The sequence below is a fragment of the Pseudomonas sp. No.21 genome, assembly GCF_054558415.1.
Genome location: NZ_BAAJNO010000002.1, coordinates 1 through 112,461, shown reverse-complemented (window position 1 = coordinate 112,461; position 112,461 = coordinate 1). Strand labels below are relative to the sequence as shown.

99 protein-coding genes are annotated in these 112,461 nt (G+C 68.4%); 49 read left to right on the top strand and 50 right to left on the bottom strand.

The window, feature by feature from the left end:
- Positions 1-277 precede the first annotated feature (277 nt).
- On the top strand, positions 278-1,156 hold the full coding sequence (locus tag ACYJSS_RS03270; RefSeq protein WP_236204387.1) for a transporter substrate-binding domain-containing protein: 879 nt from the start codon (positions 278-280) through the stop codon (positions 1,154-1,156).
- Positions 1,157-1,172: 16 nt separating this feature from the next.
- Here ACYJSS_RS03270 and sstT read toward each other — a convergent pair whose 3' ends face one another.
- From sstT to ACYJSS_RS03245, 5 genes are all read right to left on the bottom strand, one after another.
- A complete protein-coding gene (gene sstT / locus ACYJSS_RS03265; protein ID WP_236204388.1) occupies positions 1,173-2,417 on the bottom strand; it encodes a serine/threonine transporter SstT in 1,245 nt (414 codons plus the stop codon).
- A 319-nt stretch (positions 2,418-2,736) separates the two neighbouring features.
- Positions 2,737-3,174 (bottom strand): acyl-CoA thioesterase, encoded by a 438-nt coding sequence (locus ACYJSS_RS03260; protein ID WP_111260786.1) that lies wholly within the window; start codon positions 3,172-3,174, stop codon positions 2,737-2,739.
- A 23-nt stretch (positions 3,175-3,197) separates the two neighbouring features.
- Positions 3,198-4,361 (bottom strand): iron-containing alcohol dehydrogenase, encoded by a 1,164-nt coding sequence (locus tag ACYJSS_RS03255; protein ID WP_111260787.1) that lies wholly within the window; start codon positions 4,359-4,361, stop codon positions 3,198-3,200.
- A 95-nt stretch (positions 4,362-4,456) separates the two neighbouring features.
- On the bottom strand, positions 4,457-6,247 hold the full coding sequence (locus ACYJSS_RS03250) for an acyl-CoA dehydrogenase C-terminal domain-containing protein (protein WP_111260788.1): 1,791 nt from the start codon (positions 6,245-6,247) through the stop codon (positions 4,457-4,459).
- 1 nt (position 6,248) lies between these two features.
- Positions 6,249-7,487 carry a 3-hydroxyacyl-CoA dehydrogenase gene (locus ACYJSS_RS03245; RefSeq protein ID WP_111260789.1) on the bottom strand — a complete coding sequence of 413 codons (1,239 nt, stop codon included), beginning with the start codon at positions 7,485-7,487 and terminating at the stop codon, positions 6,249-6,251.
- A 126-nt stretch (positions 7,488-7,613) separates the two neighbouring features.
- Here ACYJSS_RS03245 and ACYJSS_RS03240 point away from each other — a divergent pair, with 126 nt between their 5' ends.
- Positions 7,614-8,516: a LysR family transcriptional regulator gene (locus tag ACYJSS_RS03240; RefSeq protein ID WP_111260790.1), complete on the top strand. Its 903-nt coding sequence runs from the start codon at positions 7,614-7,616 to the stop codon at positions 8,514-8,516.
- Positions 8,517-8,782: 266 nt separating this feature from the next.
- Positions 8,783-9,298: an ATP synthase subunit B family protein gene (locus ACYJSS_RS03235; protein ID WP_236204389.1), complete on the top strand. Its 516-nt coding sequence runs from the start codon at positions 8,783-8,785 to the stop codon at positions 9,296-9,298.
- Positions 9,299-9,367: 69 nt separating this feature from the next.
- Here ACYJSS_RS03235 and ACYJSS_RS03230 read toward each other — a convergent pair whose 3' ends face one another.
- The 3 genes from ACYJSS_RS03230 to hslO form a co-directional block, all read right to left on the bottom strand.
- Entirely contained in the window at positions 9,368-11,308 is a 1,941-nt protein-coding gene (locus ACYJSS_RS03230; protein ID WP_111260792.1) for a RecQ family ATP-dependent DNA helicase, read from the bottom strand.
- 280 nt (positions 11,309-11,588) lie between these two features.
- Entirely contained in the window at positions 11,589-13,133 is a 1,545-nt protein-coding gene (locus ACYJSS_RS03225; RefSeq protein WP_111260793.1) for a phosphoenolpyruvate carboxykinase, read from the bottom strand.
- A 451-nt stretch (positions 13,134-13,584) separates the two neighbouring features.
- Positions 13,585-14,478, bottom strand: a complete 894-nt coding sequence (gene hslO, locus ACYJSS_RS03220; RefSeq protein WP_111260794.1) for an Hsp33 family molecular chaperone HslO — start codon at positions 14,476-14,478, stop codon at positions 13,585-13,587.
- A 108-nt stretch (positions 14,479-14,586) separates the two neighbouring features.
- Here hslO and ACYJSS_RS03215 point away from each other — a divergent pair, with 108 nt between their 5' ends.
- On the top strand, positions 14,587-15,378 hold the full coding sequence (locus ACYJSS_RS03215) for a phosphatase PAP2 family protein (protein ID WP_111260795.1): 792 nt from the start codon (positions 14,587-14,589) through the stop codon (positions 15,376-15,378).
- On the opposite strand, the gene ACYJSS_RS03210 is transcribed toward ACYJSS_RS03215, so the two are convergent.
- Positions 15,375-15,782 carry an RNA-binding S4 domain-containing protein gene (locus ACYJSS_RS03210; protein ID WP_111260796.1) on the bottom strand — a complete coding sequence of 136 codons (408 nt, stop codon included), beginning with the start codon at positions 15,780-15,782 and terminating at the stop codon, positions 15,375-15,377. The two genes, ACYJSS_RS03215 and ACYJSS_RS03210, sit on opposite strands and share 4 nt — an antisense overlap.
- A gap of 131 nt (positions 15,783-15,913) precedes the next feature.
- Between ACYJSS_RS03210 and rimB the strand changes: the two genes are divergently transcribed.
- Both rimB and rimK read left to right on the top strand, forming a co-directional pair.
- Positions 15,914-16,390, top strand: coding sequence for a retropepsin-like aspartic endopeptidase RimB (rimB, locus tag ACYJSS_RS03205; RefSeq protein ID WP_111260797.1), 477 nt, complete (start codon positions 15,914-15,916; stop codon positions 16,388-16,390).
- On the top strand, positions 16,387-17,292 hold the full coding sequence (rimK, locus tag ACYJSS_RS03200) for a 30S ribosomal protein S6--L-glutamate ligase (RefSeq protein ID WP_111260798.1): 906 nt from the start codon (positions 16,387-16,389) through the stop codon (positions 17,290-17,292). The genes rimB and rimK overlap by 4 nt, the downstream gene beginning before the upstream one ends.
- A gap of 274 nt (positions 17,293-17,566) precedes the next feature.
- Here the strand turns inward: rimK and ACYJSS_RS03195 are convergent, their stop codons facing one another.
- The 4 genes from ACYJSS_RS03195 to ompR all read right to left on the bottom strand — a co-directional run bounded on the left by ACYJSS_RS03195 (position 17,567) and on the right by ompR (position 24,587).
- On the bottom strand, positions 17,567-18,310 hold the full coding sequence (locus ACYJSS_RS03195) for a SapC family protein (RefSeq protein ID WP_236204390.1): 744 nt from the start codon (positions 18,308-18,310) through the stop codon (positions 17,567-17,569).
- Between the two features lie 208 nt (positions 18,311-18,518).
- Positions 18,519-22,277: a bifunctional diguanylate cyclase/phosphodiesterase gene (locus tag ACYJSS_RS03190; protein ID WP_111260801.1), complete on the bottom strand. Its 3,759-nt coding sequence runs from the start codon at positions 22,275-22,277 to the stop codon at positions 18,519-18,521.
- A 149-nt stretch (positions 22,278-22,426) separates the two neighbouring features.
- A complete protein-coding gene (locus ACYJSS_RS03185; protein ID WP_236204391.1) occupies positions 22,427-23,740 on the bottom strand; it encodes an ATP-binding protein in 1,314 nt (437 codons plus the stop codon).
- A gap of 76 nt (positions 23,741-23,816) precedes the next feature.
- Entirely contained in the window at positions 23,817-24,587 is a 771-nt protein-coding gene (ompR, locus tag ACYJSS_RS03180; RefSeq protein WP_371921684.1) for an osmolarity response regulator transcription factor OmpR, read from the bottom strand.
- Between the two features lie 153 nt (positions 24,588-24,740).
- On the opposite strand from ompR, the gene ACYJSS_RS03175 reads away from it, so the two are divergent.
- From ACYJSS_RS03175 to rmf, 4 genes are all read left to right on the top strand, one after another.
- Positions 24,741-27,059, top strand: coding sequence for a Tex family protein (locus tag ACYJSS_RS03175; protein ID WP_111260804.1), 2,319 nt, complete (start codon positions 24,741-24,743; stop codon positions 27,057-27,059).
- Positions 27,060-27,063: 4 nt separating this feature from the next.
- On the top strand, positions 27,064-27,447 hold the full coding sequence (locus ACYJSS_RS03170) for a PaaI family thioesterase (RefSeq protein WP_111260805.1): 384 nt from the start codon (positions 27,064-27,066) through the stop codon (positions 27,445-27,447).
- 122 nt (positions 27,448-27,569) lie between these two features.
- On the top strand, positions 27,570-29,156 hold the full coding sequence (gshA, locus tag ACYJSS_RS03165) for a glutamate--cysteine ligase (protein ID WP_111260806.1): 1,587 nt from the start codon (positions 27,570-27,572) through the stop codon (positions 29,154-29,156).
- Positions 29,157-29,475: 319 nt separating this feature from the next.
- Positions 29,476-29,688, top strand: a complete 213-nt coding sequence (rmf, locus tag ACYJSS_RS03160; RefSeq protein WP_111260807.1) for a ribosome modulation factor — start codon at positions 29,476-29,478, stop codon at positions 29,686-29,688.
- 1 nt (position 29,689) lies between these two features.
- Here rmf and ACYJSS_RS03155 read toward each other — a convergent pair whose 3' ends face one another.
- Positions 29,690-30,088, bottom strand: a complete 399-nt coding sequence (locus ACYJSS_RS03155; protein ID WP_111260808.1) for a carboxymuconolactone decarboxylase family protein — start codon at positions 30,086-30,088, stop codon at positions 29,690-29,692.
- A gap of 85 nt (positions 30,089-30,173) precedes the next feature.
- Between ACYJSS_RS03155 and ACYJSS_RS03150 the strand changes: the two genes are divergently transcribed.
- Positions 30,174-30,980 (top strand): cyclase family protein, encoded by an 807-nt coding sequence (locus ACYJSS_RS03150; protein ID WP_111260809.1) that lies wholly within the window; start codon positions 30,174-30,176, stop codon positions 30,978-30,980.
- A 227-nt stretch (positions 30,981-31,207) separates the two neighbouring features.
- Here ACYJSS_RS03150 and argA read toward each other — a convergent pair whose 3' ends face one another.
- On the bottom strand, positions 31,208-32,506 hold the full coding sequence (gene argA / locus ACYJSS_RS03145) for an amino-acid N-acetyltransferase (protein WP_111260810.1): 1,299 nt from the start codon (positions 32,504-32,506) through the stop codon (positions 31,208-31,210).
- Between the two features lie 111 nt (positions 32,507-32,617).
- Positions 32,618-33,775 carry an acetylornithine deacetylase gene (gene argE / locus ACYJSS_RS03140; protein WP_111260811.1) on the bottom strand — a complete coding sequence of 386 codons (1,158 nt, stop codon included), beginning with the start codon at positions 33,773-33,775 and terminating at the stop codon, positions 32,618-32,620.
- 136 nt (positions 33,776-33,911) lie between these two features.
- On the opposite strand from argE, the gene ACYJSS_RS03135 reads away from it, so the two are divergent.
- From ACYJSS_RS03135 to argC, 3 genes are all read left to right on the top strand, one after another.
- Positions 33,912-35,279, top strand: a complete 1,368-nt coding sequence (locus ACYJSS_RS03135; protein ID WP_111260812.1) for a CYTH domain-containing protein — start codon at positions 33,912-33,914, stop codon at positions 35,277-35,279.
- Between the two features lie 49 nt (positions 35,280-35,328).
- Positions 35,329-35,988: a DUF502 domain-containing protein gene (locus tag ACYJSS_RS03130; protein ID WP_236204392.1), complete on the top strand. Its 660-nt coding sequence runs from the start codon at positions 35,329-35,331 to the stop codon at positions 35,986-35,988.
- 85 nt (positions 35,989-36,073) lie between these two features.
- A complete protein-coding gene (gene argC, locus ACYJSS_RS03125; protein ID WP_111260814.1) occupies positions 36,074-37,021 on the top strand; it encodes an N-acetyl-gamma-glutamyl-phosphate reductase in 948 nt (315 codons plus the stop codon).
- Positions 37,022-37,069: 48 nt separating this feature from the next.
- On the opposite strand, the gene ACYJSS_RS03120 is transcribed toward argC, so the two are convergent.
- Together ACYJSS_RS03120 and ACYJSS_RS03115 are read right to left on the bottom strand one after the other, a co-directional pair.
- Complete coding sequence (locus ACYJSS_RS03120) at positions 37,070-38,071, bottom strand: PDDEXK nuclease domain-containing protein (protein WP_111260815.1); 1,002 nt, start codon at positions 38,069-38,071, stop codon at positions 37,070-37,072.
- A 206-nt stretch (positions 38,072-38,277) separates the two neighbouring features.
- Positions 38,278-38,748: an Lrp/AsnC family transcriptional regulator gene (locus ACYJSS_RS03115; protein ID WP_111260816.1), complete on the bottom strand. Its 471-nt coding sequence runs from the start codon at positions 38,746-38,748 to the stop codon at positions 38,278-38,280.
- A 127-nt stretch (positions 38,749-38,875) separates the two neighbouring features.
- Here ACYJSS_RS03115 and ACYJSS_RS03110 point away from each other — a divergent pair, with 127 nt between their 5' ends.
- From ACYJSS_RS03110 to aguA, 7 genes are all read left to right on the top strand, one after another.
- Positions 38,876-39,223, top strand: coding sequence for a hypothetical protein (locus ACYJSS_RS03110; RefSeq protein WP_178082936.1), 348 nt, complete (start codon positions 38,876-38,878; stop codon positions 39,221-39,223).
- A gap of 134 nt (positions 39,224-39,357) precedes the next feature.
- Positions 39,358-41,142, top strand: coding sequence for a GspE/PulE family protein (locus ACYJSS_RS03105; protein ID WP_021222853.1), 1,785 nt, complete (start codon positions 39,358-39,360; stop codon positions 41,140-41,142).
- A gap of 76 nt (positions 41,143-41,218) precedes the next feature.
- Positions 41,219-42,139 carry an SPFH domain-containing protein gene (locus tag ACYJSS_RS03100; RefSeq protein ID WP_021222852.1) on the top strand — a complete coding sequence of 307 codons (921 nt, stop codon included), beginning with the start codon at positions 41,219-41,221 and terminating at the stop codon, positions 42,137-42,139.
- A gap of 2 nt (positions 42,140-42,141) precedes the next feature.
- Entirely contained in the window at positions 42,142-42,597 is a 456-nt protein-coding gene (locus ACYJSS_RS03095) for an NfeD family protein (protein ID WP_111260817.1), read from the top strand.
- Between the two features lie 75 nt (positions 42,598-42,672).
- The gene (locus tag ACYJSS_RS03090) at positions 42,673-43,323 is read left to right on the top strand and encodes a TetR/AcrR family transcriptional regulator (RefSeq protein WP_111260818.1); all 651 of its coding nucleotides are present in this window, start codon (positions 42,673-42,675) and stop codon (positions 43,321-43,323) included.
- Between the two features lie 171 nt (positions 43,324-43,494).
- Complete coding sequence (aguB, locus tag ACYJSS_RS03085) at positions 43,495-44,373, top strand: N-carbamoylputrescine amidase (protein WP_111260819.1); 879 nt, start codon at positions 43,495-43,497, stop codon at positions 44,371-44,373.
- Between the two features lie 86 nt (positions 44,374-44,459).
- Complete coding sequence (aguA, locus tag ACYJSS_RS03080) at positions 44,460-45,566, top strand: agmatine deiminase (protein ID WP_111260820.1); 1,107 nt, start codon at positions 44,460-44,462, stop codon at positions 45,564-45,566.
- 383 nt (positions 45,567-45,949) lie between these two features.
- On the opposite strand, the gene ACYJSS_RS03075 is transcribed toward aguA, so the two are convergent.
- The 7 genes from ACYJSS_RS03075 to ACYJSS_RS03045 all read right to left on the bottom strand — a co-directional run bounded on the left by ACYJSS_RS03075 (position 45,950) and on the right by ACYJSS_RS03045 (position 52,991).
- Positions 45,950-46,165 carry a TOBE domain-containing protein gene (locus tag ACYJSS_RS03075; RefSeq protein WP_003455791.1) on the bottom strand — a complete coding sequence of 72 codons (216 nt, stop codon included), beginning with the start codon at positions 46,163-46,165 and terminating at the stop codon, positions 45,950-45,952.
- Positions 46,166-46,266: 101 nt separating this feature from the next.
- Positions 46,267-47,076 carry an aliphatic sulfonates ABC transporter ATP-binding protein gene (gene ssuB / locus ACYJSS_RS03070; RefSeq protein ID WP_111260821.1) on the bottom strand — a complete coding sequence of 270 codons (810 nt, stop codon included), beginning with the start codon at positions 47,074-47,076 and terminating at the stop codon, positions 46,267-46,269.
- A complete protein-coding gene (gene ssuC, locus ACYJSS_RS03065) occupies positions 47,073-47,858 on the bottom strand; it encodes an aliphatic sulfonate ABC transporter permease SsuC (protein WP_111260822.1) in 786 nt (261 codons plus the stop codon). Before ssuC ends, ssuB begins: the two co-directional genes overlap by 4 nt.
- A gap of 10 nt (positions 47,859-47,868) precedes the next feature.
- Positions 47,869-49,026 carry an FMNH2-dependent alkanesulfonate monooxygenase gene (gene ssuD / locus ACYJSS_RS03060; protein WP_111260823.1) on the bottom strand — a complete coding sequence of 386 codons (1,158 nt, stop codon included), beginning with the start codon at positions 49,024-49,026 and terminating at the stop codon, positions 47,869-47,871.
- Between the two features lie 110 nt (positions 49,027-49,136).
- Positions 49,137-50,102, bottom strand: a complete 966-nt coding sequence (locus ACYJSS_RS03055; RefSeq protein WP_111260824.1) for a sulfonate ABC transporter substrate-binding protein — start codon at positions 50,100-50,102, stop codon at positions 49,137-49,139.
- Positions 50,103-50,323: 221 nt separating this feature from the next.
- On the bottom strand, positions 50,324-50,962 hold the full coding sequence (locus ACYJSS_RS03050) for a peroxiredoxin (RefSeq protein ID WP_111260825.1): 639 nt from the start codon (positions 50,960-50,962) through the stop codon (positions 50,324-50,326).
- 685 nt (positions 50,963-51,647) lie between these two features.
- Positions 51,648-52,991 (bottom strand): OprD family porin, encoded by a 1,344-nt coding sequence (locus ACYJSS_RS03045; RefSeq protein ID WP_111260826.1) that lies wholly within the window; start codon positions 52,989-52,991, stop codon positions 51,648-51,650.
- Between the two features lie 552 nt (positions 52,992-53,543).
- Between ACYJSS_RS03045 and tauA the strand changes: the two genes are divergently transcribed.
- The 6 genes from tauA to ACYJSS_RS03015 all read left to right on the top strand — a co-directional run bounded on the left by tauA (position 53,544) and on the right by ACYJSS_RS03015 (position 59,935).
- On the top strand, positions 53,544-54,524 hold the full coding sequence (gene tauA / locus ACYJSS_RS03040; protein ID WP_111260827.1) for a taurine ABC transporter substrate-binding protein: 981 nt from the start codon (positions 53,544-53,546) through the stop codon (positions 54,522-54,524).
- Positions 54,525-54,653: 129 nt separating this feature from the next.
- Positions 54,654-55,436, top strand: a complete 783-nt coding sequence (gene tauB, locus ACYJSS_RS03035) for a taurine ABC transporter ATP-binding subunit (protein WP_044413892.1) — start codon at positions 54,654-54,656, stop codon at positions 55,434-55,436.
- Positions 55,433-56,263 (top strand): taurine ABC transporter permease TauC, encoded by an 831-nt coding sequence (gene tauC / locus ACYJSS_RS03030; protein ID WP_111260828.1) that lies wholly within the window; start codon positions 55,433-55,435, stop codon positions 56,261-56,263. The genes tauB and tauC overlap by 4 nt, the downstream gene beginning before the upstream one ends.
- Before the next feature lie 12 nt (positions 56,264-56,275).
- A complete protein-coding gene (gene tauD, locus ACYJSS_RS03025; RefSeq protein WP_172434927.1) occupies positions 56,276-57,109 on the top strand; it encodes a taurine dioxygenase in 834 nt (277 codons plus the stop codon).
- A 261-nt stretch (positions 57,110-57,370) separates the two neighbouring features.
- Positions 57,371-59,416, top strand: coding sequence for an OPT family oligopeptide transporter (locus ACYJSS_RS03020; RefSeq protein ID WP_111263037.1), 2,046 nt, complete (start codon positions 57,371-57,373; stop codon positions 59,414-59,416).
- A 114-nt stretch (positions 59,417-59,530) separates the two neighbouring features.
- Positions 59,531-59,935, top strand: a complete 405-nt coding sequence (locus ACYJSS_RS03015) for a hypothetical protein (RefSeq protein ID WP_111263036.1) — start codon at positions 59,531-59,533, stop codon at positions 59,933-59,935.
- Positions 59,936-60,063: 128 nt separating this feature from the next.
- On the opposite strand, the gene ACYJSS_RS03010 is transcribed toward ACYJSS_RS03015, so the two are convergent.
- The 8 genes from ACYJSS_RS03010 to ACYJSS_RS02975 form a co-directional block, all read right to left on the bottom strand.
- Positions 60,064-60,366 (bottom strand): DUF971 domain-containing protein, encoded by a 303-nt coding sequence (locus tag ACYJSS_RS03010; RefSeq protein WP_111263035.1) that lies wholly within the window; start codon positions 60,364-60,366, stop codon positions 60,064-60,066.
- Entirely contained in the window at positions 60,366-61,331 is a 966-nt protein-coding gene (locus tag ACYJSS_RS03005; protein ID WP_111263034.1) for a HEAT repeat domain-containing protein, read from the bottom strand. The genes ACYJSS_RS03010 and ACYJSS_RS03005 overlap by 1 nt, the downstream gene beginning before the upstream one ends.
- Positions 61,328-62,182, bottom strand: coding sequence for an ABC transporter ATP-binding protein (locus ACYJSS_RS03000; protein ID WP_236204393.1), 855 nt, complete (start codon positions 62,180-62,182; stop codon positions 61,328-61,330). The genes ACYJSS_RS03005 and ACYJSS_RS03000 overlap by 4 nt, the downstream gene beginning before the upstream one ends.
- Complete coding sequence (locus ACYJSS_RS02995; RefSeq protein ID WP_373875088.1) at positions 62,182-62,961, bottom strand: ABC transporter permease; 780 nt, start codon at positions 62,959-62,961, stop codon at positions 62,182-62,184. The genes ACYJSS_RS03000 and ACYJSS_RS02995 overlap by 1 nt, the downstream gene beginning before the upstream one ends.
- A 102-nt stretch (positions 62,962-63,063) precedes the next feature.
- Positions 63,064-64,473, bottom strand: coding sequence for an ABC transporter substrate-binding protein (locus ACYJSS_RS02990; RefSeq protein WP_111263031.1), 1,410 nt, complete (start codon positions 64,471-64,473; stop codon positions 63,064-63,066).
- 130 nt (positions 64,474-64,603) lie between these two features.
- Positions 64,604-64,849 carry a 4Fe-4S dicluster domain-containing protein gene (locus ACYJSS_RS02985; protein WP_111263030.1) on the bottom strand — a complete coding sequence of 82 codons (246 nt, stop codon included), beginning with the start codon at positions 64,847-64,849 and terminating at the stop codon, positions 64,604-64,606.
- Between the two features lie 100 nt (positions 64,850-64,949).
- Positions 64,950-66,698 (bottom strand): fumarate reductase/succinate dehydrogenase flavoprotein subunit, encoded by a 1,749-nt coding sequence (locus ACYJSS_RS02980; protein ID WP_236204394.1) that lies wholly within the window; start codon positions 66,696-66,698, stop codon positions 64,950-64,952.
- Positions 66,695-67,444, bottom strand: a complete 750-nt coding sequence (locus ACYJSS_RS02975; protein ID WP_111263028.1) for a GntR family transcriptional regulator — start codon at positions 67,442-67,444, stop codon at positions 66,695-66,697. The genes ACYJSS_RS02980 and ACYJSS_RS02975 overlap by 4 nt, the downstream gene beginning before the upstream one ends.
- 229 nt (positions 67,445-67,673) lie before the next feature.
- On the opposite strand from ACYJSS_RS02975, the gene ACYJSS_RS02970 reads away from it, so the two are divergent.
- Positions 67,674-70,094: a TonB-dependent siderophore receptor gene (locus ACYJSS_RS02970; protein WP_236204395.1), complete on the top strand. Its 2,421-nt coding sequence runs from the start codon at positions 67,674-67,676 to the stop codon at positions 70,092-70,094.
- Positions 70,095-70,350: 256 nt separating this feature from the next.
- Here ACYJSS_RS02970 and ACYJSS_RS02965 read toward each other — a convergent pair whose 3' ends face one another.
- The gene (locus tag ACYJSS_RS02965; RefSeq protein WP_111263026.1) at positions 70,351-71,304 is read right to left on the bottom strand and encodes a LysR family transcriptional regulator; all 954 of its coding nucleotides are present in this window, start codon (positions 71,302-71,304) and stop codon (positions 70,351-70,353) included.
- A gap of 203 nt (positions 71,305-71,507) precedes the next feature.
- Here ACYJSS_RS02965 and ACYJSS_RS02960 point away from each other — a divergent pair, with 203 nt between their 5' ends.
- The 13 genes from ACYJSS_RS02960 (at position 71,508) to ACYJSS_RS02900 (ending at position 86,096) form a co-directional block, all read left to right on the top strand.
- Positions 71,508-73,868 (top strand): TonB-dependent receptor, encoded by a 2,361-nt coding sequence (locus tag ACYJSS_RS02960; protein ID WP_373875090.1) that lies wholly within the window; start codon positions 71,508-71,510, stop codon positions 73,866-73,868.
- A 43-nt stretch (positions 73,869-73,911) separates the two neighbouring features.
- Positions 73,912-75,246, top strand: coding sequence for an arylsulfotransferase family protein (locus ACYJSS_RS02955; protein WP_111263025.1), 1,335 nt, complete (start codon positions 73,912-73,914; stop codon positions 75,244-75,246).
- A gap of 69 nt (positions 75,247-75,315) precedes the next feature.
- Positions 75,316-77,031 (top strand): aryl-sulfate sulfotransferase, encoded by a 1,716-nt coding sequence (locus ACYJSS_RS02950; protein WP_111263024.1) that lies wholly within the window; start codon positions 75,316-75,318, stop codon positions 77,029-77,031.
- Between the two features lie 244 nt (positions 77,032-77,275).
- Positions 77,276-78,940, top strand: coding sequence for a malonate decarboxylase subunit alpha (gene mdcA, locus ACYJSS_RS02945; RefSeq protein WP_236204397.1), 1,665 nt, complete (start codon positions 77,276-77,278; stop codon positions 78,938-78,940).
- Positions 78,940-79,788: a triphosphoribosyl-dephospho-CoA synthase gene (locus ACYJSS_RS02940; protein WP_111263022.1), complete on the top strand. Its 849-nt coding sequence runs from the start codon at positions 78,940-78,942 to the stop codon at positions 79,786-79,788. Before mdcA ends, ACYJSS_RS02940 begins: the two co-directional genes overlap by 1 nt.
- A 2-nt stretch (positions 79,789-79,790) precedes the next feature.
- Positions 79,791-80,090 carry a malonate decarboxylase subunit delta gene (locus tag ACYJSS_RS02935; RefSeq protein WP_236204398.1) on the top strand — a complete coding sequence of 100 codons (300 nt, stop codon included), beginning with the start codon at positions 79,791-79,793 and terminating at the stop codon, positions 80,088-80,090.
- Positions 80,083-80,937 (top strand): biotin-independent malonate decarboxylase subunit beta, encoded by an 855-nt coding sequence (locus ACYJSS_RS02930; protein ID WP_111263020.1) that lies wholly within the window; start codon positions 80,083-80,085, stop codon positions 80,935-80,937. Before ACYJSS_RS02935 ends, ACYJSS_RS02930 begins: the two co-directional genes overlap by 8 nt.
- Entirely contained in the window at positions 80,934-81,719 is a 786-nt protein-coding gene (gene mdcE, locus ACYJSS_RS02925; RefSeq protein WP_111263019.1) for a biotin-independent malonate decarboxylase subunit gamma, read from the top strand. The genes ACYJSS_RS02930 and mdcE overlap by 4 nt, the downstream gene beginning before the upstream one ends.
- A gap of 22 nt (positions 81,720-81,741) precedes the next feature.
- The gene (locus ACYJSS_RS02920; RefSeq protein ID WP_111263018.1) at positions 81,742-82,356 is read left to right on the top strand and encodes a malonate decarboxylase holo-ACP synthase; all 615 of its coding nucleotides are present in this window, start codon (positions 81,742-81,744) and stop codon (positions 82,354-82,356) included.
- Complete coding sequence (gene mdcH / locus ACYJSS_RS02915; protein WP_111263017.1) at positions 82,353-83,273, top strand: malonate decarboxylase subunit epsilon; 921 nt, start codon at positions 82,353-82,355, stop codon at positions 83,271-83,273. Before ACYJSS_RS02920 ends, mdcH begins: the two co-directional genes overlap by 4 nt.
- Positions 83,274-83,333: 60 nt before the next feature.
- Positions 83,334-83,738: a malonate transporter subunit MadL gene (madL, locus tag ACYJSS_RS02910; RefSeq protein ID WP_111263016.1), complete on the top strand. Its 405-nt coding sequence runs from the start codon at positions 83,334-83,336 to the stop codon at positions 83,736-83,738.
- Between the two features lie 5 nt (positions 83,739-83,743).
- Positions 83,744-84,508, top strand: a complete 765-nt coding sequence (madM, locus tag ACYJSS_RS02905; RefSeq protein ID WP_111263015.1) for a malonate transporter subunit MadM — start codon at positions 83,744-83,746, stop codon at positions 84,506-84,508.
- Between the two features lie 178 nt (positions 84,509-84,686).
- Complete coding sequence (locus ACYJSS_RS02900; protein ID WP_236204399.1) at positions 84,687-86,096, top strand: sodium:proton antiporter; 1,410 nt, start codon at positions 84,687-84,689, stop codon at positions 86,094-86,096.
- Between the two features lie 335 nt (positions 86,097-86,431).
- On the opposite strand, the gene ACYJSS_RS02895 is transcribed toward ACYJSS_RS02900, so the two are convergent.
- Positions 86,432-87,349 carry a LysR family transcriptional regulator gene (locus ACYJSS_RS02895; RefSeq protein WP_236204400.1) on the bottom strand — a complete coding sequence of 306 codons (918 nt, stop codon included), beginning with the start codon at positions 87,347-87,349 and terminating at the stop codon, positions 86,432-86,434.
- A gap of 179 nt (positions 87,350-87,528) precedes the next feature.
- Between ACYJSS_RS02895 and ACYJSS_RS02890 the strand changes: the two genes are divergently transcribed.
- Both ACYJSS_RS02890 and ACYJSS_RS02885 read left to right on the top strand, forming a co-directional pair.
- A complete protein-coding gene (locus ACYJSS_RS02890) occupies positions 87,529-88,110 on the top strand; it encodes an RBBP9/YdeN family alpha/beta hydrolase (protein ID WP_236204401.1) in 582 nt (193 codons plus the stop codon).
- Positions 88,111-88,311: 201 nt separating this feature from the next.
- Positions 88,312-89,226 carry a sigma 54-interacting transcriptional regulator gene (locus ACYJSS_RS02885; RefSeq protein ID WP_236204402.1) on the top strand — a complete coding sequence of 305 codons (915 nt, stop codon included), beginning with the start codon at positions 88,312-88,314 and terminating at the stop codon, positions 89,224-89,226.
- Positions 89,227-89,281: 55 nt separating this feature from the next.
- On the opposite strand, the gene ACYJSS_RS02880 is transcribed toward ACYJSS_RS02885, so the two are convergent.
- The 3 genes from ACYJSS_RS02880 to ACYJSS_RS02870 all read right to left on the bottom strand — a co-directional run bounded on the left by ACYJSS_RS02880 (position 89,282) and on the right by ACYJSS_RS02870 (position 92,105).
- Positions 89,282-89,647, bottom strand: a complete 366-nt coding sequence (locus ACYJSS_RS02880; RefSeq protein ID WP_236204403.1) for a nuclear transport factor 2 family protein — start codon at positions 89,645-89,647, stop codon at positions 89,282-89,284.
- 195 nt (positions 89,648-89,842) lie between these two features.
- On the bottom strand, positions 89,843-91,033 hold the full coding sequence (locus ACYJSS_RS02875; protein ID WP_160481474.1) for an MFS transporter: 1,191 nt from the start codon (positions 91,031-91,033) through the stop codon (positions 89,843-89,845).
- 37 nt (positions 91,034-91,070) lie between these two features.
- A complete protein-coding gene (locus tag ACYJSS_RS02870) occupies positions 91,071-92,105 on the bottom strand; it encodes a LacI family DNA-binding transcriptional regulator (protein ID WP_236204404.1) in 1,035 nt (344 codons plus the stop codon).
- Positions 92,106-92,316: 211 nt separating this feature from the next.
- Between ACYJSS_RS02870 and ACYJSS_RS02865 the strand changes: the two genes are divergently transcribed.
- The 4 genes from ACYJSS_RS02865 (at position 92,317) to ACYJSS_RS02850 (ending at position 98,021) form a co-directional block, all read left to right on the top strand.
- Positions 92,317-94,578 carry a TonB-dependent receptor gene (locus ACYJSS_RS02865; RefSeq protein ID WP_236204405.1) on the top strand — a complete coding sequence of 754 codons (2,262 nt, stop codon included), beginning with the start codon at positions 92,317-92,319 and terminating at the stop codon, positions 94,576-94,578.
- Between the two features lie 79 nt (positions 94,579-94,657).
- Positions 94,658-95,989: an LLM class flavin-dependent oxidoreductase gene (locus ACYJSS_RS02860; RefSeq protein ID WP_236204406.1), complete on the top strand. Its 1,332-nt coding sequence runs from the start codon at positions 94,658-94,660 to the stop codon at positions 95,987-95,989.
- Between the two features lie 56 nt (positions 95,990-96,045).
- Positions 96,046-97,089, top strand: coding sequence for an L-glyceraldehyde 3-phosphate reductase (gene mgrA / locus ACYJSS_RS02855; RefSeq protein WP_236204407.1), 1,044 nt, complete (start codon positions 96,046-96,048; stop codon positions 97,087-97,089).
- A 2-nt stretch (positions 97,090-97,091) separates the two neighbouring features.
- Positions 97,092-98,021: a sulfonate ABC transporter substrate-binding protein gene (locus ACYJSS_RS02850; protein WP_236204408.1), complete on the top strand. Its 930-nt coding sequence runs from the start codon at positions 97,092-97,094 to the stop codon at positions 98,019-98,021.
- Between the two features lie 236 nt (positions 98,022-98,257).
- On the opposite strand, the gene tcyN is transcribed toward ACYJSS_RS02850, so the two are convergent.
- The 4 genes from tcyN to ACYJSS_RS02830 form a co-directional block, all read right to left on the bottom strand.
- Positions 98,258-99,004, bottom strand: coding sequence for an L-cystine ABC transporter ATP-binding protein TcyN (gene tcyN, locus ACYJSS_RS02845; protein ID WP_236204409.1), 747 nt, complete (start codon positions 99,002-99,004; stop codon positions 98,258-98,260).
- Positions 99,004-99,672 (bottom strand): cystine ABC transporter permease, encoded by a 669-nt coding sequence (tcyL, locus tag ACYJSS_RS02840; protein ID WP_111263004.1) that lies wholly within the window; start codon positions 99,670-99,672, stop codon positions 99,004-99,006. Before tcyL ends, tcyN begins: the two co-directional genes overlap by 1 nt.
- Positions 99,669-100,469: a cystine ABC transporter substrate-binding protein gene (gene tcyJ / locus ACYJSS_RS02835; protein ID WP_111263003.1), complete on the bottom strand. Its 801-nt coding sequence runs from the start codon at positions 100,467-100,469 to the stop codon at positions 99,669-99,671. The genes tcyL and tcyJ overlap by 4 nt, the downstream gene beginning before the upstream one ends.
- 111 nt (positions 100,470-100,580) lie before the next feature.
- The gene (locus ACYJSS_RS02830; RefSeq protein WP_236204410.1) at positions 100,581-101,588 is read right to left on the bottom strand and encodes a D-cysteine desulfhydrase; all 1,008 of its coding nucleotides are present in this window, start codon (positions 101,586-101,588) and stop codon (positions 100,581-100,583) included.
- Positions 101,589-101,861: 273 nt separating this feature from the next.
- Here ACYJSS_RS02830 and ACYJSS_RS02825 point away from each other — a divergent pair, with 273 nt between their 5' ends.
- A complete protein-coding gene (locus ACYJSS_RS02825; protein WP_111263001.1) occupies positions 101,862-102,644 on the top strand; it encodes a MetQ/NlpA family ABC transporter substrate-binding protein in 783 nt (260 codons plus the stop codon).
- 141 nt (positions 102,645-102,785) lie between these two features.
- Complete coding sequence (locus ACYJSS_RS02820) at positions 102,786-103,976, top strand: trans-sulfuration enzyme family protein (protein ID WP_236204411.1); 1,191 nt, start codon at positions 102,786-102,788, stop codon at positions 103,974-103,976.
- Between the two features lie 266 nt (positions 103,977-104,242).
- Here ACYJSS_RS02820 and ACYJSS_RS02815 read toward each other — a convergent pair whose 3' ends face one another.
- The 8 genes from ACYJSS_RS02815 to tssA form a co-directional block, all read right to left on the bottom strand.
- Positions 104,243-105,241: a FecR family protein gene (locus ACYJSS_RS02815; protein ID WP_236204412.1), complete on the bottom strand. Its 999-nt coding sequence runs from the start codon at positions 105,239-105,241 to the stop codon at positions 104,243-104,245.
- On the bottom strand, positions 105,238-105,819 hold the full coding sequence (locus ACYJSS_RS02810) for an RNA polymerase sigma factor (RefSeq protein ID WP_236204413.1): 582 nt from the start codon (positions 105,817-105,819) through the stop codon (positions 105,238-105,240). Before ACYJSS_RS02810 ends, ACYJSS_RS02815 begins: the two co-directional genes overlap by 4 nt.
- A 78-nt stretch (positions 105,820-105,897) precedes the next feature.
- On the bottom strand, positions 105,898-107,031 hold the full coding sequence (locus ACYJSS_RS02805; protein ID WP_236204414.1) for a type VI secretion system ImpA family N-terminal domain-containing protein: 1,134 nt from the start codon (positions 107,029-107,031) through the stop codon (positions 105,898-105,900).
- A 27-nt stretch (positions 107,032-107,058) separates the two neighbouring features.
- The gene (gene tssE, locus ACYJSS_RS02800) at positions 107,059-107,490 is read right to left on the bottom strand and encodes a type VI secretion system baseplate subunit TssE (protein ID WP_236204415.1); all 432 of its coding nucleotides are present in this window, start codon (positions 107,488-107,490) and stop codon (positions 107,059-107,061) included.
- Positions 107,491-107,493: 3 nt separating this feature from the next.
- Positions 107,494-108,030 (bottom strand): type VI secretion system lipoprotein TssJ, encoded by a 537-nt coding sequence (gene tssJ / locus ACYJSS_RS02795; RefSeq protein WP_236204416.1) that lies wholly within the window; start codon positions 108,028-108,030, stop codon positions 107,494-107,496.
- A complete protein-coding gene (gene tssG / locus ACYJSS_RS02790) occupies positions 108,011-109,105 on the bottom strand; it encodes a type VI secretion system baseplate subunit TssG (RefSeq protein ID WP_236204417.1) in 1,095 nt (364 codons plus the stop codon). The genes tssJ and tssG overlap by 20 nt, the downstream gene beginning before the upstream one ends.
- Positions 109,069-110,832 carry a type VI secretion system baseplate subunit TssF gene (tssF, locus tag ACYJSS_RS02785; protein ID WP_373874594.1) on the bottom strand — a complete coding sequence of 588 codons (1,764 nt, stop codon included), beginning with the start codon at positions 110,830-110,832 and terminating at the stop codon, positions 109,069-109,071. Before tssF ends, tssG begins: the two co-directional genes overlap by 37 nt.
- Positions 110,833-110,865: 33 nt before the next feature.
- Positions 110,866-112,449, bottom strand: a complete 1,584-nt coding sequence (gene tssA / locus ACYJSS_RS02780; RefSeq protein ID WP_236204419.1) for a type VI secretion system protein TssA — start codon at positions 112,447-112,449, stop codon at positions 110,866-110,868.
- Positions 112,450-112,461: the final 12 nt, after the last annotated feature.

Genomic DNA, 112,461 nt, shown 5'->3' with positions numbered 1-112,461 from the left:
GTTCCTCGTGTGTGCCAAGTCCTCGGACGAGGATGTCGGGGGTCGCCGGGTTCCGACGCGGCACGGGACGAGTGTCGGTCGAGGATGAGCCTGGGGCTCGTGGCAGGTTTAGCTGCCCGAATGGGCACCGGTGACGCCTGGGTGAACTGCCGACCGCGCGCCAGAATAGCTCCGGGTGTCGAGTTGCTCAACAGCCACCGGGCGAAGCGTCTGAGAAGACTGTAATCTTCTGCCATTACCCTGCTGGCGCATGCACGCCGGTCGCCGTGGACACGCCATGGGCTTCATCCGATACGCCACACCCTTGCTCTGCCTCTTCACCCTGCTCCCGGCCGCCTTCGCCGGGCAGCAACTGCGTGTCTGCCAGCAGAACCCCGTCACCTACGCCTACCGCATCGAGCTGGCGAACCTGATCCTCGCCCGCACCGCCGAACGCTACGGCGCCGCCAGCATCGCCACCAGCGACGCACCGGACCCATCCCAGGAACGTTGCCTGGCGATGCTCAAGGCCGGCCAGGTGGACCTCGCCTACGTGCCACCGAACCGCGAACGCCTGGCCGACTTCCGCATGCTGCCCATCGACATGCACCAGGGCCTGCTCGGCTACCGCGTGCTGATCATCCGCCAGGACCGCCAGGCCGACTTCGCGCGCATCGACGACCTCGATGGCCTGCGCCGCATGACCGGTGGCTTCGGCAGCCAATGGAGCGATTTCCCGCTGTTCGCCCGCAACCACCTGCCGGTGCTGGGCATGGCCAACCCCGGCAACCTGCTGCCGATGCTCGAGCAGCGCCGCTTCGACTATTTCCACCGTGGCCTCAGCGAAGCCTGGGCCGAGGTGGACGCCAACCGCAAGGCGCTGCCGGACCTGATGGTGGAGCAGCACCTGGCGCTGAAATACCCGATGCCGGTGTACTTCACCTTCGCCCAGCACAACCCGGTGCTGGAACGGCGCTTCGCCGAAGGCTTCGAGATGATCCGCGCGGACGGCACCTTCCAGGCGCTGTTCCTGCGCCACCACGGACACCTGATCGACAAGGCCGGGATGGCCGGGCGGCGGGTCATCGAACTGGAGTCCGACCTGCCGGGCCGGCTACCGGACAGCGGTGGGGGGTTCGCCGAACCCGCCACCGCCAGGACGGGCGACACGCCCTAGGCGTGCGCCCGGGGGATCAGCCGATGTGCGCTTCGCCCGGCTCGTCGACATCGCCGCTGGCGATGCAGGCCGCGGCGGTGAACAGCACGTCGGTGGAGGAGTTCAGCGCGGTCTCGGCGGCGTCCTGGAGGATGCCGATGATGAAGCCCACCGCCACCACCTGCATCGCCACCTCGCTGGGGATGCCGAACAGGCTGCAGGCCAGCGGGATCAGCAGCAGCGAGCCGCCGGCCACACCCGAGGCGCCACAGGCGCAGATGGACGCCACCACGCTGAGCAGGATGGCGGTGGGGATGTCCACCGCGATACCCAGGGTGTGCACGGCAGCCAGCGCCAGCACGGTGATGGTGATCGCCGCGCCGGCCATGTTGATGGTCGCGCCCAGGGGGATCGACACCGAGTAGGTGTCCTCGTGCAGGCCGAGCTTTTCACACAGCTGCAGGTTCACCGGGATGTTGGCCGCCGAGCTGCGGGTGAAGAAAGCCGTGATGCCGCTCTCGCGCAGGCAAGTGAGCACCAGCGGATAAGGGTTGCGGCGGATCTTCGAGTAGACGATCAGCGGGTTCACCACGAAGGCCACGAACAGCATGCAGCCCAGCAGCACCACCAGCAGGTGGGCGTAGTCCGCCAGCACCTTCAGGCCGTTCTCCGCCAGGGTCGAAGCCACCAGGCCGAAGATGCCCAGCGGGGCGAAGGCGATCACCACGCGCACGATCAACGACACACCGTGGGACAGGTCGCTGAACACCGCGCGGGTGGTCTCGCTGCCCTGGCGGATGGCGATGCCCAGGCCCACGGCCCAGACCAGGATGCCGATGAAGTTGGCCTCCATCAGCGCCTTGACCGGGTTGGCCACCGCACTGGAAAGCAGGCTCAGCAGCACCTCGGAGATATTGCCGGGCGGCGCCAGGTCATTGGCCGCCGCGCTCAGGTGCAGGGTGGAGGGGAACAGGCTGGAGGCCAGCACCGCCACCACCGCGGCGGAGAAGGTGCCGATCAGGTAAAGCAACAGGATCGGGCGGATGTGCGTGCGCTCGCCCGGCTTGTGGTTGCCGATGGCGGCGATCACCAGGACGAACACCAGCACCGGTGCCACGGCCTTCAGGGCGGTGACGAACAGGGTGCCGAGCAGGCCCACGGCCGCAGCCGCTTCGGGCTTGAGCGTGGCGAGCAGAACACCGGCCACGAGGCCGATGAGGATACGCGTCACCAGGCTGGTGCCCTTGAGGCGCTGGAGGATGGAGCGTTTTTCCGAAGACATGGCAGATTCACTGAACAGGGGCCGTGGACACGGCCGATACCCAAGATGCCCCGCTGCACCACCCCGGCCCGGCCGAAACGGAAATACTCGCCAGGCCGCAGGGTCTATCGCCCTGCAGTCAGTGGAAGCGCAGCGGATTTGCCGCGCATTCTGCGGGCAGAAGCCCGATTAGGGTAGAGCGACCGGTCAGCGCACCCCGCCGATGTCGCCATTCCGGCTGTTCGGGGTCGATCTGGTGAAAAACCCGGCCGGCGAACCGCGCATGGGAATGAGCCGTAGCCCGGGCTTCAGCCCGGGAGCGGTCTTGCCGACGCCGCGATCAACCCGGGACGACGAGTTCCGCCAGGGCGGCGCGCAGGCGTTCGGGGATGGGCACCGGACGGTTGCTGGTGCGGTCGACGAAGACGTGGACGAAGCGGCCGGCGGCGCAGGCTTCGTCTTCGCCGGCCTTGAAGATGGCCAGTTCGTACTGCACCGAGCTGTTGCCCAGCTTGCCGACGCGCAGGCCCACTTCGATGCGATCGGGGAAGGCGATGGAGGCGAAGTAGTCGCAGGAGGAGCTGACCACGAAGCCGACGACCTCGCCGTCGTGGATGTCCAGGCCGCCCACTTCGATCAGGTAGGTGTTCACCGCGCTGTCGAAGAAGCCGTAGTAGACGACGTTGTTCACGTGGCCGTAGACGTCGTTGTCGTGCCAGCGGGTGGTGATCGGCTGGAAGTGGCGGTAGTCGCTGCGCAGGTGCTGGGGTTGGCTCATGGGGGTCCTTGGTTCGGATGGGCTCAGTACGCCGCTTGGTAGATCGCCAGCGCATCGCGCTCGCTGACTTCGCGCGGATTATTCACCAGCAGGCGCTGTTGCAACATGGCGTCCTTCGCCAGCTGCGGCAGCATCGCCTCGGCGACGCCGGCATCGCGCAGGCGCGTGGGCAGGCCGCTGCGCTCGCTGAAGTCGGCCAGCTCGACGATCAGTTGCTCGGTGAGGTGCAGGTCGTTGCCCGGCTGCAGCTTGCGGCCCAGCACCAGCGGCGCCAGTTCGGCGTAGAGCGGCGCGGCGACCTCGGCGTTGAAGCCGAGCACATGGGGCAGCACCAGCGCATTCGAGAGGCCGTGGGGGATGTGGTAGTGCCCGCCCAGGGGATAGGCCAGGGCATGCACCGCCGCCACCGGGGCGTTGGCGAAGGCCTGGCCGGCCAGGCAGGCGCCCAGCAGCATGGCCTGGCGCGCCTCGCGGTTGCGGCCGTTGTGCACCGCCTCGTCGAGGTGGGCGCAGAGCAGGCGCAGCGCCTCGCGGCCGAGCAGGTCGGACATGGGGTTCTTCTTGTGCCGGCTGGTGTAGGACTCGATGGCATGGACCATGGCATCGATGCCGGTGGCAGCGGTCACCGCAGCGGGCAGGCCGAGGGTGAGGTCGGCGTCGAGCACCGCCAGGTCCGGCAGCAGCAGCGGCGAGACCACGCCCATCTTGGTGGTTTCGCCGGTGGTGATGATGGCGATCTGGGTGACTTCCGAGCCGGTGCCGGCGGTGGTCGGCACCTGGATCAGCGGCAGGCGCCGGCCCCGGGCGTTGCCGACGCCGTAGATGTCCTTGAGCGCCTGCCTGCACTCGGGGTGGGCCAGCAGCGCCACCAGCTTGGCCACGTCCATGGAGCTGCCGCCGCCGAAGCCGATCACCAGCTCGGCGCGCAAGGCCTTGGCCTGTTCCACCGCCTGCAGCACCACTGCCTCGGGCGGGTCGGCCTGCACCTGGTCGAAGATCTCCACCGCCACGCCGGCGGCGGCGAAGCCCGGGAGGATCGGGTCGAGCATGTTCAGGCGGGTGATGCCCGGGTCGGTGACGATCAGCACACGGTGGGCATCGCGCTCGCGGCACAGCTCGGCCAGGCGGAGGGCGGAGCCGGGTTCGCAGAGGATCTGCGCGGTGGTGGCGAAACTGAAGGGCTGCATGGGGTGGCCTCTTGTTGTTGTGCTGTCGGGTTGGCTGAGCGGGTGCTGCACGGGCGGGGTAGCGGTTGATCGCCCTCCCCGCCGCTTGGACTCCATCAGAACGCGAAATGCGCCTCCGGCAGGGCCATCAGGCAATCCGCGCCGCCGAGCAGCGACTCGCGGTGGCCGCTGGCGCGCGGCAGCAGGCGGCGCATGTAGAAGCGCGCGCTGTGCAGCTTGGCCTGGTAGAAGTCCGCCTCGCCGGTGCCGCCGTCCAGGGCGTCCTGGGCGCGGGCCGCGGCCTGCAGCCAGAGCCCGGCCAACAACACATAGGACGAGTACTGGAGGAAGTCCACCGAGCAGGCGCCGATTTCCTGGGGGTCGTGGCGCGCGCGGTCGAGCACGGTGGCGGTGAGGTCGCGCCATTCCGTGAGGCGCGCCAGCACGGCACCGGCCAGTTCCGCCAGTTCGCTGCGGCCGGCCTGGGCTTCGGCCATGGCGGCCAGCTCGTCCTGCAGGGCATGGAGTTCGGCGCCGCCGTCGCCCATCAGCTTGCGGCGGATCAGGTCCAGCGCCTGGATGCCGTTGGTGCCTTCGTAGATCTGCGTGATGCGGCTGTCGCGCATCAGTTGTTCCATGCCCCATTCGCGGATGTAGCCATGCCCGCCGTATACCTGCACGCCGAGGCTGGCCACTTCCTGGCCCATGTCGGTGAAGAAGGATTTGACGATGGGGATCAACAGCGCCGCGCGCTTGCCGGCGGCCTTGCGTGCGGCCGCGTCGGGGTGGCCGTGCTCCAGGTCCAGCTGGCGCCCGCAGTAGGCGGCGAGCATGCGGCTGCCTTCCACCAGGGTCTTCTGGGTCAGCAGCATGCGCCGCACGTCGGGGTGGTGGATGATCGGGTCGGCGGCCTTGTCCGGCTCGGCCGGGCCGGTCAGGGCGCGGGATTGCAGGCGCTCGCGGGCATAGGAAAGCGCCCCCTGGAAGGCGCGCTCGGCGATGCCCAGGCCTTGCAGGCCGACCTGGAAGCGCGCGTCGTTCATCATGGTGAACATGCAGGCCAGGCCCTGGTTGGCTTCGCCGATCAGCCAGCCGGTGGCCCCGTCGAAGTTCATCACGCAGGTGGCCGCGCCCTTGATGCCCATCTTGTGCTCGATGGCGCCGCAGGACAGGGCGTTGCGCGCACCCGGCGTGCCATCGGCGTTGGCGATGAACTTGGGCACCAGCAGCAGCGAGATGCCCTTCACCCCGGCCGGGGCATCGGGCAGACGCGCCAGGACCAGGTGGACGATGTTGTCCGAGAAGTCCTGCTCGCCACCGCTGATGAAGATCTTGCTGCCGCTGACCTTGTAGCTGCCGTCCGCCTGGGGTTCGGCGCGGGTGCGCAGCAGGGCCAGGTCGGTACCGGCCTGGGGCTCGGTGAGGCACATGGTGCCGGTCCAGGTGCCGCCGACCATCTTGTCCAGGTAGGCCTGCTTGAGCGCCTCGCTGCCGTGCTTGTAGAGCGCCAGCACGGCGCCTTCGGTGAGGCCGGAATAGACGCGGAAGGACAGGCTGGCGGCCATCAGCATCTCGTGGAAGCTGGCGGCGACCATCTGCGGGAAGCCCTGGCCGCCATGCTCCACCGGGCCGGTCATGCTGGCCCAGCCGTTGTCGCAGTACTGCCTGTAGGCCTCGCGGAAGCCCGTGGGGGTGGTCACGGCGCCACCTTCGAGGGTCACGCCCTCTTCGTCGCTGGAGCGGTTCAGCGGGGCGATGACCTCGCCGGCGTAGCGCGCGCCTTCTTCCAGCACGCCGTCGATCAGCTCGCGGTCCAGGCCATTGCCCAGCAGTTCGCAGTGGCCGGCGACATCGAAGACTTCATGGAGCACGAAACGCATGTCGCGCAGGGGGGCGGTGTAGCTCATCTCAGGCTTCCTCTTGGCAATCGGCGAAGCGGCGGCCTTCGGCAGCCAGGCGCTGGATCAGGGCAGCGGGCTGCCAGTGCAGGCCGTGGCGGCCGGCGAGGTATTCCAGGCGCTCGCGGATGACCTCCAGGCCCTGGCCATCGGCCCAGCTCATGGGGCCGCCCTTGTCGGCGGGGAAGCCGTAGCCGTTGAGGTAGACGGTGTCGATATCGGCACTGGAGGCGGCGATGCCCTCTTCGAGGATCTTCGCGCCCTCGTTGACCAGGGCCAGCAGGCAGCGCTCGAGGATTTCTTCCTGGCCGATGCTGCGGCGCTCGAAGCCGAGCTGCTCGGACACCTGCAGCACCAGCGCGTCCACTTCCGGGTCGTGCTCGGCCTGGCGGCTGCCTTCGGCGTAGCGGTAGTAGCCCATGCGCGACTTCTGGCCGAAGCGGCCGAGGGCGCAGAGGCGGTTGTCCACCTGCACCGCCGGGTCGTCCTGGCCCTTGCCGGCCAGTTCGCGGGCACGCCATTCCAGGTCGATGCCGACCACGTCGTACATGCGGAACGGGCCCATGGCGAAGCCGAAGCCCTGCAGGGCGGCGTCGACCTGGTGGGGGTAGGCGCCTTCGAGCAGCATCATCCGCGCCTCGCGTACATAGGTGTGGAGCATGCGGTTGCCGATGAAGCCGTCGCAGTTGCCGGCGATGACACTGACCTTGCCCATGCGCTTGCCCAGCTCCAGGGCAGCGTCCAGCACCGGCCTGGCGGTCCTGGCGCCACGCACGATCTCCAGCAGCTTCATGATGTGCGCCGGGCTGAAGAAGTGCAGGCCGAGGACCTGCTCGGGACGGGCGGTGACGGCGGCAATGGCGTCGATGTCCAGCGCCGAGGTGTTGCTGGCGAGGATGGCCGACGGCTTCAGCCGGGCGTCCAGCTCGCGGAAGATCTGCTGCTTGAGCTCGAGGTTCTCGTACACCGCCTCGATCACCAGGTCGACGTCGGCCAGGGCGTCATAGTCGGTCACCTGGGTGATGCAGGCACGACGCGCGGCCGCCTGGGCCTCGTCGATGCGCCCCTGGCGCACGTTGTGGGCATAGGTGTCAGCGACCACGCCCAGGGCCTGCACCAGCATCTGCGGGTTGTTGTCCAGCCACAGCACCTGCACGCCGGCATTGGCCAGGCTCATGACGATGCCTCGGCCCATGGTGCCGGCGCCGATCACGGCGGCTTGTCGAATGTCGTGGGGGCTCTGGGTCATCGGATCGTCCTCTTGTTGTTCTGCGGTGGCTCGGGCCTGCGCGCGGGGATACGAAAATCGCCAGACACCTTAAGGAAGCCGCTACTATTTTTGAAATTTAGTCTTGTGATAGGTCGTATTCCCACGGTGAATATCTCCACGTTCGATCTCAACCTGTTGCGTGTGCTCGACGCCCTGCTGCGCGAGCGCAATGTCTCCCGTGCCGCCGAGCGCCTGTCCCTCAGCCAGCCGGCGGTGAGCAACGCCCTCAACCGCCTGCGCGAGCTGCTCGGCGACCCGCTGCTGGTGCGCGTGGGTCGCAGCATGCAGCCGACGCCCCGGGCGCTGGCACTGGAGGCCCCGATCCGTACCGCCCTGGCGCAGATCGAGCAGAGCCTCGTCGCCGGCGAGGCCTTCGACCCGGCACGCAGCCGCCAGCGTTTCAGCATCGCCGTGACCGACTACGTGGAGCTGATCTGCATGACCCGCCTGCTGGAGCGCCTCGCGGTGCTGGCGCCCGGCGTGCAGATCGCCATCAGCCACCTCAGCCCCAGCCTGCCCGCCGAGGCGCTGGACAAGGGCGAGCTGGACCTGGTGCTGGGGCGCTTCCAGGGCATTCCACCGCGCTTCGCCAGCCGCCGCTGGATGAGCGAGACCCTGCGCCTGACCGCGCGCCGCGACCACCCGCTGCTGCAGGGCCAGCCGGACCTGGAAGGCTTCCTCAGGCTACGCCACCTCTGGGTGCATGGCGGCCAGACCAAAGGCATGGTCGACCTGTGGCTCGCCGAGCGTGGCCTGAGCCGGCAGATCCTCTACACCACGCCCAACTACCTGCAGGCGGCCCACATCGTCGCCGGCAGCGACCTGGTGGCCGTGCTGCCCACGCAACTGGCCCACTACTTCGCCCGCCTGCTGCCGCTGGCGCTGTACGAGCTGCCCTTCGCCGTGGGGCCCTTCCACCTGGACGTGGTCAGCGTGCAGGCCCGGGAACGGGACGCGGCGCTGCAATGGCTGATCGGGCAGATCCTCGAATTGGGCGAACCCGGCTGAACGTCGACCGACGAACGGTCGAAGGGACGCTTCCTGCACGAACGTACCAAAGCATCAGTGGGCTCCTTCGGCACGGATCGCTCGCAGCGCCCATGGACCGGGCGATGCAAGCGCGACGGGAGCCCGCACAGCGAAGCGGCGGGACAGAAAGCGGCGGAAAAAGTGCTAGACGATCGAGTCACGAGCCTTATGCGCGATCGACCTAAAAGAGGGCTTCTCCTGCCCTTAGACTGAAGCTCCCAGGCCGAAAAACCAGGGAGAACCCAATGGCTATCGCAATCACACCGACAGGACCGACCCTGTTCACCAACACCCCGCTGCCGCGGACCAATGACCCGTTGGCGATCACCGCCCAGCCCGGCGTCACCACCCAGAACGCCATCGACACCCGGAACGAGCGGGCGCGTATCGCCCGGGAAGAAGCCCAGCAGCAGTTCGAGGAGAACCAGCAGCTGGCCCGGGAACGGGCACAGGCGCTGCGGGAGGAACAGGCCCAGCAGATCCGCGAGAACGCCGCCGAGACCGCCCGGCTGCAGCAGCAACAGCTCCAGCAGCAGCGGATCGCCGACTACATCGAAACCCAGCAGACCGATGACCTGAACCCCGACAACCCGCTGTCCGGGGACTTCATCGCCCGTCAGCGTCTGCAGCTGGACGGCAATCAGCAGGCCTTCACCCAGCCCGACCTGGGCCTGGTGACGCCGCGACTGGCCAACCAGGCCATCTCCACCTACCAGGCCGTGCAGCAGCCCAGCTTCACTGACCGGGCCCTGGTGGCCTGACGAGGCGGTAGGCAGGCCATGGCCCGTGCCGGGTACGGGCCGTGGTGGAACCCTGGGCTGAAGCCCAGGCTACAGATCGAGCTGACGGCTGACCCAGTCGCGCACCTGCGCGTAGGGATAGTCCTCCAGCGCCGCGAAGCCGGGCAGATTGCGGGCCTTCAAGCGGGTGAAGATCGGCGTGGCGATACCGCAGAGGAAGCGGGTGAGGCTCTCCGCACCCGCATCGCGGCCGTCGTATTCGTGCTGGCGCTGGCGGAAACCGCTGCAAAGCGCGGCGAAATCCTTCCCCTCCAGCGCGGGTAGCGCCGCCGGCTCGGGCAAGCGCGCCACCTGGCCCCGGCACACCGAACAGTGGCCGCACCGGGCGGGTGCCTGGTGGTCACCGAAGTAGGCGGCCAGGCGCTGGCTGAGGCAGCTGTCGCTGGCGAACAGCGCCAGCATGGCGTTGATGCGACCGATCTCGCTGGCTTCCTGGCGCTTGAAGTAACCGTGCAGTTCGTCCGCCAGCGAGCCGGTGTCCCAGTCGCTGCGCAGCGAGGCGTAGACCTCGGTCATCTGCTTGCTTTCCAGCTCGATCCAGCCGCGCTCCTGGAAGAAGTCCAGGGCCTTGACCACCCGCGCGCGTTCGGCCTGGTGCTCGTTGTAGAGCCGGTCGAAATCCACCGTGCTCCAGGTGCGCGCCCGTTGCGAGGTGGCGACCAGCGCCTCGACGAACTGGCGCCGCTCGCCCTCGAACTTGGCCACCAGCGCCTCGGGCTCCACCAGGTACTTGAAGCGGTATTCGGCGAAGTAGGCGAACAGCGGGGCGATGATGCCGCGCAGTTCCAATTGCACCAGCAGGGTCTTGAGCGGCAGCTGGCGGATGTTGCTCTGGTCCGACAGTGCGTTGAGGGTCAGCTCCCAGCGCCCGCCCTCCCCGGCCGCGCCCTTGAGTTCCTGCAGCACGCGGAGGATGCCATCGCGCTCCGGCGTGTCGCCGTAGACGAAGTTCTCCAGCACGTTGAGCCCATCGCGGTTGGCCAGCACCAGGCACTCGGAGCGCTGGCCGTCGCGCCCGGCGCGGCCGATCTCCTGGCTGTAGTTTTCCACCGACTTGGGCAGGTCGTAGTGCACCAGGTTGCGCACGTCGCTCTTGTCGATGCCCATGCCGAAGGCGATGGTGGCGACGATCATGTCCACCTGCCCGGCCATGAAGCGCCGCTGCAGCGCCTCGCGCGCCTCATGGCCCATGCCGGCGTGGTAGGCGGCGGCGGACAGGCCGCTGCGCACCAGCGCCTCGGCCACTTGCTCGGCGGTCTTCTGCAAGGTGACGTAGACGATGCCCGGCTGGCCCTTGCGCGGCGCCAGCCAGTCCACCAGGCGCGCCATGCGGGCCGGCCCGGGCACCGCCTCGACGGCGAGGTCGAGGTTGCTGCGGTAGAAGCCGGTGGTGACCACGTCCACGTCGGCGATGGCGAATTTCTTCTGCATGTCGGCGATCACCGCGGGGGTCGCCGTGGCGGTCAGCAACAGCACCTGAGGAATGCCGAACTGGCGCTGGTAGTCCGGCAGCTTGAGGTAGTCGGGACGGAAGTTGTGGCCCCACTCGGAGATGCAGTGCGCCTCGTCCACCACCAGCAGGGAGATCGGCACCTGCTGGATGAAGCCACGGAAGCGCTCGTTCTTCAGGCGCTCCACCGAGATCATGAGAATCTTCAGCTCGCCCGAACGCGCCCGCGCCATGACCTCGGCGGCCTCCTCGCGGCTCTGCGCGGAGTCGATGCTGGCAGCGGCGATGCCGTGGCGGTGGAGGAAGGCCAGCTGGTCCTGCATCAGCGCCAGCAGCGGCGAGACCACCAGGGTCAGGTGCGGCAGGTGCAGCGCCGGCAGCTGGTAGCACAGCGACTTGCCCGAACCGGTGGGGAAGATCGCCGCCGTCGAGCGGCCGGCCAGCACCGAGCGGATGGCCGCTTCCTGGCCGGGGCGGAAGGCGTCGTAGCCGAAGGTGGCGGCGAGGGTGTTGCGAGGCATGGCTTCACTCCATCGAAAGGGGCCGTCGATCATGGCCAGAAGCGCAACGCAGCAGCGCCGCGACAGTGCAGGGCGTCGGCCTGTATGTCCGTAGGATGGCGAAGAGCGCAGCGAAACCCATCAGCGTCCGCTCCTGGCAGCGGTGCCCGGCGCTGGCCTCGCTGGTGGATGGGAGAAGCGTCATCCACCCTATGCCACTCTCGACTCCGAGCACCCGGTAATTCCCGTGGCGAGCAATGAAAAAGCCGCCCGGAGGCGGCTTCTTCTTCAACGGGCTCGCTTACAGCTGCGGGCCGGCGTTGCGGATGGCGTCGGAGACGTCGAACTTCTTGAAGTTCTCGATGAACTTCTCGGCCAGGCCCTTGGCGGCTTCGTCGTAGGCAGCCTTGTCAGCCCAGGTGTTGCGCGGGTTGAGCAGGTTGGTCTCGACGCCCGGAACGGCCTTGGGCACGTCCAGGTTGATCAGCGGCAGGTGCTCGGTCTCGGCACCGATCAGAGCGCCGCTCTGGATGGCCGCGATCACGCCACGGGTGGTGGGGATGTTGAAGCGCTTGCCGACGCCGTAGCCACCGCCGGTCCAGCCGGTGTTGACCAGGTACACCTTGGAGCCGAAGCCCTTGATGCGCTTGATCAGCAGCTCGGCGTACTCGCCGGCCGGGCGCGGGAAGAAGGGCGCGCCGAAGCAGGTGGAGAAGGTCGACTTGATGCCGCCGCCGGACCCCATCTCGGTGGAACCCACCAGGGCGGTGTAGCCGGACAGGAAGTGGTAGGCAGCCTGCTCGTTGTTGAGGATCGACACGGGCGGCAGTACGCCGGTCAGGTCGCAGGTCAGGAAGATCACGGCGTTCGGCTCGCCGGCACGGTTGGCCTCGACGCGTTTCTCGACCAGCTCCAGCGGGTAGGCCGCACGGGAGTTCTGGGTCAGGCTGTCGTCGCTGTAGTCGGGCAGGCGGGTTTCCGGGTTCAGCACGACGTTTTCCAGGACGGCGCCGAACTGGATGGCTTTCCAGATCACCGGCTCGTTCTTCTCGGACAGGTCGATGCACTTGGCGTAGCAGCCGCCTTCGATGTTGAACACGGTGCCCACGCCCCAGCCGTGCTCGTCGTCACCGATCAGGTAACGGCTTTCGTCGGCGGACAGGGTGGTCTTGCCGGTGCCGGACAGGCCGAAGAACAGGGTGGTGTCGCCGTCTTCGCCGACGTTGGCGGCGCAGTGCATCGGCAGCACGTCTTTTTCCGGCAGCAGGAAGTTCTGCACGGAGAACATGGCCTTCTTCATTTCACCGGCGTAGCGCATGCCGGCGATCAGGACTTTCTGCTGGGCGAAGTTGAGGATCACGCAGCCGTCGGAGTTGGTGCCGTCACGCTCCGGCTCGCAGACGAAGTTCGGGGCGTTGATGATCTGCCATTCCTGGCGGGCCTGCGGGTTGTACTGCTCGGGATTGATGAACAGGCAGCGGCCGAACAGGTTGTGCCAGGCGGTCTCGGTGGTCATCTTGACGGCCAGGTAGTGCTCGGGGTCGGAGCCGACGTGCACGTGGGAAACGAAACGCTCGCGCTCGGTCACATAGGCTTCGACGCGGTCCCACAGGGCATCGAACTTGTCCGCCGGGAAGGGACGGTTGATGGCGCCCCAGGCGATCTTGGATTCGGTGCTCGGCTCCTGGACGATGAAGCGGTCGGCCGGAGAACGGCCGGTGCGGTGACCGGTCCTAACTACCAGCGAACCGTTGGCGGCCAGCTCACCCTCGCCACGGCGGATGGCCTCTTCGACCAGTTGCGCGGCGCTGATATCGGTGTACACGGCGGTATTGGCTTGCGTCATGTGGTTCCCCGTCGGCGAGAGGCCGAGTCCTCCAATCAAATATGTAGTGGGTCATGCGACCCGCTACAGCGAAAAAAGTGCGCCGGATTATGCCAGAGGAACTATGGCTTAGGCGAGATGACTGGACGTAAGGCAGACGATACGGGGGTTTCAGTCAGACCGGGCACCGGGAACTGCGACTCTGGCGAGCGCTTCTCAAGCGGGTTCGTCACTGGAAATGACTGCCTCAGCAATGGCGGTCACCAGCGGAACGCCACGCGAGAAAACGAGGCCGGGCGGGCGCTTGCCGAGATATCCACAGGCCCGGGCTGCGCTACGACACACTACAAATTGGTAGGGGACTTATGAACTAGAAGCAGCCGCAAGCTACCAAGCTACAAGCGGCAAGCAAGAGCAAGGGCACGCCCTCTTGCAGCTTGAAACTTGCCGCTTGCAGCTGGCTGCTAAGCCCTCAATGCTTCGTGCTTGACGGCGCCGCGCTGCCGCCACCGGCGAACAGCTGGGCCACGTCGGCGGCGTCGAAGCTGTAGCGCTGGTTGCAGAACTGGCAGTCGATCACCACCGTGCCGCCGTTTTCGTCCAGCAGGGCTTCGGCGTCCGTGCGGCCCAGGCTGACCAGGGCGTTGGCCGAGCGCTGGCGCGAGCAGCTGCAGCGGAAGCTGATGGGGCGCGGGTCGAACAGGCGCACCGGCTCCTCGTGGTAGAGGCGGTGCAGCACGGTTTCGTTGTCCAGGCCCAGCAGCTCCTCGGCGGTGAGGGTATCGGCCAGGGTGGTCAGGTGCTGCCAGCTGGCGGCGCGGGCTTCCGGGTCCTTCAGGCGGTCCGCCGGCAGGGCCTGGAGCAGCAGGCCACGGGCATTGCGGCCATCGGCGTTGAGCCAGAAGCGGGTTGGCAGCTGTTCGGAGTTGGCGAAGTAGGCGGACAGGCTCTCGGCCAGGTTGCTGCCCTCCAGGCTGACGATGCCCTGGTAGCGCTGGCCTTGCTTCGGGTCCACGGTCAGGGTCAGCACGCCCTCGGGCATCAGTTCGTGCAGCCCGGCACCGGGCTCCACCTGCTCGGCGTGGTAGCGGGCGATGCCGCGCAGCTCGCGGTCGCTGGAGCACTCCACCATCAGCAGCGGCACGGCGCCGGAGGAGCGCGCCTGGAGCACCAGGAGGCCGTCGAACTTCAGGGTACCGACCAGCAGCGAGGCGGCGGCGAGCATTTCGCCGAGCAGCTGGGCCACCGGCTCCGGATAGGGGTGCTTGGCCAGCACGTGGGCGTAGCTCTCGCCCAGGGCGACCATCTCACCGCGCACGTCGGTGTCGTCGAAAAGGAAGCGCTGGGTATTGTCGAAGGTCGGCATGAGGAGGAAACCCGGGAAGGAAAGATGACAGAACGATGACGGCGAACTATAAAGCGCGCCTTTCCACGGCCTGCGATAGATGAGGATGGGAATTTTATGGAGAAACCGATGCGTGTCCAAGCCTCCTGGCGATGGCCGGCCCTGATCGGCCTGCACGCCTTCGCCCTGCTGCTGCTCGCCAGTTGGCTGTCGCCGGCCACCCGGACGCTCTGGGACCAGGCCGACCGGGCCGTCTACCTGGCCCTCAACGGCTCCCTGGACGGCCACCCGCTGTGGATGGGCTTCTGGGCCTTCTGCAGCACGCGGCTGTTCGACATCCTCGCCGGCGGCCTGATGCTCGCCCTGCTGATCCGCCAGGACTGGGTGTTCCGCCGCCACCAGTTGCGCCCCGCGCTGTTCACCTTCATCGCCCTGATGCTGGTGCTCGTGGCGGTGCGCATCCTCTTCACCCGCATCGCCGTGCACCATGGCTGGCAGCACGCCAGCCCGTCCATCGTGCTGGGCGGCATGCAGCTGTCCGATCACTTCCCGCTGCTCGAAAGCGTGTTCGAAGTGAAGGACCGTTCCAGCCGCAGCTTCCCCGGCGACCACGCCTCGGTGCTGATGCTCTGGGGCCTGTTCATGGCGATCTTCGCCCGGGGCTGGAACCGCGTGACGGTAGTGGCCCTGGCCACCGCGATGATGCTGCCGCGCCTGGTGGCCGGTGCCCACTGGCTGGCGGACGACCTGGTCGGCGGCCTGTTCATCACCCTGCTGGTGCTGGCCTGGGGCTGGTGCACCCCGGCGGGCGACCACCTCGCCCGCGTGCTGGCCTGGCTGGCCAGCCCGGCCATGCGCCTGGGCAGCCGCGTGCCGTTGCTCAACCGCCTGTCGCTGCTGGACGACAAGCGCCTGCGCTAGCCCTCGAAATCACCGGAGCCGCCGCGCAGGTAGTGGATCTGCCGGCGCTGCTTCTTGGTCGGCCGGCCCTCGGTCTGCACGCCCAGGGCGCCGGCCTTGCGCAGGGCCGCCGCCTCCTCGCGGCGGGCGATGCTCTCGGCGGTCTCCTCGTAGAGCGTCTGCGCCTCGGGCGCGCCCCGGCGCACCACGGAAAGGGCGCGGACCACCACGGTGCGCTCCTCGAAGCCGGTACGGATCACGTATTGGTCACCGATGCGCGGCTCCTTGCCCGGCTTGCAGCGCTCACCCCGGTGGTGGACCTTGCCGCCCTCGATGGCCTCCTTGGCCAGCGCGCGGGTCTTGTAGAAACGCGCCGCCCATAGCCACTTGTCCAGGCGCACCTTGTCGTCGTCTTTGTCGCTCATGCCTCGGTTTCCATGCTGGCAGGCTGCACGGCATCGCAACCTGGAAATTTGCCTCCCGGGCGCACGCCGGGCCGGATGCAGTTGTCACAAGGGGCAACTAGAATGCCGACAACTTTACCGGAAAGCCTGCTTTGAAGACGTTCGACCAACTCTCCGTGATCGGCCTGCGTGAATGGATAGCCCTGCCCGAACTCGGCATGGTCGGCCTGCGCGCCAAGATCGACACCGGGGCCAGCACCTCCACCCTGCATGCCAGCGACATCGTGCCCTTCGAGCGCGACGGCCAGCGCTGGGTGCGCTTCACCGCGCACCTCGGCACCCTGGTGCAGCGGCGCCATCGCTGCGAGGCGCAGGTGGTCTCGGTGAAGACCATCAAGAGCTCCAACGGCCAGGCCCAGAGCCGCTATGTGATCAGCACCACGGTCGCCCTGGGCGATCGCGCCTGGCCGATCGAGTTCACCCTGGCCTGTCGCAAGACCATGCGCTACCGCGTGCTGATCGGCTCCAAAGCCCTGGTGGACGGCCAACTGGTGGTCAACCCGGCCCTTAGCTACGTACAGGACAAGCCGACCCTACCGGCCTTCGACTCCCTTCCAGGTGCCCAATGAAAATTGCCGTGCTGTCGCGCAACCCGCGTCTGTATTCGACCCGTCGCCTGGTGGAGGCCGGCCAGCAGCGCGGGCACGAGATCCAGGTGATCGACACCCTGCGCGCGTACATGAACATCGCCAGCCACAAGCCGCAGATCCACTACCGCGGCCAGCCGCTGGAAGGCTTCGACGCGGTGATCCCGCGCATCGGCGCCTCGGTGACCTTCTACGGCTGCGCCGTGCTGCGCCAGTTCGAGATGATGGGCGTGTTCCCCCTCAACGAGTCGGTGGCCATCAGCCGCTCGCGGGACAAGCTGCGCTCCCTGCAGCTGCTCTCGCGCAAGGGCATCGGCCTGCCGGTGACCGGCTTCGCCCACTCCCCCGACGACATCCCCGACCTGATCCGCATGGTCAACGGCGCCCCGCTGGTGATCAAGGTGCTGGAAGGCACCCAGGGCATAGGCGTGGTGCTGTGCGAGACGGAGAAGGCGGCCGAATCGGTGATCGAGGCCTTCATGGGCCTGAAGCAGAACATCATGGTGCAGGAGTACATCCGCGAGGCCGGCGGTGCCGACATCCGCTGCTTCGTCGTGGGCGACAAGGTCATCGCCTCGATGAAGCGCCAGGCCAAGCCGGGCGAGTTCCGTTCCAACCTGCACCGGGGCGGCAGCGCCAGCCTGATCAAGATCACCCCGGAGGAACGCATGACCGCCATCCGCGCCGCCAAGGTCATGGGCCTGTCGGTGGCCGGTGTCGACATCCTGCGCTCCAACCACGGCCCGCTGGTGATGGAGGTGAACTCCTCCCCCGGCCTGGAAGGCATCGAAGTGACCACCGGCAAGGACGTCGCCGGGATCATCATCGAACACCTGGAAAAAAGTGCCGGCCCCAACATGACCCGCACCAAGGGCAAGGGCTGAGCCCCCCCATCGCTCTCCCGACGAGGCGATGGACTTCCGTAGGGTGGGTAGAGCTCGGCGAAACCCACGCGGTGGAGGTGCCGGGAAGCCGGTAGTCATGCCCAGCACCGCATGGTGGACCGGTGAAGCGGGGTCCACCCTACATTCCGCCATACGCCGAGCCCATCCAGCGCCCACACAAAAGCCGCCGGGCCTCACCCGACCTACGGACGCATCAAGGAAGTCGTTGCGCTGAAGCAGGCTCCGCCCCCGGCCGGGAGTGGAGCCGCCCCCCTCAATGGGTGGTGGTTTCGCCGGCAGCCTTCTTCGCCAGGTAATGCGCGAACAGCTGGTTGGCGTTGCCCAGGGAGATCAGGTGGGCATAGATCCAGCCGAGGAAACCGGACTTGTGCAACTCCAGCACCTTGTCGTCGGGAAGGGCCAGGAAGCGCTCCTCGTCCACCGCCAGGAAGTCGCTGAGCACGAAGCTCTCGCCATTGCTGTGGCTGAGCTTGAGGCTGCGGGGGGACAGCAGCTCCAGTTCGTTGAGCATGTCGACGAAGCGGCGGGTGCGCTCCATCTCGGTCGTGAAGTTCTGCAGGAAGTGGATCATCTCTTCGAGGAAGAGGCTGTTCCGGCCTTCCTCGTCGAACAGCTCGCGGCCCTCTTGCTCGTTCCAGCCCGAGTAGGCGGCGTCGAAGCAGACGGTGAAGTTCTCCGCGCTGTCCTGGGCCAGGACGAACGGGTAACGGCGCACGAAGGCCGGGATGTAGCAGTTCTCCTGCCACAGGTTGTTGGCGTCGACGTAGCCGTTGTGGCCGGCCTTCAGGCCCAGCAGGGCGATGGGCACGGCCTGGGCTCCCTCGCCGATGAACACGATCGGGTAGTGACGGGAGGCCTGGAAGAACTCCAGGCCGGCCAGCGGCACCAGATGGGTGCCGGCGGCGAATTCGCTGTTCTGGAGGCTGGCGAGCTTCAGCGAGCGGTGCTCCTCGCGGTTCAGCGCCTTGATGTCCTTGTACAGCAGCAGCGTGGTCATTACGTGGGTCTCCTGGGAAGAACGGGTTGACGGATGACGATCTGCGCCAGGACCTGTCCACCATCCTGGTCGGGCACCCCATCCTCGAGGGTATTGGCCGCCACCAGGCCGATGTCCAGGTGGCGACCCCAGCTGAAGTTAAGACCAGCACCGACGCTTTGCAGGGCCGGCCCCGCCTGCCCCGGCATTCCTGGATGCGGCAACAGGCTCACGGGGCGCGCTGCCCCAGCCAGTCGACGAAGGCGGCCTCGTCCAGCGGCGGGCTGAAGTGGAAACCCTGGCCGAGGGCGCAGCCCAGGGCGCGCAGGCTCTGGTGCTGGCCGCTGGCCTCGATGCCTTCGGCGATGCACTCCAGGCCGAGGTTGTGGCCGATGGCGAGGATGGTGTCCACCAGCGCGGCGTCGCTGCCGGCCTGTTCCAGGCCTTCGACGAAGCTGCGGTCGATCTTCAGGCGGTCCAGCGGCAGGCGCTTGAGGTAGGTGAGCGAGGAATAGCCGGTGCCGAAATCGTCGATGGCGAAGCGCACGCCCAGGCCCTTGAGTGCCTGCATGGCGGCGATGCACTGCTCGACGTCCTCCAGCAGGCTGCCTTCGGTGATCTCCAGCTCCAGGCGCTGGGCCGGTACGCCATGGCGCTGCAGGCAGTCGCTGACCCGGGCGACGAAATCACCCTGGCGCAGGTCGCGCGGGCTGATGTTGATGGCCATGACCAGCTCCGGCCAGCGCGGCAGCCACTGGGCCAGGGCGGCGCAGGCGCGGTCGAGCACCCAGTCGCTGAGTTCGAGGATCAGCCCGGTCTCCTCCGCCAGGGCGATGAACTGGGCAGGCGGCACCACACCGCGCGTGGGGCTGCGCCAGCGCAGCAGCGCCTCGGCACCGACCACACGCTCGTCGGCCAGGGCCAGCTGCGGCTGGAACTCGAGGAACAGCTGCTCGCGCGCCACGGCCTGGCGCAGCTCGCTCTGCAACTGCAGGCGCTGGTCGATGGCGGCCTGCATGGCCGGGGCGAAGAAGTGCAGCGCATTGCGGCCGCCCTGCTTGGCCCGGTACATGGCGGTGTCGGCCTGCTTGAGGACGTCCGCCGCACCCTGGCGCTCGAAGGGGTGCAGGGCGATGCCGATGCTGGCGCTGACCGACAGCTCGTGCTCGCCGATGCGACAGCTCCCATGCAGGCTGTGGAGCAGCTTGGTGCCCACCTCGGCGGCGTGTTCGGCGGCCGCCTCGGGGTGCTCGCCCAGGGCCTCGAGCAGCACCACGAACTCGTCGCCGCCCAGCCGCGCCAGGGTGTCCTCGGCGCGCAGGCAGCTGGCCAGGCGCGCGGTGACCTCGCGCAGCAGCGCGTCGCCCACCGGGTGGCCGAGGCTGTCGTTGACCGTCTTGAAGTGGTCCAGGTCGATGAACAGCAGGGCGCCGAAGCGGCCCTCGCGCACCTCACGGGCCATAGCGTGCTGCAGGCGGTCGAGCAGCAGGCGGCGGTTGGGCAGGCCGGTGAGTTCGTCGCTGTAGGCCAGGCGCTCGATCTCGCGCTGGTAGCGCTGGCGCTCGGAGATGTCGGTGATGCTCAGGCGGATCAGCGGCGCCGCGCCGCCGGGCAGGCGCACCAGGCGCACTTCGCAGGGGCGCACGCGGCCGGCGACATCACGCATCAGCCATTCGAACACCGGTGCCTCGCCGGCCAGCGCGGCCTGGGCGTGGGCCTGGCCGACGTCCCGCGAGGGACGCCCGTCGGCCTGCAGCGGCGGGCTGAAGCTGGTGGGCATGCGCCCGATCAGCTGCTCGCGGGGCAGCCCGTAGAGGCGCGCGGCGTTTTCGTTGGCCTCGGTGATGCCGCGCTCGACGTCGAACACCAGGATCGCCTCGGGGGCGTGCTCCACCAGGATGCGGTAGCGCGCCTCGGCCTCGCGCCGGGCGCTGACGTCTTCCACCAGGGCCAGCAGGGCGTACATGCGACCGTCGCCATCGCGCACCGCGCGGACGTTGACGCGGGTATCGACGACGCTCCCGTCGGGCCGCAGGAAGCGCTTGTCCAGTTCGTAGCCGTCGCGCTGGGCGCTGCGCACCTGGTGCAGCAGGGCCTGCTCGGCGCCACGGTCGTCGGGGTGGGTGATGCTCATCCAGTCGGCGCCCTGGAGCATCTCGCGGGAACGCCCGAGGATGCTGCAGAGCTTGAAGTTGACCTCTTCCCAGCAGTGTTCGGGCGAGCACAGGGCCATGCCGATCAGCGGCGCCTCGAAGAACAGGTGCAGATGCTCCTCGCGCTCGCGCTGGCGACGCTCGGCGCGCTTCTGCTCGGTGAGGTCCTGGATCGCGCCATAGATGCGGATGACCCGCTCGCCGTCGTGCTCGGCCAGGCCCTTGAGGCGCACCCAGCGGTAGTTGCTCTTGGCGGTGACGACACGCAGCTCGATGTCGAAGGGATCGGCGCTGCGCAGCACGTGATCGAGGGTGGCGCGGGCCCGGGCGCGGCTGTCCTCGTCGAAGTAGTTCATCGCCTGTTCCAGGTTGGGCGCGCCGCCCACCGGCTCCAGGTCGTAGATGCGGAAGGTGCCCTCGCTCCAGAACATCTGCTCGCTGGGCAATTCCAGCACCCAGCCGCCGATGTCGGCGATGGCCTCGGTCTGGCTCAGCAGGTGGGTCTGGCGCATCAGCTCCTCGCGGCGCAGGCCCAGTTCCTCGGCGAGCAGTTCGCGGCGGCTGACATCGTGCTGCAGGGCGACGAAATGGCTGATGCCCTGGTCGTCGTGCATCGGCGCCAGGGTCACCTCGTTCCAGAACAGGCTGCCGTCCTTGCGGTAATTGCGCAGGATCGCCTGGCACGGCTCGCCGCGCCGGATGGCCGCCAGCAGGCGCGGCAGTTCGGGCTGGTTGCGGTCGTGGCCGACCAGGAAGCGACAGTTGCGCCCCAGCACTTCATGGCGGCTGTAGCCGGTGATGCGCAGGAAGGCGGGGTTGCAGTAGGTGAGCGGGAAGTCGGGCTGGCGCGCGTCGACGATGATCACGCCGAGCGGGCTGGCCTCGAGGGCCAGGCTGTTCATGGCCAGGGCCTGCTGCATCTCGGCGCGACGGCGCAGTTCCAGGCGCAGGTCGCTGAGGGTCCGCCCCACCAGCAGGGTGGAGACCATCAGCAGCAGCACGCTCAGGTGCAGCTCGATGCGCTGCGGCTCCAGCCACTGCGGGGCCTCGCCCAGCTCCCGCAGGAGCGGCAGCGAGAGCACGGTGGCGGTGGCCAGGCCGGCGCCGCAGAGGGCGCCGGGGAACCCCCGGGTGAGGGCCAGGCTGAGCATCACCAGGCCGATCAGGGGCAGGGTCAGCAACAGCGGCATCACCGCGATCGCCAGCGGCAAGGCGATGACCAGCACCACCAGCAAGGGCCAGGGGGGCAGGCGCAGCATGGACTCGGCCAGCGGCGCGAAGGCGCCCAGCGCCCAGCGTCGACGGCGCAACCAGGGGGTGAGGTAGGTGAGCAGCGGCAGGCAGACCACCAGGGTGGTGAGGCTGTCGCCCAGCCACATCAGCAGGCTGGCGGTGCCCCAGGCCTCGGGGGCGATCACCCCGGTGAGCACCAGGCTGCCCTGCACGCCGATGGCCACCAGGGTCACGGGCACCAGCACGCCGAGCAGCATGAAGCGCAGCAGGCTGGCGAAATCCGGCAGGGCGACATCGAAGCGCGGCGGCCGCAAAAGCAGCCAGCCGACACCGATGCTGAGGGTCTCGGGCAGGGCGTAGAAAGGCGCGAGGCGCCAGTCCAGGCCCCAGAGCGGTGCGCTCAGGACGGCGTTGAGGAAGACCGCGAGCAGTACCCGAGGGCCCCACCAGAGGCACGCCACCAGCCCCAGGGAAAAGGGCAGGTACCAGAGCGCGACGCCGCCGGAAACCTGGGTGCCCAGGGAGACCCAGGTGGCGAGGTGCAGCAACGGCAGTGACGACCACCAGGTCCAGTTGGGCAAGCGGGCTTTAGCGGCGGGCATTCTGACCTCAAGTCTACGCACGCGGGAGGATAGTCCAGGGCGCCTAGAGTACGTGGGTCAGGGCAAAGTGACACTATGCAACAACGAGCCCGCGTCGCAGCCTGACGGAAGGCGTCGCGGATGAACGCGAGCCCCGCCGTGCGGGGCTGTCAGGCGGCGTCGCGGGGCAGCAGCAGGCCCAGGGGCAGGCACACGCGGGCTTCCAGCCCACCGCCGGAACGGTTGCGCAGCTCGACGCTGCCGCCGTGCAGCGCGGCGATGCGCTTGACGATGGCCAGGCCCAGGCCGGTGCCCTTGCCGCCACGGGCGCGGTCGCCGCGGATGAAGGGGTTGAAGATGTCGCCCAGCTCGGCCGGGTCGATGCCCTGGCCACGGTCGAGCACGCTGAGGACGACATAGGGGGCGGTGTGATCGCCCGCCACGAAGGCGGCCACTTCGACGCCGTTGCCGCCATAGCGCAGCGCGTTCTCGATCAGGTTGGTCAAGAGGCGCTTGATCGACACGCGCCGCAGGGGGAACGGCGGCACCGGCTCCAGGCACAGGCGCACGCGCTCCTCGTGCTGGTTGTAGGGGGCCACCACCTCGCGCACCAGCTCGCCGAGGTCGAGCTCTTCCTGGCGCTCGTCGCGACCGTCGCGGATGAAGGCGAGGAACTGGTCGAGGATGGCGTCCATGTCCTCGATGTCGCGAACCATGTCCTCGGTGAACTCGCTGTCGCTGCTCATCAGCTCCAGGGACAGGCGCAACCGCGTCAACGGGGTACGCAGGTCGTGGGAGACGCCGGCCAGCATCAGCTCGCGCTCGCGGGCGGCCTGCTCGACGTCCTCGGCCATCTGGTTGAAGGCGCGGTAGACCTCGGTCATCTCGCTGGGCGTGTCGCTCACCGGCAGGCGCACGCTGCGGCCCTGGCCGAGCTGGCGGGCGGCGAACACCAGGCGCTTGAGCGGGGCGTTGAGCTGGCGCACGAATATCCAGGCGGCGGCAGTGGACAGCAGGCCGATGCCGAGGAACCAGCCGAGCACGCTCCAGATGCGCTGCCCGCGCAAGGGGTGTGGATAAAGCGGGATGCGCACCCAGTCGGGGCCCAGCGCCGGGGCCCGCACCCAGAGCGCCGGCGGGCTCTTGGCGCGCAGGCGCACCTCGGTCTCGGGGCCGAGCTCGGTCTGCATCTGCCGCTCGAAGATCTCGCTGTAGGGCCAGTGCTGCTCGCTGGGCGGCACGGCGTCGCTGGCCACCCGCTTGAGGCCGGCGGCGCGTGCCAGGTCGTCGCGCTCGGATTCGCTGGCCGCCCAGTAGGCACGCAGGGTCAGCGCGGCGCCGTGGCTGTACTGGCGGTCCACGAGGACGTCCTCGTTCATCATCAGGTAGACCAGGGTCAGCGCCTTGGAAAACAGCACGACGATGAGCACCAGCCAGAGGGTGCGGGAGAAGAAACTCTGCGGGAACCAGTACGGCGCTTTCATCGGGTTTTCCGGGCAGGAGGCTCAGGCGCCTTGCAAGGCAGTGCCGCGCCCGGGATACGGGCGCGGCGGGGGGAGGTCACTTGTTGCCGTCGGGCACGAACACGTAGCCGACACCCCAGACGGTCTGGATGTAGCGGGGCTTGGACGGGTCGGGCTCGATCAGCCGGCGCAGGCGGGAGATCTGCACGTCGATGGAGCGCTCCAGGGCGTCCCACTCGCGGCCACGGGCGAGGTTCATCAGCTTGTCGCGGGTCAGCGGCTCGCGGGCGTGCTGGACCAGGGCCTTGAGCACGGCGAACTCACCGGTGGTGAGCATGTGCACGTCCTCGCCCTTCTTCAGCTCGCGGGTGGCCAGGGACAGCTCGTACTCGCCGAAGGTGACGCTCTCGTCGGCAGCGGCCGGGGCGCCGGGCACCTGGGGCGCCTGGCGGCGCAGCACGGCCTTGATCCGCGCCAGCAGCTCGCGCGGGTTGAACGGCTTGGCCAGGTAGTCGTCGGCGCCCAGTTCCAGGCCCTGGATACGGCTGGACTCGTCGCCCTTGGCGGTGAGCATGATGATCGGCACCTGGTTGTTCGACGCGCGCAGGCGGCGGCAGGCGGACAGGCCGTCCTCACCCGGCAGCATCAGGTCCAGGACCACGAGGTGGAACAGCTCGCGGGCCAGCAGGCGGTCCATCTGCTCGACGTTCTCCACCGCGCGCACGCGGTAGCCCTGCTCTTCGAAAAAGCGCTCGAGCAAGCGACGCAGACGCGCGTCGTCGTCGACGATCAGGATCTTTTCGCCCTCGGCATTGGGGATGCTGCTCATGTTCTCTCCTGGTTTCTCAAGCGCGGCATTATTACTCAGCACCGGTGTCGCGCGGCTCGACCATTGTTAGCAGATTTTTCCCCGAACGGTTCCCTGGCCAGTGCAACGGGGTGTTTATAATGCGCCGCTTGTTTCCCGGCCAGGGCCAGGCCCGGCCGGTCTTTCGTTGGTCATCAGGTGTGTCTTTTTCATATGGAAAGCATCAACAACCGTATCGCTGAAGAGCTGGGCGTGCGCCCGCAACAAGTCGCCGCCGCCGTCGCCCTGCTCGATGAAGGCTCCACCGTTCCCTTCATCGCCCGCTACCGCAAGGAAGTCACCGGCAGCCTGGACGACACCCAGCTGCGGACCCTGGAAGAGCGCCTGCGCTACCTGCGCGAGCTGGAGGACCGCCGTGGCGCGATCCTCGCCAGCATCGAGGAGCAGGGCAAGCTGACCCCGGAACTGGCCCGCGAGATCAAGCTGGCCGACACCAAGACCCGCCTCGAAGACCTTTACCTGCCGTACAAGCAGAAGCGCCGCACCAAGGGCCAGATCGCCCTGGAAGCCGGCCTCGGCGAGCTGGCCGACGCGCTGTTCGCCGACCCGACCCTGGCGCCGGAAACCGAAGCCGCGCGCTTCATCGATGCCGAAAAGGGCTTCGCCGACACCAAGGCCGTGCTGGAAGGCGCCAAGTACATCCTCATGGAGCGCTTCGCCGAGGACGCCACGCTGCTGGCCAGCCTGCGCGGCTTCCTCAAGGACAACGCCACCCTGACCGCCCGCCTGGTTCCCGGCAAGGAACAGGAAGGCGCCAAGTTCAGCGACTACTTCGAGCACGACGAGCCCCTCAAGGGCGCACCGTCGCACCGCGCGCTGGCGATCTTCCGCGGCCGCAACGAGGGCGTGCTCAGCGTCGCGCTGAAGGTCGGCGAGGAGCTGCCCGGCACCATGCACCCCTGCGAGGTGATGATCGGCGAGCGCTTCGGCGTGAAGGACCAGGGCCGCGCCGCCGACAAATGGCTGGGCGAGGTGGTGCGCTGGACCTGGAAGGTCAAGCTCTACACCCACCTGGAGACCGACCTGCTGGGTGAGCTGCGCGAAGGCGCCGAGACCGAGGCGATCAACGTCTTCGCCCGCAACCTTCATGACCTGCTGCTGGCTGCCCCGGCCGGCCCGCGCGCCACCCTGGGCCTGGACCCGGGCCTGCGCACCGGCTGCAAGGTCGCCGTGGTCGACGCCACCGGCAAGCTGCTGGAGACCGCCACCGTCTACCCGCACGTCCCGCACAACAAGTGGGATGACACCCTGGCCACCCTCGGCAAGCTCTGCGCCAAGCACGGCGTCGACCTGATCGCCATCGGCAACGGCACCGCCAGCCGCGAGACCGACAAGCTGGCCGGCGAGCTGATCAGCAAGATGCCGGGCCTGAAGATGACCAAGATCATGGTCAGCGAGGCCGGCGCATCGGTGTACTCGGCCTCGGAACTGGCCGCCAAGGAGTTCCCCGAGCTGGACGTGTCCCTGCGTGGCGCGGTGTCCATCGCCCGCCGCCTGCAGGACCCGCTGGCCGAACTGGTGAAGATCGAGCCGAAGTCCATCGGCGTCGGCCAGTACCAGCACGACGTCTCCCAGCTGCAGCTGGCACGCAGCCTGGACGCCGTGGTCGAGGACTGCGTGAACGCCGTGGGCGTGGACGTGAACACCGCCTCCGCCGCCCTGCTGGCGCGCATCTCCGGCCTCAACGCGACCCTGGCGCAGAACATCGTCGCCCACCGCGACGCCAACGGCGCCTTCAAGACCCGCGAAGAGCTGAAGAACGTCAGCCGCCTGGGCGAGAAGACCTACGTGCTGGCCGCCGGCTTCCTCCGCGTGATGAACGGCGACAACCCGCTGGATGCCTCGGCGGTGCACCCGGAGACCTACCCGCTGGTGCAGCGCATCGCCGAGGGCACCGGCCGCGACGTGCGCTCGCTGATCGGCGACTCCGCCTTCCTCAAGCGCCTCGACCCGGCCAAGTTCACCGACGAGACCTTCGGCCTGCCGACCGTCACCGACATCCTCAAGGAACTCGACAAGCCCGGCCGCGACCCGCGCCCGGAGTTCAAGACCGCCGAGTTCCAGGAAGGCGTCGAGAGCCTCAAGGACCTCAAGCCCGGCATGGTGCTCGAAGGCGTGGTGACCAACGTCACCAACTTCGGCGCCTTCGTCGACATCGGCGTCCACCAGGACGGCCTGGTGCACATCTCCGCGCTGTCGGAGAAGTTCGTCAAGGACCCGTACGAGGTGGTCAAGGCCGGTGACATCGTCAAGGTCAAGGTCATGGAGGTGGACATCCCGCGCAACCGCGTCGGCCTGTCCATGCGCATGAGCGACACCCCCGGCGAGAAGGTCGAGGGCCCGCGCGGCGGCGGTCGTCCGCAGGGCGGCCAGCGTCCCGATCGGGGTGCCCCGCGCCAGCAGCAGGCGGCACCGGCGAACAACGCCATGGCCTCGCTGTTCGCCAACGCCAAGCAGATCAAGAAGAAGTGAGCTGATGGAAGTCTCCGACCTGCACACCGCCAGCGCCTACAGCAAGCTGCTGGGCATCGAACCGGTCAGCCTGGGCGACGGCGTCGCCGAGGCGCGCCTGTCCATGGCCGAGCACCTGCGCAATCGCGGCCAGGTGATGCACGGCGGAGCCATCTTCTCGCTGCTCGACATCGCCATGGGCCTGGCCTGCACCAGCGTCCATGGCTTCGAGCGGCGCAGCGCCACGATCGAATGCAAGATCAACTACATCCGCCCCGTGGCCGAGGGTGACATCCTCTGCCGCGCGCGGGTGGTGCACGCCGGCTCGCGGACCCTGGTGGTCGAGGCCGATGTGCTGCAGGGCGACAAGCTGGTCGCTAAAGGGCAAGGCACCTTCGCCCAGCTGTAAGCGCCAGGACGGCGACGCTCTATTCTGGACGAAGCGACAACGCAGTCATGTCCGCCCCTTGTAGACCGACCAGTCCACCCTCATATTGGGGCGACTGTCCCTGGGACCCACAGGATTCCAAATTGAGCGACCTTCTCTCCCGCCGCCTGGCATTGCTGGGCGAGCGTGCCCACCTGTCCCTGCTGACCCAGTGCCTGCACGGCATCGAGCGCGAATGCCTGCGCGTCGACGGCAACGGCCAGCTGGCCCTGACCCCACACCCGGTGGCCGTCGGTTCCGCGCTGACCAACCCGCAGATCACCACCGACTATTCCGAGTCGCTGCTGGAGTTCATCACCCCCACCGAGCACGACCCGGCGGCGACCCTGGCGGACCTGGAGAAGATCCACCGCTTCACCTACCAGAAGCTCGACGGCGAGCTGCTGTGGAGCGCCTCGATGCCTGGCCGCCTGCCCAGCGAGGAGGTCATACCGATCGCCCGCTACGGCACCTCGCCCATCGGCCGCCTGAAGTACGTCTACCGCCGAGGCCTGGCCGTGCGCTATGGCAAGACCATGCAGTGCATCGCCGGCATCCACTACAACTTCTCCCTGCCCGAAGCCCTGTGGCCGCTGCTCAAGGAGGCCGAAGGCGATCCGCAGAGCGACCGTGACTTCCAGTCCGCGCGCTACATCGCGATGATCCGCAACTTCCGGCGCTACAGCTGGCTGCTGATGTACCTGTTCGGCGCGGCGCCGGCGCTGGACCAGAACTTCCTCCGCGGCCGCCCCCACGACCTCGACCGCCTCGACGCCGACACCCTGTTCCTGCCCTGGGCCACCAGCCTGCGCATGAGCGACCTGGGCTACCAGAACAATGCCCAGTCCGGCCTCACGCCCTGCTACAACAGCCTCGACAGCTACCTGTCGAGCCTGCGCCAGGCCGTGTCCACGCCCTACCCGCCCTATGCCGAGATCGGCACCAAGCGTGACGGCGAATGGGTGCAGCTGAACACCAACGTCATCCAGATCGAGAACGAGTACTACTCCTCGATCCGCCCGAAACGCGTCACCTACACCGGCGAGCGCCCGATCCAGGCGCTGATGGCCCGTGGCGTGCAGTACGTCGAAGTGCGCTGCCTGGACATCAACCCCTTCCTGCCGCTGGGCATCGACCTGGCCGAGTCGCGTTTCCTCGACGCCTTCCTGCTGTTCTGCGCCCTGCAGGACAGCCCGCCCCTGGCCGGCGGCGAGTGCCGCGACTGCACCGACAACTTCCAGCGCGTGGTCAAGGAAGGCCGTCGCCCCGGCCTGCACCTGCAGCGCAACGGCCAGGAGATCGGCCTCAAGGAATGGGCCTTCGAGCTGCTCGACCAGATCGCCCGCACCGCCGACCTGCTGGACCGCGCCCAGGGCGGCCAGGCCCATGCCGAAGCCCTGCAGGCCCAGCGCCTCAAGGTCGAGGACACCCGCCTCACGCCGTCGGCACAGGTGCTGGCCGAGCTGCGCGAACGTGGCGAGAGCTTCAGCGAGTTCTCCCTGCGCCAGAGCCGCCTGCACGCCGCGTATTTCCGCGCCGAGGCCCTGGCCCCGGACGACCAGGCTCGCCTCGAAGCCATGGCGCGCGAATCCCTGGAGGAACAGGCGCGCCTGGAAGCCGAGCCCGACGTCGACTTCGACACCTTCGTCGCCGCCTACCAGGCCAGCATCCTCGGCTTGCTGAGCAACTGACCCCCGCAGGAGCCCACCGCAACGGTGGGTTTCGCTGCGCTCTACCCACCCTGCGAAAGCCCAAACCCGCACGTGGAATGGCGTAGGGTGTACGACGCCTCGCCCAGCCACCGCGCGAGGCGGGGCCCGACGCCCCTGCGCCCGGCGCACGACACGCCGCAACCCGCCACCTAAAGCCACCCGCGCAGCCCTGCGCCCTGAAAAGGCGCGCCCCGTCACAAAACCGACAAGCTGGGGCTCGAAGCGGGACAGGCGGCCACCCGCGCCGGAAAACCGGCAGCTAGCATGAGCACAAATCCAGAGCCTGCGAGCTTTGCCCATGGCGGCCCCAGACGCCCACCCCCAAGACAGCCAGCAATGGAGCCTGGAAAGCCTCAACAAGGCCTACCAGCAAGGCTACATGGCGGGCCTCACCGGCCAGACGATCGACCAGCAACCCTACCCCGCCGAAGTCCTCGCCGCGGCCTGGGAAGCGGGTTGGGACGACGGCCACGACCAGTACGAGCTGCAGCGCCCCTCGCGGATCGCCTGAATCAGTCCTCGCGAAACGCCGCGTCCAGCGGAACCCGATAACCCGTCGCCAGCCGGTTGGTCTCGTTGGCCATGCCGATCACCGCCTGCAGCTCGCCGAACATCGCCTCGGTCATCCCCGCCTTGCGCGCCGCCGCCGTGTGCGAGCCGATGCAGTACGCGCAGTTGTTGGTGACGCTGACGGCCACGTAGAGCAGCTCCTTGGTCAGCGGGTCCAGCGCGCCGGGGGCCATCACCTGCTTCAGGCTCTCCCAGGTGCGGCGCAGGTTGTCCGGGTGCTGGGCCAGGGCCTTCCAGAAGTTGTTGACCTGGTCGACCTGGCGCGTCGCCATGATGTCGTCGTAGACGGCGCGGACTTCCGGACTGGCATGTTCATATTCGATCAAGTGCTTAGACGACATCGCGCATCCCCTTCTAAGTTATGAGTCAGCCAGTATAGGCAGAGCGCCCATACCGGCCCGGTCCCAACCATGGAGAAGGTCACGCATGTCGATACGCACCCTGGGCCGCCTGGCCCTCACCGCCTCACTGTCCCTGCCGCTGCTGGCCCAGGCCGCGCAACCCGGCCTCTGGGACACCTACGCCACCCTGAAAGCCAAGACCTGGGTCGACCTGACCCATGCCTACGACGAGCAGGTGCCGCACTGGAAGGGCTTCGAGAACGCCCAGCGCAAGACGCTCTACACCGTCGACAAGGACGGCTTCCAGGTGGACCTCTACACCCACGTCGGCCAGTGGGGCACCCATGTCGACCCGCCGGTGCACTTCCACAAGGGCCTGCGCGGCATCGACCAGATCGACGTGAAGGAACAGCTGCTGCCGCTGGTGGTGCTGGACATCCACCAGCAGGCGGCGAAGAACCCCGACTACGTACTGACCCTGGCCGACGTGAAGGCCTGGGAGGCCAAGCACGGCCCGGTGCCCGAAGGCGCCTTCGTGGCCCTGCGCAGCGACTGGTCCAAGCGCTGGCCGAGCCAGGAGAAGATCCAGAACGCCGACGCCCAGGGCGTGGCCCACTACCCGGGCTGGAGCAAGGAGGCGCTGGTCTACCTCTACGAGACCCGCAAGATCACCGCCTCCGGCCACGAGACCACGGACACCGACCCGGGCATCGCCACCAGCAAGGACGACTACTCCCTGGAGTCCTACATCCTCGGCAAGGACCACTACCAGATCGAGCTGCTGGCCAACCTGGACCAGGTGCCGGAAGCCGGCGCGCTGGTGGTCGTGAGCTTCCCGAAGATCGCCCGGGGCACCGGCTTCCCGGCGCGGGTGTTCGCGATACTGCCCTGATGGGGTGAGCGGGACTCCCCCCTGTGGGAGCGGCTTCAGCCGCGATGGGCCCTGCTCGGTGCCGGGCCCTTTCACGAGTCCACTGGAAGAGGGGCCTCGGAGCGGGCAGCCGTCGCTCACTCCAGACGTAGGGTGTGCTGCGCGCACCTGGAGCTCGCCGGAAGCACCGTGCGAAGGTGCGCACGGCACACTCTACGGCACGCGCCCTCAGTTCTGTAGGAGCAGCCTCAGAGCACCTTTTCGAAGATCTTCGAGTTGCGCTGGTAGTTGTAGAGCGAGGCACGTGCCGCCGGCAGGCTTTCCACGCCGCTGGGCTGGAACCCGCGCTCGCGGAACCAGTGCGCGGTGCGCGTGGTGAGCACGAAGAGGGTCTTCAGGCCCAGTGCACGGGCGCGGTCCTCGATGCGCTCCAGCAGCTCGTCGCCACGGCCGCCGTGGCGGTACTCGGGGTTCACCGCCAGGCACGCCAGCTCGCCCGCATCGGAGTCGGCGATGGGATAGAGCGCCGCACAGGCGATGATGTGGCCGTCGCGCTCGACGATGGTGAACTGGCCGATCTCGCGCTCCAGCACCTCGCGGGAGCGGCGCACGAGGATGCCCTGGTCCTCCAGCGGGGTGATCAGGTCGATCAGCCCGCCGACGTCGTCGATGGTGGCTTCGCGCAGGGACTCGAACTGCTCCTGGTCCACCAGGGTGCCGCCACCGTCGCGGGTGAACAGCTCGGTGAGCAGCGAGCCGTCCTCGGCATAGCTGACCATGTGGCTGCGCTTGACCCCGCTGCGACAGGCCTGGGCGGCGGCGTCCAGCAGCTCGGCCTGGTAGCTGTTGCCCAGCCGCACGAGGTGGCCGGGCACCTGTTGCGGGCGCAGTTCGCGCACCAGCTTGCCGGATTCGTCGATCAGCCCGCGCTCGCTGCCGAACAGCACCAGCTTGTCCGCGCCCAGGTCGATGGCGGCGCGGGTGGCGACGTCCTCGCAGGCCAGGTTGAAGATCTCCCCGGTGGGCGAGTAGCCCAGGGGCGAGAGCAGCACGATGGAGCGCTCGTCGAGCTGGCGGCTGATGCCCTTGCGGTCGATGCGGCGCACCTCGCCGGTGTGGTGGTAGTCGACGCCATCGACGACGCCTATGGGCCGCGCGGTGACGAAGTTGCCGCCGGTGACGCGCAGGCGCGAGCCCTGCATGGGCGAGGCGGCGATGTCCATGGACAGGCGCGCCTCGATGGCGATGCGCAGCTGGCCCACGGCGTCGATCACGCACTCCAGGGTCGGGCCGTCGGTGATGCGCAGGTCGCGGTGGAAGTGCGGGGTCAGCCCGCGCGCGGCCAGCCGCGCCTCGATCTGCGGGCGCGAGCCGTGCACCAGCACCAGGCGCACGCCCAGGCTGTGCAGCAGCACCAGGTCGTGGACGATGTTGCCGAAGTTCGGATGGGCGACGCCCTCGCCGGGCAGCATCACCACGAAGGTGCAATCCCGGTGGGCGTTGATATAGGGCGATGCGTGGCGCAGCCAGTTGACGTAGTCGTGCATGGATTCCGTGAGCCTGTGGACGTTGGCGAAATGAGCGGTGCTACTCCGGTAACGGAGTCGGGGGCGTCGCGTTTATCGTCGTCGCAGGAACATCAACGGATTCCCTCCTCGTCAGGCCTTGTCGGCGGGGTTCAGGCAGTAGTGCTGGATGAGCTGGCGCAGCAGCGCCACGGTAGGCTCGATGCGTGACAGTTCGAGGTGTTCATCGGGCTGGTGGGCACAGGCGATGTCGCCGGGGCCGAGCACCAGGGTCTCGCAGCCGAGCTGCTGAAGATACGGGGCTTCGGTGCCGAAGGCCACCGCTTCTGCGGCATGCCCGGTGAGACGTTCGGCCAGGCGTACCAGATCACTTCCGGCCGGCTCCTCGAAGGGCGGCACGGCGGGGAACAGGGGCTGGTAGTCGATGGCCACGCCATGGCGCTCGGCAAGTGGCGCCAGGCGCTGGCGGATGGCCGCGCGCAGCATCTCCGGCTCCATCCCCGGCAGCGGGCGCAGGTCGAACTCCAGGCTGCACTGCCCGCAGATGCGGTTGGGGTTGTCGCCGCCATGGATGCAGCCGAGATTGAGGGTCGGCTGCGGCACGTTGAACAGCGGGTTGTTGAACGTGCGCTGCCACTCGCCGCGCAGGGCCACCAGCGCGGCGATGCTCTCGTGCATCGCCTCCAGGGCGCTGCGGCCCAGGCTCGGGTCGGAGGAGTGGCCGCTCTGCCCGAGGATGTCGATGCGCTCCATCATCACGCCCTTGTGCAGGCGGATCGGCTTCAGCCCGGTGGGCTCGCCGATCACCGCGGCGCGGCCCAGCGGCTGCCCGGCGGCGGCCAGGGCACGGGCGCCGGACATCGAGCTCTCTTCGTCGCAGGTGGCCAGGACGATCAGCGGGCGGCGCAACGGCTGGTCACGCAGGGTGCGCACCGCCTCGATCACCAGGGGGAAGAAGCCCTTCATGTCGCAGCTGCCCAGCCCGTACCAGCGGTCATCGGCCTCGGTGAGCTGCAGCGGGTCGCTCTTCCACAGCGCGGCGTCGAAGGGCACGGTATCGCTGTGGCCGGCCAGCACCAGGCCGCCGGGTCCGCTGCCCAGGGTGGCCAGCAGGTTGGCCTTGCCGGGCGCCACCTGCTGCACCTCGCAACGGAAGCCCAGCTCGCCCAGCCAGGCCGCCAGCAGGTCGATCACCGCCTGGTTGGACTGGTCCCAGCCGGGCTGGGTGCAGCTCACCGAAGGCGCGGCGATCAGCGCGGCGAACTGGCTCTTCAGGTCTGGAACGGGCATCGGCTTTCTCCACGGACGAGGGCTCATCATAGGGACAACGCCCCGCCGGCGAAACCGCCCGGCAGGGCGCCTCGGCCTCCTGTAGACTTCACGGCCTCGGCAGCCATCCCGTGCTGCGATTGATAAAACTCCGGCCATGCAAAAAGAAACCGAAATCAAGCTCCGCGCCAGCCGCGAGACCCTCGAAGCCCTCCGCGACCACCCGCTGCTGAAGAAACGCAACAAGAGCGGCTGGGAGAAGCGCGAGCTCTTCAACCAGTACTACGACACCCCCGGGCGGGAGTTGTCCCAGGCCAAGGTCGCCCTGCGCCTGCGCCGCGACGGCGACCAGTTCATCCAGACCCTCAAGAGCCGTGGCCAGAGCGTGGCCGGGCTGTCCGAGCGCAACGAGTGGGACTGGTACCTGCCCAAGGCCAAGCTCGACCCGAAGAAGCTGGGTGACGACTGCTGGCCGGCCAGCCTCGCCGACCTGGACAAGAAGACCCTGGCACCGATCTTCACCACCGACTTCGTCCGCGAGCGCGCCGAGATCGCCTGGGGCCGTGGCAAGGCCAAGGTGGTGGTGGAAGCCGCCCTGGACCTGGGCAAGGTCATCGCCGGCAAGGCCGAGGAAGAAATCTGCGAGCTGGAGCTGGAACTGCGCCAGGGCGAGCCCGAGGCGCTGCTGGAACTGGCCCGCGAACTGGCCGCCGACCTGCCCCTGATGCCCTGCGACATCAGCAAGGCCGAGCGTGGCTACCGCCTGTTCGACGCCAACAGCTACAGCGTCGCCCTGCCGGCCCCGGTGCTGGACGCCGAGATGCCCCTGGACGACGCCATCGCCGCCATCGCCTGGCACCTGCTCGGCAGCAGCCAGCGCCTGGCCGAGCAATACCGCTTCAACGGCCACTGGAAGCTGCTCGGCGAATGGCTGCAGCAGCTGATCGACCTGCGCGCCCTGCTCGGCAGCCTCGGCCAGGCCGCGCCGCGCGCCAGCAGCCACGGCCTGCGCGAGGCCCTGGACGCCCTGATCGGCGACTGGCGCCCGCGCCTGGCCGCCGGCCAGGACGACGAGGCCGCGCGCCAGGCGGCGCCGCAGCAATTCGCCGATGAACTGGCCGGCACCCGCTGGGGCCTGTTCTCCCTCGACGCCTCCAGCTGGCTGCTGGCCCGCTCCTGGACCGTCGGCCGCAACGACCGTGGCAACCGCCAGGGCAAGGCCGCGCTGGGCAAGTGGCTGCCGCGCCTGCTGGGCGACGAAGCCCGCGACCTGCAGCTGGACCGCTACAAGCGCCAGCCCGAGGACCTCGCCGAGCAGCTGCCGCGCATCGAGCGCCTGCTGGTCTGGCTGCGCCTGGCCCGCAGCGTGCTGCTGGAGATCCCCGAGACCGACCGCTGCTACGGTGAGCTGAACAAGCTGGCCGAACTGGCCGGCCGGCCGATCGACGAGGAGGCCCTCGAAGCCCGCGTCAGCCAGGCCCACCGGGTGCTGACGCTGAAGAGCTGGAAGCAGCTGCTCAAGTGATGCGACCCGGCACCGCGCGCCCGCGCGGTGCCGACGAGGAACCCACCCGATGTTCAAGCAAAGCTTCCGATCCCTGCTCGGCACCTGGCTGACCGGCCTGCTGGCCCTCTTGCCCCTGGTGCTGACCCTGGCCCTGCTGGCCTGGATCGTCAGCCTGCTCAACCGCCTGGTGGGCCCCTCGACGCTGATCGGCCAACTGCTCGCCGCGCTCGGCCAGCCGTTTGCCAGCAGCCCGGTCCTGGCCTGGTTCGTCGGCACCCTGGTGCTGCTGGGCAGCCTCTATCCCCTGGGCCTGGCCGTGCAGCTGGGCCTGCGCCGGCCGCTGGCCTGGCTGTTCGACCAGACCCTGCGGCGCACCCCGCTGATCGGCAACGTCTACAACATCGCCGACCGCTTCGTCGGCATGCTCGACAAGGAAAAGAACGCCGACATCACCACCATGCAGCCGGTCTGCTGCTTCTTCGGTGGCGACGGCGCGGCGGTGCTCGCCCTGCAACCCAGCTCCGCGCCCATCGAACTGGAAGGCCGGCCCTACTGCGCCATCCTGGTGCCCACCGCGCCCATCCCGGTGGGGGGCGGCCTGCTCTACGTACCGGTGGACTGGGTGCGCCCGGCCGACATGGGGGTCGATGCGCTGACCAGCATCTATGTCTCCATGGGCCTCACTCCGCCCCCCACCGCCACGCCGCCCGACGCCTCGCGGAACTGATCCGCCGACGCGCTTGGCCAAGGCGCCGCCGCGCTGGTTACAATGCGCGCCCCGCTCTTCATTCGTCTGTCCGAGAGAGTCCGCCATGGTTTTCAAAGTGTTCGTAGATGGTCAGGAAGGCACCACCGGCCTCCGTTTGCTCGACTACCTGTCCGGCCGTGCCGACGTCGAGCTGCTGCGCATCGCCGATGACAAGCGCAAGGACCCGCAAGAGCGCGCACGCTTCCTCAATGCCGCCGACGTCGCCTTCCTCTGCCTGCCCGACGTCGCCTCCCGCGAGGCGGTGTCCCTGGTGACCAACCCGAACACCTGCATCATCGACGCCAGCACCGCCTTCCGCACCGACGACAACTGGGCCTACGGCCTGCCGGAACTGGCCGCCGGCCAGCGCGAGAAGATCCGCACCAGCAAGCGCATCGCCGTACCCGGCTGCCACGCCAGCGCCTTCATCCTCGCCGTGCGCCCGCTGATCGACGCCGGCCTGCTGCCCGCCGACTACCCGCTCTCGGCCTTCTCCCTCACCGGCTACAGCGGCGGCGGCAAGGGCATGATCGCCGAGTACGAGGCCGGCAACGACGCCAGGCTCATGAGCCCGCGCCCCTACGCCCTGGGCCTGGAGCACAAGCACCTGCCGGAAATGCGCGTCCAGGCCCGCCTGGCCCAGGCGCCGGTGTTCAACCCCATCGTCGGCCCCTTCCTCAAGGGCCTGGCCGTGACCGTGCCGCTCTATACCGAGCGCCTGGCACGCAAGGCCGGCGCCGCCGAGATCGCCGAGATCTACCGCCAGCACTACGCCGGCGAGCAGTTCGTGCGGGTGATGCCGGCCGGTGACGAGGGCAACCTCGACGGCGGCTTCTTCGACGTCCAGGGCTGCAACGACACCAACCGCGTCGACCTCTTCGTCTTCGGCTCCGCCGACCGCCTCAACCTGGTCGCGCGCCTGGACAACCTCGGCAAGGGCGCCGCCGGTGCCGCCGTGCAGTGCATGAACGTGCACATCGGCGCCGACGAGGCCACCGGCCTCAACGCCTGATCCGCACCCCCCTGAAAAAGCCCCGCCGATGCGGGGCTTTTTCATGGGTCAGTCCCGTGAATCGAGTGCATAAAACTCCTGGAGCTTGCGCTGCAGCAGCTCCTGATCCGGCAACTGGGTTCGATACTCGGCTACCAGCGCCGGAGACAGGGAACGGTTGAGGGCGTACTCCACCACCTCATCATCCTTGCTGGCACACAGCAGCACACCGATGGCGGGATGCTCGTGAGGCTTGCGTTCATCCCGGTCCAGAGCCTCCAGATAGAAATCCAGCTTCCCCAGGTATTCCGGCTCGAAACGCCCCACCTTGAGTTCGATGGCCACCAGGCAGTTGAGGCCTCGATGGAAGAACAGGAGATCGAGAAAGAAGTCACGGCCACCGACCTGCAACGGGTATTCGGACCCAATGAAGCAGAAGTCCCGCCCCAGCTCGATCAGAAAGTCCCGCAGGCGGAACAACAAGCCACGATGCAACTCCGCCTCGCCGTGCCCAGGGGACAAATCCAGGAACTCGAAGACATAGGCATCCTTGAAGGCATCTACGGCATCCGGTTGCCGTTGCCGCAGGGCTTTCGATGCGCTGACAGGCCTGTTCAGCGAGCGTTCGAACAATCCAGCCCGACACTGTCGTTCCAGTTCCCGGCTTGACCAGCGTTCCCGTATCGCCAGTCGCAGATAGAAACCGCGCTCCTCGGGGGTACGGCATTGGCCAAGCACGAGCAGATTATGGGTCCAGGGTATTTGTGACAGCAGCGCTGACACTATTGCCTCATCCGGCCAGGCATCGTGGAACTGGCGCATGCGGAACAGGTTGCGCCGGGTGAATCCGCGCAGCCCCGGCTGGGTGCGCGCCAGGTACTTCGCCAGTTGCTCGACGACCCCTTCGCCCCACTCCGACGACTCCAGCTTCTCGCTGATATGGCGCCCGATTCGCCAATAGAGCGTGATCAGTTCGGCATTGACCGATTGATAGGCACGCTGGCGGGCACTGGTGATCATCAGCGCGATGTCGCCAAAAGCGGTATCCAGCGTTGATCCTGGCGTGTTCATGACATGGCTCCTGGCTGATGAGCCAGTCACCATCGCGTACCTGTCATGGCACGGAAATGCGGCGCTCGCCGCACCATGCCCGGGGAACCGTCCCATACCTGTCGCTGGATCGCGCAGCGGCCCCAGGCGCGAACCCGCAAGGAGCGGCAGCCTATCGGCTGCCATCGCGAATGAATTCGCTCCCACGGGTACCTCCGTGCATCTCCCTACCCGCCCACCGGCAGGCTGGTGGTGGACTTGATCTCCGACAGGGCGACGATGGAGTTGACCTCCTGGATGCCCGGCACCAGCGACAGCTTCTCGAAGAAGAAGCGCTCGTAGGCCTCGATGTCCTTCGTGACGATGCGCAGCATGAAGTCCACCGCGCCCATCAGCACGTGGCACTCCAGCACCTCGGGGAAGCCCTGCATGGCTTCGGCGAACTCGGTGAGGTTGGAGCGGCCGTGGGCGTTGAGCTTCACCTGGGCGAAGATCTGCGCGTTGAGGCCGATCTTGCGCCGGTCCAGCAGGGTCACCTGGCGGCGGATCACGCCTTCCTCCTTGAGCCGCTGGATGCGCCGCCAGCAGGGCGACTGGGACAGGCCGATGCGCTCGGCGATCTCGGCGGTGGCGATGCCGGCGTCTTCCTGCAGCAGTTCGAGGATGCGGCGGTCGTAGGGATCGAGTTCGACAGGCATGAAAAACCTCAATAATCGGAAATCGAGGAAATTCTATTCCTCAATCAGGCTGAACAACCAATAAATAGGCAGAAATTCCCCCTCTGGCGCCCGGAAAATAGGCCGTCGCCTCCGGAGCCACGCCACCATGCTCGACCTCGACGAATCCTCCCGCATCACCCCGCCGCCGCCCTTCCCCACCGCCATGGCGCCGCGTGAGGACGTGTGGAGCAAGACGCAGCTGCCCGGCCAGGCGCGCACCCTGAGCTTCACCATCCTCGCCGAGGCCGACGCGGACATCCTCAGCCGCCTGCTCGCCTACTTCGCCCAGCTGCAGCTGGTGCCGCAGTGGCTGGAGTCGAGCCGCCAGGGCGACGAACTGCTGCTGCGACTGCACCAGGACGGCCTGACCCTGCACCGCGCCGAGGTGATCGCGCAGAAGATGCGCTCCCTGGTCAGCGTGTTTTCGGTGGATGTGCAGCCTGCGGCATCCTGACCGCGCCGTTCGGTGCACCCGGTCACGCAATGCCCTTCGCCCCGAGGCGCCGATTCGGGCATCCTGTGCACCCTCCACGGAAGAGTGCGTTGGCTACTCTTCCCTGACCGGGATCGCGTGACCAAGGAGCCTGCATGTCCGCTTTTGCCTCAGCCGCCCAGGATCGCTGGCTGGACCTCAACGACCTCCTGCGGGAGCTGGTGAACCAGGGCCGGATCGCCCAGGACACCGCCGAGCAGTGCATGGCGATTCGCCGCAGCGCGGTGAACAACCAGCAGCACCCGCTGGAATTCCTCGCCAGCCAGCAGGTCGACGACCTCAAGCGCCCCGGCAAGAAGCTCGACCTCGAAGCCCTGACCGTGTGGCTTTCCGAGTACGCCGGCCAGCCCTACCTGCGCATCGACCCGCTGAAGATCGACGTCGCCGCGGTCACCCCGCTGATGTCCTACGCCTTCGCCCAGCGCCACAAGATCCTCGCCGTGGCCGCCGACAGCGAGAGCGTCACCATCGCCAGCGCCCAGCCCTTCGTGCACAGCTGGGAGGGCAACCTCACCCACGTGCTCAAGCGCCCGATCAAGCGCATCGTCGCCAACCCGGCGGACATCCAGCGCTTCACCGTGGAGTTCTACCGCCTGGCCAAGTCGGTCAGCGGCGCCAATGCCGTGGACCAGAAGATCAGCGGCGTCGGCAACTTCGAACAATTGCTGAAACTGGGGGCGAACGACCAGGAACCCGACGCCAACGACGCGCATATCGTCAACATCGTCGACTGGCTGTTCCAGTATGCCTACCAGCAGCGCGCCAGCGACATCCACATCGAGCCGCGCCGCGAACAGGGCACCGTGCGCTTCCGCATCGACGGCGTGCTGCACACCGTCTACCAGTTCCCGCCCCAGGTGACGATGGCCATCGTCAGCCGCCTGAAGAGCCTCGGCCGCATGAACGTGGCGGAGAAGCGCAAGCCCCAGGACGGCCGGGTCAAGACCAAGACCCCGGAGGGCGGCGAGGTGGAACTGCGCCTGTCCACACTGCCCACCGCCTTCGGCGAGAAGATGGTGATGCGCATCTTCGACCCCGAGGTGCTGCTCAAGAGCTTCGACCAACTGGGCTTCTCCCAGGACGACCTGAAGCGCTGGCAGAGCATGACCAACCAGCCCAACGGCATCATCCTGGTCACCGGCCCCACCGGCTCGGGCAAGACCACCACGCTCTACACCACGCTCAAGCAGCTGGCCACCAGCGAGGTGAACGTCTGCACCATCGAAGACCCCATCGAGATGATCGAGGGCGCCTTCAACCAGATGCAGGTGCAGCACAACATCGACCTGACCTTCGCCAGCGGCGTGCGCGCGCTGATGCGCCAGGACCCGGACATCATCATGGTCGGCGAGATCCGCGACCTGGAAACCGCCGAGATGGCCATCCAGGCGGCGCTCACCGGCCACCTGGTGCTCTCCACCCTGCACACCAACGACGCCCCCAGCGCCATCACCCGCCTGCTGGAACTGGGCGTGCCCTACTACCTGCTGCGCGCCACCCTGCTCGGGGTCATGGCCCAGCGCCTGGTGCGCACCCTGTGCCCGCACTGCAAGGCGCCCATCGAGCTGGAAGAAGAGGACTGGCAGAACCTCACCCGCCCCTGGAGCGCACCGCTGCCCACCGGGGCGCACCGCGCCGTGGGCTGCCTGGAATGCCGCGACACCGGCTACCGGGGCCGTGCCGGGGTCTACGAGATCATGCTGCTGTCGGATTCGGTGAAGAGCTACATCACCGCCGACACCGACCTGGTCGGCCTGCGTCGCAACGCCTTCAAGGAAGGCATGCGCAGCCTGCGCCTGTCCGGCGCGCAGAAGGTCGCCGCCGGCCTCACCACGGTCGAGGAAGTGCTGCGGGTCACCCCGCAGAGCGAACAGAAGTAACCACCGCCGCCCGGCGCAGAATCCGGGCGGATAACCGAGAAAGGCCGCTGCCGGCACTCACCTACAGGGAACAGTCATGGGCATCACCACAGTCGTACTCCTCTTCGTCGCGCTCGCCGTGGCCATCGTCTTCATGGGCTTCAAGGTCGTGCCCCAGGGCTACGAGTGGACGGTGGAGCGCTTCGGCCGCTACACCAACACCCTCAAGCCGGGCCTGAACATCATCGTCCCGGTGATGGACCGCATCGGCCGCAAGCTCAACGTCATGGAGGCGGTGCTGGACATCCCCCCGCAGGAAGCCATCAGCGCCGACAACGCCATCGTCGAGATCGACGCCGTGTGCTTCTTCCAGGTGATCAACGCGGCCCAGGCGGCCTATGAGGTGAACAACCTCGAGCACGCCATCCGCAACCTGGTGATGACCAATATCCGCACCGTGCTCGGCTCCATGGAGCTGGACGCCATGCTCAGCCAGCGCGACGCCATCAACGAGCGCCTGCTGCGCACCGTCGACGAGGCCACCGCGCCCTGGGGCATCAAGGTCACCCGCATCGAGATCAAGGACATCAGCCCGCCCGCCGACCTGGTCGAAGCCATGGCCAGCCAGATGAAGGCCGAGCGCCTGAAACGCGCGCAGATCCTCGAGGCCGAAGGCTCCCGCTCCGCCGCCATCCTCACCGCCGAGGGCCACAAGCAGGCGGAAATCCTCCGCGCCGAGGGCGAGCGCGCCGCCGCCTTCCTCGAAGCCGAGGCCCGCGAACGCGCCGCCCAGGCCGAAGCCGAGGCGACCCGCGTGGTGTCCCAGGCCATCGCCAACGGCAACGTGCAGGCGGTGAACTACTTCGTCGCGCAGAAATACGTCGAGGCCCTGGGCAGCCTGGCCAGCGCCAACAACAGCAAGGTGATCCTCATGCCGCTGGAGGCCAGCCAGGTGATCGGCTCGGTGGGCGGCATCGGCGAGATCGTCAAGGCCACCTTCGGCGACAAGAAGGTCTGACCATGCTCGGTTACCTGCAGACCCTGTCCTTCTGGGACTGGCTGGCCCTGGGCACCCTGCTGCTGATCCTCGAAGTCTTCGGCGCCGGCGGCTACCTGCTGTGGATCGGCCTCGCCGCCGCTGCGGTCGGCGCCCTCACCTTCATCGTGCCGGGCATCCCGTGGGAGGTGCAGTTCCTCCTCTTCGGCGTGCTCTCGGTGTGCACCGCCGTCTACTGGTGGCGCCGCCAGCGCAGCGCCGCCAAGCCCTCCGACCAGCCGGGGCTGAACCGCCGGGGCCAGGAGTTCGTCGGCCGCCAGTTCGCCCTGCACCAGGCCATCGAAGGCGGGCGCGGCAAGATCAAGGCCGGCGACTCGGTGTGGCTGGTGGTCGGTCCCGACCTGCCCGCCGGCGCCCAGGTGCGCGTCATCGGCCAGGACGGCGTGCTGCTCAAGGTGGAACCGGTCAGCACCAGCTGAACGAAGGGGACGCATCGGTATTGCATGGGGCCCATGGCTAACGTCCAATAGCGGCCTCATGCCAAGGAGCCGTCCATGTCGCGTCCCGCCACCCCTCGCAAACCCCGCGCCAGCAGCCAGCTGCGCATCGCCGGGATTCTCGACGCCGCCCGCGCGCTGCTGGCCGAGGAAGGCGTGGCCAACCTGTCGATCTACAGCGTGGCCGAGCGCGCGGAGATGCCGCCCTCCTCCGTCTACCACTTCTTCGCCAGCGTGCCGGCGATCCTCGAAGGCCTCACCGCCGAGGTGCACGCCGCCTTCCGCGCCTGCCTGCAGGAGCCGGTGGAGCATGCGCGCCTGGGCAGCTGGCGCGACCTCTCGCGCCTGGTGGAAGAACGCATGCTGGCGATCTACGCCGCAGACACCGCCGCGCGCCAGCTGATCCTGGCCCAGCACGGCCTCACCGAAGTGACCCAGGCCGACCGCCAGCACGACATCGAGCTGGGCCGCCTGATGCACCGCCTGTTCGAGCGCCACTTCGAACTGCCGGCGCTGCCGGGCGACCTCGACGTCTTCGCCCTGGCCATGGAGCTGGGCGATCGCGTCTATGCCCGTTCGGTGCAGCTGCACGGCGAAATCACCCCGCGCTTCGCCGAGGAAGGCATGCGCGTCTTCGATGCCTACCTCGGCCTCTACCTGCCGCCCTTCCTGCCCAAGCGTGCAGCCGTGCTGGCGGACGCACTCTGAAGCCTTCGATTTTTATCCGATAAATAACCGATAACAATCGGCAATTTCGGGCTATATTCTGCTTTAGCGTTAAATAACCACTTTTAAAGCAGATTATTATCGACTATAAGGTCGCCATCCGGGCGACTCACGCCCGCTCATCGACAGCAATCGTCCTGACGAGGTGTCTCCATGTCCCGCATCGTTACCGTCGCCGCCACCCAGATGGCCTGCTCCTGGGATCGCGCCGCGAACATCGCCAACGCCGAGAAACTGGTGCGCCAGGCCGCCGCCAGGGGCGCGCAGATCATCCTCATCCAGGAGCTGTTCGAGACCCCCTACTTCTGCCAGAAGCCCAACGCCGACTACCTGCTGCTGGCCACCGCCACCGAGACCAACGCCGCCATCGCCCACTTCCAGAAGGTCGCCGCCGAACTGCAGGTGGTGCTGCCCATCAGCTACTTCGAGCTGGCGGGGCGCGCGCGCTTCAACAGCATCGCCATCATCGACGCCGACGGCCGCAACCTCGGCGTGTACCGCAAGAGCCACATCCCGGACGGCCCCGGCTACCACGAGAAGTACTACTTCAACCCCGGGGACACCGGCTTCAAGGTGTGGAACACCCGCTACGCGCGCATCGGCGTGGGCATCTGCTGGGACCAGTGGTTCCCCGAGTGCGCCCGCAGCATGGCGCTGCTGGGCGCCGAGATTCTCTTCTACCCCACCGCCATCGGCAGCGAGCCCCACGACGCCAGCATCACCTCGCGCGACCACTGGCAGCGCGTGCAGCAGGGCCACGCAGGCGCTAACCTGATGCCCTTGGTGGCGTCGAACCGCATCGGCCGCGAGGAGCAGGACGGCTACGACATCACCTTCTACGGCTCCTCCTTCATCGCCGATCAGTTCGGCGCCAAGGTCGAGGAACTGAACGAGACCGAGGAAGGCGTGCTGGTCCACAGCTTCGACCTCGACGCTCTGGAACGTACCCGCAGCGCCTGGGGCACCTTCCGCGACCGTCGCCCGAACCTGTACGGCCCGCTGAAGACCCTGGACGGCTCCCTGGAGTCCTGACACCCCTTTCCAGTGGGCCCCGCCAATGCGAGGCCCACTCAACAGCCACCGCAGCGCCCCTCGCCGGGCGACCACAGGTAATCCCCATGAAACCTCTGAACAGCACACCCCGCGCCGATGGCTTCCGCATGCCGGCCGAGTGGGAGACCCACAGCCGCACCTGGATGGTCTGGCCCGAGCGCCCGGACAACTGGCGCCTCGGCGGCAAGCCCGCGCAGGCGGCCTTCACCGCCGTGGCCCGCGCCATCGCCCGCTTCGAGCCGGTGACCGTGTGCGTCAGCGCCGGCCAGTACGAGAACGCCTGCCAGCGCCTGGACGAGCCGAACATCCGCGTGGTGGAAATCACCACCGACGACGCCTGGGTGCGTGACACCGGCCCCACCTTCGTGACCAACGACACGGGTGAAGTGCGCGGCGTGGACTGGGCCTTCAACGCCTGGGGCGGCTTCGACGGCGGCCTCTACTCGCCGTGGAACCGCGACGACCAGGTGGCCTCGAAGATCCTCCGCATCGAAGGCTGCCAGGGCTACCGCACCGAGGGCTTCGTGCTGGAAGGCGGCTCCATCCACGTGGATGGCGAAGGCACCCTGATCACCACCGAGGAATGCCTGCTCAACCGCAACCGCAACCCGCACCTGAGTCGCGAGGAGATCGAGGCGGTGCTGCGCGACCACCTGGCGGTGGACAGCGTCATCTGGCTGCCGGATGGCCTCTACAACGACGAGACCGACGGCCACGTCGACAACTTCTGCTGCTACGTGCGCCCGGGCGAAGTGCTGCTGGCCTGGACCGACGACCCGGCCAACCCCAACTACCCGCGCTGCCAGGGGGCGATGAAGGTGCTGGAGGCAGCCCGTGACGCCAAGGGCCGCCAGCTGGTGGTGCACAAGATGCCGATCCCCGGCCCGCTCTACGCCACGGACGAGGAATGCGCCGGCGTCGACCTGGTGGCCGGCACCCAGGAGCGCGACCCGTCGATCCGCCTGGCCGGGTCCTACGTCAACTTCCTGATCGTCAACGGCGGCATCATCGCGCCAAAGTTCGACGACCCCAAGGACGCCGAGGCCGAAGCCATCCTCAAGCGCCTGTTCCCGCAACATGAAGTGGTGATGGTGCCCGGCCGCGAGATCCTCCTCGGCGGCGGCAACATCCACTGCATCACCCAGCAGCAGCCGGCACCGCAGACGCGCTGAGCCGAACCCGGATGAACGAAGCCCCGCGAACGCGGGGCTTTTTGTGGGTGCGGCGGGGGTAGTCCCGTGTAGGGTGGACCACGCTTCACCGGTCCACCATCGGCGTCACCTGCGCCACCGCTGGTGGACGTAAAGAGCGACGTCCACCCTACGCCCCGGTAGCGCACCGCGCGCCTTCGCGAATGAATGCGTTCCCACGCGGATCGGGTTGTAGGAGCGAATTCATTCGCCCAAGGATCGCCCAGCGATCCCCAAACGAACGAGCCCCCGCAAACGCGGGGGCTCTTCATGTCGGTACAAGGCACGTTCATGTGGGAGCGCATTCATCCGCGAAGGATCGCGCCGCGATTCCCGCCTCTCCCCCACGATCACACCCCGTTGCCTCACAGCTTGGCGATGGACACCTCGGTGGACTTCACGAAGGCGATCACCTCCGAGCCGATGCCCAGCTCCAGCTCGCGCACGGAACGGGTGGTGATCACCGAGGTGACGATGCCGGCGGCGGTCTGCACGTCGATCTCCGAGAGCACCGGGCCTTCGATGATTTCCTTGATGGTGCCCTTGAACTGGTTGCGGACGTTGATGGCTTTGATGGTCATGGCGTTTTCTCCTGGGGTCGAAAATGAGCTGTAAGCCAGAAGCTGAAAGCTGGAAGCGGACTGCGTGCTTCAGGCTTCCGGCTTCGAGCTTCCGGCTGCTCTCAGAGCGCCCAACGCAACTGCGTGGGCAGGGGTGAAAAGGGTTCCGGCTCCGGTGGCGAGGCGGGTTGCGACAGCACCCGCTCCAGCACCTCGGCCTCCAGTGCCGCCAGCCGGGCCGAACCACGGGCGCGGGGGCGGTGCAGTTCCACGGCCAGGTCGAGGCCGACCTCGCCGTCTTCGATGAGGATCACCCGGTCGGCGATGGCCACGGCCTCGCTGACGTCGTGGGTGACCAGCAGCACGGTGAAGCCGTGCTTCTGCCAGAGGCGTTCGATCAGTTGCTGCATCTCGATGCGGGTCAGCGCATCCAGCGCGCCCAGCGGTTCGTCCAGCAGCAGCAGGCGCGGTTCGTGGATCAGGGCGCGGGCCAGGGCCACGCGCTGCTTCTGGCCACCTGACAGCGCCGCCGGCCATTCCTGGGCGCGGTCGGCCAGGCCCACGGCCTCCAGGGCTTCCAGGGCCTTGGGCCGCCAGTTGCCGGAAAGGCCGAGGCCGACGTTGTCGATCACCCGTTTCCACGGCAGCAGGCGGGCGTCCTGGAACATCAGCCGGGTGTCTTCGCGGGCATCTTCCAGCGGTGCGGAGCCGGCCAGCAGTTCGCCACGGGAGGGCTTGTCCAGCCCGGCCAGCAGGCGCAGCAGGGTGCTCTTGCCGCAGCCACTGCGGCCGACCACGGCGACGAACTGGCCGGCGGGGATCAGCAGGTCGATGTCCTTGAGCACTTCGCGCTCGCCGAAGGACTTGCCGATGCTGCGGATCGCCAGCGGGATGCCGCGCTTCAGGCGTTGCGGCGTGGACAGGGCATTCATGCCGCACCTCCCTTGGCCTGGTACGCCGGGTGCCAGCGCAGCCACAGGCGCTCCAGGCCACGGGCGGCGACGTCGGCCAGCTTGCCGAGCACCGCGTAGAGCAGGATCGCCAGCACCACCACGTCGGTCTGCAGGAACTCGCGGGCGTTCATCGCCAGGTAGCCGATGCCGGAACTGGCCGAGATGGTCTCGGCGACGATCAGGGTCAGCCACATGAAGCCGAGGGCGAAGCGCACCCCCACCAGGATCGAGGGCAGCGCGCCGGGCAGGATCACCTGGCGGAACAGGCCGAAGCCGGAGAGGCCGTAGCTGCGCGCCATTTCCACCAGCGCCGGGTCGACGTTGCGGATGCCGTGGTAGGTGTTGAGGTAGATGGGGAACAGGGTGCCGAGGGCGACGAGGAAGATCTTCGCCGACTCGTCGATGCCGAACCACAGGATCACCAGCGGAATCAGCGCCAGGTGCGGCACGTTGCGGATCATCTGCACCGAGCTGTCGAGCAGGCGCTCGCCCCATTTCGACAGACCGGTGATGAAGCCCAGCAGCAGGCCGAGGCCGCCACCGATGGCGAAGCCGATGCCGGCGCGCCAGCCGCTGATGGCCAGGTGGGTCCAGATCTCGCCACTGGCCACCAGTTGCCAGCCGGCGGTGACCACGGCGCTGGGCGCCGGGAGGATGCGGGTGGAGAGCAGGCCGGTCTCGACGGCGATCTGCCAGGTGGCCAGCAGCACGAAAGGCAGTGCCCAGGGCGCCAGGCGCTGGAGGATTGACTGGAAATTCATCTCGGCGTCCTCAGCTCTGCGAGACTTTGAGGCGACGCTCGGGCAGCGCCTCGTTGGCCACCATCTCGCCGAAGGGGCTGACGAAGGCCAGGCCATCGCCGGCCTGCGGGCGCGCCACGTCCAGGTGGGGGAACAGCAGCTCCGCCACGCGGTAGGACTCTTCCAGGTGCGGGTAGCCGGAGAAGATGAAGGTGTCGATGCCCAGGTCCGCGTATTCCCTGACCCGCGCGGCCACGGTGGGGCCATCGCCCACCAGCGCGGTCCCGGCACCGCCGCGTACCAGGCCGACGCCGGCCCAGAGGTTGGGGCTGACTTCCAGCTGGTCGCGCTTGCCATTGTGCAGGGCGGCCATGCGTTGCTGGCCGACGGAATCGAAGCGGGCGAAGGCCGCCTGGGCCTTGGCGATGGTGGCGTCGTCGAGGTGGGCGATCAGGCGGTCGGCAGCGGCCCAGGCTTCTTCGTTGGTCTCGCGCACGATCACGTGCAGGCGGATGCCGAAGCGCACGCTGCGGCCGAGCTTGGCGGCCTTCGCGCGCACCTGCTCGATCTTCTCCTTCACGGCGGCCGGCGGCTCGCCCCAGGTCAGGTACAGCTCCACCTGTTCGGCGGCCAGGTCCTGGGCGGCCTCGGAGGAGCCGCCGAAGTACAGCGGCGGGCGCGGTTGCTGCAGCGGCGGGTAGAACAGCTTGGCGCCCTTCACCTGGATGTGCTTGCCGTCGTAGTCGACGGTCTCGCCCTCCAGCACGCGGCGCCAGATGCGGGTGAATTCGACGGAAGCCTCGTAACGCTCTTCATGGTTCAGGTGCAGGCCGTCGGCGGCCAGCTCGTCCGGGTCGCCCCCGGTCACCAGGTTGAACAGGGCCCGGCCACCGGAGAGGCGATCGAGGGTCGCGGCCTGGCGCGCGGCGACGGTGGGCGAAATGATCCCCGGGCGCAGGGCCACGAGGAACTTCAGGCGCTGGGTCACCGGGATCAGCGAGGCGGCGACCAGCCAGGAGTCCTCGCAGGAACGGCCGGTGGGGATCAGCACGCCGCCGAAACCGAGGCGGTCGGCCGCCTGGGCGATCTGCTGCAGGTAGCCGTGGTCGACAGCGCGGGCGCCTTCGGATGTGCCGAGGTAGTGGCCGTCGCCGTGGGTCGGCAGGAACCAGAAGAGGTTGAGACTCATCGCAATAACTCCAGGGTGAGCGCGCCGGCGTGGCGTAGCCGCGCGATGATGGTTCGTTTACGGGTATCGAAACCTTCCCCGCGCCGTCCTGGCGCGGGGCAAGGCGCACATCACGGCTGCTGGGCGACCTTGGCGGGCGGCGTCCAGATCACGTCCTTGATGCTGAGTTTTTTCGGGATCAGCTTCAGGTCGGTGAAGGTGTCGGCGATCTTCTGCTGCGCCGTGACCACCTCCGGGGAGAGGAACTGGGCGCCGTAGCCCTGGCGCTTCACCGCGATGGCGGTGATGTCCCTGGGCAGGCCGAGCAGCGGTGCGACCTGTTCGGTCACCTTGTCCGGGTCGGCCTTGGAGTCCTCGCCCACGGCGCGCACTTCCTCCACCAGGGTGCTGATCACCTGCGGGTGCTGGGTCGCATACGCCCGGGTGGCCAGGTAGAACTGGTGGTTATCCACAAGCTGGGTGCCGTTGCGCAGGGTGCGTGCCTGCAGCTGTTGCTCGGCGGCGGCCTGGAAGGGGTCCCAGATCACCCAGGCGTCGACGCTGCCACGCTCGAAGGCGGCGCGGGCATCGGCCGGGGGCAGGTACACGGGCTGGATGTCGCTGTACTTCAGGCCCGCCTCTTCGAGAGCGCGGACCAGCAGGTAGTGCACGTTGGAGCCCTTGTTCAGGGCCACCTTCTTGCCGGCCAGCTCCTTCACCGACTGGATCGCCGAGCCCTTGGGCACGAGGATCGCCTCGCTGGTGGGCGCCGGCGGTTCGTAGGCGACGTAGAGCAGGTCGGCGCCGGCGGCCTGGGCGAACACCGGCGGGGTCTCGCCGGTGACGCCGAAGTCGATGGAGCCGACGTTGAGGCCTTCCAGCAGCTGCGGGCCGCCGGGGAACTCGGTCCATTTGACGTCGATGCCCTGGGCGGCCAGGCGCTTCTCCAGGGAGCCCTTGGCCTTGAGCAGCACCAGGGTGCCGTACTTCTGGTAGCCGATCCGCAGGGTCTCGGCCTGTGCCTGGGTGATGGCGCCGAATGCCAGGGCCGCGGTGAACAGCGCAGCCAGGCTCCGACGCAAAGTGATGGTGCGCATGGCGCTCTCCTCGTACTTCGCGGGTGCTTGTGTGTGCGCCTGCTCGCCTCGTTGGCGGGTGAGTAAGGCCGGTTCGGTCGCTCCGGGCACCGCTAACAACTGCCTAGGTTCTTAGCGGTGCCCTCCAGGGAGCGGGTTGTTCGGGTCAGACGCTCCAGCGCGCAGGGCGGTGGAGCACGAGCTCGGGCCGGGGCGCCTGACAGGGGCGCCGTCCTCCGGACTCAGCGGTTGGGCTGCGGCGTCAGGCGCAGGTAGGGCCGGATCGCCTTGTAGCCACGGGGGAAGCGCTGCTTGATCTCGTCCTCGTCCTTCAGCGAGGGGACGATCACCACCTCGTCGCCGTCCTGCCAGTTGGCCGGGGTGGCGACCTTGTGGTTGTCGGTCAGTTGCAGCGAGTCGATCACCCGCAGGATCTCGTTGAAGTTGCGGCCGGTGCTGGCCGGGTAGGTGATGATCAGCCGCACCTTCTTGTTCGGGTCGATGATGAACAGCGAACGCACGGTGAGGGTGTCGTTGGCGTTGGGGTGGATCAGGTCGTAGAGGTCGGACACCTTGCGGTCGGCGTCGGCGATGATCGGGAAGTTGACCACGGTGCTCTGGGTCTCGTTGATGTCGTCGATCCACTTCAGGTGCGATTCCACCGGGTCCACCGACAGGGCGATGGCCTTGACCCCACGGGCGGCGAATTCATCCTTGAGCTTGGCGGTCAGGCCCAGTTCGGTGGTGCACACCGGCGTGAAGTCGGCGGGGTGCGAGAAGAGCACGCCCCAGCTGTTGCCCAGCCACTCGTGGAAACGGATGCGGCCTTCGCTGGAGTCCTGTTCGAAATCGGGGGCGATGTCGCCGAGTCTGATGCTCATCTGTGCAGCTCCTTGAGACTGGATTCGTCGTTCTGTGCGCTCACTATGCCCAGTCTCGAATGAAATCAAAAAGAATAAATAACAATTTATTTATAACTTTGAGAGCTATATCTGCACACCCACAGAAACACCCGCTCAGCATTTGCCAGAGGAGTCGGTCGGCGTTCGGCGAAGCACTGAACCTATAAGTAATGAGTGCCCGACGACAGCATGGGTTTCGCTTCGCTCTACCCATCCCACGATCACTGCCTGGGGCCTGATTCAAGGCACATGGCGCTTTCGTAGGATGGGTAGAGGTACGAAACCCATCGTTGCAGTGCCCGATCACCGCATGGGTTTCGCTTCGCTCTACCCATCCTACGGATCGCTGCCTGGGGCCTGATTCAAGGCACATGGCCCTTTCGTAGGATGGGTAGAGGTACGAAACCCATCGTTGCGGAGTGCCCGATCACCGCATGGGTTTCGCTTCGCTCTACCCATCCCACGATCACTGCCTGGGGCCTGATTCAAGGCACATGGCCCTTTCGTAGGATGGGTAGAGGTACGAAACCCATCGTGCGGGGTGCCCGATCACCGCATGGGTTTCTACCTATCCCACGAAGCCGATGTGCTGCCCTGCCCCGAATCGCGCCCACAAAAAAGCCGCGCCTCCGCCAAAGGCGGAAGCGCGGCTCGTTGACGCCGCTTACAGCAGGGTCAGGGTGTAGCTCACGATCAGGCGGTTTTCGTCCTGGTCGCGGGTGGTGCCACCCACATCGCTGCGGAAGGCCGCGTTACGCCAGGACAGGCCCAGGCCTTTCAGCGGGCCGTCCTGCAGGGTGTAGTCCAGGCGGAAGTCACGCTCCCACTCGCCCAGGTCGCCGCCAGTGGCGTTGTCGATGCCGCTGCCCTTCAGGTAGGTGGCGATGGCCTTCAGGCCCGGTACGCCGGCCTTGGTGAAGTCGTAGCCGTACTCGGCCACCCAGGTGCGCTCGCCAGCGCTGAGGAACTTGCCGATCTGGCGGTCGGTGATCAGGTAGGCAGTGCCGCCATCACCCTGGTTCAGGAAGGGGAAGGCGCTGTCGCCGGACACCTGCTGGTAGCCCAGGCTGGCGGCGTGGCTGCCCAGGGTGTAGGTGAACATGCCGCTCCAGGTGCGGTTGTCGACTTCGCCACGCAGCGGGTCGTTGCTGGCCCATTTGCCGGCACTGCGATAACCCTGGCTACGACCGGCGGCGCTGGAGTTCAGGCCATCGGAGGTGCTGTAGAAGTAACGCAGGTCGGACTTCAGGGAGCCCGGGCCGACCGGCAGCACGTGGGTCAGGCCCAGGAAGTGCTGTTTGTAGAACTCATCGAGGTTGCCGTAGTAGTACTGGGCCGTCAGGTCCTTGGTGACCTTGTAGTCGGCACCTGCGTAGTAGAACTTGTTCTCGAACTTGCCCGTCTGCGCATTGTTGGCGCCGCCGATGGACAGGCCCCGGGCATCGCTGGAGTTACGGCCCTTGGCGTGTTCGAGTTGGCCACCGATCAGGGTCAGGCCATCGATTTCGTTGGAGGTGACCTGGCCACCTTCGAAGGTCTGCGGCAACAGGCGGCCGTCGTTGAAGGTCACCACCGGCAGCTTCGGCTGCAGGGTGCCGATACGCCCTTCGGTCTTGGAGATGCGGACCTTGCCGGTCACGCCGATGCTGCCGAAATCATCCACGGCACGGCCATCGCCTTCCGACGGGAACACGATGCCGCCGTAGTTATCGCTGCCGTTGTTGTAGTGAGTGCCCTTGCCGGAATCCAGGCGCACACCCAGCAGGCCCAGGGCGTCAACGCCGAAGCCCACGGTGCCTTCGGTGTAGCCGGAGCTGTAGTTGAAGATGAAGCCCTGGCCCCACTCTTCCTGCTTGGAAGGGTTATTGGTGCCTTCGCGGTTGTCCTGGTTGATATAGAAGTTGCGCAGGCCGAGGGTGGCCTTGCTGTCCTCGATGAAACCGCCTGCGACGGCCTGTTGGGCCAGCAGGCCGCCAGCGATGGCCAGGGCCAGGGTAGATTTGTTCATGCAATGCTCCAGTGGTGCGTGTTTCTAGGTTGTTCTGATGGGTGAGGCGGACACCGCTATATACACAAGTAAATAGCGAAGCGGTATGACCCGCTGGTCATAAATTCCCCGTAGCGCCTTGCCAGCAGGCCTGCCTCAGGTGGCGGCCAATCTAGGACAAGGGATTTAATTCTTAAAAAGAATTTATCGTCACGTTCTTGTAACTAAATCGCATAAATAAGCCGATACCCTCCCTCTGGCGGGGAGCTGCCCCTGGGAGAGGCGACTTCGGTTACTCGAAAGGGCGCGCAAATTACCGACTTTGGCCGTCTGGCGCCATCCCCAATGACGCAGCAGCGGACGGAATTCGCAGTCCCACACCTCTCCCGGCCTGTAAAGGCGGCGGCACCCTCACGGCCGCTCATAAACTAATAACCAAATAGTATTTATTGAGACGTTTTTAGATCATTTAGATTTCGCTCCACCGGACCACCGGACACCCTGAGAAAACCCCGATTCCCGTCCCGTGGCCCGGCCTCCAAACCGGCCCGTCGCCCGTTTAGGAGCACCACCATGATCAGCTCTCTGTTCCCCCGTCGCCTGCTGGCGGCATTGACCCTCGGCGGCCTGGCCATCACCGCGCAGGCCGCGGACTTCACCGTCGCCTACCAGACCACCGTCGACCCGGCGAAAGTCGCCCAGGCCGACGGCGCCTATGAAAAGGCCAGCGCCTCCAAGATCGACTGGCGCAAGTTCGACAGCGGCGCCGAAGTCATCACCGCCGTCGCCTCCGGTGACGTGCAGATCGGCTACGTCGGCTCCAGCCCCCTGGCGGCGGCCGCCACCCGCCAGCTGCCGATCCAGACCTTCCTCATCGCCACCCAGATCGGCGACGCCGAGGCCCTGGTCGCCCGCAACGGCGCCGGCATCGCCAAGCCCGAGGACCTGGTCGGCAAGAAGATCGCCGTGCCCTTCGTCTCCACCGGCCACTACAGCCTGCTGGCCGCCCTCAAGCACTGGAAGATCGACCCGAGCAAGGTGACCATCCTCAACCTCGCGCCGCCGGCCATCATCGCCGCCTGGCAGCGCGGCGACATCGACGCCACCTACGTCTGGGACCCGGCGCTCGGCGTGGCCAAGGCCAGCGGCAAGGTGCTGATCAGCTCCGGTGAGCTGGGCAAGCTCGGCGCCCCGACCTTCGACGCCTGGATCGTGCGCAAGGACTTCGCCGAGAAGCACCCCGAGGCGGTCCGTGCCTTCGCCAAGGTGACCCTCGATGCCTACGCCGACTACCGCAAGGACCCGCAAGCCTGGCTGGCCGACAAGGCCAACATCGACAAGGTGGTGAAGCTCTCCGGCGCCAAGGCCGAGGACATCCCGCTGCTGCTGCAGGGCAACGTCTTCCCGCTGGCTGCCGACCAGGCCACCGCCCTCGGCGCGCCGACCACCCAGGCCATCAACCAGACCGCCACCTTCCTCAAGGAGCAGGGCAAGGTCGATGCGGTGCTGCCGGACTACGCCCCCTACGTGAGCGCCAAGTACGTCACCAACTGATCGGCTGCGCGCCGGCGGGGCGTCGTTGAAAACGACCTGGGCCTGCTCACCTGCAGCAGCCCCGGTCGTTTGCGACTGGCCCCGCTCCAGCTCGCTCGATCCGACACATTCAGAAGAGCGCAAAAGAAAATGGCCTTACTCCAGCTGGAGCGCATCAGCGCACAGTACCCCGGCACGGCCGAGCCGGTACTGACCGACATTTCCCTCACCCTCGGGCCACAGCAACTGCTGGTCGCCCTGGGGCCTTCCGGCAGCGGCAAGACCACGCTGCTCAACCTCATCGCCGGCTTCGTGCCCCCCAGCGACGGCCGCATCAGCCTCGACGGCAAGCCCGTGCAGGGCCCCTCCGCCGAGCGTGGCGTGGTGTTCCAGGACGACGCCCTGCTGCCCTGGCAGAACGTCCTCGGCAACGTCGCCTTCGGCCTCGAACTGGCCGGCGTGCCCCGTGCCCGGCGCGAAGCCAAGGCCCGCGAGATGCTCGCCCTGGTCGACCTCGCCGGCTTCGAGAAGCGGCAGATCTGGGAACTCTCCGGGGGCCAGCGCCAGCGCGTCGGCATCGCCCGGGCCCTGGCCGCCGACCCGCGCGTGCTGCTAATGGACGAGCCCTTCGGCGCACTGGATGCCTTCACCCGCGAACAGATGCAGGAGTTGCTGCTGCAGGTCTGGCAGCGCGCCGCCAAGCCGGTGTTCCTGATCACCCACGACATCGAGGAAGCGGTGTTCCTCGCCACCGACCTGATCCTCCTGTCACCCAACCCCGGCCGCATCAGCGAGCGCCTGACCCTCGACTTCGGCCGCCGCTACGCCGCCGGCGAGAGTGCACGGGCGATCAAGTCCGACCGGGCCTTCATCGAAACCCGCGAGCACGTCCTCGCCCAGGTCTTCGCCGAACGGCAAAGGAGAAGCGCATGAGCAGCCTCGACCTGCCCCTGCCGGAAAACAAGGCAGCGGCCCCTGTACCCCGCCCCTGGCGCCTCTCCACCTTCGCCATCAGCAGCCTGACCCTCGTCGGCCTGCTGCTGGCCTGGTGGGCGGTGACCACCGCCGGCCTGATCGAGCCGCTGTTCTTGCCCAGCCCCCAGGCGGTGCTGCGCAAGGGCTGGCAGCTGGCCACCCAGGGCTACATGGATTCCAGCCTCTGGGCGCACCTGCTGGCGAGCCTCGCGCGCATCGGCACCGCCCTGCTGGCCGCCGTGCTCACCGCCATCCCGCTGGGCATCGCCATCGGCCGCAACCGCATCGCCCACGGCATCTTCGACCCGCTGATCGAGTTCTACCGGCCGATCCCGCCGCTGGCCTACCTGCCACTGATCGTCATCTGGTGCGGCATCGGCGAGCTGTCCAAGGTGCTGCTGATCTTCCTCGCCATCTTCGCCCCCATCGCCATCGCCACCGCCACCGGCGTGCGCAACGTCAACCCGGCGCGCCTGCGCGCGGCGCAATCCCTCGGTGCCACCCCGGCGCAACTGATCCGCCATGTGGTCCTGCCCAGCGCCCTGCCGGACATCCTCACCGGCGTGCGCATCGGCCTCGGCGTCGGCTGGTCGACCCTGGTCGCCGCCGAACTGGTGGCCGCCACCCAGGGCCTCGGCTTCATGGTCCAGTCGGCCGCGCAGTTCCTGGTCACCGACGTCGTGGTGCTCGGCATCCTGGTCATCGCCCTGGTCGCCTTCGCCCTGGAACTCGGCCTGCGCACCCTGCAACGCAAGCTCGTGCCCTGGCACGGGCAGAACCACTGATCGAGGCCCGTCATGCCCCTGCACATCACCCCCCTCAGCCCCGCCCTTGGCGCCCTCGTCGGCGGCGTCGACCTGCGCGAGCCGCTGAGTGCCGAACACCGCGATGGCATCGAGGCCGCCCTGCTCAAGCACCAGGTGCTGTTCTTCCGCGCCCAGCCCCTGGAGCCCACCCAGCAGGCACGCTTCGCCGCCCAGTTCGGCGACCTGCACATCCACCCGATCTACCCCAACATCCCCGAGCAGCCGGAAGTGCTGGTGCTCGACACCGCCGTCACCGACGTGCGCGACAACGCCCTCTGGCACACCGACGTGACCTTCATGGAAACCCCGGCCCTGGGCGCCGTGCTCAGCGCCAAGCTGCTGCCACCGGTGGGGGGCGACACCCTCTGGGCCAGCAGCAGCGCCGCCTTCGAGGCGCTCTCGGCGCCGCTGCAGCGGATGCTCGAAGGCCTCACCGCCACCCACGACCTGGCCCGTTCCTTTCCCGAGGAGCGCTTCAGCCTGACGGCGGAGGAACGCGAGAAACTGGAAGCGGCCAAGCGCAAGCACCCGCCGGTCAGCCACCCGGTGGTGCGCACCCACCCGGTCACCGGGCGCAAGGGGCTGTTCGTCAGCGAAGGCTTCACCACCCGCATCAACGAGCTGTCGGCGGCGGAAAGCGACGCCCTGCTGCGCTTCCTCTTCGCCCACGCCACCCGCCCGGAGTTCACCCTGCGCTGGCGCTGGCAGGAGAACGACGTGGCCTTCTGGGACAACCGCATCACCCAGCACTTCGCCGTCGACGACTACCGCCCCGCCCGCCGCGTGATGCACCGCGCCACCATCCTCGGCGACAAGCCGTTCTAAGGGGCTCCCGCCCACCGTCTGTGGGAGCGAATTCATTCGCGAAGCAGCCTACAAGGCTGCCCTTGGCAACACCGGGGAGCGCTTCGCGCTCCTTTCGCGAATGAATTCGCTCCCACGAGTCGCCCCTACAAGGCGTCAGCGCGAACACCATGGCCGATCCCTGCACGTTCACGTCCGTTCCCTGCAACCAAAGGCCGCACCCGCTGGTCTAGGCTTCCCCCTGCCGGCAGAATGCGCGCCGGCATAGCCCTGGAGAGCCCCATGACGGACCGCATCCCCGACCACCTCGACCTGCCCGAACTGACCCTGCGCGGGCTGGTCCTCGGCGCGCTGATCACCCTGGTGTTCACCGCCTCCAACGTCTACCTCGGCCTCAAGGTCGGGCTGACCTTCGCCTCGTCGATCCCCGCCGCCGTGATCTCCATGGCGGTGCTGCGCTACTTCAAGGGCTCGAACATCCTCGAGAACAACATGGTGCAGACCCAGGCCTCGGCGGCCGGCACCCTGAGCTCGATCATCTTCATCCTTCCCGGCCTGCTGATGATCGGCTACTGGGCCGGCTTCCCCTTCTGGCAGACGGCGGCCATCTGCGCCATCGGCGGCATCCTCGGCGTGCTCTACACCATCCCCCTGCGCCGGGTGATGGTGGTGCAGAGCGAGTTGCCCTACCCCGAAGGCGTGGCGGCGGCGGAGATCCTGCGTGTCGGCAGCGGCGATGACGAGGGCGCCGACGGCAAGCCCGCCGCCCGCGACAGGAACGAGCCCGGCCTGCGCGACATCCTCGGCGGCGGCCTGGTGGCCGCGGCCTTCAGCCTGTGCAGCAGCGGCTTCAAGGTGCTCGGCGAAGGCATCAGCGTCTGGGCCACGGCCGGGCAGACCGCCTTCCGCTTCACCACCGGGTTCTCCTTCGCCCTGGTCGGCGCCGGCTACCTGATGGGCATCACCGCCGGCATCGCCATCCTCATCGGCGTGCTCATCTGCTGGGGGGTCGCGGTGCCGCTGCTCACCATCAACGCCACGCCCGCCGCCGGCCAGGCCATCAGCGACCTGGCCACCCAGCTGTGGAGCTCCCAGGTGCGCTTCCTCGGCGCCGGCACCATCGGCATCGCCGCGCTCTGGACCCTGGCCACCCTGTTCAAGCCCATGGCCCAGGGCGTGTGGACCTCGCTGCAGGCCGTGCGCGGCAAGGCCGAGGCCAGCACCGCGCGCACCGAGCGCGACCTCTCGGCGCGGGCCATCCTGTCGCTGGCCGGCATCCTGCTGCTGGCGCTGTTCGCCGTGTTCGGCTTCTTCCTCCACGAGGCGGCACCGGAGCTCACCGGCCCGGGCTTCTGGGGCATGGTCGCCGGCTGCGTGCTGTTCGCCTTCTTCTTCGGCTTCCTGATCGCCGCCGCCTGCGGCTACATGGCCGGCCTGGTGGGCTCCTCCAGCAGCCCGATCTCCGGCATCGGCATCATCGCGGTGATCCTCGTCTCGCTGCTGATCCTCGGCATGGGCAGCCTGGAGACCGGCCTGCTGCAACTGGCCGGCGGCAAGGTGGCCATCGCCCTGGCGCTGTTCACCACCGCCGTGGTGCTGGCGATTGCGGCCATCTCCAACGACAACCTGCAGGACCTCAAGACCGGCTACCTGGTCGGCGCCACGCCCTGGCGCCAGCAGGTCGCGCTGATCGTCGGCTGCCTGGCGGGCGCCCTGGTGATCCCGCCGGTGCTCGACCTGCTCTACAACGCCTATGGCTTCGCCGGCGCCCTGCCCCGTGAGGGCATGGACCCGCAACAGGCCCTGGCCGCGCCCCAGGCCACCCTGCTCACGGCCATCGCCAGCGGCATTTTCAAGAACGCGTTGAACTGGAACATGATCCTCATCGGCGTGGTGCTCGGCGTCGCGCTGATCCTCATCGACATCATCCTGCGGCGTACCAGCAAGGCCAGCCTGCCGGTGCTCGCGGTGGGCCTGGGCATCTACTTGCCGCCCACCATCGGCATGACCCTGGTGGTCGGCGCCGTGCTCAGCCGGGTGATCGAGGGCCGCCTGCAGGCCCGCGCCCAGGCCGCCGGGGAAGACCCGGAGCGCTACGCCGAAGTGCCGCGCCGCCGTGGCGTACTGCTCGCCTCGGGCCTGATCGTCGGCGAGAGCCTGATGGGCATCCTGCTCGCCGGGCTGATCGGCGGGACCGGCCAGGACGCCCCGCTGGCCCTGGTCGAGGCAGGCTTCTCGGGCACCGCACAGTGGCTCGGCCTGCTGGTCTTCGCCCTGGTGTGCGTAGGCTTCTGCCGTCATGTACTGGGGTCGCAACGCAGTTCCTGAAACGCGTGTGAACCCCTTGGCAAACCTGTTCGTTCCCCCCTTTTTCGGGGGGAACTGTCGCTATGCTGGCTGCCTAACTGGAGTGAGAGCCAACATAGACAGGGCCCGTCAGCCATGAGTGCAGCCATCTACATAGTTCCTGAAAAGCCCCTCGCGGGCATCGATGACTTCGTCAACGGCAAGGCCGTGGCCAGCGTGGACGAGGTCGAACTCGACGAGCTGTGCAAACGGCTCAAGGTGAAGTCCCTCTGGGCCTTCGTCAGCCAGGACCCGGGCGACTTCGCCGATCTGCTCGAAGAAGGCGACATGCCGGACCTCGGCGACAGCCTGCCCGACGAGCAGTGGTTCAACGCCGAGGACGGCCTCAAGACCGTACGCGCCCTGCAGGGCCACCTGGTCACCGAGCCGCGCGCGCTGTCCAACTCCACCGACTTCCTCGAAGACCTCCAGGAATACGAGTGGGTGCTCAACGCCCTCGCCGAGCAGGAAATCCGCTGGCACTTCGAAGTGGATTTCTAAGCTCCGCCTCGCCCGCATGAACCGCTTTCGTAGGATGGGTCGGGCGGCGTTCCGCGAGGTACGAAACCCATCAATGCGGAGTCTCCGGCAACAGCATGGGTTTCGCTTCGCTCTACCCATCCTACGAGCTAGGAGCCCGGGACCGTCGGCGCCTCGGCCAACCCCCGCAGGTAGTCCCAGGGATAGATCCCGCGCTCGTGCCCATCGCTGAATACCAGCTGCACGCCGTAGCCCTGCGGGTGGATGGCGGTGAGACGCACCGCCTCGTCCACCAGCGGTATGGCGCCACGGATGCGCGCCGCCTTGCACTGCGAGCAGGGGCAGGCGCCGCGCAGGCGGGCGTGGCTGATGGCCTGGCGCTCGCCATCGCGCCATTCCAGGGTCAGGCGCCCTTCGCTGCGGGCATTGCGCAGGCCGGCGGGGGCGTCCATCAGGCCGCCCCTTGCAGTTGCACCAGGGCGATGCGCACCGCCTTGCGCACTTCCGGATCACCATCGGCTTCTGCCGCGCGCAGGGCCGGCACGGCCCACGCATCACCCAGCTCGCCCAGGGCCAGCGCGGCTTCCTTGCGCAGGTTGGCGATGCCGTGCACCAGCAGCCCGGCGAGCCCCGGTGCGGCCGGGCGATGACGCAGGCGGCCGAGGGCACGGGCGGCGCGCAGGCGCACCTGCCAGTAACTGTCGTCCAGGGCAGCGAGCAGGGCCGGGCCGGCCTCGTCCAGGCCCACCTTGCCGAGGGTGGTGGCGGCCTCTTCGCGCACCTGCCAGGCCTCGTCGGCCAGGGCCGCGCGCAGGGCCGGCAGCACGCTGGCGTCGCTGGCCAGGCCCAGGGCGCCGGTGGCGGCGCGGCGCACGTCGGTGTCCGGATCATCGCTGGCCAGGCGCGCCAGGGCCGGCAGCGCATCGCTGCGCTTGAGCCAGCCGAGGATGCCCACCGCCTCGCGGCGCACGCCGGCATCACCGTCCTCCAGGGCCTGCAGGGCCGGCGTGACGGCGGCGTCCAGGCGCAGCTCGCGCAGGGCGCGCAAGGCACTGGTGCGGACGAAGGCGTCGGCATGGCGCACCCAGGGCAGGATCAGCTCGCCCGCATCCAGGCTCTTCAGCTCGCTCAGGCTCTGCGCGGCGGCCAGGCGCACCGGCTCGGCGGGGTCCGCCAGGGCGGCGCAGAGGGCCTGTACCACATCGGGCTCTTCCCAGGCCTCCAGCAGGCGCGCAGCCTCGGCGCGCACCTCGGCGGCCGCGTCGGCCACCAGGGCGTCGGTGAGCCAGGGCAGGCCTTCGGGGTCCTCCAGGTCGGCCAGTTCGATCAGGGCGATGCGGCGCACGCCGGCGTCCTCATCGGCGAGGCGCGGCAGCAGGTCGAGAATCTCGGGGTTGTCGGTTTCGCGGTGGGTCATAGGGCGACTCGCAAGGGCGGGTGGTCGGTGGGCAGGCCGAGCGGGGTGAGGCGCGGCAGTTCGCGGCCTTCCTCGTGGCGCAGCAGTTCCAGGCAGTGGCGCTTGAGGTGGGTGAAGCCGGGGCTGGTCAGCAGGCTGGCGCGGCGCGGCCGTGGGAAATCGAGGCGCAGGTCCTCGATGAAGCGGCCGGGGCGCGGGCTCATCACCAGGATGCGGTCGGCGAGGAACAGCGCTTCGTCGATGTCGTGGGTGACGAACACCACGGTGGTGCGGATGCGCGTCCAGATATCCAGCAGCAGCTCCTGCATGCGCGAGCGGGTCTGCGCGTCGAGGGCGCCGAAGGGCTCGTCCATCAGCAGCAGGCGCGGACGGTTGATCAGCACCCGGGCGATCTCGGCGCGCTGCTGCATGCCGCCGGAGAGCTGCGCGGGCCAGCGCCCGGCGAAATCGGCAAGGCCCACCAGGCGCAGGAACTCGGCGGCCTGGCGACGGCGCTCGTGCTTGCCGATGCCCTGCATCTTCAGGCCGAAGGCGACGTTGTCGAGCACGCTGCGCCAGGGCAGCAAGGTGTGGTGCTGGAACACCATGCCGCGCTCCGGCGAGGGCCCGTCGACGGCGCGCCCGTCCACTTTCAGGGCGCCGGTGCGCGGCCGCAGGTGGCCGGCCAGGGCGCCGAGCAGGGTGGACTTGCCGCAACCCGAGGGGCCGAGGATGCAGACGAACTCGCCGGGGGCGATGGAGAAGTCCACCGCCTGCACGGCGTCGAAGGCCTGGGCGCCCTCGCCGAGGCGGATGGACAGCTGCCGGCCCTCGATGCGGCCGGGTTCGACGGCCTGCTCGAATGCGCTCATCAGGCGTTCCTCCGCGTGCGGTACCAGGGCGTGGCGAGGCCGCCGAGGCGCTTCACCAGGCCGCTGCTGCCCATGCCCAGCAGGCCGATCAGCAGCATGCCGACGACGATGTCCGGGTAGTTCTGCAGGGTGTAGGACTCCCAGGTGTAGTAGCCGATGCCGAACTGCCCGGAAATCATCTCGGCGGTGACCAGGCAGAACCACGAGGTGCCCATGCCGATGGCCAGGCCGGTGACGATGCTCGGCGCGGCGCCGGGCAGGATCACCTCACGCAGGATGGCCAGCCGCCCGGCACCCAGGCTGCGCGCCGAGGCCACCAGGCGCAGGTCGACGCCTTCGACGCCGTGCACGGTGTTGAGCAGGATGGGGAACAGCGCGCCGGTGAAGGTGATGAACACCATCGACAGCTCCGAGGACGGGAACATCAGGATGGCCAGGGGAATCCAGGCCACCGCCGGGATCGGCCGCAGCACTTCCAGGGGCGGCAGCAGGCTGTACTCGGCCCAGCGCGAACGGCCGATGGCCAGGCCCAGCAGCACGCCGACGATGGCGGCGGCCAGGTAGCCGGCGAACACCCGCGCCAGGCTGCTGGAAAGGTGCGCCAGCAGCTTGCTGGAATGCACCAGCTGCCAGGCGGCCTCCAGCACCGCGCCCGGCGTGGGCACGTAGCTGAAGGTGATCAGCCCCAGGTCGAGCCGCGCCGTGGCCGCCAGCTGCCAGCACAGCAGGCAGGCGGCCAGGGAGGCGAGGCGCAGGGGCCAGCGAAAGAGGGATGTCATGGGCTTCTCCTGCAGGTTGGCGCCAAGCGGAGCGCGGCCCAACAGGGCCCCGCTCGGCATGGGTGCGTTGGGCTTCGCTGCGCTCAGCACCGGCCTGCGTATTCAGCGGCTGGCCAGGGCCTGCTTCTGGTTGGCGCTGGTGAAGTCCAGCGCGGTGCCGCCATTGGCCTGGGCGTAGCGCTCGGCCTGGTCCTTGAGCAGGAAGGCGGACAGCTCGCCCTTGTCGTTGCGCACGAACCAGGCCTGGTTGGCCAGCAGCTTGATGCCGCTGTCGGTGGCCTGGGCGTAGATGGCGCGGATGTCCTTGCCCTCCTGCTCCAGCTGCGCCAGGGCGGCCAGGGCCGCTTCCGGGGAGGCGTAGTGGCGCACCTTGTCTTCGCCGCGCACCCAAATCTGCGCCAGGCGCCTGAAGTCGGTGATCGGCTTGCCGGTGGCGGCGTCATTGGCCACCAGCGGCAGCGGGGCGTAGTTCTTCAGCGCCTTGTCGTAGTCCTGCCCGGCGTCCTTGAAGGCCGCACGGATGAAGCGGTCATCGATGAAGGTGCCGGTGTCCAGGCCGCGGTCGGTCTTCTTCAGCAGCTTGAGGGTGTCGATGGAGGTGGCCACCGCCTGGCGGTATTCCGGCTTCCAGGTGAGGTCGCGGGTCTGCAGGCCGAGGGGGCCGTGGAACAGGTAGTTCACCTCGGCCTCGATGCCGGCGACCTTCTCGATCAGCTCGCTGTACTTCTCCGGCTCGGCGGCCAGCAGGCGGTCGGCCTCCAGGCTGGCGCGCAGGTAGGCGGTGACCACTTCCGGGTACTTCTCGGCGTAGGCGGCGTCCACCAGCGCGCCGTGGAAGGTCGGCGCCCCGGCCTGGGAGCCGTCGTAGATCTTCCGCGCGAAGCCGCGGTTGGGGAACAGCTCGGCGAAGGGCACGAAGTCGGCGTGGGCCTCGATGCGGTTGCTGCGCAGGGAGGAGCCGGCGATCTCCGGCGGCTGGGCGATGATGCGCACGTCCTTCTCCGGGTCCCAGCCCTGGGCGGCGATGGCGCGCAGCAGCATGCCGTGGGCGGTGGAGGCGAAGGGCACGGAGATGGTCTTGCCCTTGAGCTCGGCGATGGACTGCACGCTGGATGAGGCCGGCACCACGATGCCGTTGCCGCTGCCCCGGGTGCTGCCCGAGAGCACGCTGATGAACAGGCTGCGCTTGCCGGCGTCGAGGTGGGCGACGCCGTTGAAGGAGCCGGGGAAGTCGGCCATGGCGCCGAAATCCAGCTTGCCGGCGACCATCTCGTTGGTCAGCGGCGCGCCGCTGGTGAAGTTCTTCCACTCCACCTCGTAGTGGGCGTCCTGGTACTTGCCGTCATGGGGCAGGTACTTCTCCAAGAGGCCCAGCTCGCGGATCAGCAGGCCGCCGGTGGCGCAGTTGATGGTGGTGTCCTGGGTGCCGATGGCGATGCGGATGGTCTCGGCGGAGGCGGACGCGGTGGTAACGGCCAGCGCGAGGCCGGCGATGGTTGCACGTAGGCTCATGGTTCCCCTCGAATCATTGGTCGGGTTGTCGTCTCCGCCACATCGTCGGTGGTGGGAAACGAGGGGGCTTGCAGGCAAGGCGTCCGGCGGCGGGCCGGATGGCGGGTGTCGTTCTTGTGGGTAAAGCGGATCAGCGCAGCAGGTAGGGGATCTCCACCTTCACCGCGCCGGTCGGGCAATCCTTCTCGCAGGGCATGCAGTACCAGCACTCGTCGAAGGCCATATAGGCCTTCTGGGTCGCCGGGTTGATGGCCAGCAGGTCCATCGGGCAGACCTCGACGCACACGGTGCAGCCCTTGTGGGCGATGCACTTGTCTTCGTCGACCGTCACCGGCGCGCTGCTGCGGAAGAAGATGTCCTGGGGTTGAAAGGCCATGTCACGGGTCCTTGGAGCCTTGGGCTCTCTGTTCTGTAGGGTGGGCTTCAGCCCACCGTGGAAGCCCTGCGTAGCGCCATTTGGTGGGCTGAAGCCCACCCTACGGTTGAATGAAAAGCGCGGATTGGGCGGCTTCGGTCTTCACCCGCAGGCGGTCGTAGGCACTCTGTTCTTCCGCATCCAGGGCGATCAGGTAGGGCTCCACCGGCTTCTTGAAGCTGGTCATGGCGCCGTCATCGCCCTTCTTCAGGTGGCAATGGCAGAACCACTCGGCGTCGTTGCGCTCGGGGTGGTCGACGCGGTGGTGGTAGAGGCCCCAGCGGCTTTCCTCGCGGAACAGCGAGGCGCGGGCGGCCATCTCGGCGCAATCGCGGATCACGCTGACTTCCATGGCACGCATCAGCTCGTGGGGGTTGTTGGCCTTCATCTGCCCGAGGTCGCGCTCGATCTCGGCGAAGCGGGTCAGGCCGATCTCCATCTTCCTGGTCACCTTGGGCGGCTGCAGGTAGTCGTTGACCATGCGCCGCAGCTTGTACTCGACCTGGGCCGGCGGCAGGCCATGCTCGCGGTGCAGCGGCGCGTAGACCCGCTCGCGCTCGCGCTCCACCTGGGCCGGGTCGACGGCGGCGAAGTCACGCCCGGCCACGTAGTCGGCGGCGTTGACGCCGGCGAACCAGCCGTAGGTGAAGGCGCCGAGCATGTAGTTGTGCGGCACGGCGGCCATGTCGCCAGCCGCGTAGAGGCCCTTCACCGAGGTCTCGGCCTTCTCGTTGACCCACACGCCCGAGGCGGAGTGGCCGGAGCAGAAGCCGATCTCGGAGATGTGCATCTCCACCATCTGCTGGCGGTAGTCGGTGCCCCGGCCGGCGTGGAACTGGCCACGGCTGGGGCGCTCGTTGCTGTGGAGGATCTCCTCGATGGTCTGGATGGTTTCCTCGGCCAGGTGGTCCAGCTTGAGGAACACCGGGCCGTTGCCGCCTTCGAGCTCCTGGTGGAACTCCCACATCATCTGCCCGCTCCAGTAGTCGCACTCGATGAAGCGCTCGCCCTTGTTGTTGGCGGTGTAGCCGCCCAGGGGGCCGGTGACATAGGCACAGGCGGGGCCGTTGTAGTCCTTGATCAGCGGGTTGATCTGGAAGCACTCCAGGTTCGCCAGCTCCGCCCCGGCGTGGTAGGCCATGGCGTAGCCGTCGCCGGCGTTGGTGGGGTTCTCGTAGGTGCCCATCAGGTAGCCCGAGGACGGCAAACCCAGGCGCCCGGCGGCACCGCAGGCGAGGATCACCGCCTTGGCGCGGATCACCTGGAAATCGCCGCTGCGGCAGTCGAAGCCGAGCACGCCGCAGGCGGCGCCGTCCTCGTCGAGCAGCACGCGGGTGGTGACCAGGCGGTTGGTGATGTTCACCCGCGCACGCTTGAGCTGGCGGTAGAGCACCTTCTTGATGTCGTGGCCCTCGGGCATCGGCAGCACGTAGGCACCCATGTGGTGGACCTTCTTCACCGCGTAGTCGCCGGTCTCGTCCTTCTCGAACTTCACTCCCCAGCGCTCCAGTTGCTCGATGGTCGCGAAGCTGTGGGTGGCATAGGCGTAGACGGCGGCCTGGTTGACGATGCCGTCGTTGGCCACGGTGATTTCCTTGGTGTACTGCTCGGGCGTCGCGTGGCCGGGGATGATGGCGTTGTTCAGCCCGTCCATGCCCATGCTGATGGCGCCGCTGCGCTTGACGTTGGCCTTGTCCACCAGCAGCACGCGCAGCTCGCGGTTCTTCTCCTTGGCCTTGATCGCGGCCATGGGGCCGGCGGTGCCGCCGCCGATGACGACGATGTCGTACTCCTGCTCCAGGGTGTTCATGCCTGTGCTCCCTTCTGGCGGTCGATGCGCAGGCGGTACTGGAAGGCATCGCCGCGGTAGTAGAGGTGCTCGAAGTCCAGCGGCGCGCCGTCGGCGGTGTGGGTCAGGCGCTCGATGCGCATGATCGGCGAGCCCTCCTCCACCTCCAGGGCCTGGGTCAGGTCGCTGTCGGCGAGCACGGCGTCGATGGCGAGGTCGGCGTGGCCCAGGGGGATGCCGCAGTCGTTCTCGAGGATGAGGAAGATGTCGCGGGTGACCAGGTCGGCCTTCTCCAGCTTCTCGCCCACCGCCAGGGGCAGCCAGGTGAGTTCCAGGGACACCGGCTCGCGGTTGATCAGGCGCACGCGCTTGATCTCGATCACCGGGCTGCCCTCCTCCACCTGCAGCCGCTCGGCCACCAGCGCGCTGGCCGGCACCTGCTTGAAGCTGCGCAGGCGGTTGAGCACCTCGTAGCCCATCTGCGTCATGGACTCGGCCAGGCCCTGCAGGGTGGAGACGTTCTGGAACGCCTTGGGCTTGGCGACGAAGGTGCCCTTGCCGTGGATCTTGAAGATCAGCCCTTCCTTCTGCAGGTCGCCCAGCGCCTGGCGCACGGTGATGCGGCTGACATCGAAGGCCTTGCCCAGCTCCGCCTCCGAAGGCATGCGGCTGTGGGGGGGATAGGTGCCATCGAGGATGCGCCCGCGCAGCAGCTCCTTGAGCTGGCTGTAGAGGGGCACCGGGGAAAGGGGAAGCAGTTCGGCCATGTCGTCGCTCGCTCGTGATCCTTACTTGTTATAACAAGTTATGGCGCGAGGATAGCGAGCATAACGAGAGCGGTGGAAATACCGATATCGAATAAGGTTAGAAGCCGGACCGCACCGTTTTGAAAATATTTTTCATTTCCAGGTGAGGTATCTGCCCACCACGTCCGTGTAGGAGGTGGAATGCGATTTATTCGCAAAGAAATCCATCAGCCAGGGGCAGGTCACACCCATGAAGTACAGGACATCGCGGTTGCAGGGTGGCGCGTTCAAGCGCCTCGGTCTGGTTTCGGCGCTGCTCGCCCTCGGCCCTGCCGGTGTGCTGCCGCAGGCGCTGGCCGCCGATGCCGAGGCCCCCGCCACCGCGCTGGCCAGCGTGCACGAGTTCGCCATCGCCGCGCAGCCGCTGCCCCAGGCCCTGGCCGCCTTCACCCGGGCCACCGGACTGGCGCTGGTCTACACCGAGGACGCCGCCTACCAGGTCCAGGCCCCGGCGGTGAACGGCCGCATGAGTGCCGAGCAGGCCCTGGCACGACTGCTGGCGGGCAGCGGGCTGAGTTATGCACAGGTCAACGCCGGCACCCTCACCCTGGTGCCCCGCAGCGATGACGGCGCACTGAACCTCGACGCGGTGAACATCAACTCCCGCCAGCTGGCCGACGGCAGCTACCAGCCTCCGCCCACCACGCGCCTGATGCGCTCGGAAACCCCGCTGCTGGACATTCCCCAGGCAGTGGCCGTAGTGCCCCAGCAGGCGCTGCTCGACCAGCAGCCACAGAACCTCGACGACGCCCTGGCCAACGTCAGCGGCATCACCCAGGCCAACACCCTCGGCAGCACCCTGGACGCGGTGATGAAGCGCGGCTTCGGCGACAACCGCGACGGCTCGATCCTGCGCGACGGCATGCGCACCATCCAGGGCCGCAACTTCACCGCCAGCGCCGAGCGCGTGGAAGTGCTCAAGGGCCCGTCCTCGATGCTCTACGGCATCCTCGACCCGGGCGGGGTGATCAACGTCATCAGCAAGAAGCCGCAGCTGCAGGCCTACCGCGCCATCACCGGCCGCGCCTCCACCTACGGCGACGGCAAGGACGGCAGCGGCGGCACCCTCGATGTCACCGGCCCGCTGGGGGATTCCGGCCTGGCCTACCGGGTGATCGCCGACTACGACGACGCCGACTACTGGCGCAACTTCGGCCACAGCCGCGACAAGACCTTCGCTCCCTCCTTCGCCTGGTACGGCGAAGACACCACGGTGAACCTCAGCTTCGAGCACCGCGAGTACAGCACCCCCTTCGACCGCGGCACGATCTTCCTCAACGGCAAGCCCCTGTCGGTGCCGGCCGAGCGCCGCCTGGACGAGCCCTACAACGTCACCGAGGGCCGCTCGGACCTGACCATCTTCGACCTCTCGCACCAGCTCAGCGAAGATTGGAAGGCCCACTTCGCCTACAGCTACAACCGCGACACCTACGACGACTACCAGGCGCGGGTGCAGAGCCAGAACCCCAACGGCACGCTGCGGCGCCGTCTGGACGGCACCCGGGGCGCGGTGAGCACCGAGCACTTCGCCACCTTCGACCTGGACGGCCAGGTGCAGCTGGGCGGCATGCAGCACGACCTGCTGATGGGCGTGGACCACGAGTACCGCAAGTTCTTCCGCGAGGACCTGATCCGCCAGAACACCAGCCTCGGCTTCAACCCCTGGAACCCGGTCTATGGCCAGGTACCGGTGCCCACCACGGTGGCCGCCAGCGACAGCGACCAGACCGACCGCGTGGTCAGCCAGTCCGCCTTCTTCCAGGACTCGGTGCACCTCAACGAGCAGTGGATCTTCATCGCCGGGGCGCGCTACCAGCTCTACGACCAGCTCGCCGGTCGCGGCCGTCCGTTCACCAAGAACACCGATATCGACGGTCAGCTCTGGGTGCCCCGGGTCGGCCTGGTCTACAAGATGACCGACGAGCTGTCCCTCTACGGCGGCTACACCGAGTCCTTTAAACCGAACTCCACCATTGCGCCGCTGAGCGGGACCGGATCGGTGAACGCGATGGCTCCGGAGGAGGGCAAGAGCTGGGAGATCGGCGCCAAGCTGGATATGCCGGGCCGCATCACCGGCACCCTGGCGCTGTTCGATATCGTCAAGGAGAACGTCGCCGTGACCGAACTCGATGGCTCCAACCGAGCAGTGGGTGAAGTCCGCTCACGTGGCATTGAGCTGGATGTCACCGGCCAGGTCACCGACAACCTCAGCCTGATCGGCACCTTTGCGTGGCTGGATGCGGAGCTGACCAAGGACCCGCTCTACAAGGGCAACGAACTGCAGAACGTTGCCAAGCGCAGTGGCTCGCTCTCGGCGGTCTATGACTTCGGCCAGGTGTTCGAGGGTGATCGTTTGCGTGCAGGCTTTGGTGGTCGCTACATCGGCTCCCGTGAGGGCGATGTCGCCAACAGCTTCAACCTGCCTCACTACGCGGTAGCCGACGCCTTCGCCGCCTACGAAACGCCCTTGGGCAACGACAAGCGTCTCAAGCTGCAGCTCAACCTGAAGAACCTCTTCGACAAGACCTACTACAGCTCCTCGGTGAACCAGTGGAACGTCTCCATCGGCGACCCGCGCCTGGTGCAGCTCTCCAGCACCCTGGAGTTCTGAGCCCCGCAGGTAGAGCCAGGCGTAGGGTGGACGTCGCTCTTCACGTCCACCAGCGGAGCCCCGGTCGGCGCCTGAGTACCGATCCACTCCGCATGGTGGACCGGTGAAGCGGGGTCCACCCTACGTCCGGTATTGCTCCATGCTCTGTGCATCGGCGTCGATCCCTTCGCGAATCAATGCGCTCCCACGGAAAAGCCGGTGCCGAGGGTGGACGTCGCCTTTCACGTCCACCAGGCGGCTTCGGGGGCAATAGCGATCAGACGCCGAAACGATCGGTCTCCAGGCCCGCGAGCCCGGTCGGCGTGGCCTCGTCCGCCTCGGTGATGTGGCGGACCATGGCCTGGGCCAGGGGCGAGAGGCTGTAGCCGACGCGGCTGACCACGCCGTAGCGGGTGTAGCACTCCTCCAGGTCGGCCGGCAGGTCCACCGGCTGCAACGCCACCAGGGCGCCCTCGCCGAGGAAGGGCGCGAGGTTGCCCTGGCCGGCGATGCCGATGGCGTCGGAGTTGAGCACCACGTTGAGCAGCGCGTAGCCGTGTTCGCATTCGACGTTGGGGGTGAAGTCCTGGCGGCCGCTGTAGTCCACCAGCACCTTGCGGATGTTCGGGGGGCGGAAGGTGGTGGCCAGCGGGTAGGTGAAGATGTCCGCCGTGCGCACCGCCTCCCGCTGCGCCAGCGGGTGGCCGGCGCGGCAGCAGAAATGCCACTTCTGCGGCTTGAGCTTGTGCACCCGGTAGTCCGGGTCCGCCTCGAAGCGGCGGGTGTCGGCGACGAAGAACTCGATCTCCTCGCTGACCAGCCGCCGGTTCAGGTCCTGCCAGGCGTCCACCTGGAATTGCACCCGCACCTGCGGGAATTCGCCGATGAAGCTTCCCACCGCGCGGGGGATCAGCTGCGCCGCCGGCGCCGGGCCGCTGCCGAAGCGCACCGTCCCCGACTGCAGGCCGTTGAACTGGGCGATCTCGTTGGCCAGGTTGTGCGCGCCGTGCACCAGGCGCCGCGCATGCTCCAGCACCAGCAGGCCCTGCCGGGTGGGGTGCAGCTCCTTGCTCGCGCGGTCCACCAGGCGGCAGCCGGCGCTGTGCTCCAGGGCCTGGATGCTGCGGCTGAAGGCCGACTGGGAAAGGTTCACCGCCGCCGCTGCGGCGACGAAGCTGCGGTGTTCGGCGAGGGCCACGAAGTGGCGGAGCTGGCGCAGGTCGATATGCATTTTCTACATGAAAAGATTCGGTGGATTGCAATTGCCGCAGGCGGCCCCGCTCCTTATAAAGGCAATCTCTTATTCCTCAAAAAACGAAATAAAACTATTGATATGCAATTGATGAATAAGTGATTCGCCACCGCGATTCGGTTCCGCCATACGGAAGTGCTCGCTCGGCTGACCCCCACAGGAGCATGTGCATGAATCGCGTCATCCCGCGCCGCCTCGCCATCGCGAGCGGCCCTTCACCGTCCTTCAAACCGCTGGCGCTCGCCGTGCTGCTGGCCGCCGCCGGCCTGGCCCAGGCCGAAACCGCCGAAAACGACGCCCCCGCGGCGACCGGCGCGCAGACGCCCGCCGCCAGCGAGGAAAAGCGCCTCGGCACCGTCACCGTCAATGCCCGCCGCCGCGAGGAAAGCGCCCAGAGCGTGCCCACGCCCATCAGCGTGCTCGGCGCCGAGACCCTGGAGACCCAGCGCATCTACCGCGTGCAGGACCTGCAGCAACTGGTGCCCAGCACCAACGTCGCCTACGTCCACGCCCGCCAGTCGAGCATCTCCATCCGTGGCCTGGGCAACAACCCCGCCAGCGACGGCCTGGAAGGCAGCGTCGGCGTCTACCTCGACAACGTCTACCTGGGCCGCCCGGGGATGGCGGTGTTCGACCTGCTGGACGTGGAGCAGCTGGAGGTCCTGCGCGGGCCCCAGGGCACCCTGTTCGGCAAGAACACCACCGCCGGCGTGCTCAACATCACCTCGCGCAAACCCACCTTCACCACCGAGCGCAGCCTCCAGAGCTCGGTGGGCGAGGACGGCTACTGGCAGACCCAGGGCAGCGTCTCCGGCGGCCTCACCGAGACCCTCGCCGGGCGCCTGTCGGCCTACCGCACCGAAGACGACGGCTACGTGAAGAACGTCTACAACGGCGACGACCTCAACGGCGGCAAGCGCCAGGGCTTCCGTGGCCAGTTGCTGTTCGAGCCGAGCGAAACCTTCAACCTGCGCTGGATCGGCGAATACAACGAGGAGGATTCCAACAACGGCATCCTCAGCCTGTACAGCACCGGCCCCACCATCAACGGGGTCAACCGCTACGAGCAGCGCGCCGCCGCAGCCGGCGCCACCCTCGTCTCGGGCAAGGACCGCAAGGTCAACTTCGACTCCGACCAGCAGGTGACGGTGTTCCAGGGCGGCACCTCGGTGGAGGCCAACTGGACCCTGCCCAACGACTTCACCCTCACCTCCATCAGCGCCTACCGCTGGTGGGACTTCACCCCGCGCAACGACGACGGCCTCAACGTCTCGGCGGCGATCAACGCCGGCGTCTCGGTGCGCGACAAGCAGTACTCCCAGGAAATCCGCCTGGCCTCGCCCAAGGGCGACGCCTTCGACTACGTGCTGGGCGCCTACTACTTCAAGCAGGACCTGGATAACCACGCCTTCACCTACTACGGGCCCCAGGCCGACATCTGGAACGGCACGCCCGCCGGCGCCCTGGCCAATGTCACCACCCAGGGCGACGGCCACATCGACACCGACAGCTACGCGCTGTTCGCCCAGGCCACCTGGCACCTCACCGAGCGCCTGGACTTCACCGCCGGCATCCGTGGCACCTACGAGGAGAAGGACGCCTGGGTCGAGCGCTTCGCCCCCACCGGCGGCGCGGCGGTCAGCGGCGCGGCGGCCACCGCGCGCCGGGGCCGGGTCGGGGCCTACGACTCGGGCGACCTCAGCCAGCACAGCTTCAGCCCCTCCGGCCTGCTCGCCCTGAGCTACCAGATCAACCCCGACATGCTCGGCTACGCCTCGCTGTCCCACGGCGAGAAATCCGGCGGCATCAACCTCACCGTGGCCAGCGCCCCCACTGCCGGCGCCGACTCCCTGCTGGTGGGCACCGAGCGCGCCAACAACGCCGAGATCGGCTTCAAGAGCACGCTGCTGGACCGCACCCTGCTGCTCAACGCCAACCTGTTCTGGACCGAGGTCCACGGCTACCAGGCCAACGCCTACGACGAAGGCACGCGCACCTCCTACCTGACCAACGCCGGCTCGGTGCGCTCGCGCGGCCTGGAAGTGGAGACCACCTGGCAACCGGTGCGCGGCCTGACGCTCAACGCCAACGGCTCGTGGAACGACGTGCGCTACCTCGCCTACAAGGACGCGCCCTGCGCGCCGGAAGTGGGCTTCGCACCGGGCGCACCGGCCTCCTGCGACCTCTCCGGGCACCAGGTGGTGGGCGCTTCCAAGTACATCGCCAACCTCAACGGCGAGTACCGCTGGCAGCTGCAGGACCGCATCGAGCCCTACGTCACCGCCAGCTACGCCTTCCGCTCGAAAGCCGTCGGCACCATCGACGACTCCGAGTACGGCCAGATCCCCAGCTACGCGGTGGTCAACCTCTCCGGCGGCGTGCGCCTGGACCAGGGCGACAGCGTGCTCGACCTCTCCCTGTGGCTGAAGAACGCCGGTGACAAGACCTACTTCACCAGCCTGTGGAACTCCGCCAATGGCGGCTATGCCGGTGTCCTCGGCACGCCACGGACCCTCGGCGCCACCGCCCGCTACGACTTCTGAGTCAGCGGGGCTACGCGAGCCCCTTACCCACAAGGAAAGAACCATGAAATTCAACGCACTCGGCCTCGCCGCCGCCCTGGTCGCCGGCCAGGCCGCCGCGGCCCCCAGCGTCTACCCCACCGGGGTGACGATCTACGACCCGGCGCGGGCCTGGAACGGCTACGTGATCTTCAGCGCGCCGGACAAGCAGACCCGCCTCATCGACATGAACGGCAACGAGGTGCGGCGCTGGGAAAACGCCGGCTTCCCCGCCGCGCTGATCGACCCGGCGCTCAACGGCGGCAAGCGCGGCCATCTGTTCGTGCAGCTCGAAGAGGTCAAGGAGCCGAGCACGCTGGCCTCCGCCGGCAACGGCCTGCGCAACAAGGTGGTGGGCGAGCTGGACTGGGACGGCCAGGTGGTCTGGCAATGGGGCGACAAGGCCCCGGGCGGCGCCGCCCAGCAGCACCATGACCAGCGCCGGCTGGCCAACGGCAACACCCTGGTGTTGGCCAACCGGCTGCACCCGGTGAAGGGCTTCGAGGTGCCCCAGGTGATCGACGACGTGATCTACGAGGTCACTCCCGCCGGCAAGGTGGCCTGGAGCTGGACCGCCTCCGAGCACCTGGAGGAGTTCGGCTTCACCGCCGAGCAGCTCAAGCTGGTGCGCGCCAGCAAGAACCCCGACGTGCTGCACATCAACAACCTCGGCCCGGTGGGCCCGAACAAATGGTTCGACGGCGGCGACAAGCGCTTCCACCCGGACAACCTGCTGCTCGACTCCCGCGAGGCCAACTTCATCGCCATCATCGACCGCCAGACCGGCAAGGTGGCCTGGCGCCTGGGGCCCAACCTGCCCAGGCTCAACCCCTACGCGCCGGCCCAGGTGCCGCGCCCGGTGGACCAGTTCTCCGGCCAGCACGATGCCCACATCATCCCCGCCGGCCTGCCCGGCGCCGGCAACCTGCTGGTGTTCGACAACCAGGGCGAGGCCGGCTACCCGCGCGTGCCGCTGAGCCTGCTGGGCGGCTCGCGGGTGCTGGAGATCGACCCGGTGAAGGGCGAGATCGTCTGGCAGTACAGCGCCGCCGACAGCGGCCAGCCGGGCTGGGCCTTCTTCAGCGCCTTCATCAGCAGCGCGCGGCGCCTGCCCAACGGCAACACCCTGATCGACGAAGGCAAGTTCGGCCGGGTGTTCCAGGTCACCGCCCAGGGCGAGATCGTCTGGGAATACGTCAGCCCCTACTTCGGCAAGGCGCCCCTGGGCAACGCCCGCAGCAACTGGCTCTACCGCGCGCTGCCGGTGCCCTACGACTGGGTCCCGGAAGGCACCCCGCGCTCCGAGCAGGCGGTCACCCCGCCGGCCCTGGAGCAGTTCCGCGTCTCCACCAATCCCTGATCACCCCCGCCCTGTGGGAGCGAATCCGCTCGCGACCCGCTCCCCGGGGCTTCTAGAAGGACACAGGCCATGAACGCCAAGACCGAAACCCCCGAACTGCCCGAAGGCGCCTGCATCACCGCCCGCGTACCCACCCCCGACACCCGCCTGCTGGGCGACGTGGTGGTCAACCCCTACCAGCTGGCGCCGCTGACCGCCGTGATCCGCGATGGCGGGCGCGCCATCAGCGCCGCCCATGTCCGCGTGCTGGGCCGTGGCGAACGCGGCGTGACCCTGGCCTACGAGGTCTCCGACAGCGCGCTCTGGACCCACGGCGGCATCCCGGTGTTCGGCCTCTACCCCGACCACGTCAACCAGGTGGAGGTGACCTACAAGCTCGATGGCGAGCGCATCGTCGAGCGTTACCAGGTGTATGCCCCGGCGGTGCGCCTGCCGGTGGTGGCCAGCCAGACCGCCGCGCTGCCGGAGGTGGAGCCGGTGAAGGTCGCGCCCGGCTTCGAGCAGCGCCTGTACCTGTTCAACCACCTGCTGGGCGAGATCCCCGGCGGCCGTGCCTTCAAGTGGAACGCCCTGGGCGGCGCCGCCGAATGGGACCAGGTGGGCAACAACTGGATCGCCGACAGCAATGGCGACGTGCGCTGGTACCTGGACATCGAACGCATCCACGACTCCAACCGCCGCGACGGCCTGGGCGGCACCATGGGCTTCCAGCAGACCCGCGACGGCAAGCTGATCTGGGGCCAGGGCCAGACCTACTCCAAGTACGACCTGCTGGGCCGGCGCATCTGGCAACGCAACCTGCCGGACAAGTTCGCCGACTTCTCCCACGAGATCCGCGAGACGCCCCACGGCACCTACCTGCTGCGGGTCGGCACCAGCGACTACCGCCGCCCCGACGGCAAGCGCGTGCGCTCCATCCGCGACCACATCATCGAAGTCAGCGAGGCCGGCGACGTGCTGGAGTTCTGGGACCTCAACCAGATCCTCGACCCCTATCGCGGCGAGTTGCTGGAGACCCTCGGCAAGGCCGCCCTCCAGTTGCCCGCCGGCGTGGAGAAACAGGACGACACCGCCGCCAACGAACTGCTCGAAGGCGACCTGCCCTTCGGCGACACCCCCGGCGTCGGCACCGGGCGCAACTGGGCCCACGTCAACGCCATCGACTACGACCCCAGCGACGACAGCCTCATCATCTCGGCCCGCCACCAGGGCGTGGTGAAGATCGGCCGCGACAAGCAGGTGAAGTGGATCCTCGCCTCGCCCAAGGGCTGGCCCGAGCGCCTGCGCGCCAAGGTGCTGACCCCGGTGGACGCCCAGGGCCAGGCGCTGGCGGAGCAGGACGGCGTCTACGCCGAGGGCTTCGACTGGTCCTGGACCCAGCACACCGCCTGGCTCAGCGGGCGCGGCACGCTGACCGTGTTCGACAACGGCTGGGGCCGAAACTTCGCCCCCACCAAGCTCGCCGGCAACTACAGCCGCGCGGTGGAGTACCGCATCGACGAAGCCCGGGGCACCGTCGAGCAGGTGTGGGAATACGGCAAGGAGCGCGGGGATGCGTGGTACAGCCCCATCACCTCGGTGGTGGAATACCGCGCCGACCGCGACACCCAGTTCATCTACTCCGCCTCGGTGGGCTACCTGACCCCGGAGAAGCTCACCACCAGCGTGCTCAACGAAGTGAAGTACGGCACCCAGGAGGTGCAGGTGGAGCTCAAGGTCCACAGCCGCCAGCCCGGCAGCGTCGGCTACCGCGCCCTGGTGATCGACCTGGAAAGGGCATTCTGACTGCCGGCCCAACACGGCGATCTCGAAGGCCTGCGTAGGGTGGACGTCGCTTTTCACGTCCACCAGCGGAATGATGCCCAACTCCGCATGGTGGACCGGTGAAGCGCGGTCCACCCTACATCCGGCACCCCACCGCAGCGGATCGTTAACCTCGCCGTAACGATCCGACGCCCGGCTTGATTGATGACCCACCGGTCGCGCTCCTAAGGTGCGCTCCACGACAGCGGACCCCGTGGAGCCTCCAATGACAACGACAATCTCCCCACCGCCGCAATGGTCGCGTCGGCGCGCGGAAAAGCAGCGCCGCCTCGACCGCGTGCGCCACCTCGCCGACGGCGCGGTGCTGCCCGGCGAGCGCATCGTCGAGGCCCTCGAAGCCCTGATCGCCCCCGGCGACCGCGTGGTGCTCGAAGGCAACAATCAGAAGCAGGCGGACTTCCTCTCCCGCGCCCTGGCCAAGGCCGACCCCGGGCGCCTGCACGACCTGCACATGATCATGCCCAGCGTCAGCCGCGCCGAGCACCTGAACCTGTTCGAACGCGGCATCGCCCGCAAGCTGGACTTCTCCTTCGCCGGCCCGCAGAGCCTGCGCATCGGCCAACTGATGGAAGACGGCCTGCTGGAAGTCGGCGCCATCCACACCTACATCGAGCTGTACTCGCGGCTGGTGGTGGACCTGATCCCCAACGTCACCCTGGTGGCCGGCTTCATGGCCGACCGCGAGGGCAACCTCTACACCGGCCCCAGCACCGAGGACACCCCGGCCCTGGTGGAGCCCACGGCCTTCTCCGACGGTATCGTCATCGCCCAGGTCAACCAGTTGGTGGACGACGTGCGCGACCTGCCGCGCGTGGACATCCCCGCCTCCTGGGTGGACTTCGTGGTGGTGGCCGACAAGCCCTTCTACATCGAGCCGCTGTTCACCCGCGACCCGCGCCACATCAAGCCGGTGCACGTGCTGATGGCGATGATGGCGATCCGTGGCATCTACGAGAAACACAAGGTCCAGTCCCTCAACCACGGCATCGGCTTCAACACCGCCGCCATCGAGCTGATCCTGCCCACCTACGGCGAGTCCCTGGGCCTGAAGGGCAAGATCTGCCGCAACTGGACGCTCAACCCGCACCCGACGCTGATCCCCGCCATCGAGACCGGCTGGGTGGAAAGCGTGCACTGCTTCGGCACCGAACTGGGCATGGAGGGCTACATCGCCCAGCGCCCGGACGTGTTCTTCACCGGCCGCGACGGCTCCCTGCGCTCCAACCGCATGCTGTGCCAGCTGGCCGGGCAGTACGCGGTGGACCTGTTCATCGGCGCCACCCTGCAGGTGGACGGCGACGGCCATTCCTCCACCGTCACCCGGGGCCGCCTGGCGGGCTTCGGCGGTGCGCCGAACATGGGCCACGACCCGCGCGGCCGCCGCCACTCCACCCCCGCCTGGCTGGACATGCGCGCCGAACCCGAGGCCCTGCTGGCCCGTGGCAAGAAGCTGGTGGTGCAGATGGTCGAGACCTTCCAGGAAGGCGGCAAACCCACCTTCGTCGAGACCCTCGACGCCGTCGAGGTGGCCCGGAAGACCGGCATGCCCCTGGCGCCGATCATGATCTACGGCGACGACGTCACCCACCTGCTCACCGAGGAAGGTATCGCCTACCTGTACAAGGCGCGCTCCGATGAGGAACGCCGCGCCATGATCGCCGCCGTCGCCGGGGTCACCGCCATCGGTCTGCGCCACGACCCCAGGGACACCGAGCGCATGCGCCGCGAAGGGCTGATCGCCCTGCCCGAGGACCTCGGCATCCGCCGCACCGACGCGACCCGCGAGCTGCTCGCGGCCAAGAGCATCGCCGAGCTGGTGGACTGGTCCGGCGGCCTCTACAACCCCCCGGCCAAGTTCAGGAGCTGGTGATGAATGCACTGATCGCACCCAGCGCCGGGCTGCCCCTGGCCGAGTGGCTGGCGGACCAGGCCGTCGACGCCCTGATCGACGAGGCCGACCTCTCGCCCAAGCCGGCCCTGGTGGACCGGCGCGGCAGCGGCGCCCACACCGACCTGCACCTGGGCATGATGCACGCCTCGGCGCTGGCGCTGTGGCCGGCCTTCAAGGCCATGGCCGAAGCCGCCATCGAACTCGGCACGGTCGGCCAGCCGCTGCGCGAGGCACTGGGCCGCATCGGCCGTGAAGGCGAGGCCGCCATGCTCGCCGTCACCGGCGGGGTCAACACCCATCGCGGCGCCATCTGGGCCCTCGGCCTGCTGGTGGCCGCCGTCGCCCTGGAGCCGGCCAAGGCCGAAGCCGCAGGCATCACCACCCGTGCCGCGCGCATCGCCCTGATCGATGACCGCGCCGCGCCCCGGCAGGACAGCCACGGCAGTCGTGTCGCCCAGCGCTACGGCGCCCGGGGCGCGCGGGAGGAGGCCCAGCTGGGCTTCCCCGCCGTGCGCTTGCACGGCCTGCCGCAGCTGCAGCGCAGCCGCGCCCAGGGCAGCGGCGAGCAGAACGCCCGGCTCGATGCGCTGCTGGCGATCATGGCCGAGCTGGCCGACACCTGCGTGCTCTGGCGCGCCGGCCCCGAGGGGCTCGCCGCCATGCAGCGGGGCGCCCGCGCGGTGCTCGACGCCGGGGGCTGCGCCAGCCTCGACGGGCGCCGCCGGCTGCGCGAACTGGAAACCCGTTTGCTGGGGCTCAATGCCTCGCCGGGCGGCGCGGCCGATCTGCTCGCCGCCTGTTTGTTCATCGACCGAGTCGGGAGCTGACCATGGAAACCCTGTCTTTCGAATTCCCCGCCGGGCAACCCGCCTTTGGCCGCGCGCTGGTGGGCTGCGTCGGCTCCGGCGACCTGGAAGTGCTGCTGGAGCCCGGCCTCGCCGGCAAGTTGTCGATCCACGTGGTGACCTCGGTGAACGGCAGCGAAGCCCGCTGGCGGCACCTGTTCGAGCGCATGTTCGCCGGCCAGTCGCTGCCGGCCCTGTGCATCGACATCCACGATTTCGGCGCCACCCCCGGCGTGGTGCGCCTGCGCCTGGAGCAGGCCCTGGAGGAGGTGACCCATGACTGACCACGCACGCCTTTTGGCCACCCGCAGCTTCGTCGAACTGGGCGCCCGCCAGCGCGCCCGCAAATTGCTCGACCCGGGCTCGTTCCGCGAGCTGGTGGGGCCCTTCGAGCGGCTGGTCTCCCCCTGGCTGCCGCGCCAGGGCATCGTGCCCCAGGCCGACGACGGCGTGGTGGTGGCCAAGGGCAGCATCAATGGCCAGCCGGCAGTGATCGCCGCCATCGAGGGCGCCTTCCAGGGCGGCAGCCTGGGCGAGGTGGGCGGCGCCAAGATCGCCGGCCTGCTGGAGCTGGCCGCCGAGGACAACCGCCAGGGCATTCCCACCTGCGCCGTGCTGCTGCTGGAAACCGGTGGTGTGCGCCTGCAGGAGGCCAACCTGGGGCTCGCCGCCATCGCCGAGATCCAGGCCGCCATCGTCGAGCTGCGCCAGTACCAGCCGGTGGTCGGCCTGGTGGCCGGGCCGGTGGGCTGCTTCGGTGGCATGTCCATCGCCGCCGGGCTGTGCAGCCACCTGCTGGTCACCCGCGAGGCGCGCCTGGGCCTCAACGGCCCGCAGGTGATCGAGCAGGAAGCCGGCATCGAGGAATACGACTCCCGCGACCGGCCCTTCATCTGGAGCCTCACCGGTGGCGAGCAGCGCATGGCCAGCCACCTGGTGGATGGCTATGTCGCCGACGATATAGACGCCATCCGCGAAGCCGTGCGCGCGTTGCTCGCCAGCCCGGAGCAGACGCTGCCGCGCAGCCGCCGCCACGCCTGGTTCCTCGAACGCCTGGCGCGCCTGGGCGATGACTGCGCACACCTGGACGCCGCCGCCGTGCGCGCCCTCTACGCCGGAGAACAGCCATGAGCCGTGGAATGAACTGGTTGCACGCCCTCGCCGGGGCCGATGAGCAGGCCGGCTATCCGGCCTCGGTGAAGGTGATCGACGGCGAGGTGGGCAGCCGCGCCGCGCGCTTCATCGCCGTGGTCGCGGATGCCGCCAACCCCTTCCCCCGCGCCCGCAACGGCGAGGTGGGCCTGCTGGAAGGCTGGGGCCTGGCCAAGGCGGTGGATGACGCCATCGAGGCCGACGCCGGGCGCGGCACCAAGCGCGTGCTGGTGGCCGTGGTGGACGTGCCCAGCCAGGCCTACGGCCGCCGCGAAGAAGCCTTGGGGATACACCAGGCCCTGGCCGGCGCGGTGGACGCCTATGCCCGCGCCCGCCTCGCCGGGCACCCGGTGATCGGGCTGCTGGTGGGCAAGGCCATGTCCGGCGCCTTCCTCGCCCACGGCTACCAGGCCCAGCGGCTGATCGCCCTGGACGACGCCGGGGTGATGGTCCACGCCATGGGCAAGGCCGCTGCCGCGCGCATCACCCTGCGCAGCGTCGACGAGCTGGAAGCCCTCGCCGCGACCATCCCGCCCATGGCTTACGACCTGGGCAACTACGCCTCCCTCGGCCTGCTCTGGGAGCGCCTGGCTGTGGATAACGTCGAGCAGCCCGCTGCCGTCGATGTCGCCCGGGTGCGCGATTGCCTGGTGCGCGCGGTGGCGGATATCGGCACCAGCACCGACCTGCGCGGGCGCCTCGGCGCCGAGAACCGCGCGGCCTCGACGAAGGTGCGGGCGATGCTGCGGGCGCAGTGGTAAGGCCCTCGCACAGGAGCGGACCATGAAGGCCAATCATCCTCACGATCTCCTCTGGGGCCTCGCCCCGGAGCAACTGCCCGCCGAGGCCCCGGCCTGGGCGCGGCAGGTGCTCGCCGCCGGCCAGCCGGTGGTGGTGCGCCGCGCCCTGTGCGAGCCGGGTTGGGTCGCCGTGGGGGTGCGTGGCGCCAGCCGCGAACAGCGCTTCGCCACGCTGATGCCCCTTGCCGCCATCCAGCGCAGCATCAGCCCGCAGCAGCTGCGTCCGCGCACCGCCGGGCACTGGCCGGCGCTGCGCGCGCTGGTCGAGGTGGCGCCACTGCTGGAGGCCACCGGCCTCGCCTGGGGCCCCACCGGCAGCGTCGGTTTCGAGCTGGCCACCGGCGTGCCGGTGCTGCATGCCGAAAGCGATCTCGACCTGCTGCTGCGCACCCCCGAGCCCTTCGAGCGCCCGCGCGCCCGTGAGCTGCTGGCGCTGCTCGACCGCGCCTGCTGCCGCATCGACCTGCAACTGGAAACCCCGTTCGGCGCCATCGCCCTGCGCGAATGGGCCGGCGATTCCCGCCGCGTGCTGCTCAAGTGCGCAGAGGGCGCGCGCCTTGTGGATAACCCCTGGCAGGCCCTGGAGCACGCGGCGTGAGCAGCCTCTTCGCCTTCCCCGGCCAGGGCGCGCAGCAGGTGGGCATGCTCCACCAGCTGCCACCCGAAGCACGTGCCTGCCTCGACGAGGCCAGCGCGGCGCTGGGCGAAGACGTGCTGGCGCTGGACTCGGCCAAGGCGCTGCAAGGCACCCGCGCGGTGCAGCTGTGCCTGCTGATCACCGGGGTCGCCTGCGCGCGCCTTCTGTTGCAGGAGAGCCCGGCGCCGGAGCATGTGGCCGGCCTGTCCATCGGCGCCTACGGGGCGGCGGTGGTTGCCGGTGCCCTGGCATTCACCGATGCGCTGCGCCTGGTGGCCCTGCGCGGCGAGCTGATGCAACAGGCTTATCCACAGGGCTACGGCATGACCGCCATCGGCGGGCTCGACCTCGGCACCCTGGAAGCGCTGCTCGCGGAGGCCGAAGGCCCGGTGTTCCTGGCCAACATCAACGCGGACAACCAGCAGGTGATCGCCGGCAGCGACGCGGCGATGGCCGCCGTCGCCGCGCGTGCCCGCGCCCTGGGGGCCGGCCTGGCGAAGCGCCTGGCGGTCAGCGTGCCGTCCCATTGCCCGTTGCTGGAGGCGCCGGCCCGCGAGCTGGCCAGCGCCTTCGCCGACGTACGGATGCACCGCCCGGTGATCGGCTACCTCAGCGGCACCAGCGCGCGGCCGATCCACGACCCCGAGCGCCTGCGCGACGACCTCGCCTTCAACATGTGCCGCGTGGTCGACTGGCACGGCACCCTGCGCAACGCCTATGAGCGCGGCGTGCGCCTGCACATCGAACTGCCCCCCGGTGCCGTGCTCAGCGGCCTGGCGCGGCGCATCTTCGACCCAGGCACGGTGATCGCCTTCCAGGGCACCCGCCGCGATACGCTGGACGCCCTGTTGCGTCGGGAGGTGAGCCGGACCCGATAACCGCCGTGCGCTTCGAAGGACAACAACAAGCAACTTCGACCCAATGCGAGGACAACAACAATGATCATCTACGGTGTAGCCTTCCTGGCCCTGTGCACCCTTGTCGGCCTGTTCATCGGCGAACTCCTGGGCAAGCTCCTGGGCGTACCCGCCAACGTCGGTGGCGTGGGCATCGCCATGCTGCTGCTCATCTTCATCGGCAGCACCCTGCACAAGCGCGGCCTGATGGGCGCCAAGAGCGAGCAGGGCGTGGAATTCTGGAGCGCCATCTACATCCCCATCGTGGTCGCCATGGCTGCCCAGCAGAACGTGCTCGGCGCGCTGTCCGGCGGCCCCATGGCCATCCTCGCCGGTGTCGCGGCGGTGGCCCTCGGCTTCGCCATGGTTCCGGTGCTGGACCGCCTCGGCCAAAAGAAGCCCGACGCGGCGCCCGCCGCTGACGCCCTGAAGCCTCTGCAACGGTGACCGCCATGTACGAATCCATGATGAAAGTGATCGGCGGCTACGGGCTGATCAGCGGCTTCGCCGTCATCGGCGTGACCATGTGGCTGTCCTACTGGCTCTCCGACAGGCTCACCCGGGGCCGCCTGCACGGCTCGGCCATCGCCATCTTCCTCGGCCTGGCGCTGTCCTACGTGGGCGGCGTGATGACCGGCGGGCAGAAAGGCCTGGTGGACATCCCGCTGCTGTCCGGCATCGGCCTGCTCGGCGGCGCCATGCTGCGCGACTTCGCCATCGTCGCCACGGCCTTCGGGGTCAATATCGAGGAGCTCAAGCGCGCCGGCGTGTCCGGGGTGGTGGCGCTGTTCCTGGGCATCGGCACCTCCTTCGTCGCCGGGGTCGGCGTGGCGCTGGCCTTCGGCTACACCGACGCGGTGAGCCTGACCACCATCGGCGCGGGGGCGGTGACCTACATCGTCGGCCCGGTGACCGGCGCGGCCATCGGCGCCAGCTCCGAGGTGATGGCGCTGTCCATCGCCGCCGGCCTGGTGAAGGCCATCCTGGTGATGGTGGCGACGCCCTTCGTGGCGCCCTTCATCGGCCTCAACAACCCGCGCACGGCGGTGATCTTCGGTGGCCTGATGGGCACCTCCAGCGGCGTGGCCGGGGGCCTGGCGGCCACCGATCCCAAGCTGGTGCCCTACGGCTGCCTGACCGCCGCCTTCTACACCGCCCTGGGCTGCCTGCTGGGCCCGTCGCTGCTGTTCTTCGTCATGCGCGCTCTGATGGGCTGACGGTGCCGGCAGGCCGCTGATCGAGGGCGCTGTCAACGCCGCAGCGGCAGCGCATCTGGCTTTTCATCAGCCTGCTAGGTCGGGGCTGCGCTTTGGTTTAGCATCCCCGCTCTCGTCGGGGCGCGACGACCCGCTGGGGCGTCGCGCCGTCTTCGTCCCACCCAGCCTGGTCGTCCCGATGCCCGTACTGCGAGCCCGCCTGCTCATCCCGTTCCTGCTCCTGCTCCTGCCCGGCCTGGCCCAGGCCGCCGAGGTCGACGGCGCCAGCCTGGGCCTGCTCTGGGCGCTGCCGTTCGCCGGCATCCTGCTGAGCATCGCGCTGCTGCCGATCATCGCCGGTGACTTCTGGCACCAGCATTACGGCAAGATCACCGCCGGCTGGACGCTGCTGTTCCTGGTGCCCTTCATCGCCCGCTTCGGCCCCCACGCGACCCTGGCCATGGGCATGCACGTGCTGTTCGCCGAATACCTGCCCTTCATCGTGCTGCTGCTGGCGCTATTCACCATCTCCGGCGGCATCCTGGTGCAGGGCAACCTGCACGGTTCGGCCTGGCTCAACACCCGGCTGCTCGCCCTGGGCACGCTGCTGGCCTCGGTGATGGGCACCACGGGCGCGGCCATGCTGCTGATCCGCCCGCTGCTGCGCGCCAACGACAACCGCCGGCACAACGCCCACGTGGTGGTGTTCTTCATCTTCCTGGTGGCCAATGTCGGCGGCGGGCTGACGCCGCTGGGCGACCCGCCGCTGTTCCTCGGCTTCCTCAAGGGCGTAGACTTCTTCTGGACCCTGAAGCACATGGCCCTGCCGGTGCTGGCCATGGCCCTGCCATTGCTGGCGATCTTCTACGTGTTCGATCGCTACCTCTTCAGCCGCGAGGACGAACTGGCTCTCGTCGATCCCACCCCCGATACGCCGCTGCACGTTCACGGGCAGTTCAACTTCCTGCTGCTGGCCGGCGTGGTCGGTGCGGTGCTGCTCTCGGGGGTGTGGAAGCCGGGCATCGGCTTCGAGCTGCCCGGCATCCGCGTGGAGCTGCAGAACCTGGTGCGCGACGGCCTGCTGCTGGCCCTGGCGGGGTTGTCGCTGTGGCTGACCCCCGGCTGGACGCGCAGGGGCAACGAATTCAACTGGGGGCCGATCGTCGAGGTGGCCAAGCTGTTCGCCGGCATCTTCCTCACCCTCACCCCGCTGATCGCCATCCTCCGCGCCGGCCGCGACGGGCACCTGGCAGCGGTGGTCGCCGCCGTCACCGGTGCCGATGGCCAACCGCTGGACACCATGTATTTCTGGATGACCGGGGTGCTCTCCAGCTTCCTCGACAACGCGCCCACCTACCTGGTGTTCTTCAACCTCGCCTCCGGCGATGCGCAGGTGATGATGGAGCGGTTGCCGCAGACCCTGCTGGCGATCTCCATGAGCTCGGTGTTCATGGGCGCCATGACCTACGTCGGCAACGCCCCGAACTTCATGGTCAAGGCCATCGCCGAGCAGCGCGGGGTGAAGATGCCGAGCTTCTTCGGCTACCTGCTCTGGTCCTGCGCCGTGCTGCTGCCGCTGCTGGCGGTGCTGCAGTGGGTGATGCTCTAAGGGGGCGCTCGGCGTTCCCTGCAGGGGCGACTTCAGTGGTCCTGTCTGCGTCAAGTGTCGCTGGAAGATTTGAGCCCGGCTGATTGCCGAGTCCCGGTGCGGCTCTTGGTTTCGCCCACCCGGGCGAGTCCCGTACGGGTCTGGCTTCGCCAGAACCTTCCTCGATGTGCGCATCACGCTCGGGGCACGGTGACTTGCGTAGGGTGGCGTAAAGCGAAGCGAAACCCACGCGGTGGGCGTGACAGGGAGTCATGAATGCTCGGAAAGTACCTTGCTTTAAAACCACAACAGCTAACGCAGACAGAGCCACTTTCAGTCGCCCGACGGCGCCGCCTTCACCCCCCGCGCGCCAGGCTGTACATCCGGCACTCGGCCAGCAGCGCCAGCAGGTTCGGGTCGCGCTCCTTGGCCTTGAGGAAGACCACGCCGATGTGCTGCTGCAGGCGGTAGCGCGCCTGCAGCGGGATGAGCTTCACCCGGTTCTCGTACACCGCGGCGATGCGCCCGGGCAGCAGGGCGTAGCCGACCCCGGAGCTGACCATGCTGAGCAGGGTGAAGATGTCGTTCACCTGCATCGCCACCTTCGGCTCGAAGCCCGCCTGCTCGAACACCCGCGCGCCGTCGCGGTGGGTGGCGAAGCCCTGGGTGAGGGTGATGAAGGTGGAGTCGGCCAGGTCCGCCAGGTCCACCTCCGCCTGCTCGGCGAAGGGCGAGTCGGTGGGCACGGCGAGGAAGATGTCGTCGGAGAACAGCGGCAGCTGCTCGCAGTCCGGGTCGCTGACGCTGTCGTCGAGGGACACCAGCATGGCGTCCAGCTCCAGGTTCTTCAGGCGGTAGAGCAGGTCGGCGTTGGAGCCCAGGGTGAGGTCGATGTTCAGCTCGCTGCGCCGCAGCTTCAGCCCCATGATCAGCTGCGGCACCGTCTTCACCGTCAGCGAATAGAGCGAGCCGAGCTTGAAGCGCTCGGCCGAGAAGCCTGCCGCCTCACGGGTCAGGCGCACCGTCTCGAGCACGTCCTGCACCAGCTTCTGCGCGCGCTCCTCCAGCACGAAGGCGCTCTCCAGCGGCGTCAGGTTGCGCCCCTCGTGCTTGAACAGCGGGCAGCGCAGGGCGCTCTCCAGGGAGTGGATGGCGCGGTGCACGCTGACGTTGCTGGTGTTCAGCTCCGCCGCCGCGCGGGAGAGGTTGCCGCTGCGCATGAAGGCGAGGAAAGTCTGCAGCTTCTTCAGGGTGAGTTCGTCGTCGATCTGCATGGCACCGCGTCCGGGTGGCTGGAGCGAAGAGGCCATCCTACAAGCTCGGGCCCGCGAACCCGATGGGACCTTTAGTGAATAAGCTAATAATGCATAAGCAAATAAATTCTTATTCCTTAACAGATATATGAGCAGCCCCTAGACTCCCCTTCGTCGAAACATTGCACGGAGGGCTCGCCATGCGCAGCCAGGCCATTCGCTACCTGATCCTGCCGGGATGGCAGGGCTCGCCAGACGAGCATTGGCAGAGCCATTGGCAACGCACCCTGCCCAACGCCAGCCGCGTCGAGCAGGCCGACTGGGACCTGCCCGAGCGAGAGGTCTGGGTGACGGCGCTGGAGCGCGCCATCGACGCCGAGCGCACGCCGGTGATCCTCATCGCCCACAGCCTGGGCTGCGTCACCGTCGCCCACTGGGCCCGGCAGGCCGACCCGGACGTACTGCGCCGGGTGCGTGGCGCGCTGCTGGTGGCACCGGCCGATGTCGAGCGCCCCGGCTGCCCCGAGCCGCTGCGCGGTTTCGCCCCCATTCCCCAGGCCTCGCTGCCCTTCCCCACGCTGCTGGTGGGTTCGGACAACGACCACGCCGCCAGCACCCCGCGCGCGCTGGAACTGGCCCGCCACTGGGGCGCCGAGCCGGCCATCCTCGCGGGTGCCGGGCACATCAACGTGAAGTCCGGCCACCAGCGCTGGGAGCAGGGCTTCGCCTACCTCTACCGCCTGCAGGGGCGCATCGAGCAACTGGCCCGCCTGCGCGCCTGAGCACCTGTCCAGGATCGGCTGCGCGCCGGAGCAACGGCGTTGGAAACGGCTTCGGGCCTGCTCATTCACCGCTCGTGAACCCCGCGCCCTCAGCTGTTTTCGCCTGGTTCTTCTCCAGCCCGCTCGATCCAACAGGTTCATTTTTCAATGTGACGCCAGGGCCCGCTGCTTCCCAGCCAGGCCCGGCGGGAGAGTTCGTCCATGACCCAGGAAAAACCCGGCCAACCCCTGCTGACCTTCGCCGACGCCGACCGCAGCCCGCTGAGCATCCGTGCCCGCGCGCTGGTGTTCGTCGACGCCCGTTCGCGGCGCCTGCGGGAGGAAATCGAACACCTGGCACCGGCCGCCGTGCCGGTGCTGATCCAGGGCGAGACCGGCACCGGCAAGGAGCTGCTGGCGCGGCAGATCCACCGCGCCAGCGAGCGGCCGGGGCTGTTCGTCGCGGTCAACTGCGGCGCCATCAGCAAGGCCTATGCCGAGGCCGAGCTGTTCGGCCACGCCCCCGGCGCCCATGCCGGTTCGGCCAGCAGCCGCGCCGGCTGGTTCGGCTCGGCCAACGGCGGGACGCTCTACCTGGACGAGATCGGCGACCTGCCGCTGCCGCTCCAGGCGCGCCTGCTGGCGGCCCTGGAAAGCCGCGAGGTGACCCGCGTCGGCGCCCAGCAGCCGACCCCGGTGGACGTGCGCCTGGTGGCCGCCACCAGCATCGACCTGGCCCAGGCGGTGCGCGCCGGCAAGTTCGACGAGCGGCTCTACCAGTACCTCAACGAAGGGCGCGTGGAACTGCCGCCGCTGCGCGAGCGCCCCGACGACATCCTGCCGCTGGCCGAGTACTTCCTCGGCATCTACGCCCAGCGCCTCGACCTGCCGCTGCCGCTGATCGGCGCCCAGGCCCAGGCGGCGCTGGAGGGCTACCCCTGGCCGGGCAACACCCGCGAGTTGGAGAACAGCATCCACTTCGCCCTGCTGGTGAGCGACGGCGAGGAGATTCAGCCGCACCACCTCAACCTGCCGCCCGCACCGAGTTATGCACAGCTCGCCCAGCAGCTGCGCCAGTTGGCGGCCAACGATGTGGACAACCTGCGGCAGCTGTTCGCCGAGGTGCTGGCGGGGTAGGACGTCGAGGGGCAAGGGGTGGGTCGACGAGATGCGACCCACCCGGAGGCAGGCCCTAGCCGTGCAGGTGGAACAGCTTGTGCACGATGCGCCAGCGGCCGTCGATCTTCAGCAGCGAGAGGTAATCGGTGAAGTCCAGGCCGGCGTAGACGTCGGTGACCTTGGCCAGGGCGGTGTCGCCGGTGAGGTCCAGGGACTCCAGCCGCCACACCGGTGCTTCGCCCTCGGCCACCACCGGGCCCCTGGCCTGCAGGCCGGCGATGAAGGCCTCCGGCGAGAGCCACTGCAGGTCCGGGCCGAAGTGCCCGACGATGCGGCTGTCGGGGTGGAAGGCGCTGCGCAACAGCGTCGCGTCCGCCCGCACCATGCCTTCCACGTAATCCCGTACCACCGCCTCGATGGCCTGGCGTTCCGCATCCATGTCCGTGCTCCTGTCGCGTGGGAAAGGCCAGAGCCTAGCCCGCCCGGACCGATACCGCAGCTCCCGATGTTCCGTACCGCGAACCCTCCCGGACCGCATCACGCGGGTGCGGCTCATACCGCCCGTAGGATGGGCTGAGCTACGCGAAGCCCATCACGCCGATGCACGGCGCGCGGCTCGGGGTTGGACGGTGGATCAATGGATCTGCCCGGCCGCCTGGAGGCGCTCGCGGGTGGCGCGCAGGCGCGGCAGGGGCAGGCACACCAGCAGGGTGGCGACCAGCACGGCCACGCCCATCAGCGGCAGGTTGGCCAGGCCCATCCCGGTGCTCAGCCACAGGCCGCCGACGAAGGCGCCGCTGGCGTTGCCCAGGTTGAAGGCCGCGTGGCTGAGGGTGGCGGCGAGGCTGGCGGATTCGCCGGCCTGTTCCACCAGCAGCAACTGCAGCGGCGAGGAGATGGCGAAGCTCGCCACGCCCCAGAGGAACAGGCAGGCCAGCGCCAGCACCGGCACCTGGGCGAAGACGAACAGCCCCACCAGGCACAGGGCGCTCACCGCGAAGGCCCCGGGCAGGGCGAAGCGGAAGCCCTTGTCCGCCAGGCGCCCGCCCAGCAGGTTGCCGAGGGTCAGGCCGATGCCGAACAGCAGCAGGGCGAAATTGGCGTGCTCCGGGCTGAAGCCGGAGACATCGCGCAGCAGCGGGCTGATGTAGGTGAACACGCCGAACAGCGCCACCGACGACAGGCTGCACACCCCCAGCGCATGCAGCACCGGGCGCCGGAAGATGCCGTCCCAGGCGCCGGCGGCATTGGGCTGCGGCCTGGCAGTGGCCGGCAGCCAGAGGAACTGCGCCAGCAGCGTCAGCAGGCCCAGGCCCGCCACCACCATGAAGGTCACCCGCCAGCTGGTGGCCTGGCCCAGCCAGGCGCCGGCCGGCACCCCGAGCACGTTGGCGATGGTCAGCCCGCTGAGCACCAGCGCCATGGCCGAGGCGCGGCGATGGGGCGGCGCCAGCTCGGCGGCCAGCAGGGTGGCGCAGCCGAAGAAGCCGGCATGGCTGAAGGCGGTGAACATGCGCGCCGCCAGCAGCCATTCGTAGCTGGGGGCCAGGGCGCAGGCAAGGTTGCCCAGGGCGTAGGCGCCCATCAGCCAGAGCAGCGCCTGGCGCCGTGGCAGGCGCCCCAGCAGCGGGCCCAGCAGCGGCGCGCCGATGACCACGCCCATGGCGTAGGCGCTGACCAGCAGGCCGGCGTCGGAGAGGCTCACGGAGAGGTCCCGGGCCACCTCGGGCAGCAGGCCCATGATGATGAATTCGCTGCTGCCGACGACGAAGCCGCCAAGGGCCAGGGCGAGCAGGGGGAGGGAGAGAAGGGTCGAGGGATTCATGGCAAGAGGCAGGGCTTGTTGCGAGGGGGCGCGGATTCTACGCGCTTTCCCGGGCGATGACCTGGCAGTCGAGCAGATTCAGGCGCTCCACCTCGCCCTCCACCGGCAGCACACCCAGCGCCTCCAGCACCCGGGTAGCGGCGCGCTCGCCGATCTCCAGCGCCGGCGGGCGGATGGTGGTGAGGCTGGGCAGCAGCATCTCGGCGAACGGGTAGTCGCCGAAGCCCATCACCGCGCAGTCCCCCGGCAGGTCCAGGCCCGCCCGCTGGCCGGCGAGCAGGCCGCCGGCGGCGAGGTTGTCGTTGGCGAAGATGATCGCGTCCGGCCGGGGCGAGCGCTTCATCAGCGCCTCCATGGCCTGCTTGCCGGCCTCGAAGGGCGCCAGCCCGCTGCTGGGCACGAAGACCCAGGGCTCGTGGCCGGCGGCGCGCAGGGTGTCGGCGTAGCCGTCGCGGCGGTCCAGGGCGCTGAAGTCGCCGGCGGCGCTGTTCTGCACGAAGGCGATGCGCGTGTGCCCTTTGTCCAGCAGGTAGCGGGCGGCGGCGACGCCCACGTCGCGGTGGAGGAACCCCACCTGCATCGGCGCGCGCTCGGGCTGGTAGTCCCAGACCTCGACGATGGGGACGTCCGCCTCGGCGAGCATCTTCTCGGTGCCGGGGCTGTGGAAATGGCTGGTGACCACCAGGGCCGCCGGCGACCAGCCGAGGAAGGCGCGCACGGCGCTCTCTTCCTGTTCCTCGGAGAAGTAGCTGGAGGCCAGCAGCAGCTGGTAGCCGTGGCGCGCCAGGGTGTCGCTGAAGCCCTGGATGGTGTTGGCGAAGATCGGCCCGGAGATGTTGGGGATGACCATGCCGACGATGCGTCCGCGCGCCGAGGCCAGGCCGCCGGCCACCCGATTGGGCACGTAGCCCAGCTCGGCCACCGCCGTTTCGATGCGCCCGCGCAGTTCCTCGGAGACCTGCTCCGGCTGGTTGAAGTAGCGCGACACGGTGATGGCGGACACGCCGACGCGCTCGGCCACGGCGCTGAGGGTGACGCGTCCCGCGCCTCGGCGCTTGCGGGGGCTGCTCATGGATTGACCATCCTTGTAGGCATATAAAAGTAATTTTTAATTATTTGACGATCTATTGGCGTCGCTCGGATACTGGCGATGTTAGCGCTAACAACCAACGGCTGTCTGCCTTTTTGCTGCCACTCGCACGAGCGAGACCAGACCGCGACAGCCCACAAGGAGCCTGCCAAGTAGCAGGCACGTCTGGTCTCCGCAGGGCAGTGAAACGAACATGAACCCCCTCAGCTTCCCGGTCGCCTCCAGCGGCCTTCGCACCTCCCACGGCGGGCGCCGCAGCCCGCTGGCCATCGGCATCCTCCTGGCGGCGCTGGGGAGCGCCGCCGGGGCCGCCGAGCGCACCCCCGACAGCACCGCCGACGGCCAGAAGGCCGCGCCCACGCTGAAGACGGTGACCGTCACCGCCACCCGCCGCGAAGCCAGCCTGCAGGACGTGCCGGTGGCCGTCTCCGTGGTGCAGGGCGAGCAGCTGGAGCGCGACAACCGCAACAACGTCGGCGCCATCGTCCAGCAGGTGCCGACCCTCAACTACCGCACCGGTGCCTCCAACAAGGACACCTCGCTGTTCATCCGTGGCGTCGGCACCATCTCCACCTCGCCGGGGGTCGAGCCCACGGTGGCCACGGTGGTGGACGGCGTGGTGTTCGGCCGCCCCGGGCAATCCACCCTGGACCTGCTGGACCTGGAGCGCATCGAAGTGCTGCGCGGCCCCCAGGGCACCCTGTTCGGCAAGAACGCCTCGGCCGGCGTGCTCAACATCGTCAGCCAGGACCCGCCCGAGCAGGGCCACGGCTACGTGGACTACTCGCACTTCGGCGGCGGCAACGAGAACCGCCTGCGCTTCGGCATCGGCGGACGCCTGAGCGACACCCTGAAAGGCTCCCTGAGCACCCTGCTGGGGCGCTACGACGGCAACGTCGAGAACGTCGCCAACGGCCACGACGTCAACGGCTACGACCGCAAGGGCGTGCGCGGCAAGCTGGTGTTCGAGCCGGACGACGCGCTCAAGGTGACCCTGATCGCCGACCGCATGGAGGGTGAGGACACCCTGCCCAGCGGCGTGATCACCTCCACCAGCAGCGCGGCCTTCGCCAGCGCCCTGCGCCCGGTGGTGCCGAGCGACCACAACCGCGACATCCGCAGCGACTACAAGACCTACGTCGAGGACACCAACAGCGGCCTGTCCGGGCAGGTGGACTGGAAGCTGGGGGACTTCACCCTCACCTCCATCACCGCCTGGCGCGGCTGGGACAACACCCAGTACCAGGACGGCGACCGCTCGGCGCAGCTGCCGCTGACCGCCTCCCACGACAAGGGCGAGGTGGACTACGACCAGTACTCCCAGGAGTTCCGCCTGGCCTCGCCCAAGGGCGGCTTCAACGAATACGTGGTCGGCGCCTACTACTTCCATGGCCGCTCCGAGGAGACCTACCGGCGCCTGTCGGTCAACGGCGGCACCCCCAACAGCGGCCGCGCCGACTACAGCGTGACCAACGACAGCGTCGCGCTGTTCGGCGAGAACACCTTCAACCTCACCGACGACTTCCGCGCGCTGTTCGGCCTGCGCTGGACCCACGACGACCTGGAATACGACCACCGCCGCACGTCCACCTCCGCCACCGCCGTCACCGGCATCCAGCCCTCCACCGCCAGCTCGGGCTCGGTGGACGAGGACGGCTGGTCCGGCCGCACCGGCCTGCAGTACGACTTCAGCGACGACCTGATGGGCTACGCCACCTACTCGCGCGGCTACAAGGGCCCGGCCTACAACGTGTTCTTCAACATGCAGCCGCGCGACACCGGGGCGCTCAAGCCGGAGACCTCCGACTCCTATGAGCTGGGCCTCAAGGCCACCGCCCTGGACAAGCGCCTGAGCGCCAACCTGGCGGTGTTCCACACCGACTACGACGACTACCAGGCGAACTTCTTCGACACCGTGGCCAACCAGGTGGTGACCCGCCTGATCAACGCCGGCAGCGTGAAGACCCAGGGCGTGGAGCTGGACACCAGCTTCCAGGCCACCCGCCAGCTCAAGCTGTCCGCCGCCCTGGCCTACACCAAGGCGCGGGTGGACCACTTCAACTGCCCGCCCGGCGCCGCCGCCACCTGCAACATCGACGGCGGCCGCTTGCCCTTCACCCCGGACTGGAAGGCCTACGTGCGCGCCGACTACAGCATCCCGCTGGACAACGGCCTGGATGTGGAACTGTCCACCGACTACAGCTGGCAGGACGAGGTGCAGTTCAGCCTCGACCAGAACCCGGACACCGTGCAGGACACCTACGGCATCTGGAACGCCAGCATCGCCCTGGCCGACTACAACGCCGGCTGGCGCGTGGCGCTGCTGGGCAAGAACCTCGCCGACACCTCCTACGCCCAGTCCCTGGCCAGCGGCGGCAGCTACATCTACCGCGCCGTGCCACGGGACGACGAGCGCTACTTCGGCGTCCAGCTGCGCAAGGATTTCGACTTCTGACCCGCGCCTGCGTGCAGGAACCGCCCGAGCCGCCGCAGAGCGGCCGGGCGGCACCCCCACCGACCCCGGTAACGACACCATGACCCGATCCCGACAGCTCTCCCTCGGCGCCTTCCTGATGGCCACCGGTCACCACGTGGCCGCCTGGCGCCACCCGGACGTGCCCGCCGACACCCTCGACTTCGCCCAGTACAGGCACCTGGCACGCATCGCCGAGGCGGCGAAGTTCGACGCCCTGTTCGTCGCCGACAGCGTGGCCGCGCCCACCGGCGACATCGCCAGCCACATGGCCCGCTCCACCTACTTCGAACCGCTGACCCTGCTCAGCGCCCTGGCCGCCGTCACCGAGCGCATCGGCCTGGTGAGCACCGTCACCACCAGCTACAACGAGCCGTACCACGTGGCGCGCAAGTTCGCCTCGCTGGACCACATCTCCGGGGGGCGTTCGGGCTGGAACCTGGTGACCTCCGACGCCGCCGCCGAAGCGCTGAACTTCAACCGCGAGGCCCACCTGGGCCACACCGAGCGCTACGCCCGCGCCCGGGAGTTCCACCAGGTGGTCACCGGCCTGTGGGACAGCTGGGAGGACGACGCCTTCCTCCGCGACAAGGCCAGCGGCCAGTACTACGACCCGGCCAAGCTCCACGTGCTGGCCCACCAGGGCGAGCATTTCCGCGTACAGGGCCCGCTCAACGTCGCCCGCTCGCCCCAGGGCCGGCCGGTGGTGGTGCAGGCCGGCTCCTCGGAGACCGGTCGCGAACTGGCCGCCGAGACCGCCGACGTGGTGTTCACCGCGCAGACCTCCCTGGCCAGGGCCCAGGCCTTCTACGCCGACCTCAAGGGGCGCCTGGCCAGGTTCGGTCGCCACGAGGACGACCTGAAGATCATGCCCGGCGCCTTTGTCGTGGTCGGTGCCAGCGAGGCCGAGGCGAAGGAGAAGTTCGAGCAGTTCCAGGAGCTCGTGGAGCCCCGCGTCGGCGTCGCCCTGTTGGGGCGCATGCTCGGCAACTTCGACCTCTCCGAATACCCGCTGGACGGCCCGCTGCCCGAGCTGCCGCTGACCCAGGACGGCCAGCAGAGCCGGCAGAAGCTGCTCACCGAACTGGCCGGGCAGGAGAACCTGACCCTGGCCCAGCTTGGCCGGCGCATCGCCGGCGGGCGTGGTCACCACAGCCTGATCGGCACCCCGGCACAGATCGCCGACGAGCTGCAGGCCTGGTTCGAAGGCCGCGCCGCCGATGGCTTCAACGTGCTGGTGCCGCACCTGCCGGCCGGCCTGGAGGACTTTGCCACCCAGGTGGTGCCGGAACTGCAGCGGCGCGGCCTGTTCCGCACCGAGTACCAGGGCCGCACCCTGCGCGAGCACCTCGGCCTGGCGCGGCCGGCGAACCGCTTCGCCCACCCCGCCTGACATTCACCGGGGCCCCGCGCCAGCGCGGCCCCGACAACCTGAAGCGAGACCCATCCATGACCTATATCGCCGCCCCCGACCGCTACGAACGCATCCCCTATCGCCGCGTCGGCCGCAGCGGGCTTGTGCTGCCGGCCCTGTCCCTGGGCCTGTGGCACAACTTCGGCGACGCCACGCCCATCGACACCCAGCGCGCCCTGCTGCGCACCGCCTTCGACCTGGGCATCAACCACTTCGACCTGGCCAACAACTACGGGCCGCCCTATGGCAGCGCCGAGATCAATTTCGGCCGCCTGCTCAAGGAAGATTTCCGTGCCTACCGCGACGAGCTGGTGATCTCCACCAAGGCCGGCTGGGACATGTGGCCCGGCCCCTACGGCCAGGGCGGCAGCTCGCGCAAATACCTGCTCTCCAGCCTCGACCAGAGCCTCGTGCGCCTGGGCCTGGACTATGTGGATATCTTCTATTCCCACCGCTTCGACCCGGACACGCCCCTGGAGGAAACCGCCGGCGCCCTGGCCAGTGCGGTGCAGCAGGGCAAGGCGCTGTACGTGGGCATCTCCTCCTACTCGGCGGGCAAGACCCGCGAGCTCGCCGCGCTGCTGCGCGAATGGAAGGTGCCGCTGCTGATCCACCAGCCGGCCTACAACCTGCTCAACCGCTGGGTGGAAAAGGACCTGCTGGCCACCACCGAGGAACTCGGCGCCGGCGTCATCGCCTTCACCCCGCTGGCCCAGGGGCTGCTTACCGGCAAGTACCTCGGCGGCGTGCCGGAGGATGCGCGGGTCAACCGCCCCGGCGGCGCCTCGCTGCGCCCGGAACACCTGTCCGAGGCCAACTTCGCCCGGGTGCGTGCGCTCAACGAGATCGCCCAGCGCCGTGGCCAGAGCCTGGCCCAGCTGGCCCTGGCCTGGACCCTGCGCGACGCGCGGGTGACCTCGGCACTGATCGGCGCCAGCCGCCCGGAGCAGATCGTCGAGAACGTCGCCGCCCTGGACAACCTCGCCTTCAGCGCCGAGGAGCTGGCGGAGATCGATCGCCACGCCGTGGAAGGCGGCATCAACCTCTGGGAAAAACCCTCCACCGACTGGCAGGCCTGACCATGCAACGACTTCGACTGGGCGCCGCGTTGCTGGCGCTGCTGACCCTGGCCCAAGGTGCCCTGGCCGACCCCGCGACCCTGCGCATCGGCTACCAGAAGGGCTCCGCCAGCCTGGTGCTGGCCAAGGAACACGGCCTGCTGGAGCAGCGCTTCCCCGCCACCCGGGTGCAGTGGATCGAATTCCCCGCCGGCCCGCAGATGCTCGAGGCGCTGAACGTCGGCAGCCTGGATGTGGGCTCCACCGGCGACATCCCGCCGATCTTCGCCCAGGCCGCCGGGGCCGACCTGCTCTACGTCGGTGCCGAACCGCCCAAGCCCCAGGCCGAGGTGATCCTGGTGCCGGAGGGCAGCCCGATCCGCTCGGTGGCCGAGCTCAAGGGGCGCAAGGTGGCGTTCCAGAAAGGCTCCAGCGCCCACAACCTGCTGCTGCGCGCGCTCAAGGCGGCGGGGTTGTCCATGGCCGACATCCAGCCGCTGTTCCTCACCCCGGCCGACGCCCGCGCCGCCTTCGAGCAGGGCAGCGTGGATGCCTGGGCGATCTGGGACCCGTACTACTCGGCCATGGAACTGGAGGGCCATGCGCGGTTGCTGGCCAACGGTGAAGGACTGGGGCTGAGCGGGCCCTTCTACCTGGCCGCGCGGGGCTACGCCGAGGCCGATCCGGCGTTCATCCACGCGCTGCTGGACGAGCTGACCCGCGCCGAAGCCCTGACCCGTGATGACCGGGAGGCGAGCATCGCCCTGCTCGCGAAGTTCATGGGCCTGCCCCCGGCGGTGATCGAGCGCAGTTTCCAGCACCGCCCGGCCTCGCCCATCGGCCCGGTCACCGATGACATCGCCGCCGCCCAGCAGCGCACGGCCGACCTGTTCCTGGAGAACCGGCTGCTGCCCAGGCGGGTGGATGTCGGCAGCGCGGTTTGGAGGCCGTAGGGGGGCGAGGCCTGTGATGGGTTTCGCTGCGCTCTACACCATCCTACGGGGGGTGTTCATGGGGTCACCCGCCCTACGGATTGCCGGTGGCTGATCGGTGTGTAGGGTGGACCACGCTTTATCGGTCCACCACCGGGGCCACCCTCAACGCCGCTGGTGGATGGAAAGAGCGCCATCCACCCTACGCCGCCATCGCGACTGAAGTCGCTCCCACGGGGTTTCGTCGGGGCGACCGCTCACCCCACCAGGAACTTGGCGAGGAACTGCCGGGTGCGTTCTTCCTTCGGGGCGCTGAACAGGGTCTTGGCGTCGCCCTGTTCGACGATCACGCCCTTGTCGATGAAGATCGCGCGGTTGGCCACGTCGCGGGCGAAGCTCATCTCGTGGGTGACGATGACCATGGTGCGCTTCTCCTCGGCCAGGCCGCGGATGGTGGTCAGCACCTCGCCCACCAGCTCGGGGTCGAGGGCGGAGGTGGGCTCGTCGAAGAGGATCACGTCCGGTTCCATCGCCAGGGCGCGGGCGATGGCCACCCGCTGTTGCTGGCCGCCGGAGAGGCGCTTGGGATAGGCGTCTTCCTTGCCCGCCAGGCCGACCTTGGCCAGCAGCGCGCGGGCCCGTGCGATGGCGCGCTCGCGGGGTTCCTTCTTCACCACCACCGGGCCTTCGATGACGTTCTCCAGCGCGGTGCGGTGGGGGAAGAGGTTGAAGTTCTGGAACACGAAGCCGACGTGCTGGCGCAGCTGGCGGATCAGCCATTGCTGCTGCTTCAGGGGCTGGTTGGCGTCGATCTCGATCCGCCCCACCCGGAGGGTGCCGCCGTCGGGCTCTTCCAGCAGGTTGAGGCAGCGCAGCAGGGTGGTCTTGCCCGAGCCGCTGGGGCCGATGATGGCGACCACTTCGCCCGGCTCGATGGTCAGGTCGATGCCCTTGAGCACCGCCTGGTCCTTGAAGGACTTGGTCAGGTTACGGACGGTGATCATCAGCTGTCCTGTTCATGGCGGTTGACCCGCGCTTCGAGCCGGGCCTGGAAGTGCGCCAGCACGGTGGCGAGCACCCAGTAGACCAGCGCGGCGGCCAGGTACATGGTGAAGATCTCGAAGGTGCGCGCGGTGATCAGCTGTGCCTGGCGGAACAGCTCCGGCACCTGGATGGTGGCGGCCAGGGCGGTGTCCTTGACCAGCGAGATGAAGCTGTTGCCCAGCGGCGGCAGGGCGGTGCGCGCGGCCTGCGGGAGGATGGCGCGGACCAGCGCCTGGCTGCGGCTCATGCCGATGCTGGCGGCGGCTTCCCATTGCCCCTTGTCGATGGAGGCGATGGCGGCGCGGAGGATTTCCGAGGTGTAGGCGGCCATGTTCAGCGAGAAGCCGATCAGCGCCGCCAGCAGCGGGCTCAGCTCCAGGCCGAGCTGGGGCAGGCCGTAGTAGATGATGAACAGCTGCACCAGCAGCGGCGTGCCACGGAAGAACGACACGTAGACCCGCGCCAGGCCGCGCACCGGGGCGATGGCATAGAGGCGCCCCAGGGCCAGGGCGAAGCCCAGCAGCAGGCCGAAGAACATGCCGCCGAGGCTCAGTACCACCGTGTAGAGCGCACCCTTGAGCAGGAAGGGTGCGGAGTCCAGCGCCAGTTGCAGGCTGGTTTCGATCATTGGGTCACGTCAGCCTTGAACCATTTCTCGGAGATCGCCTTGAGGGTGCCGTCGGCCTTCAGCTTGGCGATGGCCTTGTCGATGGCGGCGAGCAGTTCCGGGTCACCCTTGCGCAGGGCGATGCCGGACTCCTGGCGGGAGAAGGGCTCGCCGGCCACGGCCAGGCGGCCACCGGTCTTCTCGATCATTTCGAAGGCGGCCAGGCGGTCCACCAGGATGGCGTCGATACGGCCGACGTTGAGGTCCTGGAACTTGGTGGGGTCATCGTCGTAGGTGCGGATATCGGCCTTCGGCGCGTTTTCCTTCAGCCACTGCTCGTAGTTGGTGCCCAGGCCCACGCCGACCTTCTTGCCGGCCAGGTCGGCGGCGCTCTTGATGCTGTCCTCGTTGCCCTTGCGCACCAGCGCCTGGATGCCGGAGACGGTGTAGGGGGTGGAGAAGTCGTACTTCTTCTTGCGCTCCTCGGAGATGGTCACCTGGTTGATCACCAGGTCCAGGCGCTTGGACTCCAGCGCGGCGAGGATGCCGTCCCACTTGCTCGGCTGGAACTCGGCCTTCACGCCCAGCTCCTTGGCCAGGGCTTCGGCGAACTCCACTTCGAAGCCGGTGAGCTTGCCGTTCTCATCCTGGAAGTTGAAGGGCGGGTAGGTGCCCTCCAGGCCGACCTTGACCGAGCCCTTGTCCTTGATCTGTTGCAGCAGCTCGCCGGCCACGGCGCTGTTGCCGACGAAACTGGCGCCCAGGGCGAGGCCCAGGGTGCCGATGAGGAATTGACGACGCAGGGTTGCGAATTTCATGGATGAGCCTCACGAGACAGGTGGCAAAAGTGTGGCAATTCTGGGGATGTCGCTTTATTCAATAAAATAATAATAAGTTTGGATTGTCGGCATTGTGGGAATAAGCAGCACTCAGGCTCCCATCCCTTGCGCAGGGTGGTAGGCGAACAGCGCGGGCGAGCCGCCGGTGTGCAGGAAGATCACCGGGCCATTCCCCTCGAAGGCGCCGTTTTCCAGGCCATCGAGCAGGCCGGCGAAGGCCTTGCCAGTGTAGACGGGATCGAGCAGCAGCCCTTCGCTGGAGGCGACCTGGCGGATGGCGCCGAGGGTGCCCGCATTGGGCTCGCCGTAGCGCGGGGCGAAGTACTGGTCCCACAGCTCCACGCGCAGGGCTGCGGGCACCGGCACGCCCAGCAGCTCGGCGGTGCGTTGCAGCAGGCCCTCCACCTTGGGCCGCTGGGTGGCGTCGGGGCGCGACACCGTGACGCCCACCACCCGGGTGCCGGGCAGGGCGTGTTCCAGGGCCAGGGCAAGGCCGGCATGGGTGCCGGCGCTGCCGGAGGCCAGCACCACGGCGGCGCCCTGCAGGCCGCTCGCCTTGATCTGCTCGGCCAGCTCCAGGCCGGCGCGTACGTAGCCCAGGGCGCCCAGGGCGTTGGAGCCGCCGATGGGCACCACGTAGGGGGTGCGGCCTTCGGCGCGCAGGCGCTCGGCGGTCTCGGCCAGCAGCTGGTCGGCGGTGTCGAGGTTGGGCACCAACTGCACCTCGGTGCCGAACAGGTCCAGCAGCAGGCGGTTGCCGTTCTCCAGGTAGTTGCGGTCGGCGGTGCCGATGGGGTTTTCCAGCAGGGCCACGCAGCCCAGGCCCAGGCGCGCGGCCAGGGCGGCGGTCTGGCGCACGTGGTTGGACTGGATGGCACCGGCGGTGACCAGGACGTCCGCGCCCTGGGCCAGGGCGTCCTGGGCCAGGTACTCGAGCTTGCGCACCTTGTTGCCACCCAGGGCAAAGGGGGTGATGTCGTCACGCTTGACCCAGATGTCGCGACCGACCCGGCTCGAGAGATGTTCGAGCCTCTCCAACGGGGTGGGCGCGGTGACCAGTTCGAGGCGGGGGACGCGAGCGAGGGCGGCGGCGATCATGGCGGGCTTCGTGTTGCGGGAGATGGGGCATCACTCTAGTGAGCGACGGCGTTGGGAGCAATTCGCAGAAGCGACATCGATGCACGCTGGGGCCACTTCCGCGCCCCGCCTGGTCAATGCTTTATGGAATATAAAAATAATAAAACGATATTTGTTGGTTATAAAAAATCGCCGTAGTGTCGCATCCAACCCGGCGACACCCAGACCGGGAACCCCGACACCCCACTCGCGGCTGATGATCCAGCCGGAGCTTGCCGAACACCAAGGACCCTCATGAAGAAGACCCTGCTCCTCACCGCCCTGGCCGCCGCCCTTTCCGCCTCCCTGGCCAGCGCCGCCGAGAAACTCACCGTCGCCGCCACCCCGGTTCCCCATGCCGAGATCCTCGAGCTGATCAAGCCGCAGCTGGCGAAGGAAGGCGTGGACCTGGAAGTGAAGGTCTTCACCGATTACGTGCAGCCCAACCTGCAGGTGGACCAGAAGCACCTGGACGCCAACTACTTCCAGACCAAGCCCTACCTGGACAACTTCAACAGCGGCAAGGGCACCCACCTGGTGATCGTCAAGGGCGTGCACGTCGAGCCCTTCGGCGGCTACTCCAGCAAGTACAAATCCCTGAAGGAGCTGCCGGACGGCGCCACCATCGCCATCCCCAACGAAGGCAGCAACAGTGGCCGTGCCCTGCTCCTGCTGCAGAAATCCGGCCTGCTGAAGCTCAAGGACCCGAGCAATGCCCTGGCGACCCCGAAGGACATCGCCGAGAACCCGCACCACTTCAAGTTCAAGGAACTGGAAGCGGCCCTGCTGCCGCGCGTGCTGGACCAGGTCGACCTGGCGCTGATCAACACCAACTACGCGCTGGAAGCCAAGCTCAACCCGTCCAAGGACGCGCTGGTGCTGGAAGACCGCACCTCGCCCTACGTGAACTACCTGGTCGCCCGCCCGGACAACAAGGACAGCGACGCCATCCAGAAACTCTCCGCCGCGCTGACCAGCCCGGAAGTGAAGGCCTTCATCGAGAAGAAGTACTCCGGCGCGGTAGTCCCGGCCTTCTGATCGACCCCCGAGCCACGACGGTGTGGGCACCGCCTGTGCCCACGCCTCTCCTCACGCCGACGAGTCTCGACTATCGTCGGCGTTCTTTTTTGTGGGGTGGCATTGCCCACCTGCATTCCGCACGACTTCTCGGAGGACTCCATGCCTGAATCCAGACCCGGCCTTTCCACCCGCGCGGTGCACAGCGGCAACGACGTCGACCAGCAGATGGTCACCCGCCCGAAGACGCTGCCCATCTACGAGTCCTCGGTGTTCGTCTACGACAACCTGGAGCAGGTGGACGACTTCCTCGCCGGCAACCCGGACAACTACATGTACACCCGCATCGCCAACCCCAACCAGGCGGCGCTGGAGCAGTTGGTGCGGGACCTGGAAGGGGGCGACGCGGCGCTGTTCTCCGCCTCCGGCATGGCCTCGGTGAGCGCGGCGCTGCTGGGCCGGCTGAATGCCGGCGACCACCTGATCGCCAGCCGCGAGCTGTACGGCACCACCCAGAGCCTGATCGAGAAGGAGCTGGCGCGCTTCGGCATCACCGCCACCCTGGTGGAGATCAACGACCTGGCGGCGGTGGAGGCGGCCATCACCCCGGCCACGCGGCTGATCTACACCGAGACCGCCTCCAACCCGCTGGTGTGCATCAGCGACATCCCCGCCCTGGCCACGCTGGCCAAGGCCCACGGGCTGAAGCTGCTGGTGGACAACACCTTCCTCTCCCCGGCGCTCTACAACCCGCTGGCCGCTGGCGCCGACCTGGTGCTGCACAGCACCACCAAGTACCTCAACGGCCACAGCGACGCCACTGGCGGCATCCTCGTCGGCGACGCCGAATGGATCGCCCAGGCGCGGCGCTTCCAGATCAATGCCGGCGGCAGTTCCAGCCCCTTCGAAGCCTGGCTGACCTTCCGTGGCGCCAAGACCCTGGCCCTGCGCATGAAGGCCCATTCCGCCAACGCCCAGGCCCTGGCCGAAGCGCTGGAGGCCCATCCGCAGGTGGCGAAGGTGTTCTACCCGGGGTTGCCCTCGCACCCGGACTTCGCGCTGGCCCAGCGGCTGTTCCCCAAGGGCGCCTCGGGCATGCTGAGCTTCACCCTCAAGGGCGGCCTGGCAGAGGTGGACGGCCTGATCCGCGGCCTGCAACGCACCGCGTTCGCGCCCTCGCTGGCCGGCGTGGCCAGCAGCATCACCCACCCCGGCAAGACCAGCCACCGCGCGCTGTCGGCCGAGGCCCTGGCGGAGCTGGACATCCACGAGGGGACCATCCGCGTATCGGTGGGGATCGAGGACGCCGCCGACATCATCGCGGACTTCGTGCAGGCGCTGGATCGCCTCTGACGGGTAGCCCGGGCTTCGGGCCGGCAGCGCTCTCGGGGCGCCGTGACTTGCGTAGGGTGGCGTAGAGCGAAGCGAAAACCACGTGGTGGGCGTGACAGGGCGCCATGAATGCTCGGAAAGCACCGTGCTTGAGGCTTCGCATCAAGTTCACAACCGCTCAGGCAGACAGCGCCATCCCTCCCTATGGGAGCGACGTTCCGTAGATGGAGCGGGCGGCGTTCCACGAGGCACTAACCCATCGATCAGTGTCCCTGGTTCACACAGGCTCAGCGCAGGACGATCAGCCGCCCGAGCACCTCGTGCTGGCGGAAGCCGACCACGGCTCGCAGGGAGTCGAGGATGGCGTGGGGGTCGTTGCTGGGGAAGCTGCCGCTGATGCGACGCGCGGCCAGCTCGTCGTCCAGCAGGACGATACGGCCGGGGTAGTAGCGCGCGAGGTCGGCCAGCACGTCGGCCAGGGGCGTCTTGTAGAAGGTCAGGCGGCCCTCGCGCCAGGCCAGCTGGGCCGAGGCGTCCACGGTCCAGGCCTCGGCGGCCTTGCCATCGCTGTAGGCGAGCTGCTGGTTGGCGGTGAGCACTGCCTGCGGCTGCCCGGGCGCAGCGGTGACGCCCACCCTGCCCTGCTCCACCGTGACCCGCGCGCCGCCATGGCGCAGGCGCACGCCGAAGCGCGTGCCGAGCACCCGCGCCTCGCCACCGGCGGCCTCAACCACGAAAGGCACCTCGCCATGGCTGACCTCGAAGAAGGCCCCGCCCCGGCGCAGTTCGACATGACGCTCGGCGGCGCCCAGGTCGACGCTCACGGCGCTGTCGGCGTCCAGGGTGATGACCGAGCCATCGGCGAGCGTCAGCGTGCGTATCTCGCCCGGCGCGGAGACGTAGTCGGCGCCCAGGTCCAGCAGCCGGTCGACGGGCTTCCAGCCGCCGCCCCAGACCACCAGGGCCAGGCTCGCCGCCATCGCCAGCAAGGCGCCCCAGCGCCATCCGGCCGTCGGGCGTTCGGCCATGCGCACCAGGTACTGGCGCAGGCGTGCATCCTCCTCGACCGCCAGCGCGGAGGCGGCGGGCCAGGTGCGCTTCCACAGCTCCTGGGCCTGGGCGTAGGCCTCGATGTGGGTGACGTCCGCGTAGAGCCAACGCTCGAAGGCTTCGCGCTGGGCTGCCGATGGCCGCCCCTGCATGCGCCCGATCCACAGCCACGCCGCCTGTTCGGCCGCCTGCTGGCTGGTGCTGGCGGCGCTGGGCCGCTGCTGATCGAGACTCATGGTTTCGCGCTCCCCGGCGAGATGACGGCCGGCCTGTCGAGCAGGCTGGCCTTGCAGGCTTCCAAGGCACGCATCATATGTTTTTCCACCGCCGACAGGGACAGCCCCATGGCGCGGGCGATGTCGCCATAGGTGCTGCCGTGGATGCGGTTGAGCAGGAAGATGTGGCGCGTGCGCTCGGGCAACGAGCGCAACGCCGCGTCGACATGCCGCAGGTCGTGCCCGGCCTCCAGCGCCACCTCCGGAGGCGGCGCCTCGTCCTGCTCGAGCAGCAGGCCGGCCTCGTTACGGGTCCGCGCACCCTCGCTGCGCATGTGGTCGATGGCAAGGTTGTGGGCGCTGCGCAGCAGGTAGGTGGCGAGGTCCTCCACCGGTGCCGCGGGGCGCCGCCAGAAGCGCAGGAACAGGTCCTGCACCAGGTCCGCCGCCGTGGCGCGACAGCCGACGCGCCGGCTGACCAGCGCCTCCATCCGCTCCCGCTGGGCGAGGAACACGCGCAGCAGGTCCTCGCGCGCGACCACGCCGCCCGACGCGGGTGCGGCGGGCGGCAGGTCGGCCGGTGGAGGGGTATCGGGCATGGAGCGGCGCAGGCTACGGAGAGGGAAGCGCAGATGATAATGCTTATCAAATGATATTGAACAGCGAGGCGACGGCCGTCATCGGTATCGCGCCTGGCAAGCGCCCGCCTCCGGCACCAGGCTGATGTCGACGCGGCGGTTGGCCGCGCGCCCCGCCTCGGTGACGTTATCCGCCACGGGCTGCCCCGAGCCCTGGCCGCGCACGGCGAAGCAGTCCTCGGCCACATCGCCCATGGCCTTCATCCAGTCCCGCACCGCTTCCGCCCGGGCCTGCGCCAGCGCCTGGTTGCGCACCTCGTCTCCGGTGGCATCGGAATGGCCGGTGATGACGATCAGCCAGCCGGGTTGCGCCCTGACGTTGGCCAACGCGTTGATCAGCACCTTGGTCGAGTCCGGCTTCAACCGGGCACTGCCGGAGTCGAACAGCTGCAGGCTGTCCAGGCGAATGGGCTCGGTGGCGATGCGCGCCTGCTCCTGCATGCGCTGCCAGTGCTGCCAGCCCAGCACCCCCAGCGGCACCAGCGCGACCAGGCCCAGCAGCAGCACCAGCGCGCCCCGGAGCGCACGCTTGCCGGGGCGACGCTCCAGGTACACGACCGGCGCGACCCCGCCATGCTCCGGCATCGAGATGAACAGCCTCATGGGCTGCTCCGGCGCTGCGCTCCCGCGTTCGCGGGGATGGCCCGGGAGCGGCGAAGCATCGTCCTGCAACCGCGCAGCCAGTGCCGATACCTGCTGGTTCAGGGCCCGCAGCGCCGTCATCGCGGGCAGCCGCTGCCGGCCAAGCACCTCCTGCAGGCAGGCGAGGTCCGCTTCCAGGGTGCGGATGAGGGAGGCATCCCTCTTGCCGATATCGAGCCCGCGCAGCAGCGGCTGCCACTGCGTGAACAGCCAGGCGAGGATGTCCATGCGCTCCGTCGCGTTGCGCGGCCACAGGCGATCCCACGCCCCCGCCAGCAGCTGGTTCAGCAAGGTCATGCCCTCGGCCACGCCGGGCAGGCCGTAGCGCTGGGCCAGCGCGAGGGCCAGGAAGGCGGCGATCTGCAGGTCACTGCCATTGTCGCGGAGCAGCTCCCGGCACCACTGCTCGACCTTGCGCCAGTCGACATCCGGGCAAGCGGGGTGGTGCAGCTTGGCCAGTTCCTCGTAGAGCGCCGCAAGGTCGCCGTGTTGATGCAGTTCGTTCTGCGCCCTGCCAACGAGTCCATTCATGGTGTTCTCTCCCGGATCGAATCCTGTCTACAGATAGTTCTGCTGCCGGAGGTGGCGGACCAGCACCCTGCCCTCCGGCGCCAGCGTGGTGCCGAACGTCGCCTGCTCCCCGCTCTTGAGCCGCACCTCGAGGCTGTACTCCAGCTGCCCGGGCCGTGACTGGGGCAGCAAGCGGACGCTCAGCTCCGCCAGCCGCGGCTCGTACTCGAGCAGGGTATGGGTCAGGGCGCCGATCAGGCCGTGCGCGGCAGCCGGCAGCCCCTGCAGTACCTGGCCCATGTCCGGCAGCCCGTAGTCCGGCAGGTGGCTGAGCGAACCGGCGCGGCTGTCGAGGATGCGCTGGAGGTTGTCCAGCACCGAGAGGATGAGCCGGTCCTCCTCGCGTACCCGATGCAGATCCAGTTCACCGGTGAAGTTCTGCAGCAGCGTTTCGTAGAGCGATGGCGTGTGCTCGATCACGGGTCAGGCCTCGGGCAGTGGGCGCAGGGCCAGGCGGTTGTCGCCGAGCTCGATCACCCGTGGCTGGTCCGGGTCCAGGTCGTCGCGGGTGAGTTCCAGGCGCCAGGAGCCGCTGCGGGTGTCCGGCTGGCGGAACAGCGCGACCACGGCGATGACCTGGGTGGCTTCATCCAGCGGCACGCTGAGCTGCGCGCCTTCTCCGGGGTTGATCACCAGGGTGCGTTCGTCGAGCAGGTCGGCACCGAGCCGCTCTTGGCTGTCGTCCAGCAGGTGGTCGTAGGTCGCCCGCCTGAACGCCTGGGCGTCACGCAGCGCGTAGATGCGCACCAGGGTCGGCACGGACAGCCCGGACATGTCGCGCGGGTCGGTGTTGATCGCGGGGCGCGCGCTGAAGTCCAGGTGCAGGGTCTTCACCTGCTTGTAGAAGATCGACCTGGCGAGCTCCGCCGAACTGTCGCCGACGCTCTGGTACAGGCCACACCCCCCCATCAGCGCGGCCAGCAGGGCCGGCAGCAAAGGCCTAAAAACGGTACGCGACATGCTGTGCCTCTCTTTCCTGCGGATTGTTGCGAAGGCCCCGATAGCGCCCAAGCGGGATGGTCACGGTCCCGGGGAGAAGGTCGCTCCGTTCGCCGCCCTGGCCCAGCAGCCCGGTCATGCCGAGCAGCAGGGTCGTCTCGCCCAGCACCGGCCGTGGCAGGCAGCGTGTCGGCAGGGAGAGTTCGAGCCGTGCAGTGCAGCGCCAGCCGAGGTAGACCTGCAGCAGCACCAGGAGGTCGCTGTGCAGGTGGGCGCCCGGTAGCCAGCCCTGCACTTCCCGCGGGTCTTCGGTGAACAGCGACAGGTGCAGCTGGCTGTTGGCGTCATGGCCGACACGCCCCAGCGGGGTGCCCTGCGACAGGCCCACCGGCTCGGCCGCCGACAGCCCCGCCGGCCGTGCCAGCACCACCCGTAGCGGACAGTGCGGCGTGACGCGGGCGCGGGTTTCGGGGGCCAGCAGCTTCACCAGCGCGGCGATGCCTTCGGCGTTGCGGGTGGGCAGGCGCATGACGCTGAGCAGCGCGAGAAAGCGCGAGATCGGCGTCGCGACATGCTCGGCGGTGCCGGGGATTCCCAGGCCGATGAGACCCAGCAGGCACTGGGACGTCGGGTCGGCTCCACCGGGCTCGAAGGTCGCCGGGTACGAGTACTTGCGCCAGATGCGATAGAGCTGGGTGAAGATCCGGTGATTGAAGATATCGAGGAAGGCTTCCAGCGCCTCGTGCCCTTCGCGGCGCTGGGCGATGTCGTCCAGGTAGGTAGTCGGCAACGGCGAGTCCACGCCATAGAGCCCCAGCAGCCGCGTGCGCACGGTGGCCGGCTTCCGGTCCGGCTCGTCAGCGAACTCGATGGCCTTCAGTTCGCCTGCCGGGAAGCCCATGCCGGGGTCGGGACGAAAGCGCACCGGGTCATCCGAGGGGCGCTCGGTGCTGCCCAGGGGCGGCTGCCCCGGCAGCGCCCGCTCCAGCAGTTGGCAGAACCGGTAGAGGTCCGCTTCGGCAACCCGTCCTTCCAGGGCCTGCAACAGGCCGCTTGAGTTCAGCCGGGCATGCGCTGGCTGTGGTTCTCGTTCCATCTCAGGCACTTCCCGGTGGGTTGCAGGATCAGCGTCAGCTGGTTGAACAGGTGGATGTCGGCGTACAGGGCGAAGAAGCGGCTGAGCATCTCGCCGAACAGGCTGATGTCCCCTTCACCGCAGAAGCCGTTGGCGTCCAGCGTGACTTCGATGTCCACGCCACGCAGCAAAAAGCCCCGCTCGAAGCGCTGGATCAGGTGGTGGCGCACATCGACGATGGCCTCCAGGCGACGCCGGTTCAGCTCGTTGCCGGTCCAGTCGTAGAGCGCCAGGGTGCCGCGCAGCACTTCGGCGCTGCCCAGCATGGGCAGGAAGTTCGAGCCCAGGTGGCTGAGCACCCGCCAGTGGAAGCGGTCGCGGCTGGGCGGGTAGCAGGGCAGCGTCGGCGCACACAGGTTGCGCACCCGCAGGCCGGTCTGGGTGGACTGCACCAGCGTGTCGAGCAAGGTGCTCTGCAAGGCCTTGCGCGGCAGTTGGCCGTTGGTGCCGGTGAGGCGCAGCGACAGGCTTTCGCCGGCCACCAGGCGATCGACGTCGAACCCCTCGCCGCCGAGAATCAGCCAGGTGTCGTGCAGGCCGTTCGTCGCGCGCTTGAGGCGGGTATGGAAATAGCGCTCCGGGGCGTCGTCACGCAGCATTCCGCCCTTGTGCCGGAAGCTGGTGAACGGGACGTAGTCCTCGCGTTCGGCGTTCTTCGAGGCGGTGACCTGGTCCACTGAATAGATTTCCGTATGCCCGTCCTGCAGGCGCATGGGCCGCAGCAGGTAATCGCTCTGCAGCGGGTCCAGGCGCAGGGGGTCGGCCTCCAGGGTGAACAGGTTGATCACCGGCACGGCGTGCAGGCGGACGTGCTCGGCGCGCGGTTCGAAATCGTGGGGCCAGCCCTCGGCGAGCACCACCTCCAGCTCCAGCCAGGGCACCCCCTCGGGCAGGCTCAGCCGTTCCAGGCCATGCAGGGTGACGAACATGAATTTCTCGCGAAAGCCGAAATACTCCAGCAGCAGCTGGTAGCCACTGAACGCGCTGTCGCCCTTGGGCCAGAGCCGATCCTCCTCGGCGAACCCCCGGGCGGCGAAATGCCCCTGCAGGGGCATGCGCTCGGCAACCCCGGGCAGGCGCACGTAGAGGGCATGCACCTGCCGGGTCAGCGCCAGGTGCAGGGCGCTGGCCAGGGGGGCCTCGGCGTTCAGGTACAGCGGCAGAGCGCTCAGGTCCACCTGCGACCACTCGGCCAGGGGGCCGCAGGCAAGACGCAGGCGCAACAGCGAACGGCCATCCGGCTGGTAGGCCAGCCGCAACGACTCAACCGCCAGGGGCTGCAGGGCGATGTCCTGGGTGGTGGTGTAGCGGCAGCGGGTCCGCTGGGCTCCCACTGGTTGGGACAGCACCTCCAATCCCCGTTCGACGCACTCGCTGCGCTTCATCTGCTGCAGGTCGGGCGTCAGTTCGAGGATCGACAACGAGGGAATCGTCCGCAGGTAGTGCGGCCAGAGCAGGCTGACCAGCCCTTCGGTCAGCTCCGGGAGGTCGTCGTCGAGCTTCTCGCGCAGGCGGCCCATGAGGAAGGCGAAGCCTTCGAAGAGGCGTTCGACGTAGGGGTCGCGCGCGCCCGGGCGGTCGAGGCTCAGGTGCGCCGCCCGGTCGGGGAAGGCTTCGGCGAACTCCTGGCCGGCCTCGCGCAGGTAACGCATTTCCGCGTCGAAATAGCGCAGCGTCCGGTTTTCCATATCCACAAGCATGCTTCCTGTCTTGATCAATGCTCAGCGACACAACACCGCGGCGCGCACCGGATCGATGCTGACCAGATCGGCCAGCAGCGCCTCCTTGCGACGCCCAAGCGCGGGCTTGTCCACATCGGTGCGTTGGGATTTCAGGCGCAGCAGCTTGAGCAGGCGCGCCTGCACCTCGAAGGCGAGGTCGGGCTCCCATTGCTCCAGGGCCTGGCGCCTGGCCGTGACCTTCAGCTCCGCCAGCAGGTGGATGGCCAGGTCGGTCTTGCCGCACTGTTCGGCGACCCGGGCCATCAGCAGGCGCAGCAGCCAGCGCTGTCGCCCGCTCTGCGCGCCGGGCTGCGTTCCGAGCCAGGCGATGGCCGCCTCCACCCCTTCGCTGTCGGCCTGGGCCAGCGCCCTGGCCTCCAGGGCGAGGATGTCGACATCCACCGGATCGGGCGTCGCCGGCGCCGGCAGCCATTGCGGCGACTGGTTGCCGCTCACGTGCTGGGCGATCCAGTTGCGCGTGACCTCGTCGGCGAATGGCGAGCCATCGTTCCAGCGCAGGGACTCCAGGCCCGGCAGGCGGTCGAGGAGCATGCCCAGGTCGCGCTTGACGATATCGGCCCAGCCATCCTCGGGCGGCGCCTGCCGGCTCAGCGCCTGGCAGAGGTACCACTGCAGGTCGAGCCAGAAGTGGTTCACGCCTTCGGCGTAGATGCGCTCGACCTGATCGAGCAGTTCGCTCCAGCTCTGCTGCAGGTGCAGCCGTTTCAGCTGGGCCCGGTACTCGCTGCGCGGCGGCGCCAGCCGGGTCGTGCCGCTGCCCTCTGCGGGCGGCAGCTGGTGCACCGTGTCCCAGCGCAGGCTCTTCATCAGCCGGTGCGCCGCCAACCAGCCCAGCGGCTGCTCGCGCAGGTAGCCGGCCAGGACGCGCCCGCCATCGAGCAGGTCGCGGCCGGAGCGGATGGCGGTGAGCGATGGCGTGGCGCCCTGCCAGCCTGCTTCGTGGGCCGCGCTGTTCTGCGGCACCAGGGCGTCCACCCCGCCGGATTGCGCCAGGCGGTTGGTCAGCGCGGTATAGAGCGCTCCCAGCGACGGCCGCTGTTCCACCGGCCAGGTTTCCAGGGTCCGGTTCAGCCAGGCCAGCGCGGCGACCGTCCGCTCCGCCTCGACCTTCACCACCTCGGGGTAGAGCGACAGCCCATCCAGCACCTTGCCGCTGGCCAGCCACTCCAGCGCCATGCGCCGGCTGTTCGGCCGGCTCGGCAGGATGTCGTCGCCGAAGCGTTCGAGCAGCACGGCCAGCAGGCTCAGCCCATCGGCGAGCCCCGCCTCGCCATCCATCTGCATGCGCGCCCAGAGGTAGTAGGTCGCCACCCTCAGGTCCTTGCAGCGCCGCTTGATCAGCGCTTCCGCCAACTGCGCGACCCGCTCGGTATCCGCGCCGGATAGCTTGTTGACCTCCTCGCGCATGTGCTGGAAGTCGTCGTCGTAGCCCGGGTCGTCCCCCACCGCAGACGACGGGCCGACCGGCTGCAGCCAGGCTTCCCAACCGGGGGCCTCGCGACGGGCCAGCTCCAGCGCGTCACGCGCGCCCAGGCAACTGGCGATAAGGGCGGACAGGCTCATGGCTGCTCTCCG

Coding starts and splice junctions, on each gene's coding strand:
- ACYJSS_RS03270 (WP_236204387.1), top strand. CDS start 278: ATGGGCTTCATCCGATACGCCACACCCTTGCTCTGCCTCTTCACCCTG.
- sstT (WP_236204388.1), bottom strand. CDS start 2,417: ATGTCTTCGGAAAAACGCTCCATCCTCCAGCGCCTCAAGGGCACCAGC.
- ACYJSS_RS03260 (WP_111260786.1), bottom strand. CDS start 3,174: ATGAGCCAACCCCAGCACCTGCGCAGCGACTACCGCCACTTCCAGCCG.
- ACYJSS_RS03255 (WP_111260787.1), bottom strand. CDS start 4,361: ATGCAGCCCTTCAGTTTCGCCACCACCGCGCAGATCCTCTGCGAACCC.
- ACYJSS_RS03250 (WP_111260788.1), bottom strand. CDS start 6,247: ATGAGCTACACCGCCCCCCTGCGCGACATGCGTTTCGTGCTCCATGAA.
- ACYJSS_RS03245 (WP_111260789.1), bottom strand. CDS start 7,487: ATGACCCAGAGCCCCCACGACATTCGACAAGCCGCCGTGATCGGCGCC.
- ACYJSS_RS03235 (WP_236204389.1), top strand. CDS start 8,783: ATGGCTATCGCAATCACACCGACAGGACCGACCCTGTTCACCAACACC.
- ACYJSS_RS03230 (WP_111260792.1), bottom strand. CDS start 11,308: ATGCCTCGCAACACCCTCGCCGCCACCTTCGGCTACGACGCCTTCCGC.
- ACYJSS_RS03225 (WP_111260793.1), bottom strand. CDS start 13,133: ATGACGCAAGCCAATACCGCCGTGTACACCGATATCAGCGCCGCGCAA.
- hslO (WP_111260794.1), bottom strand. CDS start 14,478: ATGCCGACCTTCGACAATACCCAGCGCTTCCTTTTCGACGACACCGAC.
- ACYJSS_RS03215 (WP_111260795.1), top strand. CDS start 14,587: ATGCGTGTCCAAGCCTCCTGGCGATGGCCGGCCCTGATCGGCCTGCAC.
- ACYJSS_RS03210 (WP_111260796.1), bottom strand. CDS start 15,782: ATGAGCGACAAAGACGACGACAAGGTGCGCCTGGACAAGTGGCTATGG.
- rimK (WP_111260798.1), top strand. CDS start 16,387: ATGAAAATTGCCGTGCTGTCGCGCAACCCGCGTCTGTATTCGACCCGT.
- ACYJSS_RS03195 (WP_236204390.1), bottom strand. CDS start 18,310: ATGACCACGCTGCTGCTGTACAAGGACATCAAGGCGCTGAACCGCGAG.
- ACYJSS_RS03190 (WP_111260801.1), bottom strand. CDS start 22,277: ATGCCCGCCGCTAAAGCCCGCTTGCCCAACTGGACCTGGTGGTCGTCA.
- ACYJSS_RS03185 (WP_236204391.1), bottom strand. CDS start 23,740: ATGAAAGCGCCGTACTGGTTCCCGCAGAGTTTCTTCTCCCGCACCCTC.
- ACYJSS_RS03175 (WP_111260804.1), top strand. CDS start 24,741: ATGGAAAGCATCAACAACCGTATCGCTGAAGAGCTGGGCGTGCGCCCG.
- ACYJSS_RS03170 (WP_111260805.1), top strand. CDS start 27,064: ATGGAAGTCTCCGACCTGCACACCGCCAGCGCCTACAGCAAGCTGCTG.
- rmf (WP_111260807.1), top strand. CDS start 29,476: ATGGCGGCCCCAGACGCCCACCCCCAAGACAGCCAGCAATGGAGCCTG.
- ACYJSS_RS03155 (WP_111260808.1), bottom strand. CDS start 30,088: ATGTCGTCTAAGCACTTGATCGAATATGAACATGCCAGTCCGGAAGTC.
- ACYJSS_RS03150 (WP_111260809.1), top strand. CDS start 30,174: ATGTCGATACGCACCCTGGGCCGCCTGGCCCTCACCGCCTCACTGTCC.
- argA (WP_111260810.1), bottom strand. CDS start 32,506: ATGCACGACTACGTCAACTGGCTGCGCCACGCATCGCCCTATATCAAC.
- argE (WP_111260811.1), bottom strand. CDS start 33,775: ATGCCCGTTCCAGACCTGAAGAGCCAGTTCGCCGCGCTGATCGCCGCG.
- ACYJSS_RS03135 (WP_111260812.1), top strand. CDS start 33,912: ATGCAAAAAGAAACCGAAATCAAGCTCCGCGCCAGCCGCGAGACCCTC.
- ACYJSS_RS03130 (WP_236204392.1), top strand. CDS start 35,329: ATGTTCAAGCAAAGCTTCCGATCCCTGCTCGGCACCTGGCTGACCGGC.
- argC (WP_111260814.1), top strand. CDS start 36,074: ATGGTTTTCAAAGTGTTCGTAGATGGTCAGGAAGGCACCACCGGCCTC.
- ACYJSS_RS03120 (WP_111260815.1), bottom strand. CDS start 38,071: ATGAACACGCCAGGATCAACGCTGGATACCGCTTTTGGCGACATCGCG.
- ACYJSS_RS03115 (WP_111260816.1), bottom strand. CDS start 38,748: ATGCCTGTCGAACTCGATCCCTACGACCGCCGCATCCTCGAACTGCTG.
- ACYJSS_RS03110 (WP_178082936.1), top strand. CDS start 38,876: ATGCTCGACCTCGACGAATCCTCCCGCATCACCCCGCCGCCGCCCTTC.
- ACYJSS_RS03105 (WP_021222853.1), top strand. CDS start 39,358: ATGTCCGCTTTTGCCTCAGCCGCCCAGGATCGCTGGCTGGACCTCAAC.
- ACYJSS_RS03100 (WP_021222852.1), top strand. CDS start 41,219: ATGGGCATCACCACAGTCGTACTCCTCTTCGTCGCGCTCGCCGTGGCC.
- ACYJSS_RS03095 (WP_111260817.1), top strand. CDS start 42,142: ATGCTCGGTTACCTGCAGACCCTGTCCTTCTGGGACTGGCTGGCCCTG.
- ACYJSS_RS03090 (WP_111260818.1), top strand. CDS start 42,673: ATGTCGCGTCCCGCCACCCCTCGCAAACCCCGCGCCAGCAGCCAGCTG.
- aguB (WP_111260819.1), top strand. CDS start 43,495: ATGTCCCGCATCGTTACCGTCGCCGCCACCCAGATGGCCTGCTCCTGG.
- aguA (WP_111260820.1), top strand. CDS start 44,460: ATGAAACCTCTGAACAGCACACCCCGCGCCGATGGCTTCCGCATGCCG.
- ACYJSS_RS03075 (WP_003455791.1), bottom strand. CDS start 46,165: ATGACCATCAAAGCCATCAACGTCCGCAACCAGTTCAAGGGCACCATC.
- ssuB (WP_111260821.1), bottom strand. CDS start 47,076: ATGAATGCCCTGTCCACGCCGCAACGCCTGAAGCGCGGCATCCCGCTG.
- ssuC (WP_111260822.1), bottom strand. CDS start 47,858: ATGAATTTCCAGTCAATCCTCCAGCGCCTGGCGCCCTGGGCACTGCCT.
- ssuD (WP_111260823.1), bottom strand. CDS start 49,026: ATGAGTCTCAACCTCTTCTGGTTCCTGCCGACCCACGGCGACGGCCAC.
- ACYJSS_RS03055 (WP_111260824.1), bottom strand. CDS start 50,102: ATGCGCACCATCACTTTGCGTCGGAGCCTGGCTGCGCTGTTCACCGCG.
- ACYJSS_RS03050 (WP_111260825.1), bottom strand. CDS start 50,962: ATGAGCATCAGACTCGGCGACATCGCCCCCGATTTCGAACAGGACTCC.
- ACYJSS_RS03045 (WP_111260826.1), bottom strand. CDS start 52,991: ATGAACAAATCTACCCTGGCCCTGGCCATCGCTGGCGGCCTGCTGGCC.
- tauA (WP_111260827.1), top strand. CDS start 53,544: ATGATCAGCTCTCTGTTCCCCCGTCGCCTGCTGGCGGCATTGACCCTC.
- tauB (WP_044413892.1), top strand. CDS start 54,654: ATGGCCTTACTCCAGCTGGAGCGCATCAGCGCACAGTACCCCGGCACG.
- tauC (WP_111260828.1), top strand. CDS start 55,433: ATGAGCAGCCTCGACCTGCCCCTGCCGGAAAACAAGGCAGCGGCCCCT.
- tauD (WP_172434927.1), top strand. CDS start 56,276: ATGCCCCTGCACATCACCCCCCTCAGCCCCGCCCTTGGCGCCCTCGTC.
- ACYJSS_RS03020 (WP_111263037.1), top strand. CDS start 57,371: ATGACGGACCGCATCCCCGACCACCTCGACCTGCCCGAACTGACCCTG.
- ACYJSS_RS03015 (WP_111263036.1), top strand. CDS start 59,531: ATGAGTGCAGCCATCTACATAGTTCCTGAAAAGCCCCTCGCGGGCATC.
- ACYJSS_RS03010 (WP_111263035.1), bottom strand. CDS start 60,366: ATGGACGCCCCCGCCGGCCTGCGCAATGCCCGCAGCGAAGGGCGCCTG.
- ACYJSS_RS03005 (WP_111263034.1), bottom strand. CDS start 61,331: ATGACCCACCGCGAAACCGACAACCCCGAGATTCTCGACCTGCTGCCG.
- ACYJSS_RS03000 (WP_236204393.1), bottom strand. CDS start 62,182: ATGAGCGCATTCGAGCAGGCCGTCGAACCCGGCCGCATCGAGGGCCGG.
- ACYJSS_RS02995 (WP_373875088.1), bottom strand. CDS start 62,961: ATGACATCCCTCTTTCGCTGGCCCCTGCGCCTCGCCTCCCTGGCCGCC.
- ACYJSS_RS02990 (WP_111263031.1), bottom strand. CDS start 64,473: ATGAGCCTACGTGCAACCATCGCCGGCCTCGCGCTGGCCGTTACCACC.
- ACYJSS_RS02985 (WP_111263030.1), bottom strand. CDS start 64,849: ATGGCCTTTCAACCCCAGGACATCTTCTTCCGCAGCAGCGCGCCGGTG.
- ACYJSS_RS02980 (WP_236204394.1), bottom strand. CDS start 66,698: ATGAACACCCTGGAGCAGGAGTACGACATCGTCGTCATCGGCGGCGGC.
- ACYJSS_RS02975 (WP_111263028.1), bottom strand. CDS start 67,444: ATGGCCGAACTGCTTCCCCTTTCCCCGGTGCCCCTCTACAGCCAGCTC.
- ACYJSS_RS02970 (WP_236204395.1), top strand. CDS start 67,674: ATGAAGTACAGGACATCGCGGTTGCAGGGTGGCGCGTTCAAGCGCCTC.
- ACYJSS_RS02965 (WP_111263026.1), bottom strand. CDS start 71,304: ATGCATATCGACCTGCGCCAGCTCCGCCACTTCGTGGCCCTCGCCGAA.
- ACYJSS_RS02955 (WP_111263025.1), top strand. CDS start 73,912: ATGAAATTCAACGCACTCGGCCTCGCCGCCGCCCTGGTCGCCGGCCAG.
- ACYJSS_RS02950 (WP_111263024.1), top strand. CDS start 75,316: ATGAACGCCAAGACCGAAACCCCCGAACTGCCCGAAGGCGCCTGCATC.
- mdcA (WP_236204397.1), top strand. CDS start 77,276: ATGACAACGACAATCTCCCCACCGCCGCAATGGTCGCGTCGGCGCGCG.
- ACYJSS_RS02940 (WP_111263022.1), top strand. CDS start 78,940: ATGAATGCACTGATCGCACCCAGCGCCGGGCTGCCCCTGGCCGAGTGG.
- ACYJSS_RS02935 (WP_236204398.1), top strand. CDS start 79,791: ATGGAAACCCTGTCTTTCGAATTCCCCGCCGGGCAACCCGCCTTTGGC.
- ACYJSS_RS02930 (WP_111263020.1), top strand. CDS start 80,083: ATGACTGACCACGCACGCCTTTTGGCCACCCGCAGCTTCGTCGAACTG.
- mdcE (WP_111263019.1), top strand. CDS start 80,934: ATGAGCCGTGGAATGAACTGGTTGCACGCCCTCGCCGGGGCCGATGAG.
- ACYJSS_RS02920 (WP_111263018.1), top strand. CDS start 81,742: ATGAAGGCCAATCATCCTCACGATCTCCTCTGGGGCCTCGCCCCGGAG.
- madL (WP_111263016.1), top strand. CDS start 83,334: ATGATCATCTACGGTGTAGCCTTCCTGGCCCTGTGCACCCTTGTCGGC.
- madM (WP_111263015.1), top strand. CDS start 83,744: ATGTACGAATCCATGATGAAAGTGATCGGCGGCTACGGGCTGATCAGC.
- ACYJSS_RS02900 (WP_236204399.1), top strand. CDS start 84,687: ATGCCCGTACTGCGAGCCCGCCTGCTCATCCCGTTCCTGCTCCTGCTC.
- ACYJSS_RS02895 (WP_236204400.1), bottom strand. CDS start 87,349: ATGCAGATCGACGACGAACTCACCCTGAAGAAGCTGCAGACTTTCCTC.
- ACYJSS_RS02890 (WP_236204401.1), top strand. CDS start 87,529: ATGCGCAGCCAGGCCATTCGCTACCTGATCCTGCCGGGATGGCAGGGC.
- ACYJSS_RS02885 (WP_236204402.1), top strand. CDS start 88,312: ATGACCCAGGAAAAACCCGGCCAACCCCTGCTGACCTTCGCCGACGCC.
- ACYJSS_RS02880 (WP_236204403.1), bottom strand. CDS start 89,647: ATGGATGCGGAACGCCAGGCCATCGAGGCGGTGGTACGGGATTACGTG.
- ACYJSS_RS02875 (WP_160481474.1), bottom strand. CDS start 91,033: ATGAATCCCTCGACCCTTCTCTCCCTCCCCCTGCTCGCCCTGGCCCTT.
- ACYJSS_RS02870 (WP_236204404.1), bottom strand. CDS start 92,105: ATGAGCAGCCCCCGCAAGCGCCGAGGCGCGGGACGCGTCACCCTCAGC.
- ACYJSS_RS02865 (WP_236204405.1), top strand. CDS start 92,317: ATGAACCCCCTCAGCTTCCCGGTCGCCTCCAGCGGCCTTCGCACCTCC.
- ACYJSS_RS02860 (WP_236204406.1), top strand. CDS start 94,658: ATGACCCGATCCCGACAGCTCTCCCTCGGCGCCTTCCTGATGGCCACC.
- mgrA (WP_236204407.1), top strand. CDS start 96,046: ATGACCTATATCGCCGCCCCCGACCGCTACGAACGCATCCCCTATCGC.
- ACYJSS_RS02850 (WP_236204408.1), top strand. CDS start 97,092: ATGCAACGACTTCGACTGGGCGCCGCGTTGCTGGCGCTGCTGACCCTG.
- tcyN (WP_236204409.1), bottom strand. CDS start 99,004: ATGATCACCGTCCGTAACCTGACCAAGTCCTTCAAGGACCAGGCGGTG.
- tcyL (WP_111263004.1), bottom strand. CDS start 99,672: ATGATCGAAACCAGCCTGCAACTGGCGCTGGACTCCGCACCCTTCCTG.
- tcyJ (WP_111263003.1), bottom strand. CDS start 100,469: ATGAAATTCGCAACCCTGCGTCGTCAATTCCTCATCGGCACCCTGGGC.
- ACYJSS_RS02830 (WP_236204410.1), bottom strand. CDS start 101,588: ATGATCGCCGCCGCCCTCGCTCGCGTCCCCCGCCTCGAACTGGTCACC.
- ACYJSS_RS02825 (WP_111263001.1), top strand. CDS start 101,862: ATGAAGAAGACCCTGCTCCTCACCGCCCTGGCCGCCGCCCTTTCCGCC.
- ACYJSS_RS02820 (WP_236204411.1), top strand. CDS start 102,786: ATGCCTGAATCCAGACCCGGCCTTTCCACCCGCGCGGTGCACAGCGGC.
- ACYJSS_RS02815 (WP_236204412.1), bottom strand. CDS start 105,241: ATGAGTCTCGATCAGCAGCGGCCCAGCGCCGCCAGCACCAGCCAGCAG.
- ACYJSS_RS02810 (WP_236204413.1), bottom strand. CDS start 105,819: ATGCCCGATACCCCTCCACCGGCCGACCTGCCGCCCGCCGCACCCGCG.
- ACYJSS_RS02805 (WP_236204414.1), bottom strand. CDS start 107,031: ATGAATGGACTCGTTGGCAGGGCGCAGAACGAACTGCATCAACACGGC.
- tssJ (WP_236204416.1), bottom strand. CDS start 108,030: ATGTCGCGTACCGTTTTTAGGCCTTTGCTGCCGGCCCTGCTGGCCGCG.
- tssG (WP_236204417.1), bottom strand. CDS start 109,105: ATGGAACGAGAACCACAGCCAGCGCATGCCCGGCTGAACTCAAGCGGC.
- tssF (WP_373874594.1), bottom strand. CDS start 110,832: ATGGAAAACCGGACGCTGCGCTATTTCGACGCGGAAATGCGTTACCTG.
- tssA (WP_236204419.1), bottom strand. CDS start 112,449: ATGAGCCTGTCCGCCCTTATCGCCAGTTGCCTGGGCGCGCGTGACGCG.